General features: G+C 71.5%; 90 protein-coding genes, 4 tRNA genes, 1 other RNA gene and 1 pseudogene (1 of these 96 cut by a window edge). 32 read left to right on the top strand and 64 right to left on the bottom strand.

The genetic code is table 11. The features are described 5' to 3' along the window. Positions 1 to 482: 482 nt before the first annotated feature. Positions 483 to 1,751: a tyrosine--tRNA ligase gene (gene tyrS, locus AOM03_RS08060; RefSeq protein WP_062380102.1), complete on the bottom strand. Its 1,269-nt coding sequence runs from the start codon at positions 1,749 to 1,751 to the stop codon at positions 483 to 485. Between the two features lie 83 nt (positions 1,752 to 1,834). Beyond that, positions 1,835 to 2,395 carry a nucleoside/nucleotide kinase family protein gene (locus tag AOM03_RS08055; protein ID WP_227589932.1) on the bottom strand — a complete coding sequence of 187 codons (561 nt, stop codon included), beginning with the start codon at positions 2,393 to 2,395 and terminating at the stop codon, positions 1,835 to 1,837. 22 nt (positions 2,396 to 2,417) lie between these two features. On the opposite strand from AOM03_RS08055, the gene AOM03_RS08050 reads away from it, so the two are divergent. Next, positions 2,418 to 2,891: a YbaK/EbsC family protein gene (locus tag AOM03_RS08050; protein ID WP_062380100.1), complete on the top strand. Its 474-nt coding sequence runs from the start codon at positions 2,418 to 2,420 to the stop codon at positions 2,889 to 2,891. Positions 2,892 to 3,000: 109 nt separating this feature from the next. Here AOM03_RS08050 and ettA read toward each other — a convergent pair whose 3' ends face one another. The 4 genes from ettA to AOM03_RS08025 all read right to left on the bottom strand — a co-directional run bounded on the left by ettA (position 3,001) and on the right by AOM03_RS08025 (position 8,617). Then, a complete protein-coding gene (gene ettA / locus AOM03_RS08045) occupies positions 3,001 to 4,683 on the bottom strand; it encodes an energy-dependent translational throttle protein EttA (protein ID WP_062380098.1) in 1,683 nt (560 codons plus the stop codon). 149 nt (positions 4,684 to 4,832) lie between these two features. Continuing rightward, on the bottom strand, positions 4,833 to 5,450 hold the full coding sequence (locus AOM03_RS08040) for a single-stranded DNA-binding protein (RefSeq protein ID WP_082092249.1): 618 nt from the start codon (positions 5,448 to 5,450) through the stop codon (positions 4,833 to 4,835). Between the two features lie 210 nt (positions 5,451 to 5,660). Beyond that, positions 5,661 to 7,031 carry a GTPase gene (locus tag AOM03_RS08030; protein WP_062380092.1) on the bottom strand — a complete coding sequence of 457 codons (1,371 nt, stop codon included), beginning with the start codon at positions 7,029 to 7,031 and terminating at the stop codon, positions 5,661 to 5,663. Then, on the bottom strand, positions 7,028 to 8,617 hold the full coding sequence (locus AOM03_RS08025; RefSeq protein ID WP_062380090.1) for a GTPase domain-containing protein: 1,590 nt from the start codon (positions 8,615 to 8,617) through the stop codon (positions 7,028 to 7,030). Before AOM03_RS08025 ends, AOM03_RS08030 begins: the two co-directional genes overlap by 4 nt. A 128-nt stretch (positions 8,618 to 8,745) precedes the next feature. Between AOM03_RS08025 and AOM03_RS08020 the strand changes: the two genes are divergently transcribed. From AOM03_RS08020 to AOM03_RS08000, 5 genes are all read left to right on the top strand, one after another. Continuing rightward, positions 8,746 to 8,822: transfer RNA gene (locus AOM03_RS08020), tRNA-Arg, on the top strand. 246 nt (positions 8,823 to 9,068) lie between these two features. Further along, positions 9,069 to 10,628, top strand: a complete 1,560-nt coding sequence (locus tag AOM03_RS08015; protein WP_062380087.1) for a Re/Si-specific NAD(P)(+) transhydrogenase subunit alpha — start codon at positions 9,069 to 9,071, stop codon at positions 10,626 to 10,628. Beyond that, on the top strand, positions 10,625 to 12,055 hold the full coding sequence (gene pntB, locus AOM03_RS08010; RefSeq protein ID WP_062380085.1) for a Re/Si-specific NAD(P)(+) transhydrogenase subunit beta: 1,431 nt from the start codon (positions 10,625 to 10,627) through the stop codon (positions 12,053 to 12,055). The genes AOM03_RS08015 and pntB overlap by 4 nt, the downstream gene beginning before the upstream one ends. 168 nt (positions 12,056 to 12,223) lie before the next feature. Beyond that, entirely contained in the window at positions 12,224 to 12,832 is a 609-nt protein-coding gene (locus AOM03_RS08005; RefSeq protein ID WP_062380083.1) for a TetR/AcrR family transcriptional regulator, read from the top strand. Then, positions 12,829 to 13,935: an NADH:flavin oxidoreductase/NADH oxidase gene (locus AOM03_RS08000; protein ID WP_062380081.1), complete on the top strand. Its 1,107-nt coding sequence runs from the start codon at positions 12,829 to 12,831 to the stop codon at positions 13,933 to 13,935. The genes AOM03_RS08005 and AOM03_RS08000 overlap by 4 nt, the downstream gene beginning before the upstream one ends. Before the next feature lie 61 nt (positions 13,936 to 13,996). Here the strand turns inward: AOM03_RS08000 and AOM03_RS07995 are convergent, their stop codons facing one another. Genes AOM03_RS07995 through AOM03_RS07985 form a run of 3 tightly spaced genes read right to left on the bottom strand, consistent with a single transcriptional unit; the run spans position 13,997 to position 16,010 of the window. Then, on the bottom strand, positions 13,997 to 14,755 hold the full coding sequence (locus AOM03_RS07995) for a hypothetical protein (RefSeq protein ID WP_062380079.1): 759 nt from the start codon (positions 14,753 to 14,755) through the stop codon (positions 13,997 to 13,999). Further along, the gene (locus AOM03_RS07990; RefSeq protein WP_062380077.1) at positions 14,752 to 15,657 is read right to left on the bottom strand and encodes an ABC transporter ATP-binding protein; all 906 of its coding nucleotides are present in this window, start codon (positions 15,655 to 15,657) and stop codon (positions 14,752 to 14,754) included. The genes AOM03_RS07995 and AOM03_RS07990 overlap by 4 nt, the downstream gene beginning before the upstream one ends. Further along, a complete protein-coding gene (locus AOM03_RS07985) occupies positions 15,654 to 16,010 on the bottom strand; it encodes a GntR family transcriptional regulator (protein ID WP_062380074.1) in 357 nt (118 codons plus the stop codon). The genes AOM03_RS07990 and AOM03_RS07985 overlap by 4 nt, the downstream gene beginning before the upstream one ends. A 136-nt stretch (positions 16,011 to 16,146) precedes the next feature. Between AOM03_RS07985 and orn the strand changes: the two genes are divergently transcribed. Both orn and AOM03_RS07975 read left to right on the top strand, forming a co-directional pair. Next, positions 16,147 to 16,758: an oligoribonuclease gene (gene orn, locus AOM03_RS07980; protein ID WP_062380072.1), complete on the top strand. Its 612-nt coding sequence runs from the start codon at positions 16,147 to 16,149 to the stop codon at positions 16,756 to 16,758. A 109-nt stretch (positions 16,759 to 16,867) separates the two neighbouring features. Then, positions 16,868 to 16,940, top strand: a tRNA-His gene (locus AOM03_RS07975). A gap of 130 nt (positions 16,941 to 17,070) precedes the next feature. Here AOM03_RS07975 and AOM03_RS07970 read toward each other — a convergent pair. Continuing rightward, on the bottom strand, positions 17,071 to 17,331 hold the full coding sequence (locus AOM03_RS07970; protein ID WP_062380070.1) for a GlsB/YeaQ/YmgE family stress response membrane protein: 261 nt from the start codon (positions 17,329 to 17,331) through the stop codon (positions 17,071 to 17,073). Between the two features lie 98 nt (positions 17,332 to 17,429). Between AOM03_RS07970 and AOM03_RS07965 the strand changes: the two genes are divergently transcribed. Then, positions 17,430 to 18,095 (top strand): DUF4126 domain-containing protein, encoded by a 666-nt coding sequence (locus AOM03_RS07965; RefSeq protein ID WP_062380068.1) that lies wholly within the window; start codon positions 17,430 to 17,432, stop codon positions 18,093 to 18,095. Between the two features lie 75 nt (positions 18,096 to 18,170). Here the strand turns inward: AOM03_RS07965 and AOM03_RS07960 are convergent. Next, positions 18,171 to 18,893, bottom strand: a pseudogene (locus tag AOM03_RS07960) (ABC transporter ATP-binding protein); the annotation flags it as partial. A 173-nt stretch (positions 18,894 to 19,066) separates the two neighbouring features. Between AOM03_RS07960 and AOM03_RS07955 the strand changes: the two are divergent. The 3 genes from AOM03_RS07955 (at position 19,067) to AOM03_RS07945 (ending at position 21,566) form a co-directional block, all read left to right on the top strand. Next, positions 19,067 to 19,756 (top strand): ABC transporter permease, encoded by a 690-nt coding sequence (locus tag AOM03_RS07955; protein WP_227589931.1) that lies wholly within the window; start codon positions 19,067 to 19,069, stop codon positions 19,754 to 19,756. Then, on the top strand, positions 19,753 to 20,490 hold the full coding sequence (locus tag AOM03_RS07950; RefSeq protein WP_062380184.1) for an ABC transporter permease: 738 nt from the start codon (positions 19,753 to 19,755) through the stop codon (positions 20,488 to 20,490). Before AOM03_RS07955 ends, AOM03_RS07950 begins: the two co-directional genes overlap by 4 nt. A 68-nt stretch (positions 20,491 to 20,558) precedes the next feature. Further along, positions 20,559 to 21,566, top strand: a complete 1,008-nt coding sequence (locus tag AOM03_RS07945; protein ID WP_062380065.1) for a glycine betaine ABC transporter substrate-binding protein — start codon at positions 20,559 to 20,561, stop codon at positions 21,564 to 21,566. An 87-nt stretch (positions 21,567 to 21,653) separates the two neighbouring features. Here AOM03_RS07945 and rfbG read toward each other — a convergent pair whose 3' ends face one another. The 3 genes from rfbG to AOM03_RS07930 all read right to left on the bottom strand — a co-directional run bounded on the left by rfbG (position 21,654) and on the right by AOM03_RS07930 (position 26,660). Next, entirely contained in the window at positions 21,654 to 22,748 is a 1,095-nt protein-coding gene (rfbG, locus tag AOM03_RS07940) for a CDP-glucose 4,6-dehydratase (RefSeq protein WP_162197274.1), read from the bottom strand. A gap of 368 nt (positions 22,749 to 23,116) precedes the next feature. Further along, on the bottom strand, positions 23,117 to 25,372 hold the full coding sequence (locus AOM03_RS07935; protein WP_062380061.1) for a glycoside hydrolase family 3 C-terminal domain-containing protein: 2,256 nt from the start codon (positions 25,370 to 25,372) through the stop codon (positions 23,117 to 23,119). 1 nt (position 25,373) lies between these two features. After that, positions 25,374 to 26,660 (bottom strand): MFS transporter, encoded by a 1,287-nt coding sequence (locus AOM03_RS07930; protein WP_062380059.1) that lies wholly within the window; start codon positions 26,658 to 26,660, stop codon positions 25,374 to 25,376. Positions 26,661 to 26,778: 118 nt separating this feature from the next. Between AOM03_RS07930 and AOM03_RS07925 the strand changes: the two genes are divergently transcribed. Continuing rightward, positions 26,779 to 27,753, top strand: a complete 975-nt coding sequence (locus AOM03_RS07925; protein ID WP_062380057.1) for a LacI family DNA-binding transcriptional regulator — start codon at positions 26,779 to 26,781, stop codon at positions 27,751 to 27,753. 500 nt (positions 27,754 to 28,253) lie between these two features. Here AOM03_RS07925 and AOM03_RS07920 read toward each other — a convergent pair whose 3' ends face one another. Next, the gene (locus AOM03_RS07920) at positions 28,254 to 29,618 is read right to left on the bottom strand and encodes a Fic family protein (protein WP_062380055.1); all 1,365 of its coding nucleotides are present in this window, start codon (positions 29,616 to 29,618) and stop codon (positions 28,254 to 28,256) included. 346 nt (positions 29,619 to 29,964) lie between these two features. Continuing rightward, positions 29,965 to 30,040: transfer RNA gene (locus AOM03_RS07915), tRNA-Lys, on the bottom strand. A 107-nt stretch (positions 30,041 to 30,147) separates the two neighbouring features. Here AOM03_RS07915 and bcp point away from each other — a divergent pair. After that, positions 30,148 to 30,615 carry a thioredoxin-dependent thiol peroxidase gene (gene bcp, locus AOM03_RS07910; protein WP_062380052.1) on the top strand — a complete coding sequence of 156 codons (468 nt, stop codon included), beginning with the start codon at positions 30,148 to 30,150 and terminating at the stop codon, positions 30,613 to 30,615. 37 nt (positions 30,616 to 30,652) lie between these two features. Beyond that, positions 30,653 to 30,737 (top strand) — tRNA-Leu (locus AOM03_RS07905). Between the two features lie 58 nt (positions 30,738 to 30,795). Here the strand turns inward: AOM03_RS07905 and trxA are convergent. Further along, entirely contained in the window at positions 30,796 to 31,167 is a 372-nt protein-coding gene (trxA, locus tag AOM03_RS07900) for a thioredoxin (protein ID WP_062380050.1), read from the bottom strand. 132 nt (positions 31,168 to 31,299) lie between these two features. Between trxA and AOM03_RS07895 the strand changes: the two genes are divergently transcribed. Further along, positions 31,300 to 31,842, top strand: coding sequence for a DUF4916 domain-containing protein (locus tag AOM03_RS07895; RefSeq protein WP_156157675.1), 543 nt, complete (start codon positions 31,300 to 31,302; stop codon positions 31,840 to 31,842). A gap of 64 nt (positions 31,843 to 31,906) precedes the next feature. Here AOM03_RS07895 and rdgB read toward each other — a convergent pair whose 3' ends face one another. The 15 genes from rdgB to AOM03_RS07820 form a co-directional block, all read right to left on the bottom strand. Continuing rightward, on the bottom strand, positions 31,907 to 32,527 hold the full coding sequence (gene rdgB, locus AOM03_RS07890) for an RdgB/HAM1 family non-canonical purine NTP pyrophosphatase (protein WP_062380048.1): 621 nt from the start codon (positions 32,525 to 32,527) through the stop codon (positions 31,907 to 31,909). Beyond that, entirely contained in the window at positions 32,524 to 33,255 is a 732-nt protein-coding gene (rph, locus tag AOM03_RS07885) for a ribonuclease PH (protein WP_062380046.1), read from the bottom strand. Before rph ends, rdgB begins: the two co-directional genes overlap by 4 nt. A gap of 219 nt (positions 33,256 to 33,474) precedes the next feature. Further along, positions 33,475 to 34,254: an MBL fold metallo-hydrolase gene (locus tag AOM03_RS07880; protein ID WP_062380044.1), complete on the bottom strand. Its 780-nt coding sequence runs from the start codon at positions 34,252 to 34,254 to the stop codon at positions 33,475 to 33,477. Next, positions 34,251 to 35,069, bottom strand: coding sequence for a glutamate racemase (gene murI / locus AOM03_RS07875; protein ID WP_062380042.1), 819 nt, complete (start codon positions 35,067 to 35,069; stop codon positions 34,251 to 34,253). The genes AOM03_RS07880 and murI overlap by 4 nt, the downstream gene beginning before the upstream one ends. Next, on the bottom strand, positions 35,062 to 35,715 hold the full coding sequence (locus AOM03_RS07870; protein WP_062380040.1) for a DUF2017 family protein: 654 nt from the start codon (positions 35,713 to 35,715) through the stop codon (positions 35,062 to 35,064). The genes murI and AOM03_RS07870 overlap by 8 nt, the downstream gene beginning before the upstream one ends. Continuing rightward, a complete protein-coding gene (clpS, locus tag AOM03_RS07865) occupies positions 35,712 to 35,999 on the bottom strand; it encodes an ATP-dependent Clp protease adapter ClpS (protein WP_062380038.1) in 288 nt (95 codons plus the stop codon). Before clpS ends, AOM03_RS07870 begins: the two co-directional genes overlap by 4 nt. 36 nt (positions 36,000 to 36,035) lie before the next feature. After that, on the bottom strand, positions 36,036 to 36,317 hold the full coding sequence (locus AOM03_RS07860; RefSeq protein WP_062380036.1) for a DUF3039 domain-containing protein: 282 nt from the start codon (positions 36,315 to 36,317) through the stop codon (positions 36,036 to 36,038). Between the two features lie 87 nt (positions 36,318 to 36,404). Further along, entirely contained in the window at positions 36,405 to 37,994 is a 1,590-nt protein-coding gene (locus AOM03_RS07855) for a hypothetical protein (RefSeq protein WP_062380034.1), read from the bottom strand. After that, positions 37,976 to 38,740, bottom strand: coding sequence for an ABC transporter ATP-binding protein (locus AOM03_RS07850; protein WP_062380032.1), 765 nt, complete (start codon positions 38,738 to 38,740; stop codon positions 37,976 to 37,978). The genes AOM03_RS07855 and AOM03_RS07850 overlap by 19 nt, the downstream gene beginning before the upstream one ends. Before the next feature lie 50 nt (positions 38,741 to 38,790). Further along, on the bottom strand, positions 38,791 to 39,876 hold the full coding sequence (locus AOM03_RS07845; RefSeq protein WP_062380029.1) for a calcium/sodium antiporter: 1,086 nt from the start codon (positions 39,874 to 39,876) through the stop codon (positions 38,791 to 38,793). Positions 39,877 to 39,948: 72 nt separating this feature from the next. After that, on the bottom strand, positions 39,949 to 40,812 hold the full coding sequence (locus AOM03_RS07840; protein ID WP_082092244.1) for a formate/nitrite transporter family protein: 864 nt from the start codon (positions 40,810 to 40,812) through the stop codon (positions 39,949 to 39,951). A gap of 159 nt (positions 40,813 to 40,971) precedes the next feature. Further along, positions 40,972 to 41,406, bottom strand: coding sequence for an SRPBCC family protein (locus AOM03_RS07835; RefSeq protein ID WP_062380028.1), 435 nt, complete (start codon positions 41,404 to 41,406; stop codon positions 40,972 to 40,974). A 57-nt stretch (positions 41,407 to 41,463) separates the two neighbouring features. Then, positions 41,464 to 41,958 (bottom strand): SRPBCC family protein, encoded by a 495-nt coding sequence (locus tag AOM03_RS07830; protein ID WP_082092243.1) that lies wholly within the window; start codon positions 41,956 to 41,958, stop codon positions 41,464 to 41,466. 144 nt (positions 41,959 to 42,102) lie between these two features. After that, positions 42,103 to 42,468, bottom strand: a transfer-messenger RNA (tmRNA) gene (ssrA, locus tag AOM03_RS07825). Positions 42,469 to 42,579: 111 nt separating this feature from the next. Then, positions 42,580 to 43,143, bottom strand: coding sequence for a TetR/AcrR family transcriptional regulator (locus AOM03_RS07820; RefSeq protein ID WP_062380023.1), 564 nt, complete (start codon positions 43,141 to 43,143; stop codon positions 42,580 to 42,582). A 159-nt stretch (positions 43,144 to 43,302) separates the two neighbouring features. On the opposite strand from AOM03_RS07820, the gene AOM03_RS07815 reads away from it, so the two are divergent. Beyond that, complete coding sequence (locus AOM03_RS07815) at positions 43,303 to 46,086, top strand: MMPL family transporter (RefSeq protein WP_062380021.1); 2,784 nt, start codon at positions 43,303 to 43,305, stop codon at positions 46,084 to 46,086. Positions 46,087 to 46,186: 100 nt separating this feature from the next. Here the strand turns inward: AOM03_RS07815 and smpB are convergent, their stop codons facing one another. The 9 genes from smpB to AOM03_RS07775 all read right to left on the bottom strand — a co-directional run bounded on the left by smpB (position 46,187) and on the right by AOM03_RS07775 (position 56,944). After that, positions 46,187 to 46,657: an SsrA-binding protein SmpB gene (smpB, locus tag AOM03_RS07810; RefSeq protein ID WP_062380019.1), complete on the bottom strand. Its 471-nt coding sequence runs from the start codon at positions 46,655 to 46,657 to the stop codon at positions 46,187 to 46,189. Positions 46,658 to 46,727: 70 nt separating this feature from the next. Then, entirely contained in the window at positions 46,728 to 48,146 is a 1,419-nt protein-coding gene (locus AOM03_RS07805; protein WP_062380017.1) for a M23 family metallopeptidase, read from the bottom strand. Continuing rightward, on the bottom strand, positions 48,143 to 49,054 hold the full coding sequence (gene ftsX / locus AOM03_RS07800) for a permease-like cell division protein FtsX (protein ID WP_062380015.1): 912 nt from the start codon (positions 49,052 to 49,054) through the stop codon (positions 48,143 to 48,145). Before ftsX ends, AOM03_RS07805 begins: the two co-directional genes overlap by 4 nt. Next, positions 49,051 to 49,743, bottom strand: a complete 693-nt coding sequence (ftsE, locus tag AOM03_RS07795; RefSeq protein WP_062380012.1) for a cell division ATP-binding protein FtsE — start codon at positions 49,741 to 49,743, stop codon at positions 49,051 to 49,053. The genes ftsX and ftsE overlap by 4 nt, the downstream gene beginning before the upstream one ends. Before the next feature lie 241 nt (positions 49,744 to 49,984). Then, entirely contained in the window at positions 49,985 to 51,097 is a 1,113-nt protein-coding gene (gene prfB, locus AOM03_RS07790; RefSeq protein WP_062380011.1) for a peptide chain release factor 2, read from the bottom strand. Positions 51,098 to 51,244: 147 nt separating this feature from the next. After that, complete coding sequence (locus tag AOM03_RS07785) at positions 51,245 to 51,673, bottom strand: hypothetical protein (protein ID WP_062380009.1); 429 nt, start codon at positions 51,671 to 51,673, stop codon at positions 51,245 to 51,247. A 676-nt stretch (positions 51,674 to 52,349) separates the two neighbouring features. Beyond that, positions 52,350 to 55,073 carry a bifunctional acetaldehyde-CoA/alcohol dehydrogenase gene (adhE, locus tag AOM03_RS07780; protein WP_062380007.1) on the bottom strand — a complete coding sequence of 908 codons (2,724 nt, stop codon included), beginning with the start codon at positions 55,071 to 55,073 and terminating at the stop codon, positions 52,350 to 52,352. 361 nt (positions 55,074 to 55,434) lie between these two features. Next, positions 55,435 to 55,563, bottom strand: a complete 129-nt coding sequence (locus AOM03_RS13090; RefSeq protein ID WP_265101851.1) for an MFS transporter small subunit — start codon at positions 55,561 to 55,563, stop codon at positions 55,435 to 55,437. 1 nt (position 55,564) lies between these two features. Continuing rightward, positions 55,565 to 56,944, bottom strand: a complete 1,380-nt coding sequence (locus tag AOM03_RS07775) for an L-lactate MFS transporter (protein ID WP_062380004.1) — start codon at positions 56,942 to 56,944, stop codon at positions 55,565 to 55,567. A 230-nt stretch (positions 56,945 to 57,174) separates the two neighbouring features. On the opposite strand from AOM03_RS07775, the gene AOM03_RS07770 reads away from it, so the two are divergent. Next, positions 57,175 to 58,158, top strand: a complete 984-nt coding sequence (locus AOM03_RS07770; protein WP_062380001.1) for an SLAC1 anion channel family protein — start codon at positions 57,175 to 57,177, stop codon at positions 58,156 to 58,158. Positions 58,159 to 58,168: 10 nt separating this feature from the next. Here AOM03_RS07770 and AOM03_RS12485 read toward each other — a convergent pair whose 3' ends face one another. From AOM03_RS12485 to AOM03_RS07715, 11 genes are all read right to left on the bottom strand, one after another. Beyond that, entirely contained in the window at positions 58,169 to 58,624 is a 456-nt protein-coding gene (locus tag AOM03_RS12485) for a rhodanese-like domain-containing protein (protein ID WP_082092241.1), read from the bottom strand. A gap of 58 nt (positions 58,625 to 58,682) precedes the next feature. After that, complete coding sequence (pflA, locus tag AOM03_RS07760) at positions 58,683 to 59,504, bottom strand: pyruvate formate-lyase-activating protein (RefSeq protein ID WP_062379999.1); 822 nt, start codon at positions 59,502 to 59,504, stop codon at positions 58,683 to 58,685. Between the two features lie 87 nt (positions 59,505 to 59,591). After that, positions 59,592 to 61,874: a formate C-acetyltransferase gene (gene pflB / locus AOM03_RS07755; RefSeq protein WP_062379997.1), complete on the bottom strand. Its 2,283-nt coding sequence runs from the start codon at positions 61,872 to 61,874 to the stop codon at positions 59,592 to 59,594. A gap of 232 nt (positions 61,875 to 62,106) precedes the next feature. Next, a complete protein-coding gene (locus AOM03_RS07750) occupies positions 62,107 to 62,589 on the bottom strand; it encodes a pilus assembly protein TadG-related protein (protein ID WP_062379995.1) in 483 nt (160 codons plus the stop codon). Continuing rightward, entirely contained in the window at positions 62,586 to 63,038 is a 453-nt protein-coding gene (locus AOM03_RS07745) for a hypothetical protein (protein ID WP_062379993.1), read from the bottom strand. Before AOM03_RS07745 ends, AOM03_RS07750 begins: the two co-directional genes overlap by 4 nt. After that, positions 63,035 to 63,412: a TadE/TadG family type IV pilus assembly protein gene (locus AOM03_RS07740; RefSeq protein WP_082092240.1), complete on the bottom strand. Its 378-nt coding sequence runs from the start codon at positions 63,410 to 63,412 to the stop codon at positions 63,035 to 63,037. Before AOM03_RS07740 ends, AOM03_RS07745 begins: the two co-directional genes overlap by 4 nt. After that, positions 63,390 to 63,575, bottom strand: a complete 186-nt coding sequence (locus tag AOM03_RS07735; RefSeq protein WP_062379989.1) for a hypothetical protein — start codon at positions 63,573 to 63,575, stop codon at positions 63,390 to 63,392. Before AOM03_RS07735 ends, AOM03_RS07740 begins: the two co-directional genes overlap by 23 nt. Positions 63,576 to 63,609: 34 nt before the next feature. After that, entirely contained in the window at positions 63,610 to 64,494 is an 885-nt protein-coding gene (locus tag AOM03_RS07730; protein ID WP_062379987.1) for a type II secretion system F family protein, read from the bottom strand. Continuing rightward, on the bottom strand, positions 64,491 to 65,351 hold the full coding sequence (locus tag AOM03_RS07725) for a type II secretion system F family protein (RefSeq protein ID WP_369345448.1): 861 nt from the start codon (positions 65,349 to 65,351) through the stop codon (positions 64,491 to 64,493). Before AOM03_RS07725 ends, AOM03_RS07730 begins: the two co-directional genes overlap by 4 nt. Beyond that, complete coding sequence (locus AOM03_RS07720) at positions 65,348 to 66,511, bottom strand: TadA family conjugal transfer-associated ATPase (protein ID WP_439645039.1); 1,164 nt, start codon at positions 66,509 to 66,511, stop codon at positions 65,348 to 65,350. Before AOM03_RS07720 ends, AOM03_RS07725 begins: the two co-directional genes overlap by 4 nt. 145 nt (positions 66,512 to 66,656) lie before the next feature. Continuing rightward, entirely contained in the window at positions 66,657 to 67,673 is a 1,017-nt protein-coding gene (locus AOM03_RS07715; RefSeq protein ID WP_062379983.1) for a sodium:calcium antiporter, read from the bottom strand. 91 nt (positions 67,674 to 67,764) lie between these two features. Here AOM03_RS07715 and AOM03_RS07710 point away from each other — a divergent pair, with 91 nt between their 5' ends. From AOM03_RS07710 to AOM03_RS07700, 3 genes are all read left to right on the top strand, one after another. Beyond that, entirely contained in the window at positions 67,765 to 68,445 is a 681-nt protein-coding gene (locus AOM03_RS07710; RefSeq protein ID WP_062379982.1) for an SOS response-associated peptidase, read from the top strand. A gap of 180 nt (positions 68,446 to 68,625) precedes the next feature. Continuing rightward, on the top strand, positions 68,626 to 69,336 hold the full coding sequence (locus AOM03_RS07705; RefSeq protein WP_062379980.1) for a LytR/AlgR family response regulator transcription factor: 711 nt from the start codon (positions 68,626 to 68,628) through the stop codon (positions 69,334 to 69,336). Next, positions 69,333 to 70,664, top strand: a complete 1,332-nt coding sequence (locus AOM03_RS07700) for an ATP-binding protein (protein WP_062379977.1) — start codon at positions 69,333 to 69,335, stop codon at positions 70,662 to 70,664. The genes AOM03_RS07705 and AOM03_RS07700 overlap by 4 nt, the downstream gene beginning before the upstream one ends. Before the next feature lie 55 nt (positions 70,665 to 70,719). On the opposite strand, the gene AOM03_RS07695 is transcribed toward AOM03_RS07700, so the two are convergent. The 8 genes from AOM03_RS07695 to AOM03_RS07660 all read right to left on the bottom strand — a co-directional run bounded on the left by AOM03_RS07695 (position 70,720) and on the right by AOM03_RS07660 (position 86,013). Continuing rightward, positions 70,720 to 71,736: a glycosyltransferase family 2 protein gene (locus tag AOM03_RS07695; RefSeq protein ID WP_062379975.1), complete on the bottom strand. Its 1,017-nt coding sequence runs from the start codon at positions 71,734 to 71,736 to the stop codon at positions 70,720 to 70,722. 27 nt (positions 71,737 to 71,763) lie between these two features. Continuing rightward, the gene (locus AOM03_RS07690) at positions 71,764 to 72,444 is read right to left on the bottom strand and encodes a hypothetical protein (RefSeq protein WP_062379973.1); all 681 of its coding nucleotides are present in this window, start codon (positions 72,442 to 72,444) and stop codon (positions 71,764 to 71,766) included. A gap of 12 nt (positions 72,445 to 72,456) precedes the next feature. Then, the gene (locus AOM03_RS07685; RefSeq protein WP_062379971.1) at positions 72,457 to 74,889 is read right to left on the bottom strand and encodes a glycoside hydrolase family 3 C-terminal domain-containing protein; all 2,433 of its coding nucleotides are present in this window, start codon (positions 74,887 to 74,889) and stop codon (positions 72,457 to 72,459) included. A 425-nt stretch (positions 74,890 to 75,314) separates the two neighbouring features. Next, positions 75,315 to 78,311 (bottom strand): glycoside hydrolase family 3 C-terminal domain-containing protein, encoded by a 2,997-nt coding sequence (locus AOM03_RS07680; protein ID WP_227589930.1) that lies wholly within the window; start codon positions 78,309 to 78,311, stop codon positions 75,315 to 75,317. 211 nt (positions 78,312 to 78,522) lie between these two features. Next, positions 78,523 to 78,927 carry a hypothetical protein gene (locus AOM03_RS07675; protein WP_062379970.1) on the bottom strand — a complete coding sequence of 135 codons (405 nt, stop codon included), beginning with the start codon at positions 78,925 to 78,927 and terminating at the stop codon, positions 78,523 to 78,525. 147 nt (positions 78,928 to 79,074) lie between these two features. Further along, positions 79,075 to 81,468, bottom strand: a complete 2,394-nt coding sequence (locus AOM03_RS07670) for a glycoside hydrolase family 3 N-terminal domain-containing protein (RefSeq protein ID WP_227589929.1) — start codon at positions 81,466 to 81,468, stop codon at positions 79,075 to 79,077. 461 nt (positions 81,469 to 81,929) lie between these two features. Next, positions 81,930 to 84,881: a glycoside hydrolase family 3 C-terminal domain-containing protein gene (locus tag AOM03_RS07665; RefSeq protein WP_082092239.1), complete on the bottom strand. Its 2,952-nt coding sequence runs from the start codon at positions 84,879 to 84,881 to the stop codon at positions 81,930 to 81,932. A gap of 298 nt (positions 84,882 to 85,179) precedes the next feature. Beyond that, the gene (locus AOM03_RS07660; protein ID WP_062379966.1) at positions 85,180 to 86,013 is read right to left on the bottom strand and encodes a biotin--[acetyl-CoA-carboxylase] ligase; all 834 of its coding nucleotides are present in this window, start codon (positions 86,011 to 86,013) and stop codon (positions 85,180 to 85,182) included. A gap of 46 nt (positions 86,014 to 86,059) precedes the next feature. On the opposite strand from AOM03_RS07660, the gene AOM03_RS07655 reads away from it, so the two are divergent. From AOM03_RS07655 to AOM03_RS07630, 6 genes are read left to right on the top strand one after another with little or no spacing between them, the layout of a single operon-like run. Next, entirely contained in the window at positions 86,060 to 87,640 is a 1,581-nt protein-coding gene (locus tag AOM03_RS07655; protein ID WP_062379964.1) for an acyl-CoA carboxylase subunit beta, read from the top strand. Next, positions 87,637 to 87,888, top strand: coding sequence for an acyl-CoA carboxylase subunit epsilon (locus AOM03_RS07650; RefSeq protein WP_227589928.1), 252 nt, complete (start codon positions 87,637 to 87,639; stop codon positions 87,886 to 87,888). Before AOM03_RS07655 ends, AOM03_RS07650 begins: the two co-directional genes overlap by 4 nt. After that, complete coding sequence (locus AOM03_RS07645) at positions 87,885 to 88,481, top strand: SanA/YdcF family protein (RefSeq protein WP_062379962.1); 597 nt, start codon at positions 87,885 to 87,887, stop codon at positions 88,479 to 88,481. Before AOM03_RS07650 ends, AOM03_RS07645 begins: the two co-directional genes overlap by 4 nt. Before the next feature lie 33 nt (positions 88,482 to 88,514). Then, complete coding sequence (locus AOM03_RS07640) at positions 88,515 to 88,736, top strand: FeoA family protein (protein WP_062379960.1); 222 nt, start codon at positions 88,515 to 88,517, stop codon at positions 88,734 to 88,736. Continuing rightward, positions 88,733 to 90,628, top strand: a complete 1,896-nt coding sequence (gene feoB / locus AOM03_RS07635; protein WP_062379958.1) for a ferrous iron transporter B — start codon at positions 88,733 to 88,735, stop codon at positions 90,626 to 90,628. The genes AOM03_RS07640 and feoB overlap by 4 nt, the downstream gene beginning before the upstream one ends. Then, on the top strand, positions 90,625 to 90,834 hold the full coding sequence (locus tag AOM03_RS07630) for a hypothetical protein (protein ID WP_062379956.1): 210 nt from the start codon (positions 90,625 to 90,627) through the stop codon (positions 90,832 to 90,834). The genes feoB and AOM03_RS07630 overlap by 4 nt, the downstream gene beginning before the upstream one ends. 76 nt (positions 90,835 to 90,910) lie before the next feature. Here the strand turns inward: AOM03_RS07630 and AOM03_RS07625 are convergent, their stop codons facing one another. Then, positions 90,911 to 91,372: a MarR family winged helix-turn-helix transcriptional regulator gene (locus AOM03_RS07625; RefSeq protein WP_062379953.1), complete on the bottom strand. Its 462-nt coding sequence runs from the start codon at positions 91,370 to 91,372 to the stop codon at positions 90,911 to 90,913. Between the two features lie 110 nt (positions 91,373 to 91,482). On the opposite strand from AOM03_RS07625, the gene AOM03_RS07620 reads away from it, so the two are divergent. Together AOM03_RS07620 and AOM03_RS07615 are read left to right on the top strand one after the other, a co-directional pair. Then, a complete protein-coding gene (locus AOM03_RS07620) occupies positions 91,483 to 92,124 on the top strand; it encodes a Maf family protein (RefSeq protein ID WP_062379951.1) in 642 nt (213 codons plus the stop codon). 170 nt (positions 92,125 to 92,294) lie between these two features. Next, the gene (locus AOM03_RS07615; RefSeq protein ID WP_156157673.1) at positions 92,295 to 94,082 is read left to right on the top strand and encodes an acetyl/propionyl/methylcrotonyl-CoA carboxylase subunit alpha; all 1,788 of its coding nucleotides are present in this window, start codon (positions 92,295 to 92,297) and stop codon (positions 94,080 to 94,082) included. 45 nt (positions 94,083 to 94,127) lie between these two features. Here AOM03_RS07615 and AOM03_RS07610 read toward each other — a convergent pair whose 3' ends face one another. Further along, positions 94,128 to 95,519 carry an NAD(P)H-quinone dehydrogenase gene (locus AOM03_RS07610; RefSeq protein WP_062379949.1) on the bottom strand — a complete coding sequence of 464 codons (1,392 nt, stop codon included), beginning with the start codon at positions 95,517 to 95,519 and terminating at the stop codon, positions 94,128 to 94,130. 72 nt (positions 95,520 to 95,591) lie between these two features. Here AOM03_RS07610 and AOM03_RS07605 point away from each other — a divergent pair, with 72 nt between their 5' ends. After that, entirely contained in the window at positions 95,592 to 96,389 is a 798-nt protein-coding gene (locus AOM03_RS07605; RefSeq protein WP_062379947.1) for a purine-nucleoside phosphorylase, read from the top strand. A 1-nt stretch (position 96,390) separates the two neighbouring features. Continuing rightward, the gene (locus AOM03_RS07600; RefSeq protein ID WP_062379945.1) at positions 96,391 to 98,208 is read left to right on the top strand and encodes a phospho-sugar mutase; all 1,818 of its coding nucleotides are present in this window, start codon (positions 96,391 to 96,393) and stop codon (positions 98,206 to 98,208) included. Between the two features lie 246 nt (positions 98,209 to 98,454). On the opposite strand, the gene deoC is transcribed toward AOM03_RS07600, so the two are convergent. Further along, on the bottom strand, positions 98,455 to 99,126 hold the full coding sequence (gene deoC, locus AOM03_RS07595; RefSeq protein WP_062379943.1) for a deoxyribose-phosphate aldolase: 672 nt from the start codon (positions 99,124 to 99,126) through the stop codon (positions 98,455 to 98,457). A 346-nt stretch (positions 99,127 to 99,472) separates the two neighbouring features. On the opposite strand from deoC, the gene AOM03_RS07590 reads away from it, so the two are divergent. Beyond that, positions 99,473 to 100,417: an endonuclease domain-containing protein gene (locus AOM03_RS07590; protein WP_062379941.1), complete on the top strand. Its 945-nt coding sequence runs from the start codon at positions 99,473 to 99,475 to the stop codon at positions 100,415 to 100,417. Between the two features lie 109 nt (positions 100,418 to 100,526). Here the strand turns inward: AOM03_RS07590 and AOM03_RS07585 are convergent, their stop codons facing one another. After that, on the bottom strand, positions 100,527 to 100,776 hold the 3' portion of the coding sequence (locus tag AOM03_RS07585) for an adenosine deaminase (protein WP_062379939.1). Its footprint extends 821 nt past the window's final position; the window shows 250 of its 1,071 coding nt (coding positions 822-1,071); its start codon lies beyond the right edge, outside the window; the stop codon is at positions 100,527 to 100,529.

The raw sequence follows: 100,776 nt of genomic DNA, 5'->3' as shown, positions 1-100,776 counted from the left end.
TTCAACCTTACTCTTCGCTGTTCCGCCTGTCAAATCCGCCTTGCCGGCCGATTCGATCTGGGGAGCTGCTCGAGCTCGGGCGATTCCGTGCGTGGTGCGGGGCCTTGCGGCCCGCCGCTTCCGCGGAATCTTGCGTGGTCACCCTGGCGGCCCTCTTGCGAGTTCCTGCCCTGGGCAACCCCTCTAACTTACCGTGTCGCTTTCGCCGTGTCAAATCGGCCGTTCCGGCCGATTGTCTGCGGTGAGAGCTCCAGGCTCGTCATCCCGTGCGTGGTGCAGGACGCTCAGGCGTCCGCCGCTTCCGCGGGATCGAGGCTTGTTGCTTCGTGGCGCGATCCGCGGGGCCTGTGTGGTCCTCCGCTTTTCGCTTCCGTCGTTGGCAACGGGGAATAACTTAAGTCGCCGTGCGCCCCTGCGTCAAATCTCGTGAATCTCGGGCGTGTCGCGCCGAAAAGCCCTGGCAGAGCGTCGTATGGGGGGCATCACTCCCCTGGCGTGCGCACCAGACCCACGGACTTCTTTCCCCGCCGCACCACGATCCAGCCGCCGGCCAGGGCGTGCTCGGCAGACAGGGCGAGTTCGGCATCGTCCACACGCACGTTGTTGACGTACGCGCCGCCGTCCTCGATCGCGCGGCGAGCGGCCTTGCGAGAGTCGACGATGCCCGCGGCGACGAGCGCGTCGACGACCGTGGCGCCGGGCTCGACGTCGACGCCGCCCAGCTCGCGCGCGCAGCCCTCGAGCGTGCCGGCGTCGAGCGATCCGAGCTCGCCGCGTCCGAAGAGCGCCTGCGAGGCGTCGACCGCGCCCTGTGCGGCGGCCTCGCCGTGCACGAGTCGCGTCACCTCCCACGCCAGGGTGCGCTGCGCCTCGCGTCGGAACGGCTCCTCGGCGACCTTGACCTCGAGCGCGGCGATCTCCTCGCGCGAGAGGAAGGTGAACACCTTGAGGTAGCCGATCACGTCGGCGTCCGCCTGGTTCAGCCAGAACTGGTAGAAGGCGTAGGGGCTCGTGAGGTCCGCGTCGAGCCACACGGTGCCCGACTCTGTCTTGCCGAACTTGGTGCCGTCCGCCTTGGTGATGAGCGGCGTCGACAGCGCGTGCACGGAGACGCCCTCAGCCTTGCGCGTGAGCTCCGTGCCCGAGGTGAGGTTGCCCCACTGGTCGGAGCCGCCGGTCTGGAGCGTGCAGCCGTAGCGCCGGTACAGCTCGAGGTAGTCCATGCCCTGCATGACCTGGTAGCTGAACTCGGTGTAGGAGATGCCGTCGTCCGAGTTGAGCCGGCGAGCGACGGTGTCCTTCGCGATCATGGTGCCCAGGCGGAAGTACTTGCCCACGTCGCGCAGCAGCTCGATCGCGGTCATGTCCTTGGTCCACTCGTAGTTGTTGACCATCCGCGCGGGGTTGTCTCCGTCGAAGCGCATGAAGGGCTCGATCTGCCCGCGGATGCGCTCGACCCACTGGTGGACCACCTCGACGGGGTTGAGCGTGCGCTCCCCCGCCATCTTCGGGTCACCGATCAGTCCGGTGGCGCCGCCCACGAGCATGAGCGGGTGGTGCCCCGCGTCCTGGAAGCGCCGGACGGTGAGGATCTGGACCAGGTTGCCGATGTGCAGGCTCGGCGCGGTCGGGTCGAAGCCGCAGTACAGCGTGATCGGGCCCGCGTCGAGGGCGGCGCGCAGCTCGTCGTCACCGGTGGTCTGGGAGATGAGGCCGCGCCAGGCGAGCTCGTCGAGGATGTGCTCAGTCATGATGCGGCCATTGTGCCAGGACGATGCGCCGCCTCCGAGGGGCGGCGGTCCCCCGCGGTTTGCGGAGACTGGCGCGCGCCGGCTCAGTCGGGGACGCGGGCCGCACCGTCGACGAGCACGTGTGCGGCGGCCCGGGTGCCCTCGGCGGCGAGGTGCGCGTCCTCCACGCCATGCCACCGGTCCCACTCGGGAGCCATGGCCTCGCCGTCGCGCTCCACGCCCCGCGCACGCCGCAGCGGCCACGGCGCCTCGACGAAGACGACGAGCGACGCATGCTCGCGCGCCGCGCGGGAGGCGACGCCCACTCCCTCGACGACCAGTGCATCGGCGACGGGCACCCGGACCTCCTCGGCCCGCGCGGAGGAGAGCCAGTCCCACCGCCGGAACGTCCCGGGCCGGCGGCGCGACAGCGGCTCGAGCACGCCGTCGACGAGCACGCGGTCGAGCGTGGCGAGGCCGTCCCAGCCCTCATACATGTCGTCGGCGTGGAGCACCTGCGCGCCCAGTGCGGCTCCCAGGCGCTCGCCGAGCGTGGTCTTGCCGGAGCCGGCGGGCCCGTCGACGAGCACGAGCCGGGTCCGCCCCAGCCGCGGCGCGGAGGCGCGGACGCGGGCGATCATCTCGCTCACCCCCGCGTTCAACATGGGGCGAGGATACGGTGGAGGCATGCACCCGTCGAGCACGGCCATCAGGACGATCCTCGAGGGCGCGGGGCTGCACAGCGAGGTCCGCTCCCTGGCCGCTTCGACGCACACGGCCGCAGAGGCGGCCGCCACGCTCGATTGCGAGGTGGGGGCGATCGCCTCGAGCCTCGTCTTCCTCGCCGACGCGGAGCCCATCCTGGTCCTCGCCTCGGGCGCGCACCGGGTCGACACCACAGTGCTCGCCGGGCAGATCGGGGCACAGGCGGTCACCCGGGCCTCGGCCGACGAGGTGCGGCTGGCGACCGGGCAGCCGATCGGCGGCGTCTCGCCGGTGGGGCATCCGCGGCCCCTGCGGACCTACATCGACGTGGAGCTCAAGGAGCACGGGGAACTCTGGGCGGCGGCGGGCACCCCGAACGCGGTGTTCGAGATCGCGTACGACCAGTTGAAGGAGCTCACCGACGCGACCGAGGTCGTCGTCGACGGGGCAGTCTGAGCCGCGCGACTCCTCGAGCTCCTTGCCACGCCCGTGGCAGACGCGAAACCGGCCCCCGCCTCCCCGGTGAGGGGCGCGAGGGCCGGTCGGTGCGCGGAGCGGCCGCGCGTCAGTCGCGCGTGAGCTTGCGGTACGTGACGCGGTGCGGGCGCGCGGCGTCCGCGCCCAGGCGCTCGACCTTGTTCTTCTCGTAGGACTCGAAGTTGCCCTCGAACCAGAACCACTTCGACGGGTCCTCGTCCGTGCCCTCGTAGGCGAGGATGTGCGTCGCGACGCGGTCGAGGAACCAGCGGTCGTGGGAGACCACCACGGCGCAGCCGGGGAACTCGAGCAGCGCGTTCTCGAGCGAGCCGAGGGTCTCGACGTCGAGGTCGTTGGTCGGCTCGTCGAGAAGCAGAACGTTGCCGCCCTCCTTGAGCGTGAGCGCCAGGTTGAGGCGGTTACGCTCACCGCCCGACAGGACGCCGGCGGGCTTCTGCTGGTCCGGGCCCTTGAAGCCGAAGGCACTCACGTAGGCGCGCGAGGGCATCTCGACCTTGCCGACGTTGATGTAGTCGAGTCCGTCGGAGACGACCTCCCACAGCGTCTTGTCGGGGTCGATGCCGCCGCGGCTCTGATCGACGTAGGAGACCTGGACGGTCTCGCCGACCTTGAGGTCGCCGTCGTCGAGCGACTCGAGGCCCACGATGGTCTTGAACAGGGTCGTCTTGCCGACGCCGTTGGGGCCGATGACGCCCACGATGCCGTTGCGCGGCAGCGAGAACGACAGCCCGTCGATGAGGACGCGGTCGCCGAAGCCCTTCTTGAGGTCCTTCGCCTCGATGACCGTGGAGCCCAGGCGCGGGCCCGGCGGGATCTGGATCTCCTCGAAGTCGAGCTTCCTGGTGCGCTCCGCCTCGGCCGCCATCTCCTCGTAGCGGGCCAGACGCGCCTTCGACTTGGTCTGGCGCCCCTTCGCATTCGAGCGCACCCACTCGAGCTCCTCCTTGAGGCGCTTCGCGAGCTTCGCGTCCTTCTTGCCCTGGACCTGGAGGCGCTCCTGCTTCTTCTCGAGGTAGGTCGAGTAGTTGCCCTCGTACGGGTAGAGGCGGCCGCGGTCCACCTCGCAGATCCACTCCGCGACGTGGTCGAGGAAGTAGCGGTCGTGGGTGACGGCGAGCACGGCGCCGGGGTACTTCGCGAGGTGCTGCTCGAGCCACAGGACGGACTCGGCGTCGAGGTGGTTGGTGGGCTCGTCGAGCAGCAGCAGGTCGGGCTTCTCGAGGAGCAGCTTGCACAGCGCGACGCGGCGGCGCTCACCACCCGAGAGCACGGTCACGTCCGCGTCGGGCGCCGGGCAGCGCAGCGCGTCCATCGCCTGCTCGAGCTGCGCGTCGAGGTCCCAGGCGTTGGCGTGGTCGAGCTCCTCCTGGAGGGTGCCCATCTCCGCCAGCAGCTTGTCGTAGTCCGCGTCGGGGTCGGCCATCTCCTCGGAGATCTGGTTGAAGCGGTCGAGCTTCGCGTAGATCTCGCCCACGCCCTCGCGGACGTTGCCGATGACGTCCTTCTCCTCGTTGAGCGGGGGCTCCTGGAGCAGGATGCCGACGGTGTAGCCCGGCGTCAGACGTGCCTCGCCGTTCGACGGCTGCTCGAGGCCCGCCATGATCTTGAGGATCGTCGACTTTCCGGCGCCGTTGGGGCCCACCACACCGATCTTGGCGCCCGGGTAGAACGCCATCGTCACGTCGTCGAGGATGACCTTGTCGCCGTGCGCCTTGCGCGCCTTCTGCATGGTGTAGATGAATTCAGCCACTGCCGCTCCGTTGATCGTCCTGCCAGGCGCGGGGCGCCCGGATGCCGACCCATAGCCTACGCGGTCGCCGCACGCGGCCGGGGGCCGGCCCGGCGCCCGCCCGACGGCGGGCCGGAGCCTGCGTCCGGGCGCCGCCGCCCCGCGCACGCTCAGGCGCGGGCGGCGGTCACGGAGCCGAGCCCGGCCTCCTCGTCCGGCTCGTCGTCCACGTCCTCGTCGACGGCGCCGTCCATGCCATCGTCGTCCCGCCCCTCGCCCGTGGCGATCTCCCAGCGGGAGTCGTCCTGCGCGTCGTCCTCGAGCGCTGCAGCCGGCTCCTCGGCCGCCCCGGCCCGTGCCTCGGCCTCGTCACGCGCCGCAAACGCGGTCGCCGCGGGCGAGCCGGCGGTCTCGGCGATGTCCGGCGCGCCCGACGCGCGCCGGAACTCGGCGACGCCCCGCGTGATGTCGGGCCCGATCGCGGTGGCGTCGATGATCAGGTCGGTGCGCGGACCGTCCTTGGACTCCCAGGTGCTGGTGCGCAGGCGTCCGGTAACCACGACGGGTATCGACTTGTGGATCGACTTCGGCAGCAGCAGCGCCGGTCCGCGGAACACCCTCACGGTGAACCACTCGGTGACGCCGTCCGCCCACGCGTTGCGGTTCCGGTCGAAGAAGCGCGGCGTCGAGGCGAGCCGGAACGAGGCGACGTCGAGCCCTCCCTGTCCCACCCGCGCGTTCACGTCGGTCGCGACCCAGCCGGTCACGGTCACGGTCAATTCGTTCATGGTGTCCTCCCCTTGCCGCACGGTGCGGCCCTGCCAGGGTGGGCGGGGGACGAGGGACGATGCGCGGGAGCCCGGGCAATCAGTGGAACCCGGGCAGGCGGGCGGCCTGGGGACATCGGCGGCGGCACGCGACCGTGCCGCGGCGCGGGGCACGTGGACGCGGGGCTACGTCGCGGGTCCGCGCGAGCGCGAGACCGCGCGTCCGCGCAGCTACGCGGACGCCGGGGCGTCGGCGCCCGGCGACACCGGCTTCTGCGCCCGGGCGTAGACGGTGAGCTCGTCGAGGTTGCGGTAGGCCTGATGGATGAGCTCGGTCGGCTCGACCAGCAGCGGCGCGACCACCCGCGCGATCGCCTCGCGCCCGGCCTCACGTGTCGCCTGCGACGCGCGCGACGCGGCGGCGCGGCGTCCCCACCACGTGGGGTGCTTCTCGGCCGACGGCCAGCCCACCGTCGCGAGCGCCGACGTGATCTCCTCTGCCAGTCGCGGACCCGGCGCGACCGCCTCGGCGATCACGATCCTCCAGGTCACGGGCAGCCCCTCGGACGCGGCGTCGACCCAGTCGAGCCGCTCGCGCTCGGCGACCTCGACCCTCATGGGAGGCAGGTCGGGGATGGCGTGGGACCTGCCCGCCACGACCGCGCCGACGGCCTCGGCGCGCGCATCCACGCCCGCGGCGGCGGCGAGCGAGTCGACCAGCTCACGAACATCCGGCAGCACCGGCTCCGCGTCGCGCGACAGCGCCCGCTCGAGCGTGCGGCCGGCGTCGACCAGGTCGGACGCGACCGCATCGGCGGCAACGGTGCGGGCCTGGACGGCGCCCTCCAGCTCGGCGCGGAGCACGTCCACGCCCTGGCCGGTACGGGCGCTCGCCGGCAGCACCGGCACCTCGTGCAGCCCATCGAGCGAGAGCAGGCGCTGCAGGTCGCGCACCACCTCCCAGGCGTCCTCGGTGCTGAGCCGGTCGACGTGGTTGAGCACCACCAGCGACGGGTGGCCCGTCTCCGCGGCGGACTCGAGGTACTGCGTGTGGATCGCGTCGTCCGCGTACTTCTGCGGGTCCATCACCCACAGCAGGAGGTCGACGCGCGGCGCGATGCGGTCGACCAGCGCGCGGTTGGCCGGGTCGACCGAGTCGTGGTCGGGCAGGTCGAGCAGGACCAGCCCGCGCAGGCGCGTGAAGTCGTCGTCGAGCTCGGTCTGCGCGAGGTGGTGGCGGTGGCCGCGGCCGATCTCGAGCCAGTCGAGCAGCGGCTCGGCCGGGTCGGGCCCCCACACCGCGGCGCTCACCTCGGACGTGGTGGGACGGGCCGCGCCGGCGACCGCGAAGGACCCTCCGGTGATCGCGTTGAACAGGCTCGACTTGCCCGACCCGGTGCCGCCGGCCAGGGCGACCACCGTGAAGTCGATGCCCAGACGCAGGCGCTCGTCGCATCGGTCGATGGCCGCGACGAGCTCCTCGCGGATGCCTGCCGGGATCGCCTCGCGCGCCCACTCGAGCGAGGAGCGCAGGCGCTCGACCCGCGCGGCGAGCGCCGCCGCGTCGTCCGACGGGCCCACCATGTCGAAGCTCACGCTCACAGCAACCCCCTCAGCTCCGCCCGGCGCAGCCGGATCTTGGACGAGGCATCCGGCATGAGCGACGGGATGTCCGTGGGCTTCATCATGTCGAGCGCCTCACGGTTGACGCAGTGGCGGCGAGCGGCCGCGAGCTCCTCGCGCGCCGCGTCGACCGCGTCGCCCACGGCCTGCGAGGTGAGCAGCATGAGCGCGGTGCGGGCCTCGTCGACGCCGAGCGCGGCGCTCGCGAGTGCGGTGGTGAGTCCGGGCTCCCCCACGACCTGGATGCCGGACTCGGAGCCAGGCAGGTCGAGCACGATCTCCTGGCACCGATGCATCCATCGCCGGGCGGCGTCGGCGGCCTGGCGCTCGCGGACCTCGCGGGTGTCGCGCGGGTCGCGGCGCTCGGCGAGCCACGGGCCCACGCCGGTCTCGGCGCGGCGCAGCGCCTCCGTCATCGCGTCCGAGACGGACGACGCGGCGAACACCAGGCGCGACTCCACGGCCGCGAGGACGTCCTGATAGATGGCGTGCAGTTCTGCGTCGCGGCGTTCGCGCGCGTGCGCCCGGCGCACCCACATGCTGTTGCGCAGGCGGAACAGCACGCCTCCCTCGCCGGTCGCCTGAGCCCAGCGGGTGGTGACGGCGCCCGTGGGGATGGTCTCCCACCAGCGGTCGCCGCCCTCGTTCTCCGCGGCGGCGGCGCAGCGGCGCACCTCGGAGCGGACGTCCTTGGCGGCGGCGGACTGGTCGTCCATCGCCTCGGCGAGCGTCTCGAGCCACTCCTTGAGCGCCTCGGCCGAGCCGTGCAGGGTGCGCTCGACGATGGTGGCGGCCGAGGCGGACGCGACTGAGTCGAGCCAGCGGCCCAGCCCGCCCACGACGTCACGGGGCACGCTCGCGCGGCCCGCGGTGTCCTCGGGGATCACGAACAGCGGCAGCGACTCGAGGTGCTCGGCGGCGAGCCGCGACACCAGCTCGCGGCGCACCTGCGCGGCGACGTCGACCGTGACGCGGTTGAGCACCACCGCGATGGAGGCGCCCCGGTCCGCGCCCGACCGGATCGCCTCCCACGGCACCGCGTCGCCGTAGCGCGCCGGGGTGGTGACGAAGACCCATAGATCCGCGGCCTCGAGCAGCTCGTGCGCGATCTCGCGGTTCTCGTCCCGCACCGAGTCCAGGTCCGGGGAGTCGACGATCGCGAGGCCGCGCGGGACGGCCTCCGTCGCGATCACCTTGGCGCGCTGGGCGACCTCGGTGAGCACCTGGGTGTCGAGCGGGTGGTGGAACAGGTGGGGCACGCGGGTGGTGGGACGCAGCACGCCCGACGGGGTGAGCTCCTCCCCCACCAGCGAGTTCACGACGGTCGACTTGCCCGCGCCGGTCGACCCGGCGACCACCACGATCGCGGGCGAGGCCTGCTCGCGCACGCGCGGGATCAGGTGATGGTCGAGCTGGTCGAGCATGCGGCGAACCGACGCACGCGCCTCCTCCGCACCCGTCGTGGGAAGGGGGAGCTCGACGCCCGCGACCACGCGCCGGGTGTCGACGAGGGCATCGAGGAGGGCGCCGGGGTACGACCAGGTCTTGATCGGCCGGATGCTCATGCGTCCGGTTCACCTCTGCGCGCCATGCGTGCCAGGATAGCGCCCGCATGTCTACCAGGACGCACGGAGGGTCCGCCCCGACCGTCTCCCGCGCACCACTACCCTGGTGGGGCGCCACCGCGCGCCATGCCCTCGTAGCTCAGCTGGATAGAGCATCGGACTTCTAATCCGCAGGTCGCAGGTTCGAGTCCTGCCGGGGGCGCCACGCCGAGCGGCGCCGAGCAGAGACGCGCGTCGCATCGTCCGCAGCGAGGCGGCGACCTCATTCCTGGGCCCGAACTCCCGCACGCTCCCCAGGGTGCGTCCACTAGCATTCCCCAGAGGCGAGCACATGCCCGGCCCGCGACCCAGTCCCCGTCGTCGCGCCGGCGTTACTCAGTTCGCCCCGGCCCGCCCTGACGCTGCACACCTCGCCCCGGGCGGGCTCCGGGGGAACGGAACAGGAACAGCGATGAAGATAGGGGTCCCCGCGGAGACCCGCCCAGGAGAGCGACTCGTCGGTGCGAGCCCGGCCTCCGTCGCCCAGCTGATCAAGCTGGGGTACGACGTGGCCGTGGAGTCCGGCGCCGGCACGGCCGCGAGCTTCCTGGACGAGCAGTACGAGCAGGCGGGCGCCTCGCTCGTCACGGCCGCCGAGGCCTGGGGCGCGGACATCGTCACGTGCGTCAACACGCCGGGCGCCGAGCAGATCGCCCAGCTGCGCGAGGGCGCGACCCTCGTGTCGATGATGGCGCCGCAGTCGAGCCCCGAGCTGCTCGAGACGCTCAATGCGCGCCGCATCACCGCGCTCGCGCTCGACGCCGTGCCGCGCATCTCGCGCGCGCAGGCGCTCGACGTGCTCTCGACCCTGTCCAACGTGGCCGGCTACCGCGCGGTCATCGAGGCGGCGGAGCACTACGGCGGCATGTTCACCGGCCAGGTCACCGCGGCCGGCAAGACCGCGCCCGCGACCGTCTTCGTCATCGGCGCCGGCGTCGCCGGCCTCGCCGCGATCGGCGCGGCCTCGAGCCTGGGCGGCCAGGTGCGCGGCTTCGACGTGCGCCCCGAGGTCGCGGACCAGATCGAGTCCATGGGCGGCACGTTCGTCCACGCGCCGCAGGCGCAGCAGGAGATCTCGGCGGACGGCTACGCGAAGCCCCTCACGCAGGAGCAGCAGGACGCCGCGATGGGCGTCTACGCGATCGAGGCCGCCAAGGCGGACGTGATCATCACCACCGCGCTCGTGCGCGGCTCGGCTCCCACGACGATCACGGCGGAGATGGTCGCGAGCATGCGCCCCGGCTCCGTCATCGTCGACCTCGCCGCGTCCGGCGGCGGCAACTGCGAGCTCACCGTCCCGGGCGAGACCATCGTCTCGGACAACGGCGTGACCGTGATCGGGTACACCGACCTCACGAGCCGCATGCCGCGTCACACCTCGCAGCTGTTCGGCACGAACATCGTCCACCTCATGGCGCTCGTCACCCCCGAGAAGGACGGCGAGCTCACGCTGAACTTCGAGGACCCGGTCCAGCGCGGCATGACCGTCGCGCACGCCGGCGACATCATGTGGCCGCCGCCGCCCGTCGCGGTCTCGGCCGCCCCGGCCGCCGCCCCGCAGGGCCCCACCGCGGAGGAGCTCGCCGAGCAGGCCGCCGCGGCCCAGGCCGCAGCCGAGCGCAAGGCCAAGCGCCGCAACTGGCTGTACGGCGCAGGCGCGCTCGCCGCCCTGGCGCTGCTCACCTTCTCCGACGAGGAGACGGTCAAGCACCTCACGGTGCTCGCCCTCGCGGTGATCGTGGGCTTCTACGTCATCTCCAACGTCAAGCACTCGCTGCACACGCCGCTGATGTCCCAGACCAACGCGATCTCGGGAATCATCCTCGTGGGCGCGCTGCTGCAGATCGGCTCGTCCGACGTGATCGTCTCCACGCTCGCGTTCATCGCGGCCGCAGTCGCCAGCATCAACATCTTCGGTGGCTTCCTGGTCACCTACCGGATGCTCGGCATGTTCCGGAAGGACGCGTCATGACCCTCGTCTCCCTCGCCCAGGCGACCTACGTGGTCGCCGCGGTGCTCTTCATCCTGTCCCTCGCGGGCCTGGCCAAGGAGGACACCGCCAAGCGCGGCAACATCCTCGGCATGATCGGCATGGGCCTGGCCCTCGCGGCGACCGTGGTGCTCGCCCTCGAGCAGTCCGAGCGCTCCGTGCTCGTCACCGCCCTGCTCATCGCGGGCGTGTTCCTCATCGGCATCACCGTGGGCATGTGGCGCGCCCGCACCGTCGAGATGACCCAGATGCCCGAGCTCATCGCGATGCTCCACTCCTTCGTGGGACTCGCGGCCGTGCTCGTGGGCTTCAACTCCTACCTCGAGGCCGACCACGCGGACGCCGTCCACCAGGTCGAGGTCTTCCTGGGCGTGTTCATCGGTGCCATCACGTTCACCGGCTCGATCGTCGCGTACCTCAAGCTGTCCGCGAAGATGAAGTCGAGCCCGCTCACGCTGCCCGGCCGCAACCTGCTGAACATGGGCGCCGTGGTGGTCAGCCTGGGCCTCATGGGCTGGTTCCTCACGACCGGCGCGTTCGCGGACGACTCGGCGGGCCTCATCCCGCTGATCATCATGACGATCATCGCCCTCGTGCTCGGCTTCCACCTGGTGGCCGCGATCGGCGGCGGCGACATGCCCGTCGTCGTGTCGATGCTCAACTCGTACTCCGGCTGGGCCGCGGCCGCCGCGGGCCTCATGCTCGAGAACGACCTGCTCATCGTCACCGGCGCGCTCGTCGGCTCGTCCGGCGCGATCCTCTCGTACATCATGTGCAAGGCGATGAACCGCGCCTTCCTGTCCGTCATCCTGGGCGGGTTCGGCGCCACGGCGACCGCCGCATCGTCCGCGGGCCCGCAGGGCGACCACCGCGAGGTCAAGTCGCCCGAGGCCGCGGAGCTGCTCGCCGGCGCCCGCTCGGTGGTCATCGTGCCGGGCTACGGCATGGCCGTCGCGAAGGCGCAGTACCCGGTCGCGGAGCTCGTCGAGAACCTGCGTTCGCACGGCGTCGAGGTGCGCTTCGGCGTCCACCCCGTCGCCGGCCGCCTGCCGGGTCACATGAACGTGCTCCTCGCCGAGGCGAAGGTGCCGTACGACATCGTGCTCGAGATGGACGAGATCAACGACGACTTCCCGGAGACGGACGTGGTCCTCGTGATCGGCGCGAACGACGTGGTCAACCCCTCGGCCATGGAGGACCCGGGCTCGCCGCTGGCCGGCATGCCCGTCCTCGAGGTGTGGAACGCGAAGCAGTGCATCGTGTTCAAGCGCTCGATGGCCACCGGCTACGCGGGCGTCCAGAACCCGCTGTTCTTCCGCGAGAACACGGCGATGCTGTTCGGCGACGCCAAGGCCCAGGTCGAGGAGATCGTCACCTCGCTGCGCACGCAGCAGGGCGTCGGGGCCTAGCCTCCCGCCGGTCGACGGCCCCGTCTCCCGCGAGGGAGGCGGGGCCGTTTCGCGTCCCTTGACCAGGGACGATGCGGTGGCCGGGCGGGGCGGGACCGGGGACGATGCGCGGGCCGGGTGGGACCCGCATCGGCCTGGGCACCTGGTCGCGCGACTAGGCTGGCCGCCATGGCAATCGACCCCCGTTTCGTCCGCTCCGCGGACGCCCTCCGCGAGGCCGTGCTGGAATTGGCCGCGGAGCAGCCGATCGAGCGCGTCGCCGTGACGGAGATCGCCCGCCGCGCCGGGGTGACGAGGGCGACGTTCTACAACCACGCGACGTCGCCGCAGGCGCTGCTCGCGGCCGCGCTGGGCGACGAGCTGGACGAGATGCGCGCCCGCTTCCTCGCAGACGTCGAGGCGGATCGCCGGCACATCGCCGAGTCCTGGCGGAGCTCGACGACCGACGTCGCGCGGCACATCCTGCGCCACGAGGCCGTGTACCGCGCCGGCCTCGCGCCGTCGGCGGACCGGGACGGCACGGCCCTCGCCGAGCTGCTGGCGCAGCACATCGAGGACACCCTCGCCGCCTACCGTGAGACGCTGGGCACCGCCCCGGCGGACCCGGAGGAGTCCGCCCGGCTGGCCATGCGGGCCTCGTTCCAGAGCCACGGCGTGGTCGGCGCGTTCCGGGCGTGGCTCGCGGCACCGCGGATGCTCCCGCTGGACGACGCGGTCACCGTGATCATGGACGCGGTCTCGCCGCGATGGTTCGACTCCGAGGAGGCCCCCGCATGAGCGCCGCGCTCTTCACCCCGATCCCCCTGCGCGACGTGACGGTCCGCAACCGCCTGTGGGTGAGCCCGCTGTGCCAGTACTCGTGCGAGGAGCGCGACGGCGTGCCGAACGACTGGCACCTGGTCCACCTGGGCTCCTTCGCGCGCGGCGGCGCGGGCCTCGTCATGGCGGAGGCCACGGCGGTGGTCCCCGAGGGCCGCATCTCTCCCTGGGACACGGGGATCTGGGACGACGCACAGGTCCAGGCCTGGCGCCGCGTCACCGACTTCATCGCGGGCCAGGGCGCGGTGCCCGCGATCCAGCTCGCGCACGCCGGCCGCAAGGCCTCGACGTACCGCGAGTGGTCCGGCCGAGGCACGGTGCCCGCCGAGGACGGCGGCTGGACCACGGTCGCGCCGTCGCCCATCGCCTTCCCAGGCTACGAGCCGCCGGTCGCGCTCGACGAGGGCGGCATCGCGGACGTCGTCGAGGCCTTCGCGGCGGCCGCGCGGCGCGCGCTCGACGCCGGCTTCGCGGTGCTCGAGGTCCACGCCGCGCACGGCTACCTGCTCCATCAGTTCCTCTCCCCCGCCTCCAACGTGCGCACCGACCGGTGGGGCGGCTCGCTCGAGAACCGCGCGCGCCTGCTGCTCGAGGTCACGCGGCGCGTGCGCGAGGTCGCGGGCGACGGGGTGCCCGTGCTGGTGCGCGTGTCCGCGACCGACTGGATCGAGCCCGCGGGCTGGACCCTCGACGAGTCCGTCACGGTCGCGGGCTGGCTGAGCGAGGCCGGCGCGGACGTCATCGACACGTCGACCGGCGGGCTGCTGCTCGCCTCGATCCCCGTGGGCCCGGGCTACCAGGTGCCGCACGCGGAGGCGATCCGCTCGGGCGCCGGGATCGTCACCACGGCCGTCGGCCTCATCGCGGACGCCCGCCAGGCCGAGGAGATCGTCGCCTCCGGCCAGGCGGACGCGGTCTTCGCCGGCCGGGAGTTCATGCGCGACCCGCACTTCGCGCTGCGCGCGGCGCACGAGCTGGACGTCGACATCGACTACTGGCCCGTCCAGTACCGGCGCGCGCCGTTCGACGCCCGCCCCAGCCTCACGCACGCGGAGGACTGAACGCGAGACCGGCCGGTGCATCGTCCCCAGGAACGATGCACCGGCCGGGCCGGGCGCAGGACTACCCGCGGGCGGGTGCGCGCCGCAGCGCCACCCAGCCCAGGACCGCGAGCACCACGGTGACCGGGAGGGTCCAGGCGAGGATCCCCACCAGCGGGGTCTCCGTGAAGAAGCGGCCCACCGGCCCCCACCCCGCGTCCAGGAGCCACCAGGTCAGGCCCAGCAGGACCAGGGACAGCGCGCCGAAGAAGGCGTACAGCCCCGTGGCGCGCCACCGCACGTACATCGCCCCGATGAGCAGGCCGATCACGGCGAACAACGCGATGAGCGTGAAGAAGTGGAAGACGATCTCCCCGAAGGAGCGGTCGTACAGGTACGCCGGGGCGTACAGCGAGCCGCCCATCCCCCAGCCGTCGGTCGCGCGCTCGACCAGAGCCAGCACTCCGATGCCCGTGGAGAACATCGCCGCCGTGATGAGGAAGAAGGCGAGCGTGCCCAGGTAGTAGTCGCGCCGCGTGGCCGAGAATCCGAGCGCGAAGCGGAACGTCGCGTTGGTCGCCTGGATCGCGATCGACATGAGGTAGAAGACGATCCAGGAGATGCCGCCGCTGTAGCGGAACGCGTCCGCGTCCAGGTCCGGCCCGGCGTAGTGGCTGATGATCGCCCAGATCGCGAGCATCATCGCGTGGATGGCGAACAGGATGAGCCACGGCAGCAGGACCGCGGGCCACGGGTTGGCCACGTGCATGCGCATGACGTTGCCGATGCGCCGGCCGGGCGAGGAGAGCGCGGCGGGGCGCTCGTGGGCGAGGGCGGTCATGACGAGGCCTCCTCGGTGGTGTGGGTGCGGGCGTCGTGGGGGTCGCCGCCGGTGCGGCGGACGATGAGCTGCTGGAGCGAGACGGCGGTGACCTCGAGCCCGGACTCCGCGGCGCGCGCCTTGTCGTGCGCGGACAGGCCGGCGACCGTGGCCGACGCGATGCCGCCCACCCGCTCGCGGCTCATGACGTCCCGGCCGGCGACGAACGCCTCGACGTCCGCGTGACGGCCCACCACGGTGGAGGCGGTGCCGCGCAGGTCCTCGGCCTCCTCGTCGATGACGATCCGGCCGCCGTGGATCACGATCACCCGCTCGAGCAGGTCCGCCGCCTCGTCGATGAGGTGCGTCGAGAGCACCACGGTGCGGGGGTGCTCGGCATAGTCCTCGAGCAGGCGGTCGTAGAAGACGTGCCGGGCGACGGCGTCGAGCCCGGCGTAGGGCTCGTCGAGCAGCGTGAGCTCCGCCCGCGAGGCGATGCCCACGATGGCGCCGAGCGCCGAGCGCTGACCGCGCGACATCTTCTTCACCGGGCGCGACAGCGGCACGTCGAAGTCCGCGACCAGGCGGTCCGCGAGCGCGGCGTCGTAGTGGGGGAAGAAGTGCGGCGCCATCGCCAGCACGTGGCGGCCCCGGTACGAGTCCGGGTAGCTCTGCGACTCCTTGATGAAGCACACGCGCGACAGCACGCGCGGGTTCTCGACCGGGCGCTCCCCGAAGACCCGCAGGGTCCCGGAGGTGGCGAAGTCCTGCCCCGTGATGAGGTTCATCAGGGTGGTCTTGCCGGCGCCGTTGCGGCCCAGCAGGCCCGTGATGGCGCCCTCCGGGATCGCGAAGCTCGCCGCGTCCACGGCCGTGACGGCGCCGAACGTCTTGGTGACCCGGGTGGCCTCGACCGCCGTCATCGCGTCGCCTCCGTCCGGATCATGTCCCGAAGGCGGTCGGCGTCGATGCCGAGCCGCGCCGCCTCCGCGATCAGCGGGCGCACATACTGCGCGCTGAACGCCTCCTGACGCTGCGCGACCAGCCGGTCCCGCGCGCCGTCTGCCACGAACATGCCTACTCCCCTTCGCTTGATGAGCACCCCGGCGTCCACCAGTCGGTTGACGCCCTTGAGCGCGGTCGCCGGGTTGATGCGGTGGAAGGCGGCGAGCTCGTTGATCGAGGGCACCTGCGCGCCCTCGGGGCTCGAGCCGTCGAGGATCTGATCCTCGAGCAGCTGCGCGATCTGAAGAAAGATCGGCCGCTCGTCGTCCACGCCACGCCTCCGGTTTATTGGTTAGTTACTGACCTAACTAACTAAATCACGGGGTGGCGCGGGCGTCAAGCCGAACCCGGCCCGCGCATCGGCCCGCCCCCGGAGGTCCCACCGCCCCGCCACTACAGTGGTCGCCATGACTGACACCCCCCTGGTCTGGATCGACTGCGAGATGACGGGCCTCGACGTGGGGACCGACGCCCTGGTCGAGGTGGCGTGCCTGGTCACGGACGCCGAGCTCAACGTGCTGGGCGACGGCGTCTCCGTGGTGATCAAGCCCTCCGACGAGGCGCTCGCCGGCATGAGCGACTTCGTGCGGAACATGCACGTCACGTCGGGCCTCATGCCCGAGCTCGCGCACGGCACCACCGTGGAGGACGCGCAGGCGCGCGTGCTCGCCTACATCAAGGAGCACGTCCCGGTCGCCGGCAAGGCGCACCTCGCGGGCAACACCGTGGGCATGGACCGTCTGTTCCTCGAGCGCGACATGCCCGAGGTGATCGGCCACCTCCACTACCGCGTGGTGGACGTGAGCTCGCTCAAGGAGCTCGTGCGCCGGTGGTACCCGCGAGTGTTCTTCCAGGCCCCCGCCAAGACCGGCGGGCACCGCGCGCTGGGCGACATCCGCGACTCGCTCACGGAGCTGCGCTACTACCGCGAGACGGTGCTCGCGCCGCTCCCCGGCCCGGACTCGGACGCCGCCAAGGCCGCCGCCGAGCGCGTCGCGGCGACCGCCGCATCGTCCTAGGTCGGCCGGCCGACGGGCCCGGAGCGACACCGCCGGCCGGTCCCGGCGGGACTGTCACAGGTCCCGGTCCAGGTCCGTTACACTGGTCTCCGGCCCTTTGGGGCCAATGGTGGCTATAGCTCAGTTGGTAGAGCACCGCGTTGTGGTCGCGGGGGCCGCGGGTTCAAGTCCCGTTAGCCACCCCGAGCCGAAGGCCCCCTCCATCCGGAGGGGGCCTTCGTCGTGCCTGGGGCACGAGCACCGAGCCCGCCCGTACACGCAACGAGGCCCCCGACCGCCGCAGCGGTCGAGGGCCTCGGGAGGCCTGAGGGCCTAGGACTTCTTCGAGAAGACCGCGGTCCAGATCGCGATGAGCACCATCGCGACGGCCACGCTCAGGCCGAGCGAGATCCAGTCGATGCCGTCGGTGTCGCCGCCGCCCAGCAGGTTGGTCCAGACGAAGCGGCCACCGATCGCGCCGCCCACACCCAGCAGGATGGTGACGAGGATGCCGATGTTCTGCTTGCCCGGCATGATGACGCGAGCAAGGATGCCGATGCCGAGACCGGCGAGGATGGTCAGAAGCCAGCCCATGGTGTTCTCCCTATCGATGTGACGCCGGTCACACGCCGGCATGAGGAGACTATCCTGGGGTCCGCGCTGCGGCACGGCGCAAGGTCCTAGGAGGAAAAATGTTCGCAGCCCTCACGGGCGTCGGCCTGTCCGCGGCGGCGGGCCTCAACGCGTTCATCCCGCTCGTGCTGGTGGGATTGTTCGCGCGCTTCACGGACTTCATCGTCCTCCCCGACCACCTCGACTGGCTGCAGTCGTGGCCCGCGATCATCATCGGGCTGGGCCTGCTGGCGCTCGAGCTCGTCCTGGACAAGATCCCCGGCGTCGACCACATCAACGACCTGCTCCAGTCGCTCATCCGCCCCGTCGTGGGAGGCGTGATCTTCGCCGCGACGGCCGCGGCGGAGGTGATCGACCAGTCGAACTTCTGGCAGGACAACCCGCTCATCGCCGGCATCGTCGGCGCGATCGTCGCGGCGCTCATCCACGCCGGCAAGGCGGCCTCGCGCCCCGCGGTCAACGCCGCGACGGCCGGCACGGGCGCGCCGCTCGCGTCGTTCGCGGAGGACGCCACCTCGGTGGGCCTGAGCCTCGTCGCGATCTTCGTCCCCGTGCTGGTCGTGTTCGTGCTCATCGCGATGGGGGTGGTCTTCTATCGCATCGTCACCACGGGTCGGCGGCGCCGGCGGCGCCGCGCCCTGCTGGAGGCGGAGGAGCGCGCCGAGCGCGAGGAACGCGCCGCGGCGGGCATGAAGGCGCCCTGGTGGAGGGGCCGCTGGCGCTGACGCGCCCGCCCCGGCCGAGGCAACGGCCGGGGACGATGCGCGGGCTCAGGCCGCGCGCGGCTCGCCGAAGTCGGCGAGGAAGTCCGCGACGAAGTCGTTGGCGGGGGCCTCGGTGACCTCGCGCGGGGTCCCGAGCTGCTGCAGCACTCCCCCGCTTCCCATGACCGCGATCCGGTCCGCGAGCAGCACCGCCTCGCGCATGTCGTGGGTGACCATGACCACCGTGGTGCCCAGCTCGCGCTGCAGGGCCTGGAACTCGCCCTGGAGTCGGCGTCGGCCCTGCGGGTCCACCGCGCCGAACGGCTCGTCCATGAGCATCACCGGCGGCCTGGCCGCGAGCGCCCGGGCGACGCCCACGCGCTGACGCTCGCCCCCCGACAGCTCGTGGGGGTAGCGGTCGCCGTAGGTGTCCTGCGGCAGCCCCACCAGTTCCAGCAGCTCGCGAACCCGCGACCGGATGCGGTCGCGCTCCCACTTGAGCAGCCGCGGCACGGTGCCGACGTTCTGCGCGACCGTCCGGTGCGGGAACAGGCCCACGTGCTGGATGACGTAGCCGATCCCCCGGCGCAGCTCGACGGGGTCCGCCGCGGTGACGTCCTCGCCGCCCACGCGGATGGCGCCGTCGCTGGGCTCGACCAGGCGGTTGATCATGCGCAGGGTGGTCGACTTGCCGCAGCCCGACGGGCCCACCAGTGCGAGCACCTCCCCGCCGCGCACCTCGAGATCGAGCGCGTCGACGGCGACGGTGCCGTCGGCGTAGACCTTGCGGACGGAGTCCAGGGCGATGCCGGTGTCCATTCCTCCACGCTATCGTGCGCGGCGTGGGCGGCCCGCCGCGCCCCCGCTCGCTCCGCACCCCGCCTCAACCCAGTGCCCCCGCAACCCTGCGACCCTGCGACCCTGCGACCCTGCGACCCTGCGACCCCGTGCCCCTGCATCCCCGTGCCCCCGCAACCCTGTACGGTCGAGTGGTGGATGACAACCCCTGGCTGTCGCTCGACTACCTGCGGCGCAGCGGCGACGAGGTGCTCGACCACCTCCTCATCCACGTCTCCCTCACGCTCCAGGCGGTGGCCATCGCCCTGGCGATCGCGCTGCCGCTGGCGATCCTCGCGCGGCGCCTGCCGCGCCTGTCCGGCCCCATCCTGGGTGTGACCGGCGTGCTCTACACGATCCCCTCGCTCGCGCTGTTCGCGCTCCTCGCGCCCTACACGGGCATCGGGCGCACCACCGTGCTGATCGGGCTCGTCGCGTACGCGCTGCTGGTGCTGGTGCGGAACACCATCGTGGGGCTCGAGGGCGTCGACCGGGACGTGGTCGACGCCGCCCGCGGGCTCGGATACTCGCGCACCCGCCTGCTCTTCACGGTCGAGCTCCCCAACGCGCTGCCCAGCATCGTCGCCGGCCTGCGCCTCGCCACGGTGACCACGGTGGCGCTCGTGACGGTGGGCGTGGTGGTCGGCTACGGCGGCCTGGGCCAGCTGATGTTCCGCGGACTGCAGTCCAACTACCGCGCGCAGATCGCGACCAGCTCCCTGCTGTGCATCGCGCTGGCGCTGGTGCTCGACGTGCTCATCCTCCTGCTCGCCCGGTGGGCCATGCCGTGGACGCGCACGCGCCGCCGCGCCTCCCGCGCGGCATCCCCGGAGTCCGCCGCATGAGCGTCCTGGCCGACGCGTGGGACTACCTCACCGACCCCTTCAGCTGGGTGGGCGCGAACGGCATGTTCGGGGAGAACTTCGACGGGTCGGTGCGCTTCCAGCGCGACTCGATCCTCGCGCTCACGCTCGAGCACCTCTACATGTCCATCGCCGCGGTGGGGATCGCGACCGCGATCGCGCTACCGCTCGGGCTGTGGCTGGGCCACCTGCGCCGGGGCGGCACCGCGACCACCGTGGTCTCCAACGTCTCCCGAGCGATGCCGACGGTCGCGCTGCTGACCCTGTTCGCCGCATCGTCCATCGGGTTCGGCAACCGCGCGGTCATCATCGCCGCCGCGATCTTCGCCTTCCCGCCCATCCTCACCAACGCGTACACGGGCATGGCGGGTGTCGACCGGGACGTGCGCGACGCGGCGTTCGGGCAGGGGATGTCGCGCCGCCAGGTGGCGCTGCGCGTGGAGCTGCCCCTCGCGGTGCCGCTCGTCGCGGCGGGGCTGCGCACCTCGGCGACGCAGACCGTCGCCACGGTGCCGCTCGCGGCGCTGGTCGCCGGCGGCGGGCTGGGCGTGATCATCAACAACGGGCTCGCGACGCAGCGGTACGGACAGGTCCTCGCGGGCGGCCTCCTGGTCGCCGCGCTCGCGCTGGGGACCGATGCACTGCTCGCCCGGCTGCAGCGCCGCGTCACCCCCGCTCCCCTGCGGGCGGCGGCGCGGGCGACGGCCGGCGCGTGAGGCCGGCGAAATAGGCCCGCGTGGACCAGGGTTGACACCAGGGACATCACCGACGGAGGTTAGAGACCATGCGCACCACCGGAATGCTCGCGGCGGCCACGGCCGCCGCCCTCATCCTCGCGGGCTGCGGCTCCGGGTCCGAGACCGAGGCGACGGAGGACGCCGCCTCCGACGCCACGACCGGCACCTCCGGCGACGCCACCGCGGCCGCCGTTCAATGCCAGCCCGTGCCGGGCGAGTCGATCGTGGTCCTCGATGACGACCTGATGCTGCAGAACTCTGACAACATGATCCCGGCGATCAACGCGGACGCCGCCTCCGACGAGGTGGTCGCGGCGCTCGACGCGGTCTCCGCGGTGCTCACCACCGAGGACCTCATCGCGCTGAACAAGGCCGTCGACATCGACCGCCAGACCTCCAAGGAGGCCGCGGTCGCGTTCGTCGAGGCCGAGGGCATCACCTCGCCCGCGACCGGCTCGGGCTCGCTCGTGGTGGGCACCGCGAACTTCTCCGAGAACATCACCGTGGGCGAGATCTACGCGACGGTGCTGCAGGACGCGGGCTTCGACGTCGAGGTGCGCACCGTGGGCAACCGCGAGACCTACCTGCCGGCGCTCACCGGCGGCGAGGTCGACATCGTGCCCGAGTACGCCGCCACCGTCACCGAGTTCCTCAACCGGTCCATCAACGGCGCCGAGGCGGACCCCGTGGCCTCGGGCGACATCGCCGAGACCGTCGCGGCCCTGGAGCCCCTCGCCGAGGAGTCGGGCCTGGTGTTCGGCGCCGCCTCGGAGGCGCAGGACCAGAATGCCTTCGCCGTCACCCAGGACTTCGCCGACGAGTACGAGGTGACCTCGCTGACGGAGCTCGCCGAGACCTGCGGCGAGATCTCGCTGGGCGGCCCGCCGGAGTGCCCCGAGCGCACCTTCTGCGGCCTGGGCCTCGAGGAGGAGTACGGCATCGAGATCGTCCAGTTCGAGTCGCTCGACGCGGGCGGCCCGCTCACCAAGACCGCGATCCAGCAGGGTCAGGTCATGGTCGGGCTGGTCTTCTCCTCGGACGGCGCGCTCGGGTAGCCGATTAGGGGACGATGGACGGCCCGCCCCCTCTTGGGGGCGGGCCGTAGTCATGGGCGGGGCCTTCGCGCCTCGCGCGCGAGTGCCCTAGGCGGCCTCGGCCTTGGTCGCGACCCGGGCGGCGTAGTAGTCGACCACCTGCCGGTGCGTCGCCTCGGCGGGCGTCGCCCCGGCCTCCACCATGCGCACCCACTCGACGATGCGGTCCGCGGACTGCGCGAGGCCGAATCGATGGCGCCAGCCGAGCATCGCCGCCGCGCGCGAGCCGTCGAGCACCAGGAACTTGTCCTCGGGGAAGGCGGACGCCTCGCACTCGACGCCCAGCCGGGCGTCCGGCCCCCAGGCGCGCGCGAGCTCCTCCACCATCTCGGAGCACGCGTGACCAAGCGTGGGCGGCGCGAAGTTCAACGCATCGACCAGCTCGGCCTCGGCGCCGAGCAGCCGCTCGCCCAGCAGCACGAGCCCCGCGACCACGTCGAGGACGTGCTGATAGGGACGGACCGCCGCGGGATCGCGCAGGGAGAACTCGCGCCCCTCCTGGAACGCGCGGAGGCAGTTGGGGACCAGTCGATCCGCCCAGTCCCCGCCGCCGATGACGTTCCCGAGCCGGACGGACACCAGCCGATTCGCGGCACCATCGAAACGCGTCATGCGCGCGAACTCGGCGAAGAGCATCTCCGCGATGGCCTTGGACGACGGATAGGGCGTGTGCCCGCCCAGCGGACTCGTCTCCGTCAGGACCTGCGCCGCGTCCTCCATGGGGACGTAGCACTTGTCGGAGGTGACATGGACGAGCGCGCCCGTGAGGCCCATCCGCGCCGCCTCGAGCACGTTGAGCGACCCGTTGAGGTTGACGTCGAACGTCGCGTGAGGTTCGTCGAACCCGCGACACAGCAACGCCTGGGCGGCGAGGTGGAAGGTGATGTCGGGCTCCATGAGCCGCATCGCCCCCCACATTGCAGCGCTGTCGCGGACGTCGCCGCGCAACTGGGTGATCCCAAGCTCGCCCAGCCACTCCTCGCGGGCCCGGGTGTCCGGATCGTCCGAGACGGAGTAGCCGACGACGGTCGCGCCCTGATGCGCGAGCACGGTGCACAGCCACGCACCGATGAATCCGCTGTGTCCCGTGATGAACACCGTCTTGCCGGCGAACACCGGATCGCCAAAGTACTCGTGAGGCAACTCCGTGACCTTCCCCCCCAGGCGCGCGTGTCACTGCAGGCCGCCCGATGCCTCGCCCTTGTCGACACCCGGCGCTATCGACACGCAATTCGAACTGATTCTGGACCCCTCAGCCGAACCACGCGCCGCCCCCAGAAGCAAGCGTCACGCCACTCTCTCGGCAAGTACCCTCGCTCCGCGGGCCGACCGTTCGCCCCTCGCCACGCGAGGGAACTTTGTCCTATTTGCCCACGTTCACAGTCTTAGCGCATTTTGTAGCACCTTGGCAATGGCGCGACGCCGATTTCGCGCGCGAACGGGCGTCGCCGCCGCTCCTATGCCTGCCGGGGGACAGAGCTTGGCGGAGCGACGGCGACGCCCGTCGGCGGTCAGGCGGTGACCGAGGCCTCCTCGACCTGGCTCAGCAGCGCGGCAACCGCGCCCTCGACGTCGGTGTTGCCGCCGAACTTCATGAGGTTGCTGATCGGGGTGTCGGCCATCATCGCGAGCATCTCCTCGCTGGTGAAGGCCTCACCCATGGGCCCCATCGCCTCGAACGCTGCGCGAATGACGGGGCCGCCGACCGGGTGGTCGAGCCACTCGCGCAACGAGGAGTCGGGGCGCAGCGACGCCACGACCGGCACCACGTCGAGCACGATCCGCTGCGACGCACGGATGTCCCGCGAGGAGGCGCCGACCTCAACCAGGAACGCACCCGGGTCGACGGTCCAGCCGCGCTCACCCCAGTAGGCGAAAGCGCGACGATCGAGCTCGATGCGCACGCGTGCGGTCTCGCCCGGCTCCAGCCGGACCTTCGCGAAGCCCTTGAGCTCGCGCACCGGGCGGTCGACGGCCGACTCGGGGTCGCCCACGTAGGCCTGGACCACCTCGGCGCCGGCACGCTCGCCCACGTTGGTGACCGAGACCTCGACGATCGCCTCGGCGACGGCCGGGTCCTGCACCGTCACCGCGAGGTCGTCGTACCGGAAGGTCGTGTAGCCGAGTCCGTGGCCGAACGGGTACGCGACGTCGCGGTCCGTGGCGTCGTACCAGCGGTAGCCGATGTAGACGCGCTCGCCGTAGTTCACCTCGAGTCCCGTGCCCGCCCAGTTGAGGTGCGCGGGGTTGTGCTCGAGGCGGAACGGGATGGTCTCCGCCAGGCGGCCGCCGGGCTCGGCGGCGCCGAACACGATGTCCGCGACAGCGGACGCCCCTGCCTGGCCGGACAGCCAGGTCTCGAGGATCGCGGGCGCACGGCCCGCGACGCCGTCGAGCGTCACCACGCCGCCGTTGGACAGCACCACGATGATGGACGGGTTGACCGCCGCCAGCGCCTCGAGCAGTGCCACCTGGTCCGCGGGAAGGTGCATGTGCTCGCGGTCGAAGCCCTCGGACTCCCACTTCGCGGGCAGGCCCAGGAACAGGACCACGGCCTCCGCCCGCTCGGCGGCGGCCACGGCCTCGCGCACCAGCTTCGCGTCGGGCGTGCCGTCGATGCGGTAGCCGGGCGCGAAGACCACCTCACGCGAGGTCGCCTCGGCGATCGTGTCGACTGCGCGGTCAAGGCGGGTCGGGTTGATGAACGAGCTGCCCGCGCCCTGGAAGCGCGGCTCGCGGGCGAACTCGCCCACCAGCGCGATGGCACCGCCGGCGGCAGCGTCGAGCGGCAGCAGGTCGCCGTCGTTCGCGAGCATCACGGTGCTGTCCGCCGCGATGCGGCGGGCGAGCGCGTGGTGCGCGTCGAAGTCGGGCGTGGTCTCCGCCTGGGTCTCGCGGAGGCGGTCGTGGACGGTAAGGATCCGCGACACGGCCAGGTCGAGCAGCGAGACGTCGAGCGTGCCGTCGTTCACCGCGGCGACGATGCGCGTGGCGCTCGCCTCGCCCGGCGAGGGCATCTCGAGGTCCAGGCCGGCGGCCACGGCGGCGACAGGGTCAACCACGGCGCCCCAGTCGGAGACGACGTAGCCCTCGAAGCCCCACTCGTCGCGCAGGACCTCGGTGAGCAGCCAGCGGTGCTGCGACGCGTACACGCCGTTGAGGCGGTTGTACGCGCACATGACCGTGGCGGGCTGGGTCTCGGTGACGACGTGCTCGAAGGCGGGTAGGTAGATCTCGCGCAGGGTGCGCTCGTCCACGTTCGCGCTGACGCGGAAACGGTCCTTCTCCTGGTTGTTCGCCGCGAAGTGCTTGACCGAGGCGCCCGTGCCCGTGGACTGGATGCCGCGCACCAGCCCGGCCGCCATGCGGCCGGCGAGGAACGGGTCCTCCGAGAAGTACTCGAAGTTGCGCCCGCACAGCGGCGAGCGCTTCATGTTGACGCCGGGGCCGAGTAGCACGTCGACGCCGAGCGCGCGGGACTCGCGGCCGAGCGCCTCGCCCATCGCCTCGAGAAGCTCCGGGTCCCAGGTCGACGCCGTGGCGCAGGCCGTGGGGAAGCCGGTCGCGGGCTCCGAGTCGAAGATGCCCAGGTTGTCGGCGGAGGTGCGCTGGAGGCGCACGCCGTGCGGGCCGTCGGTCATCAGCGCGCCGCGGATGCCCACGCGCTCGACGTCCTCGGTGTTCCAGAAGCTGGCGCCGGAGACCAACGTGGCCTTCTCCTCGAGCGTGAGCACGGCGACTGTGGGGTGGATGGTGTGGTGGGTCATGTCAGCGGACTCCCTTGATCGGAATGACGGTCAGCGCCCCCAGCACGCCGATGACGGCAGCGATGAGGAACAGCGCGGTGTAGTTCGCGTCGCCGCCGCCGATAGCGAGGGCGAACGGCGCGAGTGCGGGTGCGAGGGACTGGGGAAGGGCGTTCGCGATGTTGACGATTCCCATGTTCTTGCCGGCCGAGCCCTCCTTGTCGGGGAGCACGTCGGTGATCAGCGCCAGGTCGACGGCGTAGTACGCGCCCATCGCGATCGCGCCGATGGCGGACGCGACCCAGAACATGGGGAGCGAGAAGGAGAACGCCGTGACCACGTGGCCCACCGCGATGAGCGCGGAGGCGAAGAACACGAAAGCCTTGCGGCGCTTGAATCGGTCGGAGAGCGAGCCGGCGACCGAGGCGCTGAGCGCGAGCAGTGTCGCGGTCATCACCATGATCGCCAGCTGGATGGTCACCACCTCCGCGATCGGAATCCCGAAGCGCGCGTTGATGAAGTACACCTGGTAGGTCATCAGCGACGCGTAGGAGAGCGTCATGACGAAGCGGCCGAGCCAGGCCCAGCCGAAGTCGGGGTGCTGGCGCGGGTTGAACAGGAACGCCTTGAAGATGTCGAGCACGCGGAAGGGCTCACGGCCCGCGGCGGACATTGCGGGGTCGTCGACCCGGATCGCGTAGATCATCACCATGACGAGTCCGATGAAGGCCGGCGCGAGGAACATGCCCACGGTGCCGCCGCCGAGCGCGAGCGCGATGTTCGCGATCGCGAGGCCCACGAGCGGGGTGACCTGCTGCGCGATGCCCGCGAGCGCCGAGACCTTGCCGCGCTGCTCTTCCGGCACACGGTCGGGGATGAAAGCGGCTAGCGCCGCGAGCACGGCGTTCATGGTGATCTGGGTGAGGACCCAGCCCAAGCCGACCAGGACGATCGATGGACCAAAAGCCATGACGAGCACCGACAGCATGCCGCCCAGCACGCCGGCGACGACCCACGGACGACGGCGTCCATAGCGCGAGGTCGTGCGGTCGCTCAGAGAGCCGATGATCGGGTTGGACACCATCGCGCACATCGCGCCGATGCCCATGATGATGCCGAGCGACGCCTCGCGGTTGTCCGGGGCGATCTCGTCGACGCGGATCGCGAGCGTGGTGACCAGCGGGACGATGAGGATGAGGTACGCGCCCATGTAGGCGCTCATGAACGATGCGACGGTCCCCTTCGAGACCCGGGGGCGCTCCGGCGCGGCGACCGCCGCGGGGGGAGGCGCCTGATCGAGCTGTGACACTGCCACTCCTTTGAGGCTGATGTGCGATACGGGCTGCGGTGCCCGCTGCGGCCATCGTACTTATGCGATTAAGTAAGTCAATTCGAGGCAGGCGGCCGGCGTGTGGAACGATGATGCGATGAGCTCCCGCGCCGCCGGTCGACCCACCATGGCGGCCGTCGCGCGGGAGAGCGGTGTCTCGGCCGCCACGGTGAGCTACGTCCTCAACTCCGATCCCCGCCAGAGCATCTCGCCGGCCACGCGCGAGCGAGTGCTCGCGGCCGCCGCGGCGATCGGATATGAGCCCTCGGCCGCCGCCCAGGCGCTGGTACGCGGCCAGTCGAAGGTGGTGCTCATCGACGTGGGGCAGGTCCCGCACGGCGAGGCAATCGACCACGGCGTGCGCGCGATGGCGCACGACTTCGAGGAGGGGGGCTACCTCCCTCTCGTGGTCGAGTCCTCGGGAGACGATGCACTCGAACGCCTGATCCGCCTCGCCCGCTCGCTGTCGCCGTTCGCCGTGGTCACCGCGACGCGAGTGCCCGACGACGTCGCAGCCGCCCTGCGCGCCACCGGCGTCGAACGCGTGATCGACTTGGTGGGATCGCACGCGGACTTCGACGCGACCATCGCCGCGGCCGCGCGCGTCCAGGCGGAGCATCTGGCCGCCGGCGGGCACGTTCGGGTCGCATACGCCGGCGCATCCGATCCCGCCCTGGCGCGCACGAACGCGGCACGCCGCGACGGCCTGATCGAAGCCGCCGCAGGTCACGGCATGTCCGTGCGCGACCTGGATCAGGGTGTTGCTCTCGTGGATGCGCTCGCACGGGCGCGGGCCGAGGATCCTCGCCCCACCGCGGTGGCGGCGTACAACGACGAGGTCGCGCTGGTCGTGCTCCAGGCGGCGCACCGGCTCGGGCTGCGCGTGCCCGAGGATCTCGCCGTGATCGGCGTCGACGATCTCGCTCTCGCGGCCGCAGCCTGGCCGCCGCTCACCACTGTGGTAGCGCGCCCCGAAGGCCCCACGCCGACGCCTGGCACGATCCATGACCGCGAGACGTCCGCATCGGCACCCGCCATGGGGTTCAGCCTGGTCAAGCGCGAGTCCACGTGAGGGCGACGCCTCGACCACTCCCCGCCACGAGCGACCTCGCCGACAGCGGCGGGCACCCGGGGTGACCGCCGGAGACGACTCAAGGCGGCCCCACCACCCTTGAAGAGTGACATCACCGCCCTGAGCTTCCCAATCGTGAACACCTTCGCAAGCAATCGCGAGGATTCCGCTGGCGACATCCTCGCGCTTGGGATCTACCTGCGTGGATACAGAGGGCCAGGGGTTTCCCCTCTGTGAAACCTCGACGTCTTCTCCATGACGTTGGGGCAGGCGCTCAGCGACAGGCCGGTCCGCGGGGCCCCAAGACCGCGAGGGCACGATCGCGTCCGCAGGTACGGGGCCACGACTCTCCTGCTTGTCGGCCAGCGACGGGCGCGCGGAAGAGACCTCTGCTTCCTCCTGCTCGGCGCCGGGTGGGCCCAGTTGCGCACCGTCTGCGCACTCGATTCCCGGTAGCTGCGCGCCTTCACGGGGCAGGAGTCGGCACCCGCCCCGCCTCGTCACGGCCTGCCGCGGCAACCGCCGGTGTGGCTCTCGCTGCGCATGCACGTGCCGCCTGTCCGCAGCGGCTTGCCGCAGCGGGGGCCCTTGCGCGGCCTTCCGCGGCCTGCGCCCACGGCCGCCGTGGTGGCAGCCGTGCCGGCCATGTCGGCGGTGTCGACCACCGGCGCGCCGCTCGCGTCCTCCAACAGAGCGATCAGCGCTGGCGAGAAGTAGACCTTGCCGAAACGGCCGCCTGAGCGATGCTCGACCAGCCCCAACTCACACATCCGCTCGAGACCATTGCGGGCAGTCTGCTCCGTCACACCGGCATCAGCGGCTGCCGCCGCCACCGTCACCCCCACGTGGGCGGCCACCACGTCCACGAGCCCGCGCGCCGCCGCATTTGCACGCGTGTTCGCGTTCACGGTAGCCACGAGCTCGTCGTACACACGGTCAGCCGCGTCGATCAACTTCATCGCCCGCCCCGCCGCATGCGACACGAAGTCGGCGAACGTCGCCACCACCAGATCCAAGTCGGCCGCGCCCGTCTCATCACCACGCAGCGCGTCGAGCGCTCTCACGTACGCACGCCGCGACTCGTCAGAGTCCGCGATCGCCAGCGAGACCGGCAGGATCGCGGTTGCCGTCACTCCCTCACGACGCAGCATCGCCTGAATCAACGAGCGGCCTACCCGGCCGTTGCCGTCAGGGAACGGGTGGATCGTCTCGAACTGGGCATGAGCAATCGCCGCCCGCACGATCGGGTGAAGCGCCTCATCGGTGCGCGCCATGAACGCGCACAGGTCATCCATCAGGTCGGAGACCCGGTCAGCCGGCGGTGGCACGAAGTCAGCCGTATTCGGGTCCGTCGCATCGCCACCCACCTGCACCGGCCCCGTCCGGTACCCCTGCAGCGCAGTGCGCTGGTTGCGCATCAGATTCCGCTGGACCTGCTCGATCGCGGCCGGCGTCAACGCCGTCGCGGGGTCACCGAGACTTGCCAGAGTCTCCTCGACCGCACGAATCCCGTCACGGATGATCGTGGCTGTCGTCGGCGAATGCGGCGACTCCCCAGTCGCCTCCGCGGTCACGATCTTCGCCATCGATGTCCGATAGCCCTCGATCGTCGAAGACCCCACACCCTCACTACGGCACAAGAGCCCCATCAACCGCGAAATGCGCGCCTGTGACCCCTCAGCGCGCGCGTCGAGGCGGCTCGCCTGCTCCGCCGCAGCAATCAGCGCCTCAGCAGCTGCACCCTGTGGCTGGTACTCAAGGTCCACGATGAACTCCGGCACGTACGCCCGATACGGCACATCGCGGCGCGCAGCACGAGGACCATACGGATCGCCAGGCCGCACCATCTCGACGTAGAACCCCACCGCAACCCCATTCTTTTACGTCTCGAATCCAAGTTAGCCCATACAACTTAGAATTGATACGAAATCAAGGTGCGGGAACCGCAACAAGATCGACGTCGGAGAGGAGGGTGCAGCACAGCTGCGCCCTCACGTCGACGGCGAGCAGATCAATGCCCACTTCGAACTCCAAGGCACCGCCGCGACCGCGGGCTGACGACCGCATCCCCCGATCGTCAACCGGGCTCAGGGCAGACCCCGATGCCGCATCGTCCCGCACGTTTTCCGCGAGTTCTTGGGGAGTTCGACCGTGAAGAGCGCTGAAAACAGAGAAGGCAGTGACCAAAACCGCTGGTCACTGCCTTCTACCTGGTACGCCCCCAGGGACTCGAACCCTGAACCCGCTGATTAAGAGTCAGCTGCTCTGCCAGTTGAGCTAGAGGCGCATCGGCCGCATCGCGGCGCGAGAGAAAACACTACCAGAAATCGTGACGGATGCGAAATCGAACCCGGCGGGAAGGCCATCGAGTGCCGCAACGTTAGGTTGAGCACCATGAGCACTCGACTGATCCCCGGCGACGCCGCACCCGACTTCACCGCCCCCACCGACACCGGCACCTTCACCCTCGCGGACCTCCGCGGCCGCAAGGTGATCCTCTACTTCTACCCCGCCGCCATGACCCCGGGCTGCACCACCGAGGCGTGCGACTTCCGTGACTCGCTCGACGCGCTCGGCGCAGCCGGGTACGAGGTCGTCGGCGTCTCCAAGGACTCGCCGGAGAAGCTCGCCGCCTTCCGCGAGAAGGAGGGCCTCACCTTCACGCTCGTCTCCGACGAGGACCGCGCGATCCAGGAGGCCTACGCCGCGTGGGGGATCAAGAAGCTCTACGGCAAGGAGGTCGAGGGCTCGATCCGCTCGACCATCGTGATCGACGAGGACGGCAAGGTCGCGCTCGCGCAGTACAACGTCAAGGCCACCGGCCACGTCGCCAAGCTGCGCCGGGACCTCAAGCTCGACTGACGCATCGTCCTCACGCGCCCCACTATCCTTGACGGGCGCGCGAGTGGCGGAATTGGCAGACGCGCTGGATTTAGGTTCCAGTGCCCTCGGGCGTGGGGGTTCAAGTCCCCCCTCGCGCACCAGACGACCGCAGGCCCGGCGCCCCTCCACGGGGCGGCCGGGCCTGCGGCGCGAACGGGCCTAGTTCTGGGCGGCCTCGTGCTCCGCGAGCTTCGCGCGGACCTCGTCCATGTCGAGACCCTCGACCGCGTCGACCAGCTGCTGCAGGGCCGGGCCGGGCAGCGCGCCGGCCTGGTTGAAGACCATGATGCCGTCGCGGAACGCCATGAGCGTCGGGATCGCGGTGACGCCGAACTTCACGGACAGCTCCGGGTGCGCCTCGGTGTCGACCTTGGCGTGCGTGATCTCCGGCTTGGCCTCCGAGGACTGCTCGAAGATGGGCGCGAAGCGCTTGCACGGACCGCACCACTCGGCCCAGAAGTCGACGAGCACGATGCCGTCCTTGCCGACGGTGGAATCGAAGGTCTCGGTGGTCAGATCGATCGTTGCCATGGGTTCCTCTCCTGCGGTCTTATACCCTAGGGGGTATCCTATCAGCGCCCCGCGTGCGGAACGTCCTACCCCGAGCCTGCCAGTCTCGGCGCGGTGGTCCGAACCACCTCGCCGAGAGGGTAGAAAAGAGTCATGACCGACATGGCCGAGCTCCCTGACGAGCCCACCGGGTGGATGTCCGATCGAGAACTGCAGCATGTGCGGGGCCAACTCCCTGTGGTGTACGTGAACGTCATCCCCGTGCGGATTAGTCCCATGGGCAAGGTCACGAACGTCGGGCTGCTGCTGCGCGCCTACGACGGCGCGATCTCACGGGCGATCGTCGCCGGCCGGGTGCTCTACCACGAGTCCATCCGCGACGCGATCGTGCGCAACATCGAGAAGGACCTGGGCATCGGCGCGCTGCCGCAGGTGCCGCTGTCCCCCACGCCCTTCGCGGTCGCGGAGTACTTCCCGTCCAAGGGCGCCGGCCCCTTCCACGACTCGCGCCAGCACGCGGTCGCGCTCGCCTATGTGGTGCCCGTCCAGGGGCCGTGCGAGCCCAGCCAGGACGCGCTCGACCTCACCTGGCTGTCGCCCGAGGAGGCGGCCTCCGACGACGTGGCGGCAGAGATGGCCGGGGGCCAGCACCACCTGGTGCGCCAGGCGCTCGCCCACTGCGGCGTCCTGCTGTAGGCGGGACGATGCGGCCACCCGGCCGCCGCATCGTCCCCCGAGCGCGCCGTCTCCCGACGGGGACTCAGCGCAGCCCGAGCACCGCCGCCACGTGCGGCCCGAGCGCGCGGAAGGCCGCGCCCCGGTGCGAGATCTCGTTCTTGCGCTCGGGCGAGAGCTCCGCGTTGGTGACCTCCTCGCCTTCGGCGACGAAGATCGGGTCGTAGCCGAAGCCGCCCTCGCCGCGCGGGGCGCGGACCAGGCGGCCGGGCATGCGGCCCAGCACCACCACGTCGCCCCCGTCCGGGGTCGCGAGCGCGGCGGCGCACACGAACTGGGCCCCGCGATGCTCGTCGGGCACGTCGCCCACCTGGTCGAGCAGGAGCGCGAGGTTGGCCGCATCGTCCCCATGCGATCCCGCCCACCGGGCCGAGAACACACCGGGCGCGCCGCCCAGGACGTCCACGGCGATCCCGGAGTCGTCCGCGATGGCGGGCATGCCGGACGCGGCCGCGAGCGCGCGGGCCTTGATGAGCGCGTTGGCCTCGAACGTCACGCCGTCCTCGACGGGCGACGGCGCGTCGAGGTCGATCGCGGACGCGACGTCGTGGCGCTCGACCCCGGGCAGGTGCGGGGCGAGGATCGCCCAGATCTCATCGACCTTGTGGGCGTTGCGCGTCGCGATCGCGAGGCGGGGCACGGTCACGCCTCGAGCGCGGCGGCCTGCAGGCGCGCGAGCTCCGCGGTGCCGTCGGTCGCGAGCGCGAGCAGGGCGTCGAGCTCCGCCTTGGAGAACGGCGCGCCCTCGGCGGTGCCCTGCACCTCGACGAAGCCGCCGGCGCCGGTCATCACCACGTTCATGTCCGTCTCCGCGCGCACGTCCTCGACGTACGGCAGGTCGAGCATGGGGGTGCCGTCGATGATGCCCACGGAGATCGCGGACACCGAACCGGTGAGCACTTTCGCGGAGGCCTTGACGAGCTTCTCGCGCTTCGCCCACGAGACCGCGTCCGCGAGCGCGACGTACGCGCCCGTGATCGCGGCGGTGCGGGTGCCGCCGTCCGCGTCGAGCACGTCGCAGTCGAGCACAATGGTGTTCTCGCCCAGCGCCTCGACGTCGATCACCGCGCGCAGCGAGCGGCCGATGAGGCGGGAGATCTCGTGCGTGCGGCCGCCGATCTTGCCGCGGACCGACTCGCGGTCGTTGCGGGTGTTGGTCGAGCGCGGAAGCATCGCGTACTCGGCGGTGACCCAGCCCGAGCCAGAGCCCTTCTTCCACCGCGGCACGCCCGCCGTGAAGGACGCGGAGCACAGCACGCGCGTGTTGCCGAACGTGACCAGGCACGAGCCCTCGGCGTTGCGCTGGAAGCCGCGCTCGAAGGTCACGGGGCGGAGCTGGTCGGGGGCGCGGCCGTCCGCGCGGATGGCAGTCATGGGGACGAGCCTAACCGCGCGGGAGTGCGGCGGCTTCCGGGCACCGGTGCGGCCTGCCCATGTCACCCCTCCACACGAAACCTTCACTGGCCCACACAGCGCCCGGCGTGTCGTCGGCGTGTCGCGCGGATATCAGCATTTTCGCGGCGTTTTCCGACTGCCACGTGTGGAGGGGTGACGCGCGCGGGCCCCGGCCCGGGCAGAGGTGACGCGCGCGGCCTACAGATCCGCGACGGCGCCCGGGTGCGCGTGGGTCACGGCCGCACCGAAGGCGGCGGCCGCGTGCTCGAGCGTCTGCGCGGGATCCACCCACGAGGCCACGTGCGTGACGATCAGGGCACGCACCCCGGCCTCGCGGGCGAGCTCGCCCGCCTGGGTGCCGGTCATGTGGATGCCGGGCGGGTTGACCGCCTGGTGCGCCCAGCCGGCCTCCGCGAGAAGCGCGTCGGCGCCGCGCGCGAGGTCGAGCACCGTGTCGCAGCGGTCCGTGTCCCCCGTGTAGACCAGGGACACCGCGCCACCGGCCACGGACGGGCCGGTCACCCGCACGGCGTTCGCCGGCACGGGGTGCCATGCGGACGCGAAGTCGAGCGTGAACGGGCCCACCTGCGCGCGGTCCCCCGCGCCCACGGCGGTGAAGGCGAAGGCCTCGAGGTCGCGGTCGTCCTCGGACCCGGCGATCTGCACGACGCGCCGGTCGATGCCCGCCGGGCCGTAGAGCGGAACGGGCGCGCGGCCCTCCCCCGCGGCCGGGCCGTACCGGAACAGCACGGACAGCGACGCGAGATCCGCGCAGTGGTCGGGGTGCCCGTGCGAGACCACCACGGCGTCGACGGCCGTGGGGTCGCACAGCCTCTGGAGCGGTCCCAGCGTCCCGGGACCCAGGTCGAGGACGATGCGCCACGTCCGGCCCTCGTGGTCGGCCTCGATCAGATAGCACGACGGCGGCGAGTCGGGGCCGGCGGTCGAGCCCGCCGAGCCGATCACGGTGAGCCTCATGCGGGGCTGCCGATCGTCAGCGACTCCACCGAGCCCACCACGGGGCCCAGGAATCGCTGCGCGAGCGCCTCGAAGCGGTCGCGCGGGCCGGTGGCCGCGAAGCGGTGCACGGGCGGCGTGTCGCCGGGGTTCTCCATCCCGTTGGCGGCGAGCACGCGATACACGTCGCGCGCCGTCTCCGATGCCGAGTCGACCAAGGTGACCTCCGGTCCCATCACGTAGCCGATCGCGCCTGCGAGCAGCGGGTAGTGCGTGCAGCCCAGCACGAGCGTGTCGACGCGCGCGGCCTTGAGGGGGGCGAGGTACTCGCGCGCGATGCGCTCGACCTCGGGGCCCGCGGTGACCCCGGCCTCGACGAGCTCGACGAAGCGCGGGCATGCCTGGCTGGTCACCAGGATGTCGGGGTTGCCGGCCAGCGCGTCCGAGTAGGCGCCCGAGGTGATGGTCGCGCGCGTGCCGATGACTCCCACATGCCCCGAGCGGGTGTTGGCTGCCGCGCGGCGCACCGCGGGCACGATCACCTCGACGACCGGCACGCCCTTCTCGCGAGAGAACCTCTCGCGGGCGTCGCGCAGCACCGCGGCGGACGCGGTGTTGCAGGCGATGACGAGCATCTTCACACCGTCCTCGACCAGCGCGTCCATGATCTCGAGCGCGTGCCGGCGCACCTGGGCGATGGGCAGCGGACCGTAGGGGCCGTGGGCGGTGTCGCCCACGTAGTGCACCGACTCCGCGGGGAGCGTGTCCATGATGGCGCGGGCGACGGTGAGACCGCCCACGCCCGAGTCGAACACGCCGATGGGCGCGTCAGTCATCGAGCCCTCCCAGGTTGAGGGACACGAGGGACTCCTGCAGCCACGTGAGCGCGTCGTAGAGCATGCCGAGCCACAGCCGCTCCGCGTCCGCCTCGGAGGTGCCGGCGAGCGCGCCGTCGGCCGCCTCCCCGGACTGGATCGCGGCGGCCGCGGCGGCGAGGTCGTTGTGCAGCGCCTGGGCGTCCTCCTCGGAGTCCAGGCCCAGGCGGGAGGCGACCACCAGGCGCACGTCCGTGAGCGCGGCCGCGGTGGGCATCACCTCCGCGGGGCCCACCTCCCAGCGCCCCTCCCCGGTGCTCAACTGCGCCCACATCCGGCGCAGCCGCGCGATCTTCAGGTCGCGCAGGTCGCCCTCGGTCAGGCGGCGGAACTCCTCGGACACGTCCGCGTCCGTGGGGGCCGCGGTGGGCAGCAGGCGCAGCAGCGCCGGGTCGTCGGGCTCACGCGGCGACTCGTCCGCGCGCTCGAGGAACGCGAGCGCATCCGCGAGCTCCTCGCGCTCGGGCCGGGCGCCCGGGTGCTCGTCGCCGAAGCCGTCGCCGCCGAGCATCGCGCCCACATCCGCGACGATGCGCGCGATGACCAGCCGCTCCTCCTCGTCCAGCGACGCGACCGCGAGACCGCCGACGTCCCGGAAGCCCCTCACTCGCCGCTCCGCTGCAGGGTCGCCCACAGCCCGTAGCCGTGCATGGCCTGCACGTCGACCTCCATCTGCTCGCGCGAGCCGGTGCTCAGCACGGAGCGGCCGCGCTCGTGGACCTCGCGCATGCGCGACTCCGCCTCCTGCCGCGGCATCACGAAGTACTCCTGGAACACGCGGGTCACGTAGCTCATGAGGTTCACGGGGTCGTTCCACACGATGGTGACCCACGGATCGTCGGTCCGCGTCGCGACGGAGCCCTCGACCTCGTGACTCTCGCTCGTGTCCACGCCCCCAGCGTACGTCGGGGCTGCAGTCACGCGCCGTTACTCGCCGCCGTTGTCGTCGTTGCCGAACGCGGCGTCGAGGATCTCCTTGCACTGCGGGCAGACCGGGAACTTGTTCGGGTCGCGGCCGGGCACCCACACCTTGCCGCACAGCGCGATCACGGGCTCGCCCGTCATCGCGGACTCCATGATCTTGTCCTTCTTCACGTAGTGCGCGAAGCGCTCGGCGTCGCCCGGCTCCACGACCTCGCGGGTGACGGTGCGCTCGATGGTGGCGGTGCCGCCCTGCGGCAGCGGGTTCGGCTCGAGGGTCTCGCTCATGCGCGCCAGTCTACGCGCGCGGGGCGACACGCCCCCCAAGGACGGGGGACGATGCGGTGGTTGCGACGGCCCACCCGACCCCCTTCGCTAGGCGACGGCGGCGAGCAGGGCCCCGGCCCGCGCATCGTACGCCGCTCCCCCGAGCCGCACCCCGCCCAGGTAGCCACCCACCCCGACGACCACGCCCAGGGCGAGGGCGACCGCGCCCCACCAGGGCGCGACCACGAGCGACAGGATGAATGGCGCGAGGACCAGCGGCACCAGCGCCAGGGTGGCCGCTGACGAGGCGAGCTGGGCGAGCAGGCCCGCGCCCACGGATCCCACCTCGGCGCCGAAGGGGCTCTGCCCCGGCGCGGGCACGCGGTACGGCACCAGCACGGAGGCGACCGCGGAGATCCCCAGCGTCAGTCCCATCACGCCCGCGCACGCGCCCAGGAGGCCGGGCGCGTCGGCCCAGCGACCGGTCACCGCGAGCATCGCGAGCGCCACGACCGCGACGGACGGCGCCGCCCACGCGAGCGCTGCGGACATGCGCCCACGCATCACCGCCGGCCCCAGACTGCCGGCGGTCACATCCATCCACACCGCGGTCGAGTCGTACGCGACGTCGTTGTGGCGGCCCCAGCCCGACGATGCCGCGAGCGCGAGGGGGCACACGTACAGCCAACGCTCGTCGAGGCCCAGCCCGGGCACGGCGACCAGTCCCAGCAGCGCCGGGAGGATGAACGCCCCCGCGAGCATGGCCAGGTAGCGCGGGTCGGTGCGCCAGGCGCGGCGCAGGCGGGTGCGGACAGCGCGGGCGGCGGACTCCCGGGGGGCGAAGAGGCTCGGACGGGGGTCGAGCACCTCGTCCCGGGTGCGGCGGGTGCCCGTGCCGATCGAGGGCGGCGCCACCAGCGCGCGGTCGACGATGGCGCGCCAGGCGCCCAGCAGGAGCGCGAGCCAGGCGGCCTGCATGCCCAGCCGCCACACCACGCCCAGGGGGTCGCCGGCCACGAGCGCCAGCGGCGCGGCCGCCCCGGCGCCCAGCGGGGTGAGGCCCAGCTGGTGGATGAGCGTGTCCGCGTCGACCTCGATGAAGGCCTCGAGTCCCTGCGCGTGCAACTGCCAGGCGGCGGGCACGAGCGCGGCGACGCCGACGGCGGCGAGCACCAGGGTGGTGAGGCGGGAGCGCGAGGAGGACAGCGCATCGGCCGTCCACGCGGCGGCCACGCGTGCGCCCACGACGAGGCACGCGACCGTCAGGACCGCGCCCGCGAGCGCGACCGCGAGCGCCCCGACGCCGTCGGCGGCCCAGGAGGTCGCGAGCCCGGCGAGCGCGACGCTGGTGGCGATCGCGGGAATGGTGAGGAGCGCGCCCGCGGCCAGGCCCGGCATGAGCCGGCCCGCGGCCACGCCCAGGCTGCGGAAGCGGGCGGGGTCCAGCGTGTCGTCGAGGCCGGAGGTCGCGATGGGCACGACCACCCACCCCACGGCGACGAGGGTGAAGACGGCCACCAGCGCATCGGCCCTGATGTCGCCCGGCTGCAGCGCGAGGGCGGTGCGGCCCCACACCAGGGACGGCAGCATGAGCAGCAGCCACACCAGGCCGAGCCCCAGGATCACCGCGCGCCACGGCTCGCGGGCGAGCAGGTGGGCCTGCGAGCGCAGCCGGATCCCTATGACCGCCGCAGCCACGCGAGATCCCTCTCCTGGGGACCGCCCACCCACGCGACGAAGCGCTCCTCGAGGCTCGCCCCCGCCCGCACCTGGTCGAGCGTGCCCGCGGCGAGCACGCGACCGCCGCCCACGATCGCGACGCGGTCGCACAGGCGCTCGACCAGGGCCATCACGTGCGAGGACAGGACCACCGTGCCGCCCGCCTCGACGAAGCCGGCGAGCAGGTGGCGGATCGCGGCGCCCGAGACCGGGTCGACGGCCTCGAACGGCTCGTCGAGGACCAGCACGCGCGGGGCGTGCACCAGCGCGCACGCGAGCCCGATCTTCTTGGTCATGCCGGCGGAGTAGTCCATCACCAGGGTGGAGGCGGCGTCGGCGAGGTCGAGCGCGGCCAGCAGGTCGTCGCGGCGGGCGCGGACCGTGGCCCGGTCGAGTCCGCGCAGGCGCCCGGCGTAGGAGATGAGCTCCGCCCCGGTCAGCCGGTCGAACGTGTGGAGCCCGTCGGGGAGCACGCCCAGCAGGGCCTTCGCCTCCGCGGGGCGCGACCACAGGTTGATGCCCAGCACGCCCACGCTGCCGGCGTCGGGGCGCAGCAGGCCCGTCGCCATCGACAGCGTGGTGGTCTTGCCGGCCCCGTTGGGACCCACCACGCCATAGAAGGAGCCCGCGGGGATGTCGAGGTCGAGCCGATCCACGGCCACGGTCGCGCCGAAGCGCTTGGACAGCCCTCGCAGCTGGAGGGCGGGGGCCGCGGCGCCGGTCATGTGCCCAGGTTAGGCCGGGTGACGGCGCGGCGACAGGCCGGGGGCGACCGTCAGCCCGCGGTCGCGATGAGCACGACCGTGTAGCCGATCCATGCGACCAGCAGCACGCCGCCCTCGATGCGGTTGATCCGGCCGTCGCGGCGCGGGTGGTAGGCCATGAGGATCAGGGCGACCGTGATCACGAGCAGCGCGGGAATGTCGCGGGTGAGGGCGACGTCCTCGACCGCCGTCGGCGCGATGAGGCCCGCCAGTCCGACGACGCCGAGCGCGTTGAAGAGGTTGGAGCCGATCACGTTGCCGAGCACCAGGTCCGCGGCGCCCCGGCGGGCCGCGGCGAGGCCTGCGGCCAGCTCGGGCGCCGACGTGCCGATGGCGACCACCGTCAGGCCGATCACCAGTTCCGACCATCCGAGCCGCTCCGCGATCCCGGTCGCGCCCCACACGAGCACGCGCGAGGCGACGATCAGTAGCGCCATGCCCACGAGCGTCCAGGTCCAGGCGGCCTTCTTGGACAGCCCGATGCGCTCCTCCTCCGCGACCACGGTCGCCACCAGGGGATCACGGTCCGCGGACGATGCGGGGGTCGCGGGCTCCGGCTCGGCGCCGGGCGCGTCCGCGGGAGGGGCACCCGGCGCGTCCACGGGCGCGCCGCCGGGCGGGGCGGCCGCGCCGCCGGGCGCATCCTCGCGGCGGGTGCCGCGCCAGATGGACCACGCGAGGTAGCCGACGAGCACGGCCACCAGGATCATCGCGTCGGCGCGCGACAGGTGACGGTCGACGAGGAGCCCGGCGAGGAGCACCGTGACGAGCAGGACGAACGGCAACTCGCTGCGCAGGACGCCGCGGCGCACGGCGATGGGCATGACGATCGCCGTCGCGCCCAGGATCAGACCGATGTTCGCGATGTTCGAGCCGATCGCGTTGCCCAGGGCGAGTCCCGGCTCGCCGTCGGCCGCGGCGAAGGCGGACACGGCGAGCTCCGGCGCGGAGGTGCCGAAGCCGATGATCACCATGCCGACGAGGAGGGGCGCCATGCCCAGGTGCTGGGCGACGGCGGCGGCGCCGTCGACGAACTTGTCGGCGCTCCACGCCACGAGGGCGAGGCCGAGGAGTGTCGCGAGGATCGCCAATGCCATGGCGTGAGGCTAGCCGCGGTGCGCGCGTTATTGCCACACGGCCGCGGGCGCACGCCCGATGGGCACCGCCGGTCAGGCCCCGTGCTGCGCCTGAAGCTCCGCCTCGATGTTCTCGGCGCTCTCGAGCTGCGCGTCGAGGTGCTCGAGGTCGTCGTCGGAGGCCGCCGAGGCGCGACCGGCGACGAACGAGTATGCGAGCCCGATCACCACGCCGCCGCCGACGAGGTTGCCCAGGCCCACGAACAGCATGTTGGTGCCGAAGTCGAGCCAGCTCGCGTGGGCGCCGCCGCCGATGAGCGCCAGGGCGAACGTGGTCATGTTCGCCACGACGTGCTCGAAGCCGGCCGCGATGAACGCGAGCACGCACCAGAAGATGATGATGGCCTTGGCGACCTCGGACTTGAGGCGCGCGGCCGCCCAGATCGCGCAGCACACGAGGACGTTGCACATGACGCCGCGGAAGAACAGCTCGCTCGGGGTGTGCGAGATCTTGCCGGCCAGGTAGTCCGCGAAGTACTCGCCGGCCGCGCCGTGGTGCAGGACCCCGGTCTGGAGCAGCACCCACGCGAGCGCGAAGGCGCCGACCATGTTGGAGAAGAAGATCGCGAGGAGGGTGCGGGCCGCCTCCCACCAGGAGATCACGCCCCGCAGCGCGCCGATCGGCAGGATCATCATCGCGGAGGTCGCGAGCTCCGAGCCGGCGAACACCACGATCGTGAGCGCGGCGGCGAAGACGCCACCGGCGACCAGCTTCTCCGCGGCCGAGTCCGCCACATGCATGGGGCCCGCCGTGGACCACATGAGCACGTCGCCCACCCCGATCCACATGCCGGCGAGCATCGCGGAGACGAGGAGCCGGAGCGGGGTGCGCGAGAGCTTCACCTTCTTGGTGGCGGCCTGCGCGTGGACATCGACGGTTTCGGGAAGAGTCAGCACAGAACAAAGTTACGACTCATACAACCATTGGGGCCGGTACGAAGGTCCGGGGAGTGACCACGGGCTCACGCGGAACCGCCCGCCGCCCCGAGGGGAGCGGGCGGCGCGGCTCCGGGGCCGCTCGGCAGCACCGGTGCGGCCCCGGTAGTCACGGCGGCGCTAGACGGTCGCCTCGATCGCGCGCTTGTAGTCCTCGAGAATGGCGTCCAGGTCACGGTCCGAGTGCGAGAAGGCGGCGTCGAGCGCCTTCATCATGCGCGGCCCGTCCCAGTCGAAGGTGAGGGTCGCGCCTCCCGCCTCGGGCGCGATGCCGTAGTCGAACACCACCCCGAGCGAGTTGTGATCGACGATCCTCCTCCCCGGCACGTCCTCCTCGCGGGTGAACACCGCGGTCCTCTTGACGCCGGGCAGCATCTTGAACTCGACGGAGAAGCCGGCGACCCGGCCGTCGTCCGTCCGGTCGACGCTCACCAGGTGAGCCTTGTTCGACGCGGGCATCGCGGCGACGAGGTGGGAGGGGTCCGCGACGTACGCGTAGACCTTGCCCGGCGGCGCATCGATCCCGATGACGTGGTGGTGCTTGTTGGTGGTCATGACATCTCCTTCCTCTCCACGGCGGAACGCGTCGAGGCGCCCCGCCGCCGGCCGCCGTCAGACCTCGTCGGACTTCCAGGTCTCGACCGCCTCCTTGACCCGCTGCAGCCGGTTCCTCACCAGCTTCTCGGCGCCGCCGTGCTCGAGCCTGCTCATCATCCGCTCGTAGGCCGGCGGGTCGTGAACCTCGACCGTCAGGCTCATCGTGGTGCCCGCGCCGTCCGGCACGAACGTGTGCACCAGGCTGAACAGCGCCGTCTCGTGGCCCTTGCCGTGGCCGCCCCGCAGGTGCATGGTCGGCCGCATCGCGATCTCGATGCGAGCGTCGGGCACGACGTCGACGTACTCCAGCGCATCGTCCTCCTCGACGGGGCCCGTCTTCAGCGACAGGCGCGCCGTGGTGCCCTGGCCGCCATCGACCACGTCGGACTCGACCACGTGCTTGGGGTCACCCGCGAACAGCCGGTGCGGGTCGAGGCAGTACGTGAACACGTCACGCGGCGTCGCGTCGATGTGGACCGATTCGTCGACGTATGTCATCACGTCAGTCATCGTTCTCACCCCCTCTCCACGCTGACGAGGTGGTACTCCCACCCCTCCAGGGTAGGCCCGCGTCCGCGCCCGCGCCGGGCGCCGGAACGCGCGAACGGCCGCCCACCCCGAGGGGTGCGGCGGCCGTTCTATCCAGACAGGGATGAGTGGAGATGGCGGGAATCGAACCCGCGTCCGCATGCATATCGCCAGGTCTTCTCCGGGCGCAGCCTGACTATGGTTTTCTCGGCCCCTCGCTCGCGGTCAGGCGCACAACGAGCGGGCTCAGTCATCTAAAAGTCCCGCAACTCCCAATGACGAGGAGCTGAAGCAAGTTCCCTAAATGACGCCAGGATCCGGGACGGGAACACGCCCGGGCTGACGGACTTCGGGGCTCGCTTAGGCAGCGAGGGCGAAGTCGGTGCGCTTGTTATCGGCACCTATGGTTTGCTCGGGGCGTTTGCGAGATAACCGAGCATCCTCGGCCCGCTTCCCCCGACGAGTAGGCACACGTCGAAACCGATCATCCCCTGTGCAGTTGTGCCCCCATTCTACCGGGGCGACCGACAGCGGCCAACACCCCCGGCAACCGGGGCCGATGCATGGGCCAGGGGACGATGCGCGGCCCGCCCGGGCGGGCCGTCAGGCCTCGGGCGAGAGGCCCGGCATCCCCAGCGCGGTGTGCCAGATCCACGCGGCCGCCACCTCCGGTCCGGGGCGGTCCTCGAGCGCGAGCCACTCCCCGATCACGCCGAGCACCAGGCCGGTGACGCCCGCGGCGGCGATGTCGACGGGCACCGTGCGGGGCATGACCCGCTCGGCGACGGGCGCGAGGCCCCGAATCGACTCGCGCATGGTGGTGCGCAGGCGGGCAAGCACGGCGCCGTAGCCGGGCTCGGTGAACACCCGCCCGTAGACCGCATGGTTCTGGTCGAGGTGAGCGAGGAAGCTCACGAGCACGGCGGGAGGGTCCGCGGCGAGCAGGTCGATCGCGCCCAGGGTCGCGCCCGACTCGTCCGCGATGTGCTCGAGGGCGTCCGCCAGCAGGGTCTCCTTGTCGGAGTAGTGCTGGTAGAAGGTGCTGCGGTTGATCCCCGCGCGCGCGGCGATGTCGCTCACGGAGACCGCATCGAGGCCGCGCTCGCGCGCGAGCTCGAAGAGCGCGGCCTGCAGGCGGCGACGGGTTCTCACGACGCGGGCGTCCATGTCGGCGATTGTGCCACCTCGCGTCGATTTAACCAACACCTGTTGCGAATCTTCCGTCGCCGACGTACGCTGATCGCAGCCGACGCCCGCGCACCGCGCCAGGCGTCGCATCGGCGCTGACGCCGCTCCCCTTCACTCCCTGAACGGAAAGGTGCCCTCGTGGCCAACCTGCTCTACCGCATCGGCCGCTCGTCGGCGATGCGACCCCTTATCGCGATCATCGCGTGGGTGCTCGCGCTCGGGGCCGCCGGCGGCGGCTTCGTCGCGTTCGGCGGCACCCTCACCGACAGCTTCTCCATCCCGGGTCTCGAGACCGAGCGCGTCGCCAACGAGCTCTCCGAGGAGATCCAGGGACTGGACGGCGGCACCGCCAACGCCGTCTTCCAGACCACCGACGGCTCGGCGATCACCGACGAGCAGGCCGACGGCATCGCCCAGGCGCTCGCCACGGCCGAGGACACACCCTCCGTGGTGGGGATCGTGGAGCCGTTCGCCACGGAGGCGCAGATCGCCGACCAGACCGCACAGCTCGAGGACGCGCCGCAGCAGATCGCGGACGGCCGCGCGCAGGCGGAGGCCGGCCAGGCCCAGATCGACGCCGGCCGTGCGGAGCTCGAGGCCGGGCAGGCGCAGCTCGACGCGCAGCGCGAGGCGGCCGAGGCCCAGCTGGAGGCCGGTCAGGCGCAGATCGACGCCGGCCAGGAGCAGCTCGACGCGGGTCAGGCGCAGCTCGACGCCGCGATCGAGGAGGCGAAGGAGGCCGGCACGTACGAGTTCGCGCAGGCCCAGTTCGAGGCGCAGCAGGCGCAGCTCGATGCCAACCAGGCCGAGCTCGACGCCGCGCAGGAGGAGATCGACCGGGGAGTCGCCGAGCTCGACGCCGCGCAGCAGCAGATCGACGACGGCCTCGCCGAGCTCGAGGCGGCCCAGGAGGAGCTCGACGAGGGCCTCGCCGAGCTCGACGCCGCCGAGGCCGCGCTCGAGACCCGCGGCCCGCTCGCCGAGGCGGCCGCCGACATGCACTTCGTGTCGGGCGACGGCACCACCGCGCGCGGCATGATCCGCTTCGCGACCCCCATCTACGAGGTGGTCCAGGAGGACAAGACCGAGGTCATGGAGACCGTGTCCGCCAACGTGCCGGACGGCATCCGGGTGGACTTCTCCGCGGACATCGCGACCTCCGTCGAGGGCGTCATGGGCGCCGGCGAGGTCATCGGCGTGGGCCTGGCCTTCATCGTGCTGCTCGTCATGATGCGTGCGCTCCTGCCCGCCATCCAGCCGATCGTCACGTCGGTCCTGGGCGTCGGCGTGGGTGCCCTCACCGCGCTGGCGTTCTCCGGCACCGTCGAGATGTCCTCCGTCACCCCGGTCCTGGGCGTCATGCTCGGCCTCGCGGTGGGCATCGACTACTCCCTGTTCATCGTCAACCGCCACCGCAAGCAGGTGCGCGCGGGCATGAACGTCCACGAGTCCGCCGGACTCGCCAACGGCACCTCCGGCAACGCGGTGGTGTTCGCGGGCGTCACGGTGATGATCGCGCTGCTCGCCCTGAACGTCACCGGCGTGCCGTTCCTGGGCATCATGGGCACGGTCGCCGCGTTCTCGGTGCTGGTCGCGGTGCTCGTCGCCATCACCCTCACGCCCGCGGTGCTCGGCCTGCTGGGCACCCGCGTCGTCAGCCGCAAGGCCCGTGCGAGCATCGGCGCCCCCGAGCACGCGGAGCCGCCGGTCAAGCCCATGAGGACGGCGACCGCGCTGGTGGCCTTCGTCGCGGCAGCCGCCGCGCTGCTGGTCATCGCCATCCCCGCGATGTCGATGCGCCTGGGCCTGCCCGACGGCCTCCAGGAGCCCCAGGACTCCACGCAGTACGTCGCCTACACGACCATCGACCAGAAGTTCGGCGAGGGCGTGAACGGGACGCTGCTGGTGACCGCCAGGCTGCCCGAGGGCACCACCGAGCAGGAGGCGGTCGCCGCGCAGGTGGACATCGCGATGATGCTCATGGAGAACGAGGACGTCACGGTCGTCTCCCCCGCGGGAGACATGGACGATGCGGATCTCGCCACCATCGGCATCTCGGACGACTACGACTTCCTCGCATTCCAGGTGATCCCCCGCGAGGGCCCGTCGAGCGAGTCGACGGCCCAGCTGGTCCACGACCTGCGCGACCTCTCCCCCCTCGACGACGGCACCGAGATCGGCGTCGCCGGCCAGGCCAGCGGCAACATCGACGTGTCGGAGAAGCTCGACTCGGTGCTGCCCCTGTACCTGGCGATCGTGGTGGGGCTCTCTGTGGTCATCCTCATCGTCGTGTTCCGCTCGCTGCTGGTCCCGATCATCGCGACCGCCGGCTTCGTGCTGTCGCTCTTCGCGGCGTTCGGCGCGGTCACCGCGGTCTATCAGTGGGGCTGGCTCGGCTCGCTCTTCGGCGTCCACGACCCGGGCCCGGTGCTGAGCTTCCTGCCCATCCTGCTCACGGGCATCCTGTTCGGCCTCGCGATGGACTACCAGCTGTTCATCACGGTGGGTATGCGCGAGGCGTTCGCCCACGGCTCGACCGCGCGCGAGTCCGTCATGGCGGGCCTGCGCCACGGCCGCGCCGTGGTCACCGCGGCGGCGATCATCATGATCTCCGTCTTCGGCGGCTTCGTGTTCTCGCACATCGCGACCATCCGGGCGATCGGCTTCGGCCTCGCGGTGGGCGTGCTATTCGACGCGTTCCTGGTCCGCATGGTGATCGTGCCGTCGCTCATGCACCTGGTCGGCAACGCCGCCTGGTGGATGCCCGCGTGGCTCGACCGGCTGCTGCCCAACGTGGACGTCGAGGGCTCCGAGCTGGAGCGCGCGCACCCCGTGCCGCACGCGGTCGAGGGTGACGAGCCCGGAGGCGAGCACCCCGCCGGCTCCTCCACCGGGGACGATGCGGAGGCCGCCAAGGCCTGATCCCCGCCTCCCGCTTCACGCGACGAGGGCCCGCGACCGTTCGGTCGCGGGCCCTCGTCGTGTGCGGCGCTCCTGAGCGGCGGGCGCAGGAAGTGCGCGGCTAGCGATTGACGCGGCGCTGGGTGCCGAAGGCCCGCTCGGCCTCGCGCTTGTCCTGCTTCTCCCGCAGCGCCTGGCGCTTGTCGTGGAGCTTCTTGCCTCGGGCGATGCCGATCTCGAGCTTGGCGCGTCCGTTGAGGAAGTACATCCGCAGCGGGACGATCGTGAAGCCCTTCTCCCGCGTCTTGTGGAGCAGCTCGTCGATCTCGTGGGCGTGCAGCAGCAGCTTGCGCTTGCGACGCGGCGCGTGGTTGGTCCACGTGCCCTGGGAGTACTCGGGGATGTGGAGGTTCTCCGCCCAGGCCTCTCCCCCATCGACGTACACGTAGCCGTCGCCGATGGTCGCGCGCCCCTGGCGCAGCGACTTCACCTCGGTGCCGCGCAGGACGATGCCGGCCTCATAGGTGTCGTCGATGAAGAAGTCGTGGCGCGCGGCCCGGTTGTTGGCGATGACCTTGATGTCCTCGGCCATGGCTCACCTCCCGTGCGCTCGCCGATCCCGGCGACCTCCGCCGGACGCGACAGTATACCGGCGCGAAGGGTCAGCCGACGAGCGTCATCGGGTCCACCGTGGCCCCGTTGACGTACGTCTCGAAGTGCAGGTGGCAGGCGGTCGAGGTGCCGGTGTTGCCGGAGTAGCCGACCACCTGGCCCTTGCTCACCGTCTGGCCCGACCGCACGGAGAAGCTCGTGAGGTGGTTGTAGCTCGTCATGAGCACCTTGCCGCCCACGATGTCGTGGTCCAGCATCACCTGGTTGCCGAAGCCCGGCTGGTAGGTCGCCCAGATCACGGTGCCGGAGCGTGCCGCGAGGATGGGCGTGCCGCAGTAGGCCCGGAAGTCGGTGCCGGCGTGGAGCCGCCAGTACTGGAGCACCGGGTGGAAGCGCATGCCGTAGGACGACGTGATGTACTTCAGCGCCGTCGGGTACGCGAGGGCGCCCTTGGTGAGCGAGCTGCCGGTGCCGGAGCTCGTCGAGCCCGAGCTCGACGAGCCGGAGCCGGCCGCCGCGGCGGCCTCCTCCTCGGCCTTGCGCCGCGCCTCCTCCTCGGCCTTGCGGCGGGCCTCCTCCTCGCGGCGCTTGCGCTCGGCCTCCTCGGCGAGCTTCTTCTCGACCAGTTCCTTGATCTCCGCCATGACGGCGTCCTGCTTGGCGGTGAGATCGCGCTGCTGCTCGAGCACCTCGTCGCGCTTGGCCTCGAGCTCCGCGGTGATGCGCTTCTGCTCGTCGACGATGCGGTCGAGCTCGTCGCGCTTGGCCTGCGCCTCGGCCCTCAGCCGCGTGGTCAGCTCGACCAGCGCATCGGCCTCCGCCTTGAGCTCGACGATGTACTCGCGGACGGCCTCCTGGCGCGACCCGCGGTTGCGGTTGACGGCCGCGATCTCCTCGACGTCCGCGAGCGCGTTCGACTGCACGCGCGCGGCGTTGTGGTCGGCGGCGAAGCGGTCGATGAACTCCTCCGAGGTGGCGGAGCCGAACACCAGCGACAGCGCCTCGTCGTCGCCCACGCCCTGGTACTGGGCCCGGGCGAGCTCGGCGACGATGTCCTGGAGCTCGCCGATGCGATCCTCGTCGGCCTCGATCTGCTGCGTGATCGCGCGGTCCTGGGCCTCCGCCGCCTCGAGCTTGTCGGCCACCAGCTGCTGTTCCACGAGGGCGGCGTCGAGCGCCTCGGTCGCCTCGTCGAGCTCCTGCTGCGCGGCGGGGATCTTCGCCTCGGTCTCGGCGAGCTTCTTCGCGGCCTCGACGATTTCCGCGTCCGTGTTCTCGAGCGCTGCCTCGAGCTCCTCGATCTCCTTGGCGAGCTTCGTCTGGCGGTCCTTGGCGTTCGCGATGTCGTCGTCGTAGGACGACGCCTGGAACCCGCCCATCGCATCGGCGGAGGAGACCACCGAGCCCACGGCGAGCAGCAGCCCGCACACACCGGCGGCGGCGACGGCGAGGAGGCGGTTTCGGATCATGCGCGCGTGTACTTCCCGAGCGTCACGATCGAGGAGATTCCGGCGAGCGCGACCGCGATGACCAGGAGCCAGGGCGCGACGGTCCACACGTCGGCCGACCCGACATAGTCGACCCACGTCACCGACGCCTTCAGCCAATCGTCGATCATGTAGCGAACCCCCAGGTACAGCGTACCGATAGCGAGGCCCGCGCCGGTAGTGGCGGCCACGGCCCCCTCCAGCATGAACGGCATCTGGATGAGCGACCTCGAGGAGCCGACCATGCGCATGATCTGCGTCTCCCGGCGCCGGCTCAGCGCGGACAGACGGATGGTCGTGGTGATGAGCAGCATGGCGGCCACGGACATGACGGCCGCGAGCGCGGCGGCGACGATGGTCGCGGCGTTGAGGAAGCGGAACAGCTCGGAGAAGATCTCGCGCTGGTCGCGCACGGTGTCGACGCCGGGCAGGCCCTGCGTCGCATCGGCGACCACCTGGTACTGCTCCGGATCGGTGAGCTTGACGCGGAAGCTGGGCTGCATCTGCTCCGCGGTGAGCGAGCTCCAGATGCCGTCCGAGTCGTTCGCGATGAACTTCTCGTACGCCTCCTCGCGGGACTCGTAGTAGACCTCGTCCACCATGGGCTCGAGCGCGCCCTCCTCGAGGACCTCGCGGATCGCGTCCTCCTGGGCGGTGGTGACCGCGCCTTCGGCGCAGCGCTCGTTGCGGCTGGACTCCGGGCACAGGAAGATCGAGATCTCGACCTTGCCGTACCAGTCGTCCTTGAGCTGGTCGATCTGCATCTGGATGAGCGCGGCCGCGCCCACGAAGGTGAGCGACACGAACGTCACGAGCACCACGGACAGGGCCATGGTGGAGTTGCGGCGAAGGCCGTTGAAGACCTCGCCCAGGATGAACCGGAGCCTCACACCCGCTCCAATCCGTAGACGCCGCGGTCCTGGTCACGGACCACCTGGCCGCCGCGCAGCTCGATGACGCGCTTGCGCATCTGGTCGACGATCTCGTCGTCGTGCGTCGCCATGAGCACCGTGGTGCCCGTGCGGTTGATGCGGTCCAGCAGGCGCATGATGCCCACGGAGGTGCCCGGGTCGAGGTTTCCGGTCGGCTCGTCGCAGAGCAGGATGGGCGGGTGGTTGACGAACGCGCGCGCGATCGCCACGCGCTGCTGCTCGCCTCCCGACAGCTCGTGCGGCATGCGCCGCTCCTTGCCCGCGAGTCCCACGAGCTCGAGCATCTCCGGCACCGTCGTCTGGATGTGGTGGCGCGACTTGCCGATCACCTGCAGCGCGAACGCCACGTTCTGGTACACCGTCTTGTTGGGCAGCAGGCGGAAGTCCTGGAACACCGCGCCGATCTCGCGGCGCAGGTGCGGCACGCGCCAGGCGGACAGCTTGTTGAGGTGCCGCCCCGCCACGTAGACGTCGCCACCCGTGGGTCGCTCCTCGCGCAGGATGAGCTTGAGGAAGGTGGACTTGCCGGAGCCGGACGAGCCGACGAGGAACACGAAGTCCCCCCGCTCGATCTCCACCGAGGCGGAGTCGAGCGCCGGCCGGGCGCCGCGCTTGTACACCTTGGTGGCGTTGTCGAATCGAATCATGAGGCGGTGTGCGGCACGAGGGGTAGGACCCGTGCCTCCACAGCATGGTAGGAGCGCGCGGTCCCGGCCCGGGGGCAGGCGCGCCGCCCCCGTCCGTGACCATTTCGTCACACAGGCCCGCTACCCGGACACTCCGCACGGATTGAGGCGCGACGCGCGGGACGGCGACCCGCGCATCGTCCCTGGACACGGCGTGTCGCCGGACACTCCGTGCGGGGTGTCCGGTGAGGCGGGGCCGGGGTCAGTCCTGCTGGGCCTGCTGCTGGCGGCGCCAGCGGATGCCGGCGTCGATGAAGCCGTCGAGGTCGCCGTCGAAGACGGTGGCGGGGTTGCCGGACTCGTAGCCGGTGCGCAGGTCCTTGACCAGCTGCTGGCCGTAGAGGAAGTACGAGCGCATCTGGTCGCCCCAGCTCGCCTTGATGTCGCCGGCGAGCTCCTTCTTCTGCGCGGCCTCCTCCTCCTTCTTGAGCATGAGGAGACGCGACTGGAGCACGCGCATGGCGGCGGCGCGGTTCTGGATCTGCGACTTCTCGTCCTGCATCGAGACGACGATGCCGGTGGGAAGGTGGGTGAGGCGCACCGCCGAGTCGGTGGTGTTGACCGACTGGCCGCCCGGGCCGGACGAGCGGAACACGTCCACCTTGATCTCCGCCTCGGGCACGTCGATGTGGTCGGTGGACTCGATCTCCGGGACCACCTCGACGGCCGCGAACGACGTCTGGCGCTTGTCCGCCGAGCCGAACGGGCTGATGCGCGCGAGGCGGTGCGTGCCCGCCTCGACGGACATGGTGCCGAAGGCGTACGGCGCCTTCACCTCGAAGGTCGCGGACTTGATGCCGGCGCCCTCCGCGTACGAGGTGTCGAGCACCTTGGTCGCGTAGCCGTGACGCTCGGCCCAGCGCAGGTACATGCGCAGCAGCATCTCCGCGAAGTCGGTGGCGTCGTCGCCGCCGGCGCCGGAGCGGATGGTGACCACCGCGTTGCGCTCGTCCCACTCCCCCGTCATGAGGGTGCGGACCTCCATCGCCGCGAGGTCCTTCTTGAGGACCTCGAGCTCGGACTCGGCCTCCGCGAGGGTGTCCTCGTCCTCGCCCTCGGTGCCCAGCTCGACCAGCACCTCGAGATCGTCGATGCGCGAGCCCATGCGCGTGAGGCGCTCCAGCTCCGCGTTCGCCTGGCTGAGCTGGCTGGTAACCGCCTGGGCGTTCTCCTGGTCGTCCCACAGGTCCGGCGCGGCGGCCTGCTCCTCGAGCGCCGCGATGCGCTGCTTGAGCGTCGCGGGGTCGGTCACCGCCTCGATCTGGGAGAAGGTGGAGCGCAGGTGCGAGATCTCAACGGGAAAGTCGGCGGTCACGAGGAGTCAGTCTAGTCGGGACGGGTCCGGGGGTCCCGCCGGCGGGGTGTCCCGGGCCGATGCGGAGGCCGGGTTCCGGTGGCGGGCCGGGTTCCGGTGGCGGGCCGGGTTCCGGCGGAGGGCCGGGGTCCGGCGGAGGGCCGGGCGCTACTCGGCGTCGTGGAGTCCGTCGACCCAGGCGGTGATGGCGCCCGCCTGCTCGTCGATCCACGCCCGGGCGTCCTGGCTGTGCTCGTCGAGCCACCGCTCGATGTGGGCCCGCGCATCGTCCATCGCGTCGCCGAGGCCTTCGATCCAGTCCTCGGCCTTGCCCTCGACCGCCTCGCGGCCGCGCTCCTCCACCCAGTGCTCGCCCTCGGCGACGGCGCGCTCGACCTCGTCGGCCGCATCGTCCGCCCACTCCTCGACCCGCTCGGTCCACTGCTCGAGCTCCTGCTCCCACCGGTCCGCGTCGGTGTCCGCGGCGTCGGCCTCGTCGCGGTCCGGCGCGCAGGCGGCGAGCGCTGCCACGAGCGCGGCGGCGCCGGCGATCGCGCCGACGCGCGTGGCGAGGCGGCGGACGGTGGGCGGGGTCATGGCGGTCCTCTCGGGGGTCGCTTCGGGGATCCGATGCGGTGGTTCAACGCGTGCGGTCGGCGCCGGGTTCCCTCTCCGGCGGGGCTACCGCTGGCGGTGCCACCAGCTCGGATGTCGGACTCTTCTCTGCATCGTCCGCCATACGGGTTGGCGTGAGCACGTATGGCGGATGAACCCGCGCATCGTCCGTCACAGGGGAGGCGCGGCGCAGCCCGGACACGCACCAGGGCCGCGACCCTCGTCCTCCGCGGGGGGGCGGGCGCAAGTGGCGGCATCGGTGGCAGGACGGGCGCCCCATCTCCAGCACCGGCACCGGCACCGTCACGGCCACTCCCGCCGCGGCTACCGGGGGCTCGGATGTCGGACTCTTCGCCGCATCGTCCGCCATACGTGCCCGGGCCGACCCGCATGACGGACAAACCCGCGCATCGTCCGTCACACGGGAGGCACGGCAGGCGGGAGGCGCGGCGGGCGGGAGGCGCGGCGGGCGGGAGGCGCGGCGGGCGGTGGGCGGCGGCGGGCGGCGGGCGCAGGTGCAGGCGTAGGCGCGGGGTGAGCACGGGCACCGGCACAGGCACAGCCCGGACACGCATCAGGGCCCCGACCCTCGTCCTCAGTGGACGGGATCGGGGCCCTGTGCGAGCGGCGCGACCGTCAGTCGGTCGGGCCGGTCAGGTTACTTCTTGGTCGCGGCCTTCTTGGCGGGCGCCTTCTTGGCGGCGGCCTTGGGGGCCTCCTCCGTCTTGCGGCCGGCCTTGACCTCGTCCCACGTGGTGCCGAAGTACGCGGCCTCCATCATGATCTTCATGTCCTCGAGGATGGGCAGACGCGGGTTGGCGGGGGCGCACTGGTCCGCGTAGGCGTTCATCGCGAGGGTGTCGAGCGACGCCATGAAGTCGGCCTCGTCGACGCCGACCTCCTGGAAGGACGCCTCGATGTTGACCGCGGCGCGCAGCTCCTCGACGGCCTTCGCGTAGGACTCGACGCCCTCCTCGGGGGTCGAGGCCGGCAGACCGAGCATCTTCGCGATGTCCTGGTAGCGCTCCGGCGCGACGTACGACTCCGCCTTGGGCCACGACGTGGGCTTGGTGGGAACCTTGCCGTTGTAGCGGATCACGTGCGGGAGGTAGATCGCGTTGGTGCGGCCGTGCGCGACGTGGAACGTCGAGCCGGTCACGTGCGACATGGCGTGCACGAGGCCCAGGAACGCGTTGGCGAACGCCATACCGGCGATCGTCGCGGCGTTGTGCATCTTCTCGCGGGCCTTCATCGCGTCGGGGCCGTTGTTGACCGACTCGGCGATGTACTCGAAGACCATCTTGATGGCCTGCAGGGCGAGGCCGTCGGTGAAGTCGTTCGCGTAGACCGAGACGTACGCCTCGGTGGCGTGCGTCAGGGCATCCATGCCGGAGTCGGCGGCCACGCGCGACGGGAGCGCCGCGGTGAGGACCGGGTCAACGATCGCGACGTGCGGGGTGAGCGCGTAGTCGGCGAGCGGGTACTTGCGGCCGTTCTCGGGGTCGGAGATGACCGCGAACGGGGTGACCTCGGAGCCGGTGCCCGACGTGGTCGGGATGCAGACGAGCTTGGCGAGGTCGCCCAGCTTCGGGAACTGGAACGCGCGCTTGCGGACGTCGAAGAACTTCTCCTTGAGGTCGGAGAAGTTGGTCTCCGGGTGCTCGTAGAGCAGCCACATGACCTTGGCGGCGTCCATGGGCGAGCCACCGCCGACGGCGATGATGGTGTCCGGCTTGAACGCGCGGAGGGTCTCGGCGCCCTTGCGGACGGTCGCGACGCTCGGCTCGGGCTCGACGTTGTCGATGATCTGGACCGACACGTTGTTCGAGCGGCGGTTCAGGACGTCCAGGACCTTGTCGACGATGCCGATGCGGGTCATGGTCGCGTCGGTGATGATCGTGACGCGCTCGACGGCGTTCATGTCGTGCAGGTACTGGATCGCGTTCGGCTCGAAGTAGGTCTTCGCCGGAACCTTGAACCACTGCATGTTGTTGTTCCTCCGGCCGATGCGCTTCACGTTGATCAGGTTGACGGCGGTGACGTTCGCGGACACCGAGTTGCGACCGTACGAGCCGCAGCCGAGCGTGAGCGACGGCATGAAGGCGTTGTAGATGTCGCCGATGCCGCCGTGCGACGACGGCGAGTTGACGATGATGCGGACGGCCTTGCAGCGCTTGCCGAACTCGCGGATGAGCTCGTCGTCGGTCGCGTGGATCGCGGCCGAGTGGCCCAGGCCGTTGAACTCGACCATGCGCTCGGCGTAGTCGAGGCCCTGCTCGGTCGACTCGGACTTGAGGACGGCGAGCACCGGCGCGAGCTTCTCGCGGGTGAGGGGCTCGTCGACGCCCACGGTCGAGACCTCGGCGAGGATGATCGAGGTCTCCTCCGGGACGGAGAAGCCGGCCTGCTCGGCGATCCACTGCGGGGTCTTGCCGACCACGTTCGGGTTGAGCTTGGCGCCGGCGCAGTTCTCGCCGAAGGCCTGGGTGCCGAAGATGAAGTCCTCGAGCTTGGCCTTCTCGTCGGGGGTGGCCTTGTAGGCGTGGAGGCGGTCGAAGAGCGACAGCGCCTCGTCGTAGATCTCCGCGTCGAGGATGACGGCCTGCTCCGAGGCGCACACCATGCCGTTGTCGAACGCCTTCGAGATCACCAGGTCGTTGATCGAGCGCTTGAGGTTGGCCGACTTGTGCACGTAGGCGGGCACGTTGCCCGCGCCGACGCCCAGGGCGGGCTTGCCGCACGAGTACGCGGCCTTGACCATCGCGTTACCACCGGTCGCGAGGATGAGCGCGACGCCGTCGTGGTTCATCAGGGTGTTGGTGCCCTCGATCGAGGGGGTCTCGACCCACTGGATGCAGTTCTCGGGGGCGCCGGCCTCGATCGCGGCGTCGCGCACGATCTTCGCGGCGGCCACGGAGGACTTCTGGGCGCTCGGGTGGAACGCGAAGATGATCGGGTTGCGGGTCTTCAGCGCGATGAGCGACTTGAAGATCGCGGTCGAGGTCGGGTTGGTCACGGGGGTGACACCGGCGACGACGCCGACGGGCTCCGCGATCTCGATGATGCCCTTGATCGGGTCCTCGTTGATCACGCCGACCGTCTTCATCTCGGCCATCGAGTGGGTCACGTGCTCGCACGCGAAGATGTTCTTGACGGCCTTGTCCTCGAACACGCCGCGGCCGGTCTCCTCGACCGCGAGAACGGCGAGCTCGCCGTGCTGGTTCAGGGCGGCCACCGAGGCCTTCTTGACGAAGAGGTTGACGTCGTCCTGCGTCACGTTCGCGTAGGCCTTCAGAGCCTGCTGCGCGTTCGCGACGAGTGCGTCAATGGCGTCGGCGACGGAGGTCTCCGCAGCCTTGCTCTCCGGGGCGGTGGTAGTCATCTCTAGATTCGCTCCTCTGGCATGGGTTCCGGCCCCCTCCGGGCCTCGATCCCGTTCGTTCACGTTACGCCGGAATAGTGGCGTTATGCCTGGGCGAAGGTCCCGGGGACCATGGGCCCAGACGCCGGATCCGCCTGCCGCGACAGCGACAAACAGGGCGCCCTACCAGGGACTTCGCTCGAACGCGACGATGCCACCCGGCGGCCGTGCGCCCATGACACTGTTATACCCCAGCCCCGGCGGGCGCGGGCGGGCGGCCGGTGTTTCGCGCACCTGCCTGCGGTGTCGCGCATCGGCACCCGGACGCGCCGCGGGGCCGGCACCCCGAAGGATGCCGGCCCCGCGTGGAGAGCGTCGGGCGTCAGCCCGTGAAGAGCGCGATCGCGTCGACGACGGTCGAGCCGATGCCGAAGGCGAGGCCCGTGCCGACGAGCACCCACAGCACGACGGCGAGCGGGTTGCCGACGCGCGGCTGCGTCTGCTTGTCCATGTCACACCTCCTTCGTGGCGGCGACGAGCGGCTGCTCGGAGGCGTCGTCCGCGACGGGCGCCGGCGCGGCGGGCTTCTCGTGCCACTTGGCGGCGACGGGACGGACCAGGAGGTTGGCGACGAAGCCGACCACCAGGATGCCCGCCATCACCAGCATCGACGGGCGGTACAGGTCCGCCCCCTCGAGGCCCTGCGCCTCGAGCGCGTCGATGACGGAGTTGATGATGAGCGGGCCGGCGACACCGGCGGCGGACCACGCGGTGAGCAGGCGGCCGTGGATGGCGCCCACCTCGAACTCGCCGAAGACGTCCTTGAGGTACGCGGGGATGGTGGAGAAGCCGCCGCCGTAGAACGTGATGATGAGGACGACGAGCGGCACGAACAGGCCGATCGCGACGGGACCGAAGAAGGCGACGCCCGCGTAGGCGACGGCGCCGACGCCCAGGTACATCATGTAGGTCGCCTTGCGGCCGATGACGTCGGAGAAGCTCGACCAGCCGATGCGGCCGCCCATGTTGGCGAGCGACAGGAGGCCCACGAAGCCCGCGGCCGCGGCCGCGGACACGGCCGGGAAGTAGTCCTCGACCATGGGCTTGGCGTTCTCGAGGATGCCGATGCCGGCGGTGACGTTGGTGAACAGCACCACCCACAGCAGCCAGAACGGCAGGGTCTTGATCGCGTTCTTGGCGGACACCTGGCCGCCGCTCGACAGCGCCTTGCCGTGCTGCTTGGGCACCCAGCCCTCGGGCTTCCAGCCCTTCTCCGGGACGCGGATGACGGCCGCGCCGAGCAGCATGAGCACCGCGTAGATCGCGCCGAGCGTCAGGTAGGTGCCCACCAGGCCGTCGGCCTCGACGCCGTTGCCGTAGAAGTCGAGCAGGAACTGCGACAGGGGCGCGGCGAGCAGCGCGCCGCCGCCGAAGCCCATGATCGCGAGACCCGTGGCGAGGCCCGGACGGTCCGGGAACCACTTGATGAGCGTGGACACCGGGGAGATGTAGCCCAGGCCCAGGCCGATGCCGCCGACGACGCCGTAGCCGACGTACACCACCCACAGCTGACCGACGGAGACGCCGAGCGCGGCGAGCGCGAAGCCCGACACCCACGCGGCGGCGGAGATCACCATGGTCTTGCGCGGGCCGTGCTTCTCCATCCAGCGGCCGCCGAACGCGGCCGACAGGCCGAGCATGACGATCGAGATGGAGAAGATGACGCCGATCTGCGTGTTCGAGGCGTCGAAGCTCTCGCGCAGTGCGTCCTTGAGGACCGAGTAGGCGTAGACCTGCCCGATGGAGAGGTGAACGGCGAGCGCGGCGGGCGGCACGAGCCACCGGTTGTAGCCGGCGGGCGCGACGGTGCGTTCGCGGTCGAGGATGGACATCTATGGACTTCCTTTCAAGGGCGCCTCTGCCCCCATTTCGGCCATGGTCGCGCGCCCGCGGCCGTCCGATTTGGGACTTCGGTCACGGTTGCGGGACTTGGGTCACGGCCCCGTGCGGGGCCGGAGCCGCGAGGTGACCGACCTCACAGGCCGACGCCCCTGGTGCGTCTAGGGTGGCGGGCGAGGCACCCCGCCCCCGCCACCGCCCGCTCGCGCGTCGAAGGAGCGCCATGACCGCACCGGCCACCACCGCATCGTCCGAGAACTCGCTCGCCCACCTCCCGGTGGGCATCTTCGCGATCATCATGGGCGGCGGGGGCACCGCCGTCGCGTGGCACAGGGCGGTCGAGACGTTCGGCTGGCGCCTCCACGTGGGCAATGCGCTCGCGTGGGTGAGCCTCGCGGTCCTCGCGGTCGCGCTGGTCGCCTACGGCGCCAAGGCGGTCCGGCACCCGCGCGCGGTGGCCGACGAGTGGTCCCACCCGGTCAAGGCGGCCTTCGTCGCGTCCCTGCCGGCGGCGATGATGGTGCTCGCGGTCGCCTTCCTGCCGATCGCGGAGCGGCTGTCCGCGGGCCTGTGGTGGACGGCCGCGGCGACGCAGTTCGTCCTGACCGTCGCGATCATGCGCACGTGGATCGCGGACGCCCGCATCCGCGCCACGCACGTCCATCCCGCCTGGTTCATCCCCATCGCCGGCAATCTGCTGGCGCCGCTCGCGGGCGTCGCCCACGCGCCGGAGGAGATCAGCTGGTACTTCTTCGGCGTCGGGGTGATGTTCTGGCTGGGCCTGCTGCCCGTGGTCCTCAACCGCCTCTTCGTCGAGGGCGTGGTGCCGCCGCGCCTCGCGCCCACGCTCGCGATCCTCATGGCACCGCCCGCCGTCGCCTCGTCCGCGTGGGTGCGCCTGGGCGGCTCGTGGGACGACCCGCTCGCCTCCATGCTGCTGGGCGTCGTGATCTTCCAGCTCGCGCTGCTCGCCTCGCAGGCGAACGCCCTGGCCCGTACCCCCTTCGCCGTCAGCGCCTGGGCGTACGTCTTCCCGCTGGCGGCCGCCGCCTCGGCGCTGTTCGCGGCTCGACTGGACGGCGCCACCGTGTTCGCGGCGTGGGTGGGCGGCGTCGCCCTCACCGCGGCGACCGCGCTCGTGATCGCGCTCGGGTGGCGCACCGGCGTCGCGATCTCCCGGGGCGAGCTCACGCGCCCGGAGGGGTGAGGTCGGAGCGTCAGCCGGTGACCACGTCGCCGGTCCAGGCGACGATGCCGCCCTCGAGACCGACCGTGTGCGCGATCCCCTGCTCCGTCATGACGTCGATCGCGGCGCGCGAGCGGTTGGCGGAGCGGCAGTAGACCGCGTAGTCCGCCTCGGGGTCGAGCGCGGCGACGTTCTGGGCGAACGTCGCGGAGTTGATGTCGATGTTGAGCGCGCCGGGCAGGTGCCCGGAGGCGAACTCCTCGGGGGTGCGCACGTCGATCAGCACGACGCCGGGAGCGTCGAGCGCCGCGACGAAGGCCTCCTGATCGACGTGGGCGCCGTCGAAGGCCACGGCGACCGGCGCATCGGCCGCGGCCTCGACCGCCGCGACGTCGGCGGGGGCGTCGGCGTCGCCCGAGCAGCCCGCCAGCGCGGGGGCGAGGAGGAGCAGGGAGCCGGCGAGGGTGGGGACGATGCGTCGGTTCATGGCCGCCACTATACCCCAGGGGGTATCGGGCGCGCCATGGTCCCTCGCCGGCACCGCGCTACTTGACGTTGATGCCGCGCGCGGCGAACTGGCCCTTGACGCGGTCGATGAGCTCCTTGCCCGGGGGCTGGACCTCGCCCAGCAGGTACGGCTCCCCCGTCGCGGTCCACTTGTCCCGGCCCAGCTGGTGGAACGGGAGCACCTCGAGGCGCTCGACGCCGTCCAGGGTCGCGACGAAGTCCGCGATCGCGTCCACGTTCTCCACCGCATCGGTCAATCCCGGGACCAGGACGAACCGGATCCACATGGTCTTGCCCTTGTCCGACAGGCGCCGCGCGAAGTCCAGCGTCGGCTGGAGCGGACGGCCGGTGACGCGCTTGTAGACCTCGGGGATGCCGGACTTGATGTCGAGCAGCGTGAGGTCGACGTAGTTGAGGTCGTCGTCGCTCAGGCGCGCGCCCAGCAGCCCGGCCGTGTCGAGCGCGGTGTGGATGTCGAGGTCCTTGCAGCGGCGGAAGATGTTCATGACGAACTTCGACTGCAGCAGCGGCTCCCCGCCGGAGATGGTGAGGCCGCCGCCGGTGACCTTCATGATGGTCGCGTAGCGGGTGACGCGCTCCATCACCTCGTCGACTGTGTGGCGCTTGCCGTCGCGCATGTACCAGGTGTCGGGGTTCTGGCAGTACTGGCAGCGCATCCCGCAGCCGGCCAGGAAGAGGGTCATGCGCGTGCCCGGGCCGTCGGCGCCGGTGACCAGGTCCCAGGAGTGGACGGATCCGGTCTGGAAGTCGCGGATCCGCTCGGACGCGGCGACCTCCTCGTCCGCGATCTCCATGGGCGGGGTGGGCATGAGCTCGACGGGCACAGAATTCTCGGTCATGTAGGGACCTCCTCGTTCGAGTGTAGAGAACGAGGCGCCCCGCCCCCGCACGGATGCGGGGGCGGGGCGCCTCGGTGAGAGCGGTCCTTACAGGCCGGCGTGGAACGTGCGCGAGAGCACGTCCATCTGCTGCTCGCGGGTCAGACGCACGAAGTTCACGGCGTAGCCCGACACGCGGATGGTGAGCTGCGGGTACTTCTCCGGGTTCTCCATCGCGTCCTCGAGCACCTCGCGGTTGAGGACGTTGACGTTCACGTGGAAGCCCTTCGACACGTTGTACGCGTCGAGGATGCCCACCAGGTTCTTGACCTGCTCGTCACGGTCGCGACCGAGGCCCGAGGGCACGATCGAGGTCGTGAGCGAGATGCCGTCCTCGGCCTGCTCGTAGGGGAGCTTCGCGACCGACAGCGCCGACGCCAGCACACCGTGCACGTCGCGGCCGTTCATCGGGTTCGCGCCCGGGGAGAACGGCTCGCCGGAGCGGCGGCCGTCGGGCGTGTTGCCGGTGTGCTTGCCGTACACCACGTTCGAGGTGATGGTGAGCACCGACTGCGTGTGCTTCGAGTTGCGGTAGGTGGGCTGCTTGCGCACCTTCTCCATGAAGCGGGTGACCAGGTCCACGGCGATCGAGTCGACGGAGTCGTCGTCGTTGCCGTAGCACGGGAACTCGCCCTCGACCTCGTAGTCCACCGCGAGGCCGGTCTCGTCGCGCACGGGGCGCACCTTGGCGTGCTTGATGGCCGACAGCGAGTCCGCCGTCACCGACAGGCCGGCGATGCCGCAGGCCATGGTGCGGAGGATGGTGCGGTCGTGCAGCGCCATCTCGATGCGCTCGTAGGCGTACTTGTCGTGCATGAAGTGGATGCAGTTGAGGGCGTCCACGTAGGTCTCGGCGAGCCAGTCGAGCAGCTTGTCGTACGCGGCCATGACCTGGTCGAAGTCGAGGACCTCGTCCGTGATGGGCGCGGAGACCGGGGCGACCTGCTTGCCCGAGTTCTCGTCGCGGCCACCGTTGATCGCGTACAGCAGGGCCTTCGCCAGGTTGACGCGGGCACCGAAGAACTGCATCTGCTTGCCGACCTCCATGGCGGAGACGCAGCACGCGATGGCCGCGTCGTCACCGCACACGGGGCGGATGAGCTCGTCGGACTCGTACTGGATGGCCGACGTGTCGATCGACACCTTGGCGCAGTAGTCCTTGAAGCCCTGGGGCAGGCGGTCCGACCAGAAGACGGTGAGGTTCGGCTCGGGGGCGGGGCCGATGTTGTACAGCGTCTGCAGGTAGCGGAACGAGGTGCGGGTCACCAGCGGGCGACCGTCCTTGCCGATGCCGCCGATGGTCTCGGTGACCCAGGTCGGGTCGCCCGAGAACAGGGCGTCGTACTCCGGGGTGCGCAGGAAGCGGACGATGCGCAGCTTGATGACGAAGTCGTCGATGATCTCCTGCGCCTGCTCCTCGGTGAGGACGCCGGCGGCGATGTCGCGCTCGATGAAGATGTCGATGAAGGTCGAGGTGCGGCCCAGCGACATGGCGGCGCCGTTCTGCTCCTTGACCGCGGCGAGGTACGCGAAGTACAGCCACTGGACGGCCTCACGGGCGTTCGTCGCGGGGCCCGAGATGTCGAAGCCGTAGCCGGCCGCCATCTGCTTGAGCTCCTTGAGCGCCTTGATCTGCTCCGAGTTCTCCTCGCGGTCGCGAATGATGTCCTCGGTCGAGCGCTCCATGTCGAGCTCCATGCGCTCGAGCTTCTTGCCCTCGATGAGCGCGTCGACGCCGTACAGGGCGACGCGGCGGTAGTCACCGATGATGCGGCCGCGGCCGTAGGCGTCCGGGAGACCGGTGACGATGTGCGACGAGCGGGCCGCGCGGACGTTCGGCGGGTACGCGTCGAAGACGCCGTCGTTGTGGGTCTTGCGGTACTTGGTGAAGATCTCCTCGAGCTCCGGCTTCACGGGGTAGCCGTAGGTCTCGAGCTCCTTGACGACCATGCGCCAGCCGCCGAACGGCATGATGGCGCGCTTCAGCGGAGCGTCGGTCTGGAGGCCGACGATGATCTCGTTGTCCTTGTCGATGTAGCCCGGCGCGTGCGCGGTGATCGACGCGGGGGTCTCGAAGTCGACGTCGTAGACGCCCTTCTCGCGCTCCTCCGGGAACATCGCCGAGAGCTTGTCCCACACGGCGGTGGTGCGCTCGGTCGCGCCGGCGAGGAACGAGTCGTCGCCCTCGTAGGGCTCGTAGTTCAGCTGGATGAAGTCACGGACGTCGACCGCGTCGCACCAGTCGCCGGTGCGGAAGCCGCGCCACGCCTGCGAGCGGGGGTCGCCCTCCTCCGGCTGAATGGTGTCGTTGTTGACGGCTTCAGTAGTCATGGCCTGGTCTCCCTCTCCCTGTGGATGATGGCCTGGGGTGAGCCCCTGAGGGCTCTGTGGCTGTTGCCATTGGTGCCACGGTACGACCGGGGCCCTGACCCCATACGGGACCTAGTGCCCCGAGTTCGGTGACGGTGTTATCACGGAGTGCTCGAATACGGGGGTGGGTACCCTCGCGGCCACTCGTGGGAACCACGTTACGCGCGCTCGCCCGGCCCTGCGACCGCGGCCGTCAGCCGCCCGTGATGCGTGCCGCCGCGGCTGTGCGCAGGTCCACGGTCCCGGGCAGCCACGCCAGGTCGAGGACGAGCGGGCTGCGCAGGCTCGCCTCCACGACCACCGCGCCGTCCGCCCGGATCTCGACGCTCTCGACTCGGGCCTCCCCGAGCCCCTCGCGCAGGGACGATGCACGGAAGTGGGTGCGCGCCTCGTCGTCGGCCCGGTCGTGGGACAGGTGGGGAGCGGCCGGGTCGAGCGTGCCGGCGTAGTAGGCGTCCGCGTCGATGGCGTCCGCGGCCGCGAGCGCGGCCTCATCCGCCGCGTGGGCCAGGCGCATCCTCTGGAGCTGGAGGTGCGTGGCGGCGGCGACGGTCAGCACGAGCGCCAGCACCAGCGCGACGAGGCCGATCACGACGACCGCGACGGAGCCCTCGTCGTCGGTGGGCCTGCCGCGGCGCGCGGCGGGCGCGCGGCGGCGGCCCTCCGGGGCGGTCATGGCGCCACGCCCTCGACCGGGCTCGCCGCCGAGGCCGCGACGGTCACCTCGAGGGGCAGGACGCCGCGCGCGAACGCGGGCACGCCGGGCAGCGGGACGGCCACGGTGACGGCGGCCTCGACCACGGAGGCGGGCTCGAGGCACGCCGGGTCGCACGTCAGTTCCACGGCCACCGCGTCCGCGGGGACGCCGAAGTCCTCGGCGACGAGGCGCGCGGCGGCAATCCCCGCATCGTCCATGGCCGTGCCGACGCGCGCGCCGTCGACGGCCGCGGCGGTGCCGGCGAGCACGGCCGCGCGCGCAGCGGCGTAGGCCCCGGACTCCGCCGCGTAGGCGCCCGCCTGGACGCGGCCGAGCGCGAGCACCAGGTAGAGCGTGGGGATCAGCAGCAGGAGCGTGAGCGCGACGGCCTCGACGGTGAGGGAGCCGCGGTCGTCGGTGCGTCTCATGGTGCGGCCCCCTCGAGGACGCCGCGCGCCGCGACCTCGATGGCCCCCGCGGACCACACGCCCAGCACGGGGGCCGGCGCGCGCATCGTCACCCGGACCCCCGGCAGGCCGCCCACCGCGACGTCCTCGACCTCGACGGTCGCCGCGGCGCCCACGCCCGCCGCGCACGCGTCGGCGCGGCCGACCGCGTCGTGGGCGGTGGCCGCGACGGCGGCCGCGCGGGCGGCCTGGGAGGCGCAGGCGAGCAGGGTGTGGCGCACGTGCAGGGTGAGCGCGAGCTGCATGAGCCCGAGCACCACGACCAGCACGAAGGCCGTCACCAGCACGAACTCGACGGGCGCGCTCCCCCGCTCAGCCTCCGGTGACCGATTCAAGGGCGGTGGTGAACAGCTCGCTGAGCGCGGGCCCCGCGAGCGCCCACAGCGTGGCGACCAAGCCGGCGCTCATCAACGTGATGAGCACCCAGCCGGGCACGTCTCCGCGGTCGTCGAGTTCCAGGCGCCGTCCGTGGCGCTCGATCGTTGCTTCCTGGTCCATCTCTCCCCCTTCGTCGCGTGGCGGCGGGCGCCGCTCACAGGTCCAGCCGGATCGCCATGAGTCCCGGATACAGCGCGAACAGCACCGTGACCGGCAGAATGATGAGGACGACGGGCACGAGCATCGCGATTTCACGCTTGCCGCCCTCCTCCATGAGCGCGGCGCGGGACCGCTCCCTGGCGTCGCGTGCCTGCGCGTGGAGCACGTCCGCGAGCGGCGTGCCTCGATCGAGGGCCGCGGACACCGCGCCGGCGAACGTCGCGACGGCGGGCTCGGGCACGCGCGCCGCCCAGTCGTCCAGCGCGGCGGCCACCGAACGGCCCTCGCGCGCGGTGGCGAGCACCTCGCCGATCTCCTCGCCCAGGGGCCCGCCCACCGTGCGGGAGGTCCTCTCGAGGGCGACCGGGAGGCCGGCGCCGGCGACCACGGCGAGCGCGAGCAGCTCGGCCGCGCCCGGCAGCTGGGCGCGCATGCGGGCGACGCGGCGGGTGCCGGCGCTCGCGAGCAGGACGTCGGGCAGCGCGGCACCCGCGGCGCACGCGCCCACGGAGACGCCGAGCGCGACGACCGGCGACGCCCCGCGGACGGCGGCGAGCGCGGCACCGAGCGCGAGGCCGGCCGCCAGCCCCACGGCGGCGCCCGCGATCTGCTGCGCCCGGTGCGCGGGCCCGGTGCGCGGATGCCCGGCGCGGGCCAGCCGCTCGTCGAGGTCCCCCGAGGCGGCCCACCGCGCGAGGAGGCGTCGGGCATCGTCCGCCAGCGGCGCCGCGAGGCGGTCCGCAAGCCGCGCGCGGCGCGGGGCACGGGTGCCGCGCAGGGCAGGCGCGAGGCGGGCCTCGAGCGAGAACCGCCGCGTCCCGGCCCACGCCAGCACGAGCGCGAGCCCCAGCGCCAGGCACGCGGCCAGGGCGGCGATCATGCGTGCGTCCGCTCGTCGACCGGCAGGCGTCCCAGGTAGCGCATCAGCCGGTACGCGCCCACGCAGGCGGCGGCGCCGCCCGCGAGCACGATCACGCCGCCGGGACTGTCGAAGGCCTCGACGTTCGAGGGACGGCTCGCGAGCATCGCGAGCAGCACCCAGGGCGCGGCCACGGCGAGGCGCGCCGCGTTGACGGTCCAGCTCTGGCGGGCCTCGAGCTCCGCACGCGTGCGGCCCTCGTCGCGCAGGTGCGAGCTCAGGGCGTCGAGCACGCGGCCCACGTCCGTGCCGCCCACGTCGCGCGCGAGGCGCACCGCGGACAGCATCCGGTCCGCGACGGGGTCCGCGAGCCGGCGCTGGAGCGCCTCGACCGAGGCATCGAAGCGCCCCGAGGCGCGGTAGTCCTCCCCGAACTCGACGAAGGCCGGGCGCAGCTCCTCCGGGCCGCGCTCCCCCAGCTCGGCGAGCGCCTCGGGCAGCGACAGCCCCGCCCGCACGCCGGACCGCACCAGGTCCACCGCGTCCGGCCACACCCCGCGCAGCCGCCCGCGGCGGGAGCGCGCCCGTGCGGAGACATAGGCATGCGGCGCCCACGCCGCCCCCAGGGCCGCGCACAGCCCGACGGCGAGCGCGCCGGTGGTCGCGGCCACGACGCCTCCGGCGACCAGTCCGGCCGCCGCGCCCGCGGCCGGCACCGCGCGCGGGTCGATCCCGGGCAGGCCCGCCTGGGCGAGCCTGTCCGCCGCCCGCAGCGCCCTGGCGCTCGGGGGCCGTTCGCGCCGCGGCACCTCCCACGCGGACAGCCAGACGAGCAGCAGGCCGAGCCCGAGCGCGATCCCCGCGAGCGCCGGCATCATGCGGAGAGCAATCCGGCGACGTTGATGCCGCGCGCCTCGAAGCGGTCCGGGTGCGGCGGGAAGCCGCCGCCGCGACGCAGCTCGCCGTCCCGCCACCCGAACAATTCAGTCAACTCGATCACTCCGGATTCGACGCGGCCGGAGACGCCCTGGATCTCCCTCACGCGCCGCGATCCGTCGGGGCCTATCCCCACGTGCACGATGAGGTCCACGGCAGAGGCGACGGTGGGCACGACGAAGCGATCGGTGACGTTGCCGCCGGCGAGGAGCGGCAGCGCGCACATCTTCGCGAGCGCGTCCCGCGCGGAGTTCGCGTGGATGGTGCACATGCCGGGAACGCCACTGTTCAGAGCGATGAGGAGGTCGAGCGCCTCGGCCTCGCGCACCTCGCCCACGATGATGCGGCTGGGCCGCATGCGCAGCGCCTCCTTGACCAGCCGGCGCAGCGGGATCTCGCCCGTGCCCTCGAGAGACGGCTGGCGACACTGGAGCGCGACCGTGTCCCGTACGGGGACCGCGAGCTCGAACACCTCCTCGCAGGTGACCACGCGTTCGCGCGCGGGAATCGCGCCCGCCAACGCGCCCAGCGTGGTGGTCTTGCCCGCCTGGGTGCCTCCGCTGACCAGGACGGTCAGCCCCGCCTCGACGGACGCGGCGAGGAAGGCCGCGGCCTGGGCCGGCAGCATGCCCAGGCGCACCAGGTCGTCGACGCTCGTCGCGCGGGCCACGTACTTGCGGATGTTGACGGCCCAGTGACGGCGGGTGACGTCCGGGATCGCGACGTGGAGGCGCTCCCCGCCCGGGAGCGCGGCATCCACGAACGGGCTGGAGAGGTCGAGCCGCCGGCCCGCGGCAGCGAGCATCCGCTCGACCAGCATCCGCACGGTCGCCTCGTCGAGCAGCAGGCTCGTGAGCTCGCTCACCCCGCCGCGGGCGACGTACACCTCGTGCGGCGAGTTGATCCAGATCTCCTCGATCGTCGGATCGTCGAGCAGGGACTGCAGCGGCCCCAGCCCGGCCACAGCATCGTGCACCGCCTTGGCGACCGCCGCCCGGTCGGCGAGCGGGTCGCCGTCGCCCACGAGCGCGCGCTCCTCCCAGGCGTCGACCGCGGCCTCGACCAGCGCCCGCACGGCGTCGACATCGCGCGCCGGGTCCATCCCCGCCGCGCGCACTCCCTCACGTACCCGCTCTTCGATGAGAGCGACAGGCTCTCCCCCCATGGCGGGGACATTACCGGCAAAACCCCTGAAAAGGACACCCCCTGTGGGGAACTTCGTGCACGCGGCGACGAAGGTGGCGCCGCTAGGCCACGACGACCGCGAGCGCGGCGGTCCCCACATAGGCGAGCGGCAGCCCGACGCCCTCGAAGCCGATCCCCTTGCGGTCTCTGACGAGCAGACCCGCCGCGAGGATCGCCGTGATGAGCAGGGTGCCGCCGAGCAGCACGAGGCTCGAGGTGCCCGCCTGGGCGTAGATGGGCCCGTCGAGGTAGAAGACGTCGGAGACGGAGATGAGCAGCGTGTCGAACACGTTCCCGCCGATGATGTTGCCCACCCCGAGCGTGAGCGCCCCGATCTTGACGGCGGCGATCAGCGTCACCAGCTCCGGCAGCGAGGAGATGATGGTCGTGAGCGTGAAGCCGGTGACCGAGCTGGGCCAGCCCGTCGCGGCGACCACGCCGAGTCCCGCGCGACCGATCACCCATCCCGTCACGCCGATGAGCACGGCGAAGGCTCCCAGGCGCAGCCACAGCGTGCGCACGGGCGTGTCCGACGGCTCGTCCGGCTCGTCCCCCACGGTGTCCTCGGTCTCCTCGGGCTGCCACGACGGCTGCTCGCGCGCCCGCTTCACGAGCCTCAACCCGTAGAAGTAGAGGACGGGGATCAGCAGCGTGACCGGATGGACCCAGCCGACCGTGAGGTCCGGGGTGGCGAATGCGATCACCGGCAGCGACAGCAGCGCGACCAGCACGAGCGCCTGCAGGATGTTCTCGAGGCTGGCCGCCGCGTGTTCGAGGTTGGCGCGCCGATAGAGCAGGTCCGCGATCGCGAGCCACACGGACTGCACCGCCACGCCTCCCACCGGATTGGCGAGCGCGAAGGCCGCGTCGCCCTGGAGCGCACCGGTCGCGGACGCCACGATGCCCGGCAGGCTGGTGATGCCGCCCAGGAACAGCGCGCCCGCGAGCGCCTCTCCCATCCCGGTGCGGTCGGCGAGCTCGTCGGCGGTGCGCGTGAGGCGGACTCCCACGAGGATCACCGCGCCCACCGCGAGGGCAAGCGCGACCGCGCTGGGAATGAGGGGCCAGGCTTCGTTCATCGATCGTTCACCTCCATGGGGGTGCACAACCGGGCTCCGCGCCGCGTTGTTCCCCGTGACCGGCAGCGACGGCGGGTGCCAGCATGGGGACATGTGCGGGCGCTACGCGAATTTCATGACCGAGCAGGAGCTCATCGACGCCTTCGAGATCGCCGTCATCGCGGACGATGCCCGGCTCGCCCCGCGTTACAACATCGCCCCCACGCAGGAGGCGGCGATCGTCGTGGCGCGCAGGGACGAGGGGCGCTCCCTCGAACTCGCCCGCTGGGGCCTCGTGCCGTCCTGGGCCAAGGATCCCTCCGTGGGCTCGCGCATGTTCAACGCCCGCGGCGAGACGGTCGCGGAGAAGCCGTCGTTCCGCGCGGCCTTCGCCAAGCGCCGTTGCCTGGTGCCGGCGAGCGGCTACTACGAGTGGAAGACGGAGGACGGGGTCAAGACCCCGTACTTCATTCACACCGCGGACGATGCGCCGCTCGCCTTCGCGGGCCTGTTCGAGTTCTGGCGGGACAAGGCCAAGGGGGACGACGCGCCGTGGCTGGCCTCGTGCTCGATCGTCACCACGGCGGCGCGCGGTGAGATGGCGCGGATCCATGACCGCCAGCCCGTGATGCTGCGCCGCGAGGAGGCGGACGTGTGGCTCGATGCGGACTCCGCGAACGACGACCTGTTCGCGGCGATGGCCGCCCCGGAGCCGGAGCTCGCGTGGCACGCGGTGGGGCGCGACGTGGGCAACGTCAGGAACCAGGGGGCGGAGCTGGTCGAGCCGGTGTAGGCGGGCCGAACGACAACCATCTACCCCTCACGCGCAGAGATTCGCGAGAAGCGACCAACACCTACCAATTGGGTGATGGCGGGGGCGGGCTGCGCGCGGGCGGGACGAACGGCACTCCATGCCACCTGAGACCACTCGTACACTTGAACAGTTGCCCAGCAACACAGGACGGAGGCTCGGGTGATCCGGATCGGCGTCGTCGAGGATGATGAGGCGTACCGCCGCACCCTGCTCGACCACCTCGCGCGCTACAGCGAGGAGCACGAGGTGCCCTTTGATGTGCGGACCTTCACGGACGGCAAGGAGATCGCCGTCGACTACCGCCCCGAGTTCGACGTCCTCTTCCTGGACGTCGAGATGGCGGGCATGGACGGCTTCGAGACCGCGCACGCCATCCGCCAGGTCGACACGGACGTCATCATCGTGTTCGTCACCAACATGGGCCAGTTCGCCATCAAGGGCTACGAGGTGGACGCGCTGTCCTACCTGCTCAAGCCGGTCCCCTACTTCGCCTTCGCCCAGGAGCTGGGCCGGTCGCTGTCGCGCCTGAAGAAGCGCGAGACCCCCGCGATCGTGCTGTCCGTCAACAACGCCCTGGTTCGGCTCGACCCCAACGACGTGGTCTACGCCGAGTCGGACAAGCACAAGATCACCGTCCACTGCTTCGACCGGCGCTACACGTTCTCGGGCACCCTCAAGGCGCTCGAGGAGGATCTGTCGGAGTTCGGGTTCTTCCGCTCCAACAACTGCTACCTGGTCAACCTCCGTCACGTCTCGCGCGTCGACCAGTCGACGTCCGTGATGGCGAACGGGGACGCCCTCCAGGTGAGCCGGCCCCGCAAGAAGGCCTTCCTCGAGGCGCTCGCGGACCACATGGGCGGGCGCGTGTGACGTTCCTGGTCGCCAACTCCGGCATCGAGCCGATCCTCGAGGACATCCCCCGCCTGCTCACCGCCGGAGCCGAGTGGGGCGCGTGCGTCGTCTACATCACCCTCACCCCCAAGCGGCTCGACCGGCTGCCTCTCATCGGCGTCATCGTGGCGGGCCTGTTCGCCCTCGTGGGCGTCCAGCTGCTCGCGGGCGCGCTGCACCTGGGCTGGTGGTGGCTGGGCATGGTGATGGCCGCCGCCACGATGTACGGACTGGTCTGGGCCTGCACGGACACGGAGTGGCAGCGGGCCGGCGACCGGTTCGTGCGTGCCTTCGTGCTCGCGGAGCTCGCGGCCTCGCTCGCGTGGCAGATCGACCAGCACTTCTTCGTCGCCAACGGCTGGCCGTGGGAGAGATTCGCCGCGGTGGCGGTCATGCTCGCGTCCGCGCTCGCGGCCGCGTGGTTCGCGGAGCGGCGCAACTTCCCTCCCGAGCGGCGCGTCGCGATCGACTCGCGGATGTTCCTCGCGACCCTGTCCATCGGGATCGTGACGTTCCTCATGTCCAACCTGAGCTTCGTCACCGACGAGTCGCCTTTCGTCAGCAGCGACCACGAGTCGATCCTGTACATCCGCACCCTCGTGGACCTGTGCGGCTTCGTCGCGCTGTACGCGATGCGCGCCCAGCGCCTGCAGCTCCAGCGCGCGATCGACAACCAGTCGATGAACTCGCTCCTGCGCGCCCAGCACGCCCAGTACGAGCAGTCCCGCCGCATGCAGGACTCCGTCAACCGCAAGTACCACGACCTCAAGCACTTCGCCACGGCGCTGCGCGGCGAGGGCGACGCGCAGGTGCGCGCGAGCCTGGTCGACCAGCTCGAGGACACCATCCGCGGCTACGACGTGGTCTACGACACCGGCAACCCCGTGGTCGACACGATGCTGACGGCCAAGGTGTCGCAGGCGCAGGACCTGGGGATCACGTTCACGTGCGTGGTCGACGGGCACGCCGTGGACTTCATGGAGGTCGCGGACATCGTCGCGATCTTCGGCAACGCGCTCGACAACGCGATCGAGGCCACCCGGAAGGTCCCGGACCCCGACCAGCGCCTGTGCCGCGTCGCGCTCCACCGCCAGGGCGGCTTCGCGCTGCTGCGCTTCGAGAACTACTTCGGCGGCGAGCTCGACCTCGACGACGGCCTGCCGCGCACCACCAAGGACGACCAGGCGCACCACGGCTACGGCCTGCTCAACACCCGCCAGGCGGTCGAGCGCTACGACGGCACCTTCACGGTCGCCGCCGAGGACGGCTGGTTCGTGATGAGGGTGCTGGTGCCCATCCCCTCTTGACCGGGGACGATGCGCGGGCCGGGGACGATGCGCGGGCCGGGGACGATGCCCGGTCTCAGTTGAAGCCCACGCGCCACTGGGCGGCGCGGTAGGCGGCCAGGGTCACCTTGCGGCCGGGACGGCCCGGCAGGGTGCAGATCTGGCCGAGCGCGCCGCGGCGCAGGCGCCGGTGCAGGTAGCGGTCCTGCTCCCGCAGCTCGCGCCAGAGCGCCTCCTTGGCCAGCACGGACTCGTCCGTGCCCGAGCGCACCAGCAGCGTCGAGGAGACCGCCGTGATGATCTCGAGGTAGTGCGCCATGTAGCGGTAGCACGGCGCGTCCTTGGGCACGGTGTCCGTCATGTGCTGCGCCATCATGCGGTTGACGCGCAGCTGCTGGTCCAGGCGGGAGATCATGACCTCCTCCGCCACGGACTGCCCCTCGCGGCCGATGAAGTACCGGTAGAGGTCCACGTCGAGGTAGTAGATCCGCTCGACGGCCGGCAGCGGCATGAAGGCGAAGATGTTGTCCACGTAGAAGGTGTGCTCGGGCAGGCGCAGCCCGACCTGGCGGAGCAAATCCGTGCGGTACACGATGGTGTGCATGATGAGGTACTGCGTCTTGCGCAGGCGCCCCACCTCGTCCCACCCGAAGACGCGCCCCTGCGGCAGCTGCTTGCGGAACCGGACCGCGCGCTTCTTCTCGCGGCCCTCCTTCTCGTAGACGAAGTTGGTGAGCATCATGTCGATGCGCGCGTCCTCGCCGTCGAGGCGCTTGAGCGTGGCGATGACGTCGAGGTAGGCGTCCTGGTCGACCCAGTCGTCGGAGTCGACCACCTTGAAGTAGCGGCCGCGCGCCTCCGCGAGCCCGACGTTGATGGTCGAGCCATGGCCGCCGTTGGCCTTGTGGATCGCGCGTACGCGGCCCGGGTACCGGGCCGCGTACGCGTCGGCGATCTCACCTGTCGCGTCGCGGGATCCGTCGTTGACGATCAGGATCTCGACATCGTCGCCGCCGATCAGCAGCGAGTCGATGCAGCGGTCCATGAAGTCGGCCGAGTTGTAGCTCGGCACGACGATGGTGAGCGTGGTCATGATCGCCTCGAGGATCCCTGCTCGCGGTTAGCGGGCGGCGGGCTCGGAGCCCGCCTCATCCGCCACCTTAGCGGTCTCGGAGGCCTGCTCCTCCGGGACCTGCTTGAAGATCACCTTGAAGATCGGGAAGAACACCCAGAAGGCGATCGCCGAGTTGATGATCATGGTGATGACGTCCGCGACGTTCTCGCCGCCCGCGGGCCACACGTCCTGGCAGAACGAGTAGATCGGGACCTTGTAGAAGCCCTGCGCGGCCGCCGCACCGATGGTGATGAGGATGTAGGCGATGACGTACCAGAACGCGGCCTTCGCCATCGAGTTGTTCGCCTTGAACGTGATGGAGCGCTGGGCGAAGAAGTTGATGACCTGCGCGATGGCGATGGTGATCTGCACCGCGAGGAAGTACGCGAGGCCGCCGCCCATGCCGTCCGCGTCCACGGGGCCGGCCGGGTAGTCGAAGATGTAGTACTGCGAGCCGTCGAGGTTGGAGCCCACGGGCCAGATCTGGAACGCGGTGTTGACCAGGTCGGTGTTGTAGAACCAGCTCTTGATGACCGGCATGAGCACCAGCTGCAGCACGGTGACACCGTTGCTGAGCAGGAAGAACATGAGGAACTGCGCGGTGGTGGGGCGCTTGGTCTCGAAGTTCTTCCACAGGCGCGCCACGGGCGCCCAGAGCTTGCCGAGCGCGGCGGTGATGGTGGACATGAAGGGTTCCCCTCAGCGGTTGGAGGCAGGCTGCGACGCCTGCGGGGTCGGGTGGGTGAGGTCGGCGGCCATGGCCTTCGACTCGCGCGCATTGCGCACGGCGCCGGAGGCGAGAGCGCCGATGCCGGCGAAGGAGCGGCCGTTGACGATCGTGACGATCGCCTCCACCATCTCCATCGACGCGGCACCGTTCGTCATCTTCGCGATGGAGCGGAACGGCATGTTGTAGAGGAAGTACAGGTTGAGGTCCGGCTTGCCCTTGCGCTGCGAGCGGTCGATCAGACGCTTGAGCGTCGACGCCGCGAAGCGGGCCGCGGGGTTGCGGGCCTCGTGCATGGCGAGCAGGGGCGAGTTGAGGCCCAGCGGCGCGCCGGCACCAGGGGTCGAGGCGGGCAGCTCGCGGCCCAGCAGGGCCTCGAACTCCTCGTCGGACACGTCGGTCACGGTGGCGGCGTGGTACGAGGGCAGCTCGTCGCGGCGGTCGACCGGTGCCGCGTCGCCCTCGACCGTGTGCGTGGCGGTGAGGCGCACGTCCTCGACGCTCGCGCCCACGGACACCGTGTACTCGCCGGACTCGACGGCCCAGCGGCCCTGCGCCACCGAGTAGTGGCGGAAGGTGTACGCGTCGAAGGGCAGCGTGACCGTGGTCTTCTCCCCCGGCTCGAGCGCGACCTTGGCGAAGCCCTTGAGCTCGCGCACCGGGCGGTGGACGCCCGCGCCCTCGCGGCCGATGTACAGCTGCGGCACCTCGGCGCCCGCCACGTCCCCGGTGTTCTCGAGCGTGAAGGTGACCCCCGCATCGGTCACCGCGAGGTCGCTGTACTCGAACGAGGTGTAGCTGAGGCCGAAGCCGAACGGGAACAGCACCGGCACCTGCGCGGTCGCGTAGTAGCGGTAGCCGGCGAAGAGGCCCTCCCGGTACTCGGCGGTCTCGCCGCGGCCCGGGTAGTAGCGGTGGCTCGGGTTGTCCTCGAGGCGCACGGGGTAGGTCTCGGCGAGGCGGCCCGACGGGTTGATCGTGCCGGTGACCACGTCGAGGGCGGCGGCCGCGCCGGCCTGTCCACCCAGGTAGCCGTGCACCAGGGCGGCGCAGTCCTCGAGCCACGGCATCTCGATCGCGGAGCCCGCGGAGAGGATGACCACCACGTTCTCGTTGACCTCGCGCAGGCGCGCCAGCAGCGCGATCTGGTTGGAGGGCAGGCGCATGTGGGTGCGGTCGTTGCCCTCGGACTCGCTGGTCTCGTCGAGGCCCAGGTAGAGCAGCACGGCGTCGGCGCCGCGGGCGGCCTCGACGGCCTCCGCCGCGAGCGCCTCGTCCTGACCGCCCAGGCGGTGGAAGCCCTGCGCGTACGCGGTCATCTCCAGGCCGGTGCCGGCCATGGCCTCGAGGGCCGTGTCGAGCTGGGTGGGGTTGACGAGCGAGGAGCCGGCGCCCTGGTAGCGCGGGGTCTTCGCGAAGTCGCCGACGACGGCGACCTTGGTCCCCTGGGCGAGCGGGAGCACGCCGGTGTTGCGCAGCAGCACCTGGCTCTCCTGCGCGACGCGCAGTGCGAGCGCGTGGTGGGCCGCGTCGTCGACCTTGCGGGCGAGCGCGGGGTCGACGCGCTCGACGAGCGCGATGACCTCCGCCACGCGGGCGTCGAGGTCCTCCTCGGACAGGCGCCCCTCCTCGACCGCGGCGATCAGCTGACGCGCGGAGTCGAGACCCGGCGACGGCATCTCGAGCGTGCCGCCGGCCTGCGCGGCCGCGACGGCGTCGTTCGAGCCGCCCCAGTCGGAGACGACCAGCCCGTCGAAGCCCCACTCGTCGCGGAGGATCTCCTGGAGCAGGTGCGCGTTCTCGTGGGCGTAGGTGCCGTTGACGCGGTTGTACGCGGACATGATGGTCTTGGGCGCGGCCTCGCGCACGACGATCTCGAACGCGGTGAGGTAGATCTCGCGCAGCGTGCGCTCGTCGACCACGGAGTCGCTCGCGAGGCGGCGCAGCTCCTGGCTGTTCGCGGCGAAGTGCTTGGGGCACGCGGCGACGCCCTGCGACTGGATGCCGCGCACGTAGCCGGCGGCGACCTTGCCCGAGAGGTACGGGTCCTCCGAGAAGTACTCGAAGTTGCGGCCGCACAGCGGCGAGCGCTTGATGTTGAGGCCGGGGCCCAGCACGACGTCCACGTCGAGCGCGGCGGCCTCGGCGCCCAGCGCCTCGCCCACGAGCTCGGCGAGCTCCGGGTTCCACGAGTTCGCGACGGTCGCCGCGGTCGGGAAGCAGGTGGCGGGGGCCGAGCCGTTGATGCCCAGGTGGTCGCCCGAGCCCAGCTGCTTGCGGATGCCGTGCGGGCCGTCGGAGAGGTTCAGGGCGCGGATCCCGGCGCGCGGGACGGCGCGGGACTCCCACACGCTCTGCCCGCTCAGCAGCGCCGCCTTCTCGGCCAGGGTGAGCTCCATGGTCATGATGGATCCTTCGCGTCGGTGTGCAGGTGCCGCGCGGCCCGGAAGGCCGCATGCAGCGCCTGGCAGTGAATTGTCGTGACGTCGTTGTGACGGTTCCGCCCCCACGGCTGCGTGGTGGCGATGCGTCATCGTAGGCATCGCGCTCGCGCCTGAAATGGGGCCCCGGCACAACCTGTCGCGTGCGGGCCACAACCTGTCGCGGGCCCGTGGAAACGGCCCGTCGAGGGGCGCGGGACGGAGCCACCGCCGGCCCGAGGAAAGCCTGGCGCCTCGGACCCTCCCCCGGCCCGCGCATCGTCCCTTTCCAGGCGACACGCCGTTGTCGCGGCCCGTCCCCGGACATGGGACGAGGGCCCCCGCTCCGGTGGGAGCGGGGGCCCTCGAGGGTGCCGGCGGGGCCGCGGTGGCGGCCCCGCCGATCAGATTCAGACGGTCTCGGTGACCTTGGTCTCCGTGACCTCCGCGACCGGCACGCCGCCGCGGTTGCGGCGCACGCGCACCGCGACCATGCCGATGAGGCCGACGATGCCGAGGCCCACCACGACGGTCGTGATGATCTGGATGTAGACCCACATGGGCGGGGTGTACGTGACCGTCGCGCCCGGCGCCATGCCGTTGGTCAGGTTGGAGTTCGCGACCGCGTAGAGCACGTTGTGCGTGGCGTTGCGAATGTCCGTGACCGCCTTGGCCGACGTCGAGTCGTGGAAGGTCTTCATGGGCGCCAGCGTCAGCGTCAGGTCGGTGCCCGCGTCGATCGACTGGTTGGGGTTCATGTACGGGTAGAGGTTGAAGTCCGAGATGACGTAACCCTCGAAGCCCCACTCCTCACGCAGCACATCGTTCATCAGCGCCTTCGAGCCGCCGGCCCAGGTGGCGCCCACGCGGTTGAAGGAGCTCATGATGCCCATGGCGCCGATGGTCGTCTCCGACACGGTGCCCTGGTCGTCCGAGATGTACTTGACGTCCATCGTGATGTTCTTGACGCCCATCTCGAACGGCTTGAGGTAGATCTCGCGGATGGTCTGCTCGTCGGCCCACACGGCGACGCCGTTGGCGATGCGGTTGTCCTCCTGGTCGTTCAGCGCGTAGTGCTTGACCATGGTGTAGACACCCTTGGTGCCGATGCCGTTGGCGACGGCGGTGAGCAGCGCGCCCGAGAGGAACGGGTCCTCCGAGTAGTACTCGAAGTTACGACCGGCGAAGGGCGAACGGTGCAGGTTGACCGCCGGCGCGTACCAGCCGGAGATGCCCTTCTCGAGCGCCTCGTTGCCGAGCATGACACCCATCTTGGCGCCGATCTCGAGGTCCCAGGTCTGCGCGATGAGCGCCTCCGAGGGGTAGGCGGTGCCGTTGACGGAGGAGTCGAGGAAGGAGGAGAAGCCCGCGGGGCCGTCCAGGTCCATCGTGGCCGTCTTGGCGATCGAGGCGATGCCCTCGGTCTTGTAGGCGCCGTTGAGCAGCATCGACGACATGTCGGCGACCGTGAGCGAGTCGAGCAGGGTCTCCCACTGCGGGTCGTCCTTGGCCAGACCGCGCATCTCGATGAGCGCGAGCTCGGAGGAGGCGCCGGTGGTGGGCATCTCGCCCTCGAACGCCTCGGCCGCGGCCTCGTAGTCGTAGGGCGCGAAGCCCTCGATCACGGCGTCGTTCGCGACGAGCATGTCGCCCGTGGGCTCGACCGGGAAGGTGCCCGCGAAGTCCGCACGCGACATGAGCTGGATCTTGCCGGCCTCGCCGGTGGTGGTGAACGCCTCAGAGACGTCGTCGAAGAGGTTGGTGACCTCGGTCAGGTCCGACGCGCGGTGGTCGTCGCCCGAGAAGACGACGTCGGAGGCGACGGTGTAGACGAAGGGCTCGGCGCCCTCGGCGAGGGTGTGCGAGTCGGTCTGGACGGTGATCTGGTAGTCGCCGGCCTCGAGCACGTACGCCTGGTGGTTCTGGTAGTCGTACGACGCCATGTCCTCGACGGTCAGCTCGATGGTGACCGTCTCCGAGGCGCCGGGCTCGAGCACGCCGGTCTTGGCGAAGCCGCCGAGCACGACGGCCGACTTCTCGATGCCGCCCGGGGTGTAGGGGGCCGAGTAGTAGAGCTCGACCACGTCGCGGCCGGCCACGTCACCGGTGTTGGTGACGTCCACGGTCACGGCGATGGTGCCGTCCACGTCGCCCGCGTCGACGTTCGCCACGTCCCACGCGAAGTCGGTGTAGCTCAGGCCGTAGCCGAACGGGTAGACGACGGCCTCGTCGTAGTCGATGAAGCCCTCGACCGCAGCGGTCTCGTAGAAGCGGTAGCCGTAGTAGATGCCCTCGGCGTAGTTGACGAACGGGGCGTAGTCGTACTCGTTGGTGCGCTCGGCGACCGGCACGGGGTAGCTGGGCGACAGGTTGGTGTAGCGGTAGTCGCCGAAGTTCACGTACGTCGGGTCCGCGGTGAAGTCGGCGGCCCACAGGTCCGCGGTGCGGCCCGAGGGGTTGACGTCACCGTTGAGGATCGAGCCGAGCGCGTTGAAGCCGGTCGCGCCGGGCGAGCCGGCGAGCAGGATCGCGTCGATCTCGGGGTCGTTCTGCAGGTCGCCCATCTCCATGGTGGTGGAGGCGTTGACCACGACGACGATGGTGTCGAAGTTCTCCTTGGCGAGGGCGATCAGCGCCTTCTCGTCCTGGTTGAGCTCGAGCTGGTGCTCACCCTCCTGGGCGCGCGGGTCGATGTTGTCCGAGTTCGCGATGTCCAGCATGTCCTTCGCGAGGTCACCGCCCTCACCGCCGGGACGGCCGATGACGATGACGGCCGCGTCGTCGTACTGCGCGAAGGTCGAGGACTGCGCCTCGTAGCCCTCGACGGGCATCTCGCCGATCGTGTAGGTCGAGCCCATCGGGTCGTCCATCGAGACGTGGCCGCGCTTGTTCTCGGCCGCGTACTCCGCGATCGCGTCGTAGACGCTCTCGTTGATGGAGAAGCCCGCGTTCTCGAGACCGCCACGCGCGGTCACCGCGGAGTGGGTGTCGACCGAGCCGGAGCCCGAGCCACCGAAGACCGGGTCCGCGGCGGCGCGACCGAGCATGGTCAGCTGCGCGCCGGCGTCGAGCGGGAGCACCGCGTTGTCGTTCTTCGCGAGGACGATGCCGCTGGCGGCGATCTCCTCGACGAGAGCCTCGGCCGCGGCGTTGACCTCGTCGATGTCGGCGAAGTCCGACTCGTAGTAGTTCGTGTCCCAGTTCTCGGACTCGGGCGAGTTGGTGAACTCGTAGGTGCCGGAGCCCAGCTGCGAGGCGACCCAGCCGCCCGCGATCACCAGGGCCATGTTCGCGATGACGGTGAGCGCCGTCAGGAACGCGATCACCGGCACCCAGATCGCCAGGTACTTCTTGTTGGACATCCGCGCCTTCTTCGGCGCGTCGTCCGTGGACGGACGAGACTTCACTGCAGTGCTCCTTCAGAAACTGATGAATGGGGATCTACCGGGACCGCTGTGGATCCCCGTGGCAGCGGGGCGGCGCGCTCACCGGAGGCGAGGCGTCGGCGATGACGCTGCGAGTGCCCTGGCCGACTCTCCCGGGAAGGGGGCCCGCCCGGCCGTTGCCGGCCGGACGAGCCCCTCCAGGGTCCGGAGAGGACGAGGGTGGTGCCGGGTGTTACTCGGCGACCTCGGTGATGGTGCCGTCCTGGTCGATCTGCCAGGTGGTGCCGGTCTCGGCCGAGTCGGCCTCGATCTTGAACTGGTCACCGTCGACGATGTCGACCGTGCCGGTGACGCGCGAGGCGGCGTCGGTCTTGACGAACGGCATCACCATGAGGCCGTACTTGACGGTCGGGCCCTCGACGTCCGAGGCCAGCATGACCTGGGCCCAGTCGTCGTCCGCGAGCGCGTCGAGGACGGCCTGGCGGGCGGTCTCGAGGTCGGTCGCCACGTCGACGTCCGCGACCTCGACGGCGGCCTCGGCCGACGAGTCGTCGCCCGCGCAGCCGGTGAGGGCGAACGAGCCGCCCGCGGCGAGCAGCAGAGCGAGGCCGGCGGCGCGCACCTTGTTGTTGAACATGTCTTCTCCTTCACGTGGATCTGCCGTCGAATTGTCCGGCGGCAATGGTAAGGCGGGGATGTGCCGAAACCCGCATCGCGGGGATCCGGCCCGGGGTGCCCGGGTGGCGGGAGGCGCTGCCGCCCGCCACCCGGGTCACGGGGCGCTTCAGCCGGCGATGGGGCCGGAGTAGTTGAGGCCGAAGCCGTAGTCGTACGCGTTGCCGTTGGCGTCGGTGTACGGGGTCATGTCCTTGGCGACGTCCTCGAACTGCGCCTCGACGGTGTCCATGTCGGCGGGGAACTGGATCGGCAGGCGGCCGGCCGGCTCGTGCAGACCCAGCGCGACCTCGATGATCGCCTGGTCGTTGGTGCCGAAGCTGACCAGGATCGCGTCGGAGTCGGCCTCGAACTCGGCCGGGACGACCGGGTTGATCGCCTTGAGGGCGGTGATCACCGGGATGTCCTTGCCCGACGCCTCGACGGCGTCCACGGCGCGCTCGAACGCGTCGAGGTCGGCCTCGTTCGAGATCCGCGAGGTGTTGCCGAAGTAGGAGCGGTTCTCCTTGGTGCCGTCCTCGAGGATGTCACCCGAGATCGACACCTGGCGGACGTTCTCGCCGTCAGCGGTGTACGGACGGTACTGGAGCGAGAAGGGGTACCACTCGTCGGTCTCCGAGTCGTGGCCCGAGGCGCTGAAGATGTCGCCGTTGTACGGCGAGTCCATGCCGACCAGGACGAGGTCCACGTCGGACAGGTCGGGGGCGGTGTACGAGACGACCTGGTCGTTCTCGTCCAGCTCGACCTCGTCGGTGACCACGGCGGCGAAGAACTGCTCGGCGGTCTCGATGTCGATGGTCGGGCCGTGGGTGTAGGTGCCGGGGCCGAACAGGCCGGGCATGCCGAGGTCGTACGACTGCGGGATGTAGACCGTCTTGTCCGACCAGTCGCCGGCCTCGCCGGCGGCGATCGTCTCGCCGTCGTTCTTCAGCATGACGATCGAGTCGAGCTGCGCCGCGTAGCCGGCGGCAACCTTGTCCTCGGACGCGAGCACCTCGAGCGAGTTGTCGAGGTCGAGGAACGCGTTCTCGTACAGGCCCGGGTTGAAGAACATCGAGAGGATGCGGGCGCCCGACTCCTGGAAGCGGGTCTCCGCGTCGATCTCGAGGTCGCCGGCCTCGTAGAGGTCCTGCCAGAGCTCGGCGGCCTCGAGGATGTAGGTCGCGTCGTTGACGCCACCGAACATGTCGTGGCCGGTGCCCAGCACCTTGACGTAGCGCTCGGCGGGGGTCAGGTCCTCCGCGCCCCACGCCATGCCGAAGAAGGCACCCTCGTCGTTGGAGCCGCTCATGACGCCCCAGTCCGTGACGATGACGCCGTCGTAGTTGTTCTCCTCACGGAGGATCGCCATGCGGTCGGCGTCGTACGCCGTGCCGGTGCGGTCGGTGAAGAGCGGCTCACCGTCGCCGTCGAGGGCGATCGAGTACGCGGTCATGACGGCCGACGAGTTGAGCGCGCCGAGGAAGACCTCGGGGTGCTCGTCGAAGTTGTCGCCCGGGTAGACGCCGTACTTGCCCACGTAGGTGTGGCCCTCGCGGCCGCCCTCGCCCGGGCCGTCGCCGGCCCAGTGCTTGATCATGCCGTTGACGGACTCCGAGCCCCACTCGTCCGTGCCGCCGGAGCCCTGGAAGCCATCGGTGTAGGCCTGGGTGAGCTCGGTGGCCTGGTCGAGGTCCTCACCGAAGGTGCCGCCCACGCGCAGCCAGCGGGGCTCGGTCGCGAGCTCGACCTGCGGCGACAGCGCGGTGGTGATGCCCAGCGCGCGGTACTCGGCCGAGGCCATCTCCGCGAAGTTCTCGGTGTGCTCGACGTTGAAGGTCGACGCGAGACCCAGGTTGGAGGGCCAGCGCGAGATGTCCTCGCCCGCGGCGTTGTAGCCGCCGGAGCCGGCGGTCGAGCGCGGGTCCGAGGCGAAGTTGACGGGCACGTACACGGCGTCGTCGGTCGCGAGGGACTCGACGTAGGCCTGCATCTCGTTGACCCACTTGACGGTGGGCTCGGCGTCCGAGCCGGCCGCGTTGAGGACCGCGCGAAGGTGCGACTCCGACAGGTAGGTCTTCTGGTTGTCGGTGAGTCCGTCCTGCGGCGACGACTCGTGCGAGCTGAAGAGCATCAGGCCCGCGATCTGCTCGATCGACATCTGCGACGCGAGGTCCGCGGCACGCTCGGTGGCCTCGACGCGCCAGTCCTCCCAGACGTCCAGCTCGCCGTTGCCGTTCATGTCCTTGAACGCGTAGGTCGCACCGTCGATCTCCTCCTCGAGCAGCGTGACATCGCTGTCAGCGCCGTACGAGAGGACCGGGCCGTCGCCCGGGTTGGTGACCACGGTGAAGGTGGTCTTGCCGTCGGTGGCCTCGTGGGTCACGTAGGCGTCGGTCGGCTGCTCCTGCGGGGCGCCGGCCGACGTGGTCTCCTCGGTCTCGCTCTGTCCCGTGCAGCCCGCGAGCGTCATCGCTGCGAGCCCGACGAACGCCAGCGCGCCCATCGACTTCTTGTTCTTCAACAAGGTCTCCTCATTCCTGTTCCGGGCGGTCCCGGGCGGGATGCCCCCCGAGGGCCACCGCTGGCAGCGATGCCGGTGAAGACCCTCGAGCGTGTGTGATGTCGGACAACACGCATCCCCCTCAGTCGCCGTGAACGTCGTCGTCCGAGTCATCGTCCGGGTCGTCGTTGGCACGGTGGCGGCGGGGGTGTGTGCGCCGGGTCTCATCACACCAACGGGCGCAGCCGGTGCGGCCGGAGGCGGCACAACCTGTCACCTGGTGTGCATACTCTGTCGCGGCCCGGGATGTCCGTTATCCGGCCGTGACCTTTGGGGCGCGCGGGACCAAAAAGGATGAATCAAGAACAAGCAAAGGCCCCGCCTCTGCACTCCCAAGGTGGGGTGAAGAGGCGGGGCCTCAGAGACTCCCCGAGGCGGGTGCGGGACGGCCGAGGCCGGCCCGCCACCCCTCCTCAGGACCGTCAGACGCCGGCCGGCGCCTTCGGGGCGTCGGACTCGGTCACCTCGGCGACCGGCACCGACGAGCCGTGGCGACGGACGCGCACGACGATCATGCCGACGAGGCCGACGATGCCGAGGCTCAGCGCCGCGGTGATGATCCAGCGGTACAGGTGCCACTCCGGAGCGATGATCGTGACCGTCGAGTTCGGCGCGATCCCGTTCATGGCGTTGGAGTTCACCGTCGCGTACAGGATGTTGTGGATCGACTCGCGCAGGTTCGTGACCGCCCAGGCCGAGCTCACGTCATCGAGCTGCTTCCAGGGCTCGAACGTGAGCATGATGTCCGAGCCGGCCTCGACGGCCATGTCCGGGTACATGTACTCGTTCGCGTTGAAGTCGGTGATGACCTCACCCTCGAAGCCCCACTCGCCGCGCAGGACGGTGTCCATGAGCGGGATCGAGCCGCCGGCCCACACGGAGCCCACGCGGTTGAAGGAGCTCATGATGGCGGTCTGACCCACCTCGGCGGTGGCCCAGGTGCCGTCCTCATCCGCGATGAAGGGAACCTCGCCGACGACCTCCTTGACGGGGATCTCGAAGGCCTTGAGGTAGATCTCGCGCATGGCCTGCTCGTTCGCCCAGGTGGCGACACCGTTGGCGACGCGGTTGGTCTCCTGGTCGTTCACGGCGTAGTGCTTGATGAAGGTGTACAGACCCTTGCTCATGGTGCCGTTCGACACCTCGCGGGCGAGCACGCCCGAGAGGTACGGGTCCTCCGAGTAGTACTCGAAGTTACGGCCCGCGAAGGGCGAGCGGTGGATGTTGACGCCCGGTGCGTACCAGCCGTTGTTGCCCAGGAAGAGCGACTCCTCGCCCAGCATCTCGCCCTGCTCGACCAGCAGGTCGACGTTCCAGGTCTGCGCGATGAGGTACGGCGTGGGGTAGGGCACGCCGTTGTAGAAGTCGTTCAGCCACGACGAGAAGCCGAGCGGGCCGTCGAGGTCGACGGTCGCGGGCTTCGCGATGGACTCGATCGCGGCGGTGTTGTACGCGCCGTTGAGGATGACCGAGGTCATCTCCTCGACGGTGAGCTGGTCGAGCAGCTCGTCCCACAGCGGGTCGTTGTAGTCGAGACCACGGAGGTTGACCAGCTGGAGGCCGCCGTCCGCACCGGTGACGGGCATCTCGCCCTCGAACGCGGCCGCGGCAGCGGCCGAGTCGAAGCGCTCGAAGTCCGCGACGATCTCGTCGGTGGCGACGAAGTCCGCGCCCTCGGGAGCGGTCGGGAAGGTGCCGGCGAAGTCGGCACGCGTCATGTTGAGAGCCTTGCCCTCCTCGGCGACGTCGGTGAACATGACGTTCACGTCGTCGAAGAGGTTGGTGACGGGCTGCTCGTCCGTGGCGCGGGTGTTGTCGCCCGAGAACACGATCGTGTCGTCGACCTCGTAGGTGAGCGCCTCAACGCCCTCCGCGAGGTGGTGCGAGTCCTGCTGAACCAGGATCTGGTACTCGCCCGAGTCGAGCACGTACGCCTTCTCGTTCTTGTAGTCGTACGAGGCCATGTCCTCGACGGCGAACGTCACGGTGACGGTCTCCGAGGCGCCGGGGGCGAGCTCGCCGGTCTTGGCGAAGTCACCGAGCACGACGTGGGCCTTCTCGATGCCGCCCGGGGTGTAGGGGGCCGAGTAGTACAGCTGGACGACGTCCTTGCCCGCGACGTCACCGGTGTTGGTGACGGTCACGTCCACGGAGATCTCGCCGTCGACGCCACCGAAGTCGTGGCCGGCGATCTCCCAGGAGAAGTCGGTGTACGACAGGCCGTAGCCGAACGGGTACACGACGGCCTCGTCGTAGTCGATGAAGCCCTCGACCGCAGCGGTCTCGTAGTAGCGGTAGCCGAAGTAGATGCCCTCCTCGTACTGGACGAACGTGCCGACGCCGGTGGGCGAGTTCACGTTGTCGTACTGGAAGTGGCCGAAGTTGACGAAGGTCGGGTCGGCCGAGAAGTCGCGCGCCCACAGGTCCGTGGTGTGACCGGAGAAGTTGGTCGCACCCACGAGGAGCTGGCCGATCGCGTGGTAACCGGTGGCACCGGGGCCGCCCATGAGGACGATCGAGTCGATGTCCGCGTCGTCGTGCAGGTCGCCCAGCTCCATCGAGGTCGAGGCGTTGACCAGGACCACGACGTTGTCGAAGTTCGCCTTGGCGAGCTCGATCATGTCGCGCTCGTCCTGGTTGAGCTGCAGCTGGTGCTCACCCTCGAGCGCACGCGAGTCGACGCCGGCGGTGTTGACCACGTTGATCATGTCCTGGGTCAGGTCGCCGCCCTCACCGGCCGGACGGCCGATGACCACGACGGCCGCGTCGGAGTACTCGGAGAACGAGGCGGTGACCTCGTCGGAGTACATCTCGACGGGCATCTCGCCGATGCCGTAGGTGGCAGTCGACGGGTCGTCCATGGTGATGTAGCCGCGGCCGAACTCGCCGTTCGGGTCGGCGTGGTCGGTCGCGAACTTCTCGAACATCGCGTACGCGGTGTCGTTGATGTCGAAGCCGGCCGAGGCCAGGCCCTCGTACGCGTTGACGTTGGCCGAGTTGTCCATCGAGGACGAGCCCGCGCCACCGTAGACCGGGTCGGCCGAGGTGCGGCCGAGCATCGTGATCTTCGCGCCCGAGGTCAGCGGCAGCGACGCGCCCTCGTTCTTCGCGAGGACCGCGCCCTCGGAGACGAGCTTCTGGATGACGACGTCGGCGTCCGCCTTGAGGTCGTCGTACGAGTCGTAGGACGACTTGTTGTAGTCGGTGTCCCAGTCCTCGGTGCCCTCGGCGGGGGTGATCTCGTAGGTGCCGTCACCCAGGACGGTGTTGACCCAGCCGCCCCAGACGCTCAGGGCCATGTTGCCGCCCACCACGAGGATGGTGAGGAAGGCCGTGATCGGGATCCAGATGGACAGGTATTTCTTGTTGGACATCGGCGGCTTCTTAGCCGATTTGGTACTCACTATGACTCCTTGCTGAGCGCGCGCCGGCCCTCCGCCCCCGCGCACAGCACCGCAGAGGGCGAAGTGCGAGTGGGGTGACGGGCCGACCCGTGTCAGATGTTGTTCGGACTGCGTTGTACAAACACCGGCACCGCCACGATGTGGCACCGACGGACACATCATTGCGAGACACGTGTCAATGGTCCCGCCCCGCGCACAACCTGTCGGCGCCGCCGCACGAACTGTCATCGCCCGCGGGAATGGCCTGGCAGTGAAACGGTTCTGGCGGTCAGCCTCGCCGCACGCGCACGTCGCCCGCGAGGACGATGCGCTCCCCGCCACGCGCGCCGGTCACCACCAGCGCGCCGTCGGGGGTCAGACGCGCCGCCCGGCCCACGACCGGCGCCCCTCCGGGCACGTCCACCGCGACGTCCCATCCGAGGGTCGCGGTGACCGCCTCGACCTCGCCGCGCACGTCTCCCCCGGCCTGCCACCGCGCCACCGCGTCGCGCACCTCCGCCGCGAGCAGGGACAGCAGCGCGCCTCGGTCCAGCGCCGTCGCGCCCAGCGTCGCGAGCGACGCGGCGTGCGGCACGGGCAGCTCTCCCGCCGCCTGCGACACGTTGATGCCCACCCCGGCGACCACCGCATCGTCCCCCGCCACCTCGCACAGGATGCCCGCGGCCTTGCGCCATCTCCCCCACCCGGGGATGTCGCGGGCGCCCGCCTCGACCACCACGTCGTTGGGCCACTTGAGCCACGCGCCCACGCCCAGACGGCGCAGCGCGCGCGCCGCGGCCAGCCCGGTGACCAGCGGCGCCCAGCCCAGCGCCTCGCGCGGGACGTCGGGCCGGAGCAGGAACGATGCGGTGAGGGCCGCGCCCTGCGGCGTCACCCAGCCGCGGCCCGCCCGGCCGCGGCCGGCGGTCTGGTGGTCGGCGACCAGCACGGAGAGGTGGGGCCAGGCGCCCGGGTCCGCCGTCGCATCGGCCAGCAGCCGGGTGTTGGTCGACGGGGACCTCTCCAGCACCTCCACCCGGGGCGACGGCACGCGCCCGGCGAGCGTCGCGGCGGCGAGCGGACGGCGCGAGCGGGCGACCGCATCGGCCGGTGGGGTGGTCACCGGGCTAGGCTAGCCGCCAGTCGACACGAGGGAGACGAGCACGACGATGACGCCCGCGAAGAGCACGGCAGAGGCGCTGGAGCAGCTGCGCGACCGCACGGCGGCGGCCGTCGACGCACCCGAGGAGAAGGCCCAGGAGCGCCAGCACGCGCGCGGCAAGAAGACCGCTCGCGAGCGCATCGCTCAGCTGCTCGACGAGGGCTCCTTCACCGAGCTCGACCGTCTCTCCCGGCACCGCTCGCGCACCTTCGGCCTCGACCGGTCGCGCCCGTACGGCGACGGCGTGGTCACCGGCTACGGCACCATCGACGGCCGCCAGGTGGCCGTCTACTCGCAGGACTTCACGGTGTTCGGCGGCTCGCTGGGCGAGGTGCACGGCCAGAAGATCGCCAAGATCCAGGACTTCGCGCTGCGCACGGGCGTGCCGCTCATCGGCATCTCCGACGGCGGCGGCGCGCGCATCCAGGAGGGCGTCGCGGCGCTCACGCAGTTCGCGGAGATCTTCCGCCGCAATGTGGCCGCATCCGGCGTGATCCCGCAGATCTCGCTCATCCTGGGGCCCTCGGCCGGCGGCGCGGTCTACTCCCCCGCGCTCACCGACTTCATCGTCATGGCCGACGGGACGTCGCAGATGTTCATCACCGGCCCGGACGTCATCAAGTCCGTCACCGGCGAGGAGGTGACGTTCGAGGAGCTGGGCGGCGGGCAGGCCCACAACGCGAAGTCCGGCGTGGCCCACTACCTCGCGCAGGACGAGGACGACGCGATCGAGTACGTCCAGCATCTGCTGCAGTACCTGCCGCAGAACAACCTCACCGACGCGCCCAGCTGGGACGCGGAGACGGACCTCGCCGCCACCGATGAGGACCTCGCGCTCGACGCGCTGGTGCCGGACTCGGCGAACCAGCCGTACGACATGAACGCCGTGATCGAGGCGATCGTCGACGACGCCGCGTTCCTCGAGATCCAGCCGCTGTTCGCACCCAACGTGGTGGTGGGCTTCGGGCACGTCGAGGGCCACTCCGTGGGCATCGTGGCGAACCAGCCGATGCAGATGGCGGGCACGCTCGACATCAACGCCTCCGAGAAGGCCGCGCGGTTCGTGCGCACGTGCGACGCGTTCAACATCCCGGTCATCACGCTCGTGGACGTGCCGGGCTTCCTGCCGGGCGTGAGCCAGGAGCACCAGGGCATCATCCGCCGCGGGGCCAAGCTCATCTACGCGTACGCCGAGGCGACCGTCCCGCTCGTCACCGTCATCACCCGCAAGGCCTACGGCGGCGCCTACATCGTCATGGCCTCGAAGCAGCTGGGCGCGGACGTCAACCTCGCCTGGCCCACCGCGCAGGTCGCGGTGATGGGGGCGTCCGGCGCCGTCAACATCCTCCACCGCCGCACGCTGGCGGACGCGGCCGAACGGGGCGAGGACGTCGAGGCCGAGCGCGCGCGCCTGGTCGACGAGTACGAGGAGCAGATCGTCAACCCCTACGACGCCGCCGATCGCGGCTACGTCGACGCGGTGATCGAGCCGTCGCAGACCCGCGCCGAGGTCGTGCGCGCGCTGCGGGCGCTGCGCACCAAGCGCGCGTCGATGCCGCCCAAGAAGCACGGGAACATCCCGCTGTGAGCGACGCGGCGAACGGCGTGCGCGGGTCGCTCCCCGCCGGCGTGCGGGTGGTGCGCGGCACCCCCGACGAGTCCGAGCTCGCCGCGCTCATCGCGGGCGTGGTCGCCATGTCCTCCGCGAGCGCCGACGCGGAGCGGGCCGCCGCGCCCACGTCCGCGTGGATGGATCGCAGCCGGACGATGCAGGGCCCGCGCCCCGCGCTCCCGCTCGACCGGGGCGACGCCGCCTGGCGTCACTCGCTGCGATGAGCCGCGCGCTGAGGGTCCTGGCCGCCGCCGCGGCCGCGCCGCAGGCCTATGCGCGCCTGCGGTCGCACGGCTCGCGTCACCACGTCGACAGCGACGCCTTCCGTCCGGCCGACGCGGCGCTCGTGCTGGGCGCCCGGGTGTGGCCCGACGGCCGCCCGTCCCGCTTCCTGCGTCAGCGCGTCGAGGCGGGCGCAGCCCTGTACCACCGCGGCCTGGTGCCCCTGCTGGTGCTCACGGGCGCGGGCAGCAACCGCGAGGGCCTCGACGAGACGGCGGCGATGGCACGCACCGCCCGCGAGCTGGGCGTGCCCGAGGAGGCCCTGGTGCTCGACCGCTCGGGCCACGACACCCGCGCCTCGGCCCTCAACGCGCGCGAGCGCGGCCTGCATTCCGTCATCGTGTGCTCCCAGGAGTTCCACGTGCCGCGCGCGATGTGGCTGTGCCGCTCCACGGGGCTCGAGGTCCAGGGCACATTCCCCGACGTGCTCGCGCGGCGCCACACCGCGATCGGTTACGTCCGGGAGCTGCCCGCCACGTGGAAGGCGTTCGGCGAGATCCTGCGCGACCGCGGGAGCCGGGACCTTCCGCATTAGGCAAGGCTCACCTTCCACAAATACGATGGTCGGGTGAACCTCTCCGACTGCACCGCGGGCACCGTGGCCCGCGTCCGCGCGATCAGCGCCGAGTCCACCGTCGCCCTCCGATTGCGCGAGATGGGCCTGCGCCCGGGCGCCCGCATCCGCCTCGCCGGGGTCGGCGCGGCCGGCGCGCGCATCGTCGCCATCGGCGCCGCGCGCCTCGCGATCGACGCGACCACCTCCCGCCACATCGAGGTAGAGGCGGCATGACCACCGCGACGCGCACCGCATCGGTCCTGCTGGTCGGCAACCCCAACGTGGGCAAGTCGACGCTCTTCAACGCGCTCACCGGCTCGCGCCAGCACGTGGTCAACGCACCCGGCACCACGGTCGAGCTCATGGAGGGCACGTGGACCCCGGCCGATGCGCCGGTCACCCTGGTGGACCTGCCCGGCACCTATTCGCTCATCGCCCGCTCCCCCGACGAGCAGGTGGCCGCCTCCGCGGTGCGCGACGACGCGCACGACCTCGCGGTCGTGGTGGTCGACGCGACCGCGCTGAGCCGCTCGCTGTACGTCCTGGGCCAGGTGGCCCGCGCCGGACGTCCCGTGGTCGTGGCGCTCACCATGACGGACCTCGCCGCCTCGCGCGGCCAGGCCCCCGACGTCGAGGCGCTCCGCGCCTCGCTCGGCGTGCCGGTCGTGGCCGTCAACGGCCGCTCGCGCGCCGGACTCGACGGGCTGGCCGAGGCCGTCGCGAACGCCCTGCACCGCCCGACGCACGTGGTCGACGTCCCGCCGCCGGCCCCCGACGCGGACCTCGAGGACAACCTCGCCCACGCGCAGGACCTGTTCGACTGGGTCGAGCGCGTCGCGGACGCCGCGCTCCCGGTCGACGAGCACCGTCACACCCTCACCGATCGCGTCGATCGGGTACTCCTCAACCCCTGGGCCGGCGTGCCGGCGTTCCTCGCGGTCGTGTGGGCGGTGCTGCAGCTCACCACCGTCGTGGCGACCCCCCTCATGGACGCGGCCGCCGGGCTCATCGACGGCCCCGTGGCGGAGTCCGTCGCGGCGGGGCTCGCCTCGCTGGGCGCGCCCGCGTGGGTCGGCTCGTTCGCGACCGGTGGCCTGCTCGCGGGCGTCGCGACCGTGCTGTCCTTCATCCCGCTCATGGCGCTCATCTTCGCGTCCGTCACCATCCTCGAGTCCTCGGGGTATCTCGCCCGCGTCGCGGTGGTGACCGACCGCGCGATGCGCGCGATCGGCCTCGACGGCCGCGCGATGCTGCCGCTCATCGTGGGCTTCGGGTGCAACGTGCCGGCCGTGAGCGCCACCGCGGTGCTCCCCCACGCCCGCCAGCGCCTGCTCACCGGCCTGCTGGTGCCGCTCACCACGTGCACCGCGCGCCTGACCGTCTACCTGCTGCTCGCGCACGCGTTCTTCCCCGGCCACGCGGGCACGGTGGTGTTCGGCATGTACGTCGCGTCCATCGCGCTCGTGGTGCTCGGCGGGCTGGTCGCGCGCCGCACCGTGATGCGCGACCTGCGCCCCGAGCCGCTCCTCATCGCGCTGCCGGACTACCAGTGGCCGCACCTGCGCACGCTCGTGGCGGGAGTGTGGACCCGCGTGCTGTCCTTCGTGCGCAAGGCCGGCACCGTGATCCTCGCCGCGGTGGCGCTGCTGTGGGTGCTGCAGGCGATCCCGGTCCACGGGGACCACGCCCCCACCGAGGTGCCCATCGAGGACTCGCTCTACGGCGCCACCGCGCAGGCCGTCGCCCCCGCGTTCGCCCCGATGGGCCTCGACGACTGGCGCATCGCCTCGTCTCTGGTGGCCGGCGTCGCCGCCAAGGAGGTCGTCGTGGGCGCGCTCGCCCAGGCGTACTCCGTCGAGGACCCGGGCGACTCGTCCGACTCCGCCGAGGCCACCACGCTGGGCGAGCGCATCCGCGCGACCCTCGTGGAGACCTCCGGCGGCTCCCCGGGCGCCGCGGCGCTCGCCTTCATGGTGTTCGTGCTCGGCTACCTGCCGTGCCTCGCCACCCTCGCGGAGCAGCGCCGCCTCTATGGATGGCGGTGGACCGCGGGCGCGGCCGGCGCCCAGTTCGCCCTCGCGTACGTGCTCGCGACGGCCGTGTTCCAGGTGGGTCGACTGCTGTGAGCGTCTTCGGCGCGGTCATGGAGCGGCTCGCGGCCGGGGAGTCCCCCCGTCAGGCCGCGCGCACGCTCGCGATCCGCGTCGACGTCGCCCAGGCGGTCGCGGACGAGGCCGCGCGGATGGGGCTGGTGCTCGCACCCGCCGAGGCCTGCGGCACGTGCGTGCCCGCCTCGAAGCCCGGCTGCGCGGGCTGCCCCTTCTCGCGCTGAGCCGCGCGGTGCCGCGCTAGGCCGTGCGGTGTCCGGCCGCGCGGCGTCCGGCCGTGCTGTGCCGCGCCGCGGCGCGTCAGACGCTCTCGCGGCGCTCGGCGCGCTCCTGCTCGACGCCGTCGACGAGCGTCGCGAGGATCGTGCGCAGCTGAGCGAGCTGCGCGTCGTCGAGCACCTCGAGCTGGCGACGGCGCGTCGCCCGCGCGGTGCCCGCGACCTCCTCGGCCAGCGCCCGGCCCTCGTCGGTCAGGTAGAGGCGGCGGATGCGCCGGTCCTCGGGGTCCTCGACGCGGCGGAAGAAGCCGCGCGTCACGAGCCGCTGGACGATGCCGGTCGCCACCGACGGGTGGACGTCCACCGCGTCCGCGAGATCCGTCGTGGTGCAGCCCTCGTCCGAGTACACGATGATGAGCGCGCGGAACTGGTGGAGGGTGAGGCCCTCGCCCGCCACGCGCTCGGTCTGGCGCGGCATCGACCGGCGCAGGTAGCGCAGCAGGTCCTCGCAGGCCGCGTCGAGCAGCTCATCGCGCCCGTCCATGGACACCCCATTTCGCATCGTGACGCCACACCCTATCGTGGGCGGCCCGCGCCGCGCGGCGCCCCCGCATGCGTCACGGCCCGCCGCCGAGCCGGGGATAGGCTCGCGTCATGCCCGTCGCGCTCGTGCTCGCCTCCGCCTCCCCCGCCCGCCTGTCGACCCTGCGCTCCGCGGGTGTCGACCCCGAGGTGATCGTCTCCGAGGTCGACGAGGACGCGGTTCTCGCCTCCACGCGGGAGACGCACCTCGCCGCGGGATGGGGCGACCTGACCCCGGCCGATGCGGTGCTCGCCCTCGCGCGGGCCAAGGCCGAGGACGTGGCCGGGGAGTGGGACACCGACGCGATCGTGCTGGGCTGCGACTCGATGCTCGAGCTCGACGGCGAGGTGATGGGCAAGCCCGCGGACGCGCACGTCGCGATCCAGCGGTGGCGCTCGATGCGCGGCCGCCAGGGAGTGCTCCACACCGGCCACTGGCTGGTCGACGACCGCGAAGCGGGCACGGGGGCCACGCTGGGCGCCACCTCCTCGACCGTGGTGCGCTTCGCGGACCTCTCGGACGCGGAGATCGAGGCGTACGTGGCCACCGGCGAGCCGCTGCGCGTCGCCGGCGCGTTCACGGTGGACGGCCTGGGCGGCCCCTACGTCGAGGCGATCGAGGGCGACTACCACGGCGTGGTCGGCGTGAGCCTGCCGCTGCTGCGCACCCTGCTCCTCGAGCTCGAGGTGCCCTTCCACGAGCTCCGCGGCTGAGCGCCTGTTTGTAGGCGGCTCACAAGCCCGGCGGGGCAAGGCGCGCAAAACCCCTCGGGCGTTGTCGTTCCCCACAAACGCCCCGCATCGGCCTTATCGCCACGCCCAAACTTGCGCGGCGCCGCCCGGGGCGCCACGGAAGGGCCCGGTACGCGCGCTACGGTTTCCGGGTGACTGCCTTCTCCTCCGTGCTCGTCGCCAACCGCGGCGAGATCGCGGTCCGCATCGTCCGCGCCTGCGCCGACGCGGGCCTGCGGTCCATCGCCGTGTACGCCGACCCCGACCGCCACGCCCCGCATGTGGCCCTGGCCGACGAGGCGTACGCGCTCGGCGGCGCGACCGCGCGGGAGACGTACCTCGACATCGCGAAGATCATCGACGCCGCGCGCCGCTCCGGCGCCCAGGCGGTCCACCCCGGCTACGGCTTCCTGGCCGAGAACTCCGACTTCGCGCGCGCCGTCATCGACGCGGGCCTCACGTGGATCGGCCCCTCCCCCGAGGCGATCGACGGCCTGGGCGACAAGGTGAGCGCCCGCCACATCGCCCAGCGCGCCGGCGCCCCGCTGGTGCCCGGCACCCCGGACCCCGTCGCATCGTCCGACGAGGTGGTCGCCTTCGCGCGCGAGCACGGCCTCCCGGTCGCCATCAAGGCGGCGTTCGGCGGCGGCGGCCGCGGCCTCAAGGTCGCCCGCACTCTTGAGGAGATCCCGGAGCTTTTCGACTCGGCGACCCGCGAGGCGGTCGCCGCGTTCGGCCGCGGCGAGTGCTTCGTCGAGCGCTTCCTCGACCGCCCCCGACACGTCGAGACCCAGTGCCTGGCCGACGCGCACGGCAACGTCGCGGTGGTCTCCACCCGCGACTGCTCGCTGCAGCGCCGTCACCAGAAGCTGGTCGAGGAGGCGCCCGCGCCGTTCCTCACCGACGAGCAGAACGCGCGCCTCGTGGCCGCGTCGGAGGCGATCCTGCGCGAGGCTCACTACCAGGGCGCCGGGACGTGCGAGTTCCTGGTGGGCGCGGACGGCACCATCAGCTTCCTCGAGGTCAACACGCGCCTCCAGGTCGAGCACCCCGTGACCGAGGAGGTCACCGGCGTGGACCTGGTGCTCGAGCAGTTCCGCGTCGCGGCCGGCGAGTCCATCGCGGACCTGCGCCCCGAGGTGCGCGGCCACTCCCTCGAGTTCCGCATCAACGGCGAGGACCCCGCGCGCGGCTTCATGCCCGCGCCCGGCCGCCTCGCGACGCTGCACTTCCCCTCCGGCCCCGGCGTGCGCGTCGACGCCGGCGTGCGCGAGGGCGACACGGTGTCCGGCGCGTTCGACTCGATGATCGCCAAGGTGATCGTCACCGGCGCGACCCGCGACCAGGCGCTCGCCCGTGCGCGCCGCGCGCTCGCGGAGATGAAGGTCGAGGGCATCCCGACCGTGCTGCCGTTCCACCGCGCGGTCCTCGACGCCCCGGAGTTCACCGCGACGGACGGGTTCGGCGTCTACACCACGTGGATCGAGACCGGGTTCGCCGATGCGGTGGCCGCGCTGGGTTCGGCCGACGCCGCCCCGGCTCCGGCCGAACCCGCCGAGGAGGCCCCCGCCACCGAGCGCGTCGTGGTCGAGGTGGGCGGCAAGCGCCTCGAGGTGGTGCTGCCCGCGTCGCTCGCCCAGGCTGGCCGCGCGGGAGCGCGCCAGGCGGGCAGGCGGCCGATGCGCCGGTCCTCGTCCGGACCCGCGCGCGCCGCCAACGGCACGGCCCTCGCGTCCCCCATGCAGGGCACCATCGTCAAGGTCGCGGTCGAGGAGGGCGCCGTGGTCGCCGAGGGCGAGCTGATCGTGGTGCTCGAGGCCATGAAGATGGAGCAGCCGCTGGTCGCGCACCGCGCCGGCACGGTGAAGGCGCTGGCCGCCGCCGTGGGCGGCGGCGTCTCCGCCGGCACGCTCATCTGCGAGATCGTCGACGCCGAGTAGGCCGCGCGGGCCGGTGCGTCCCTGCGGCCTCGTCGGGCGGCCGCGCTACCGGTCCATGAAGTGCAGGCGCCGCGCCGCCTCGGAGACCGTGCCGCTGAGCGAGGGGTAGACCGTGAAGGCGGCCGCCACATCGTCCACCGTGAGGTGATGCGCGACCGCGAGCGACAGCGGGTAGATGTGCTCGCTCGCCCGCGGGCCCACCACCACGGCCCCGAACACCTGGCCGGTGACGGTGTGGCCGAAGATCTTCACGAAGCCCTCGTCGATGCCCAGCATCTTGGCGCGGGGGTTGCCCGCGAGGTCCAGCCGAGACACCCGGTAGAACAGCCCGCGCTCCTCGAGCTCCGCCTCCGAGGCGCCCACGGACGCGATCTCCGGCGCGGTGAACACGTTCGAGGCGACCAGCGACAGGTCCAGCGGGGTGACCGCGTCGCCCAGCACGTGCGCCATCGCGATGCGGCCCTGGGTGGCCGCGACGCTCGCCAGCGGCAGCACGCCCGTGCAGTCGCCGGCCGCGTACACGCCGCGCGCGGTGGTGCGGGACACCCGGTCGACGCGGATGAGCCCGCGCTCGTCGACCTCGACGCCCGCCTCCTCGAGCCCCAGGTCCGAGGTGTTCGGCACCGAGCCCACCGCCATCAGGCAGTGGCTGCCCGCGACGACCGTGCCGTCCTCGAGCGTCACCTCCACGCCGTCGCCCACGCGCTCGACCCGCGCGGCACGGCCGCCGACGAGCGTCATGCCCCGGCGCCGGAACACCTCCGTCAGGTGCTCGGACGCGTCGGGGTCCTCGCGCGACAGCACCCGGTCGCGCGAGGCGACCAGCGTCACCGCGGAGCCCAGCAGCCGGTAGGCGCCGGCGAACTCGGCTCCGGTCACGCCCGAGCCCACCACCACGAGGTGCTCGGGCAGCTCCTCGAGGTCGTACAGCTGGGTCCAGGTGAGCACCCGCTCGCCGTCCGGCTCGCATCCGGGGACGATGCGCGGGCGGGCGCCCACGGCCAGCAGGATCGCGTCGGCGTCGAAGGCCAACGTCTCCCCCGCATCGTCCACCACCACCCGGGAGGGCGACGCGAGCCGCGCCGCCCCGGCGACCACGCGCACGCCGTCGCGCTCGAGCCGCGCGGCGATGTCCTCGCTCTGGCGGCTCACCAGCGCCCGCACGCGGGCGTTGACGGCGCCCATGTCCACCGTGAGGTCGTCGGCGAGCGGGCCGCCGTCCGCGCGCCGCACCCCGAGCTCCGGGGCGCGTTCCGCGATGGTGAGCAGCTCGGCGGTCGCGATGACGGTCTTGGACGGCACCACGTCGGTGAGGACCGCGTTGCCCCCCAGCCCGTGGCGCTCGATCAGGGTGACGGAGGCGCCGGCCTTCGCGGCCACCAGGGCGGCCTCGTAGCCGCCCGGCCCGCCGCCGACGATGACGATGCGTGGGGACATGACCCCATCTAACCGCAGGAAAGGGGCCGCCCTGCCCGAGGCACCGGGACGGCGCGCGGTTAGGCTCGGAGCATGACTCACGCACACGAGTACGCGGCCGAGGCCGCCGCCATCCTGGGCGCCGCCACCGGCGTCGAGAAGCACGACATCGCGCTGGTCCTGGGCTCCGGCTGGGGCGGCGCGGCCGACCTGATCGGCGACGAGGTGGCCCGCGTGGACGCCACCGACATCCCGGGCTTCGACGCCCACGTGGTCCCCGGCCACCATCCGGTGTTCCGCTCGCTGCTCTCCCCCACCGGCAAGCGCGTGCTGGTGCTGGGCGCCCGCCAGCACTACTACCAGGTGCGCGACGCGGGCAAGGTCGCGCACGCGATCCGCATGGCCGCCGCCGCGGGCTGCACCCAGCTGGTGCTCACCAACGGCTGCGGCTCGACCCGCCCCGAGGTGGGCCCCGGCTCCGTGGTGCTGCTCGACGACCACATCAACCTCACCGGCCAGACCCCGCTCGAGGGCGCGACCTTCGTCGACATGTCGCGCGTCTACTCGCCGCGCCTGCGCGAGCTCGCCCTCTCGATCGACGGCTCGCTGCCGGACGGCGTGTACGCGCAGTTCACCGGCCCGCAGTACGAGACGCCCGCCGAGGTGCGGATGGCGGCCGTGCTGGGCGCCAACCTCGTGGGCATGTCGACCGTGCTCGAGGCGATCGCCGCCCGCGAGGTCGGGCTCGAGATCCTGGGCCTGTCGCTGGTCACCAACCTGGCCGCGGGCATCGGCGGCGACACGCTGGACCACCAGGAGGTGCTCGACGCCGGCCGCGACGCCGGCCCGCGCATCTCCGCGCTGCTCGCCGCGATCGTGAAGGGGATGTGACATGCCCACCGAGCTGATCTCGCGGGCCCAGGCCTGGCTGGCCGACGACCCTGACGACGCCACCCGCGACGAGCTGCGCGCCGTCATCGACGCCGCCGCGACCGGCGTGCCGGAGGCCCTCGAGGACCTCGCGGACCGCTTCCGCGGCACGCTCGAGTTCGGCACCGCGGGCCTGCGCGGCCGGATCGGGGCGGGCCCCAACCGGATGAACCGCGCCGTGGTCATCCGCGCGGCCGCCGGGCTGGCGCGCTACATGACCGATGCGCTGGCCGCCGAGGGCGTCGAGGGACCGGGCCGCGTGGCCATCGGCTACGACGCGCGCCACGGCTCGCGCGAGTTCGCGCTCGACACCGCGGCGGTCATGACGGCCGCGGGCCACGAGGCGCTGCTGCTGCCCCGCACCCTGCCCACGCCGGTGCTCGCGTTCGCGACGCGCTTCCTCGACGCCGACGCCGGCGTCATGGTCACCGCCTCCCACAACCCGCCCCAGGACAACGGCTACAAGGTCTACCTGGGCGGACGCATCGTGGGCGACGAGGGCCAGGGCGCGCAGATCGTGCCGCCCTACGACGCGGAGATCGCCGCGCACATCGCGGCCGTCCCGTCCGTCGCCTCCGTGGAGCGCGCGGACGAGGGCTGGACCGTGCTGGGCGAGGGCGTGATCGACGAGTACGTGGCGCAGGTCGCGGCGCTCGTGCCCGCGGCGGGTGCGCAGGATGGCGAGGCCGGCTCGTCGGCCGGCGAGGTCGACTCGTCCGCCGGCGAGGTCGACTCGTCCGCCGACGCCGAGGCCACCGAGGCCGAGGCCGTGGCCGCCCGCCGGGCCGCCACGCGCATCGTCCTCACTCCCCTGCACGGCGTGGGCGGCGAGACGGTCGAGCGCGCGCTGCGCGCCGCCGGCTTCACCGACCTCCACACGGTGCCGGAGCAGGCGCAGCCCGACCCCGACTTCCCCACCGTCGACTTCCCCAACCCGGAGGAGAAGGGCGCGATCGACCTGTCGCTCGAGCTCGCGCGCTCCGTGCGCGCGGACGTGGTGATCGCGAACGACCCCGACGCGGACCGCTGCGCGGTCGCCACGGTCGTCGACGGCGCGTGGACCATGCTGCACGGCGACGTGGTGGGCTCGCTGCTGGGCGAGCGCGTCGCCGAGCGGTGCGCCGCGGACCGCGTGCCCAACCAGGTGCAGGTGCTGGCCAACTCGATCGTGTCGTCGCAGCAGCTCGCCGCGATCGCGGCCCGTCATGGCCTGTCGCACGCGAACACGCTCACCGGATTCAAGTGGATCGGGCGCGCGAAGGACCTGGTGTTCGGCTACGAGGAGGCGCTGGGCTACTGCGTGGCGCCCCAACTGGTGCGCGACAAGGACGGCATCTCCGCGGCGCTGCTGCTGGCGGACTTCGTGGCGGAGCTCAAGGAGGCGGGGCGGACGCTCGCGGACGCGATCGACGACCTGGCGCGCGAGTACGGCGTGTACCTCACCTCGCAGGTGTCGGCCCGGTACGCGGACCTGGCGCTCATCCCGGAGACCATGAACCGGCTCATGTCCGCTCCCCCGGAGACCCTCGCGGGCTCGCCGGTGGTCGCGACCGACGACATGTCGCAGGGCTTCCGCGGGCTGCCCGGCACCACGGGCCTGCACCTCGCGGCGGAGTCAGGCGCGCGGGTGATCGTGCGGCCCTCCGGCACGGAGCCGAAGGTCAAGGCGTACCTCGAGGTCATCGTCCCCGTGGAGGGCGACGTCTACGAGGCGCGGCTCGAGGCCACCGCCACGATGGCGGCGCTGCGCAAGGACGTCGAGCGGGCGCTGGGGATCTAGCCGACCGGCGCGCGGCGGCGGCGGCCCGCGCGCCTCAGCCGCCGCCGCGCGCGCCCAGCACCTCCCAGCGCGCCCCGGTCTCAGCCCGCGCGCCTCAGCAGCCGCCGCGCGCGCCAGCCGCCGCCGCGAACGCCCCAGGAGGTGCTCAGTGCCCATTTCGACTGGTTTTGGGCACTGAGCACCTCGTGGAGCGCAACTTGGGCGCAGCGGCGGGGCGGCGGGGCGGCGGGAGCGCGCCGCTGAGACTCAGTACGAGCCGGTGGCCTCCGAGCCGTCGAGCACAGCGGCCGTGCCCGACAGGCCCAGGCGCGACGCGCCGGCCTCAATCATCGCGACCGCGGCGTCCCACGTACGGATGCCGCCCGAGGCCTTGACGCCCAGGCGGTCGCCCACGGTCTCGCGCATGAGGCGCACGGCCTCGACCGAGGCGCCGCCGGCCGGGTGGAAGCCGGTCGAGGTCTTGACGAAGTCCGCGCCCGCGGCCTCGGAGGCGCGGCACGCGCCCACGATCGCCTCGTCGGTGAGCGCCGCGGACTCGATGATGACCTTGAGGATCTTGCCGGCGGGCACCGCGGCGCGCACGGCCGCGATGTCGGCCTGGACGGCATCGAAGTCGCCCGCGAGCGCGGCGGCGACGTCGATCACCATGTCGACCTCGTCGGCGCCCTGCTCGATCGACAGCGCGGCCTCGGCGGCCTTGATGGCGGACTGGTGCTTGCCCGACGGGAAGCCGCACACGGTGGCGACCGCGACGCCCTCGGGGGTGGTCACGGGCAGCATCGAGGGCGACACGCACACGGAGAAGACGCCCAGCTCGGCGCCCTCCGCGATGACGGCCTCGACGTCCGCGGGGGTGGACTCGGGCTTGAGCAGGGTGTGGTCGACGTACTGGGCCAGCTCGGCGCGGGTGAGGGTCATGATCGTCTCCAAAGCAGGGTGGATGGTCCGCGCACCAGCCTAAGTCCCCCGCACCCGGGACGCCGGGTGCGGGAGGCCCCAGGCTCGCGGTCCCGCGCCGACCCGGCCGGCCCGCCCGGCCCGCACCGATGCGCCCGGCCCCGGGTACCGGTACGCCCCGGGAGGTGCTCAGCGCCCAGAATCACTCGATTCGGGCACTGAGCACCTGATGAGGCGCAGCCGTCGGCGGCTGGCCCCTCCCGTCCGCGCCCGGAGCCGGCGTGCACAGCCCCGCGCGAGCGCCGTCCGTCCACAGACCGCGCCACGTGCGCTGCGGACTGAGGTACGGCGGTTGTTGCCTGGGCTCATGCTCCTATCGCCCGGCCCCGATCCCGACCCCGCGCCCGACCCCAGCCCCGGCTACGCGCCCACGCGGATCGCCGAGTTCCTCGAGACCAATGCCCATGCGTACGGGCGAGACGAGCTCGTCCATCGGTGGTCACGGCGCCAGCTCGACCACGCCATCGAGGGTGGCGCCGCGACTCGCCTGCTCACCGGGGTCTACTGCGGCACGGCCCACTCGGAGAATGTGCTGGTGCTCGCCGAGGCACTCGGCCTGTGGCAACCCGCCGGCGCGGTCACGGGCGCGGGCGCGCTTCACCTGTACGCGCCGGCGCTGCCTCCGCCGGATCGGCTCGATTTCGTCGTCCCCCACGGCCGCCGCCTCGACGTACCGCCGTGGGTTCGACTGCACCAGACAGGCCCGCTCCACTCCCGCATCATGGCGAGAGGGGTGTTCACCTCGCCCATGCCTCGTGCGCTGCTCGACGCGTGGAGGTACGCCCCGCCGAGCGGCCGTCGCAGCATCCTGTGGGAGGCGCTCTGGGCGCGCGCGTGCACGTGGCGTCAGGTGCGCGCCGAACTCGATCGCACGTCCCGGTTGCCCGGGCGCCGCGACCTCGAACGAGTGCTGGGCTGGTTCGCGGAGGGCGCGACCTCGCCGCTCGAGGTGCGGGCGAAGCACGAGACCTTCACGGGAGCGCGGTTCCGCGAGTTCGAGTGGCAGGTGCCGCTGATGCTTCCGTCGGGCCGGGTCACGCCCGACATGCTGCACCGGCGCGCGAGGATCGCGGTGGAACTCGATGGCAACCGCTATCACTCGACGCGCGCCGCCCTCGACAAGGACCGTGCCCGGCGAACCAACCTCGCAGCGGCCGGCTACGCCACCGTGGGCTTCGGCTGGAGTGACATCACCCTCCGGCCCGAGTGGTGCCGGGAGCGGCTGCTCGCCGTGGTGGGGGCGAGGCTATGAGGAAGCAGCTGCGCCCCCGGAGGTGCTGAGTGCCCAAAAGTGCTGGTAATGAGCACTGAGCACCTCCGGGGGCGCAAAAGCGAGGCGCAGAAGCGGCGCAGAACGCGACCTACAGGTCGATGCCGTAGCCCTCGATGACGAGCTCGGCCAGGTCGGCGCGCTCGTCGTAGGGCAGGAACGCGGCCCAGGCGGCGGCGAGGGTGGCCTCGAAGAGGTCCTCGACGGTCCAGCCCGCCTCGCTCAGCGCCGCGAATTCGGAGGACATGGACACGCCCGAGACCAGGCGGTTGTCGGTGTTGACCGTCACGGCGAAGCCCAGGTCGCGCAGCGCGTGCATGGGGTGCTCGGCCACGGACGGC

Source organism: Demequina pelophila, assembly GCF_000971175.1.
In the GTDB taxonomy this organism is placed as follows: Bacteria; Actinomycetota; Actinomycetes; order Actinomycetales; family Demequinaceae; genus Demequina; species Demequina pelophila.
The sequence above is the reverse complement of the archived record's forward strand: the minus strand, read 5'-3'. Positions and strand labels throughout refer to the sequence as shown.

What these genes read in the sequence shown, in the direction of transcription:
- tyrS (WP_062380102.1), bottom strand. Translation starts at nt 1,751, where the DNA reads ATGACTGAGCACATCCTCGACGAGCTCGCCTGGCGCGGCCTCATCTCC.
- AOM03_RS08055 (WP_227589932.1), bottom strand. Translation starts at nt 2,395, where the DNA reads ATGTTGAACGCGGGGGTGAGCGAGATGATCGCCCGCGTCCGCGCCTCC.
- AOM03_RS08050 (WP_062380100.1), top strand. Translation starts at nt 2,418, where the DNA reads ATGCACCCGTCGAGCACGGCCATCAGGACGATCCTCGAGGGCGCGGGG.
- AOM03_RS08040 (WP_082092249.1), bottom strand. Translation starts at nt 5,450, where the DNA reads ATGAACGAATTGACCGTGACCGTGACCGGCTGGGTCGCGACCGACGTG.
- AOM03_RS08025 (WP_062380090.1), bottom strand. Translation starts at nt 8,617, where the DNA reads ATGAGCATCCGGCCGATCAAGACCTGGTCGTACCCCGGCGCCCTCCTC.
- AOM03_RS08015 (WP_062380087.1), top strand. Translation starts at nt 9,069, where the DNA reads ATGAAGATAGGGGTCCCCGCGGAGACCCGCCCAGGAGAGCGACTCGTC.
- pntB (WP_062380085.1), top strand. Translation starts at nt 10,625, where the DNA reads ATGACCCTCGTCTCCCTCGCCCAGGCGACCTACGTGGTCGCCGCGGTG.
- AOM03_RS08005 (WP_062380083.1), top strand. Translation starts at nt 12,224, where the DNA reads ATGGCAATCGACCCCCGTTTCGTCCGCTCCGCGGACGCCCTCCGCGAG.
- AOM03_RS08000 (WP_062380081.1), top strand. Translation starts at nt 12,829, where the DNA reads ATGAGCGCCGCGCTCTTCACCCCGATCCCCCTGCGCGACGTGACGGTC.
- AOM03_RS07995 (WP_062380079.1), bottom strand. Translation starts at nt 14,755, where the DNA reads ATGACCGCCCTCGCCCACGAGCGCCCCGCCGCGCTCTCCTCGCCCGGC.
- AOM03_RS07990 (WP_062380077.1), bottom strand. Translation starts at nt 15,657, where the DNA reads ATGACGGCGGTCGAGGCCACCCGGGTCACCAAGACGTTCGGCGCCGTC.
- orn (WP_062380072.1), top strand. Translation starts at nt 16,147, where the DNA reads ATGACTGACACCCCCCTGGTCTGGATCGACTGCGAGATGACGGGCCTC.
- AOM03_RS07970 (WP_062380070.1), bottom strand. Translation starts at nt 17,331, where the DNA reads ATGGGCTGGCTTCTGACCATCCTCGCCGGTCTCGGCATCGGCATCCTT.
- AOM03_RS07965 (WP_062380068.1), top strand. Translation starts at nt 17,430, where the DNA reads ATGTTCGCAGCCCTCACGGGCGTCGGCCTGTCCGCGGCGGCGGGCCTC.
- AOM03_RS07950 (WP_062380184.1), top strand. Translation starts at nt 19,753, where the DNA reads ATGAGCGTCCTGGCCGACGCGTGGGACTACCTCACCGACCCCTTCAGC.
- AOM03_RS07945 (WP_062380065.1), top strand. Translation starts at nt 20,559, where the DNA reads ATGCGCACCACCGGAATGCTCGCGGCGGCCACGGCCGCCGCCCTCATC.
- AOM03_RS07935 (WP_062380061.1), bottom strand. Translation starts at nt 25,372, where the DNA reads ATGACCCACCACACCATCCACCCCACAGTCGCCGTGCTCACGCTCGAG.
- AOM03_RS07925 (WP_062380057.1), top strand. Translation starts at nt 26,779, where the DNA reads ATGAGCTCCCGCGCCGCCGGTCGACCCACCATGGCGGCCGTCGCGCGG.
- bcp (WP_062380052.1), top strand. Translation starts at nt 30,148, where the DNA reads ATGAGCACTCGACTGATCCCCGGCGACGCCGCACCCGACTTCACCGCC.
- trxA (WP_062380050.1), bottom strand. Translation starts at nt 31,167, where the DNA reads ATGGCAACGATCGATCTGACCACCGAGACCTTCGATTCCACCGTCGGC.
- AOM03_RS07895 (WP_156157675.1), top strand. Translation starts at nt 31,300, where the DNA reads ATGACCGACATGGCCGAGCTCCCTGACGAGCCCACCGGGTGGATGTCC.
- rph (WP_062380046.1), bottom strand. Translation starts at nt 33,255, where the DNA reads ATGACTGCCATCCGCGCGGACGGCCGCGCCCCCGACCAGCTCCGCCCC.
- AOM03_RS07880 (WP_062380044.1), bottom strand. Translation starts at nt 34,254, where the DNA reads ATGAGGCTCACCGTGATCGGCTCGGCGGGCTCGACCGCCGGCCCCGAC.
- murI (WP_062380042.1), bottom strand. Translation starts at nt 35,069, where the DNA reads ATGACTGACGCGCCCATCGGCGTGTTCGACTCGGGCGTGGGCGGTCTC.
- AOM03_RS07860 (WP_062380036.1), bottom strand. Translation starts at nt 36,317, where the DNA reads ATGAGCGAGACCCTCGAGCCGAACCCGCTGCCGCAGGGCGGCACCGCC.
- AOM03_RS07850 (WP_062380032.1), bottom strand. Translation starts at nt 38,740, where the DNA reads ATGACCGGCGCCGCGGCCCCCGCCCTCCAGCTGCGAGGGCTGTCCAAG.
- AOM03_RS07845 (WP_062380029.1), bottom strand. Translation starts at nt 39,876, where the DNA reads ATGGCATTGGCGATCCTCGCGACACTCCTCGGCCTCGCCCTCGTGGCG.
- AOM03_RS07835 (WP_062380028.1), bottom strand. Translation starts at nt 41,406, where the DNA reads ATGACCACCAACAAGCACCACCACGTCATCGGGATCGATGCGCCGCCG.
- AOM03_RS07830 (WP_082092243.1), bottom strand. Translation starts at nt 41,958, where the DNA reads ATGACTGACGTGATGACATACGTCGACGAATCGGTCCACATCGACGCG.
- AOM03_RS07820 (WP_062380023.1), bottom strand. Translation starts at nt 43,143, where the DNA reads ATGGACGCCCGCGTCGTGAGAACCCGTCGCCGCCTGCAGGCCGCGCTC.
- smpB (WP_062380019.1), bottom strand. Translation starts at nt 46,657, where the DNA reads ATGGCCGAGGACATCAAGGTCATCGCCAACAACCGGGCCGCGCGCCAC.
- AOM03_RS07805 (WP_062380017.1), bottom strand. Translation starts at nt 48,146, where the DNA reads ATGATCCGAAACCGCCTCCTCGCCGTCGCCGCCGCCGGTGTGTGCGGG.
- ftsE (WP_062380012.1), bottom strand. Translation starts at nt 49,743, where the DNA reads ATGATTCGATTCGACAACGCCACCAAGGTGTACAAGCGCGGCGCCCGG.
- AOM03_RS07785 (WP_062380009.1), bottom strand. Translation starts at nt 51,673, where the DNA reads ATGACCCCGCCCACCGTCCGCCGCCTCGCCACGCGCGTCGGCGCGATC.
- adhE (WP_062380007.1), bottom strand. Translation starts at nt 55,073, where the DNA reads ATGACTACCACCGCCCCGGAGAGCAAGGCTGCGGAGACCTCCGTCGCC.
- AOM03_RS13090 (WP_265101851.1), bottom strand. Translation starts at nt 55,563, where the DNA reads ATGGACAAGCAGACGCAGCCGCGCGTCGGCAACCCGCTCGCCGTCGTG.
- AOM03_RS07775 (WP_062380004.1), bottom strand. Translation starts at nt 56,944, where the DNA reads ATGTCCATCCTCGACCGCGAACGCACCGTCGCGCCCGCCGGCTACAAC.
- AOM03_RS07770 (WP_062380001.1), top strand. Translation starts at nt 57,175, where the DNA reads ATGACCGCACCGGCCACCACCGCATCGTCCGAGAACTCGCTCGCCCAC.
- AOM03_RS12485 (WP_082092241.1), bottom strand. Translation starts at nt 58,624, where the DNA reads ATGAACCGACGCATCGTCCCCACCCTCGCCGGCTCCCTGCTCCTCCTC.
- pflA (WP_062379999.1), bottom strand. Translation starts at nt 59,504, where the DNA reads ATGACCGAGAATTCTGTGCCCGTCGAGCTCATGCCCACCCCGCCCATG.
- pflB (WP_062379997.1), bottom strand. Translation starts at nt 61,874, where the DNA reads ATGACTACTGAAGCCGTCAACAACGACACCATTCAGCCGGAGGAGGGC.
- AOM03_RS07750 (WP_062379995.1), bottom strand. Translation starts at nt 62,589, where the DNA reads ATGACCGCCCCGGAGGGCCGCCGCCGCGCGCCCGCCGCGCGCCGCGGC.
- AOM03_RS07745 (WP_062379993.1), bottom strand. Translation starts at nt 63,038, where the DNA reads ATGAGACGCACCGACGACCGCGGCTCCCTCACCGTCGAGGCCGTCGCG.
- AOM03_RS07735 (WP_062379989.1), bottom strand. Translation starts at nt 63,575, where the DNA reads ATGGACCAGGAAGCAACGATCGAGCGCCACGGACGGCGCCTGGAACTC.
- AOM03_RS07730 (WP_062379987.1), bottom strand. Translation starts at nt 64,494, where the DNA reads ATGATCGCCGCCCTGGCCGCGTGCCTGGCGCTGGGGCTCGCGCTCGTG.
- AOM03_RS07725 (WP_369345448.1), bottom strand. Translation starts at nt 65,351, where the DNA reads ATGATGCCGGCGCTCGCGGGGATCGCGCTCGGGCTCGGCCTGCTGCTC.
- AOM03_RS07720 (WP_439645039.1), bottom strand. Translation starts at nt 66,511, where the DNA reads ATGGACCCGGCGCGCGATGTCGACGCCGTGCGGGCGCTGGTCGAGGCC.
- AOM03_RS07715 (WP_062379983.1), bottom strand. Translation starts at nt 67,673, where the DNA reads ATGAACGAAGCCTGGCCCCTCATTCCCAGCGCGGTCGCGCTTGCCCTC.
- AOM03_RS07710 (WP_062379982.1), top strand. Translation starts at nt 67,765, where the DNA reads ATGTGCGGGCGCTACGCGAATTTCATGACCGAGCAGGAGCTCATCGAC.
- AOM03_RS07695 (WP_062379975.1), bottom strand. Translation starts at nt 71,736, where the DNA reads ATGACCACGCTCACCATCGTCGTGCCGAGCTACAACTCGGCCGACTTC.
- AOM03_RS07690 (WP_062379973.1), bottom strand. Translation starts at nt 72,444, where the DNA reads ATGTCCACCATCACCGCCGCGCTCGGCAAGCTCTGGGCGCCCGTGGCG.
- AOM03_RS07685 (WP_062379971.1), bottom strand. Translation starts at nt 74,889, where the DNA reads ATGACCATGGAGCTCACCCTGGCCGAGAAGGCGGCGCTGCTGAGCGGG.
- AOM03_RS07675 (WP_062379970.1), bottom strand. Translation starts at nt 78,927, where the DNA reads ATGTTCAACAACAAGGTGCGCGCCGCCGGCCTCGCTCTGCTGCTCGCC.
- AOM03_RS07665 (WP_082092239.1), bottom strand. Translation starts at nt 84,881, where the DNA reads ATGTCCAACAAGAAATACCTGTCCATCTGGATCCCGATCACGGCCTTC.
- AOM03_RS07655 (WP_062379964.1), top strand. Translation starts at nt 86,060, where the DNA reads ATGACGCCCGCGAAGAGCACGGCAGAGGCGCTGGAGCAGCTGCGCGAC.
- AOM03_RS07645 (WP_062379962.1), top strand. Translation starts at nt 87,885, where the DNA reads ATGAGCCGCGCGCTGAGGGTCCTGGCCGCCGCCGCGGCCGCGCCGCAG.
- feoB (WP_062379958.1), top strand. Translation starts at nt 88,733, where the DNA reads ATGACCACCGCGACGCGCACCGCATCGGTCCTGCTGGTCGGCAACCCC.
- AOM03_RS07625 (WP_062379953.1), bottom strand. Translation starts at nt 91,372, where the DNA reads ATGGACGGGCGCGATGAGCTGCTCGACGCGGCCTGCGAGGACCTGCTG.
- AOM03_RS07620 (WP_062379951.1), top strand. Translation starts at nt 91,483, where the DNA reads ATGCCCGTCGCGCTCGTGCTCGCCTCCGCCTCCCCCGCCCGCCTGTCG.
- AOM03_RS07610 (WP_062379949.1), bottom strand. Translation starts at nt 95,519, where the DNA reads ATGTCCCCACGCATCGTCATCGTCGGCGGCGGGCCGGGCGGCTACGAG.
- AOM03_RS07605 (WP_062379947.1), top strand. Translation starts at nt 95,592, where the DNA reads ATGACTCACGCACACGAGTACGCGGCCGAGGCCGCCGCCATCCTGGGC.
- AOM03_RS07600 (WP_062379945.1), top strand. Translation starts at nt 96,391, where the DNA reads ATGCCCACCGAGCTGATCTCGCGGGCCCAGGCCTGGCTGGCCGACGAC.
- deoC (WP_062379943.1), bottom strand. Translation starts at nt 99,126, where the DNA reads ATGACCCTCACCCGCGCCGAGCTGGCCCAGTACGTCGACCACACCCTG.
- AOM03_RS07590 (WP_062379941.1), top strand. Translation starts at nt 99,473, where the DNA reads ATGCTCCTATCGCCCGGCCCCGATCCCGACCCCGCGCCCGACCCCAGC.